The sequence below is a fragment of the Neisseria sp. HMSC068C04 genome (genome assembly GCF_001810105.1).
Lineage (GTDB): Bacteria > Pseudomonadota > Gammaproteobacteria > Burkholderiales > Neisseriaceae > Neisseria > Neisseria flavescens_B.
Genome location: NZ_KV799924.1, coordinates 29,960 through 139,742, shown reverse-complemented (window position 1 = coordinate 139,742; position 109,783 = coordinate 29,960). Strand labels below are relative to the sequence as shown.

Genomic DNA, 109,783 nt, shown 5'->3' with positions numbered 1-109,783 from the left:
CGGGGAAAAAGGAATTTTGCAAAGGTCTCAAGCTACGAATAATTCATATACTTACTGCCCATTAAATACAAAAAAGCTTACTTAATGATTTAAGTAAGCTTTTTTATTCACGAGAACGAATTTTTTAAGACCTTTTACAATTACCTGAAGAATCAAAATCCATTTAACTTAAAACTAAGATTCTTCAGACGGCCTTTTCTCATAACTGAGAACTAAATCGACTATATTGGTTACCTTTTACTCAGCCACATCATCTTCATGCACAATAATGTGATTCACATAAACTGGCTGCGCAGAAACTTCATTTGAAAATGAATTAGTTATTGGCACTGATGCTTTGGTTCCCGATAAAGTTTCGTGTGTAGAATGAGTTGCTTCTGTTAACTGGTCGGCTTGCGTCCCTACAGACGGAATACTCTCTAATTGTGTAGATTCTTGATTATCAGTTTTAGGCTGAGTTTCAAATACCGTTACACGATCTTCCACAGAGGACGATGCTGGAATAACAACCTCTGGTACAGACGGTTTCTCTTCTACCTTATGATCGGCCTCTATAAAAGTCTCTTCTATTATAGGATTGTGTACCGTTTCAGAAGCTCCAGTCGGTTCAAATGTTTTAACTTCCTCAGGTTGTTCTACAACTTTATGATCATCTACTACCGGTGGTTGCACTACCGCAGATGCTTCTACTGCCGAAGACTGTTCCACAGTATTAGCCGTTGTTGCATCCACTGGCTGCTCAACTTTAAACTCATCCACTATAGGTTGCGCCACTACTGTAGGCATATCTGCTTCAGATGGCTGTTCTACAGTCTTAGTTTCTACAATCACTGGCTGTTCTACAGCTTTAGATTCACTGGCTATTGGTTGTTCTACTGCCTCAGATGTTTCTACTATAGCCGACTGCTCTACGGACTTAGTTTCTGATTTTTCCACAGCCTTAGATTCATCTACTGCAGGTTGCTCTACCTTTTCAAGAGCCTCTACAGATTGAACATTTGGCTTAGATGTATTTAACGTTGCAGGATCAACTGGAGTAGCATTGTCTCTCTCCAAATTCTCAATATCTGCCTGTTTAGCATCTTCTGTTTTAACCTGCTTATCAAGAAGATTATCAGAAGAATATTGATCATCTTTAGACTTTTTACTGTCTTCAGGTTGAGTAGCTTGTGTAGATTTTGAATGATGAGCCGGCTCAACTGATATCGTTGTTCCTGGTTCTTCTGCTGTTTGTTTCAGATTTTCTGGTTCTGTTACCACTGGTTCTGCTTCCACCGGCTTCAATACAGGATTGTATGGCTCAGCCTTAGAATTTTTGTCTTCTAAATCTGGCTGCTGGTTTTCACTTGGGTATTTCTGAACAGCTTTTTCAGGAGATGAGGATTTAGTTTTGGCTGTATGGCAGTTTTCCCCTATTTTGATGAGTTCAATTCCAGAAACTAAAAAATTGGGGCTTTCTAATTTTCCTTTTAAAGCAACATAGATTGGCGTGCTTTCGGGCATATTTTTTCTGGCACTGACAATCTCTGCTGTCGCTTCATAGCCATTTCCACTACCGGGTAATAAAGCATAAGTATTTTTCAGATTACAACTCTGAATTCGTACATAATTATTTTGAGTAACTAATGTACCTTCTAAATCATACTCTTTAGCCAAGGCTGTCTGGGCAGCTGCTGAAAGCAATACACTGCAAGTAAGAAAAAAGTGTTTAACCATATATTTAGTTCTTAATTTTAAAGTAATCTGTTAATACCTAAAAAGTTACGCTCGGCTGCGTTTAACAGAAACCGTTCCTTCAGGCATAAAATAAGTGTCTATGACTACAGCACCGGCATTTTCAATTTCACATTCAAGCTGATAGCATAAAACCATAATATTGTCTTTAGACTCAGTCAGTCGAATGTCCAAATTTCTCAATCTGGGTTCATATTTCAATAAGGTCTTCCTCATGAAATACCGTAAATCATGTGCACTAGACGGTAAATTCTTATAAACCATACTAAGGTCAGGGATTCCATAATCAGGCAAATGCTTCAAGGAACCACTCCGACTATTGAGAATGCGTTGGATATTATCTAAAACACTCCTAACTAACTGGAAACCATCTGGAAGCCCATCTAGTGGCAAGCCATCAGAATAAAACCCCGTTAATTTCTCATAGAGGGCTGCATCCATTATTTGACTTTCTTTTCGGTCTCTTGAATTACAACTTTATTATCTACCAACTCAACAACTAAAGGCTTTTTATTTTTCAGCTGTTTTTTGGATAGAAGCATTTTCCACGGTTGATCCTCTCCTACCCGATTATAAAAAGCCACGATACCAACATACTTGGTCTCTTTATCCAAGGTTTCATCCAAGCTGATAGTTTCACCAGGTCGAATGGTATATTGCTTATACCCTTCTACCAAATCATTGCCCAAGATGGTTTTATCTTGATTAAGCAAATCACGATAAGATGCAACTTCATAATTCTGCTTATCTCTAAGCTGATAAATGCGAACAACTGTCGATAACGATTGACCTCGTTCATTTTGATTCAAACCATTACGAGCAACCAAGTCAATCTTTAATATCTTTAACTTAGTATAAAAGATACTTTTAGTTACATTGGTCGTACCATCTTTCACGCCTTGCAAAACCCCGCAACCTGATAATACCGCACACAATAAGGCTAATGCGCAGACTGACTGAATTCTAGTTTTCTTATTCATGATTTTCCGTTTTCTTAAATTAGTTTGAATATGTATAGTTCGCTATCTTTATTTGCTTGTCTTGATACATCGTACCTAAACCGGTATTAATCCCCAACATTTGTTTTTTTGCTAAACGGCTTTGAGGTACCCATTGCTTCTTGATGTTTAGGTAAATGCTTGCATCAAAACGGCAACCCAAATAGAGCTTCAATAATTCAAGTAATTTTTGGTGTAATGTTTGTTTTGGTAATAGAAGCTGTGCATTCTCAAATGTATCTGGTGTAATCTCAATACGTATCAGATGACTATGATCTTTTATTCTACTGCCTAAAGATGCACTTCCTCCATCCAATCTCAAACCGGCTTTCCCCAACTCACGATTTTTTTCCAATATTACCCATTGAGGCTGAAATTCTTTTACTTTTACATCTGCAAAAGGTAACAAATATCTAACTATACTGATAATACCTTCTTTTGTTCGGGTGCGCTGATAAAAAACACTGAACAATCCCAAGATTCTGCTATCTAGCAAAGGATGTATAAATTTACCATTTACCATCCCCTGCCCAATAAGGTGCAGAAGAGAGCGAGATAAATCATCTTGCCCTTCATTTTGAAACAAAAACGGATAGCGGTATTTTTTCCATGCCTGAAAAAACAGGGTTGTAATTCTATGGTTAAAAATATCCAAAAATGCAGCTAAGCTTTCACTACCGTCTTTATGCGTTGCAATATCATTCAGGAAATAATCCGGCAAGACCGCATCTACGCCATACAAACCTAAAAATGTTGTTCTTACAGTTGGTAGCTCGGCTTCCGCATCATATTCAACCGATGCAATTTCCCCAGAAGGAAAAGATAAAGACTTCACCCTTCTGAATCTTACCATTGACTCTACAGCTTTTTCTTCAGCACCATCGGCAAGCGTTTCCAACACCCGACAAAATTGGAAAAAATTCATTGTTGCTGCATTGCGTACAATAAACTCTCCCAATTTCTCTTGAAAAATTTCAGATGCTATACCTTCGCGATGAGATTTATTTCTAGGAATCTCCCATAGAGGCAGTGTCTGTCTGCCGTTATTTTCTTTAGCACTTTTATGCGCTGTTTCTAAAACCGTGTGATAGTTGTTTTGCTGTCTTTCCATGTATATGTTTTCCCGGATGGCAGAGAAACTATGCTGAACCGGGTAAATAGGTTCAAATCAGCATACATTGCAAAAAATTCGTTCAATAATTCTCCGAACAAATAAATTTCTGCTTCCCCATTAAATGCAGTTGAATCAAATGTTACTGTAATATGAACTCCACGATGAACTGCACCACGCTCGATTCTTTGTACTGTTTCATGCTTAACGTCAACAATCCCGTTCAATCTGCGCTTATTCAATTCATCTTCGGTCCAATCGTAAATCGACAATGCACCTTTTAAACTATCAACGTTTAGTAATGATAGATAATTTGGTGACAAATGGGACAAGATACGCCATTGAAATCTGTCTTCTGTTGGAGGATAACATGACAACGTCGGAGTCGTAAGGTTTCTTACCATTTTAATATTGGGCTCGGCTATATCCGTGTCTTGAATCTGGGTTTCCCTCAAACTCTTACGTGGCAAAGCACCATTGGTCCCTACTACTTTTAGAGAAAGTGTTTCAGTAGGCAGAATATCTTTTCTATCCCACAACAATCCACCAAGCATAATAAATGTTTCATGCTTTCCAGATACTCCTCGTTTTACCTTCGTATGGTAATACCGTTCAGGAGCATCATATTTCATCAATCCACCACGATGTTGGAATGACGAGAAAGGAATATATGAATAGCGCTTGCCTGTCTCATGATTTACAGCTTCCACTTCATTTACTGAATACACCTCAACTGCCATACCTTCATGCAACAAGGGCTTAACAGGATATTCAAATGTCTTGTGATCCACCCGAATAGGCTCAGCCTCCATGTCAAAGAGGTTGATGGCAGGAACACAGTTTAATTTCAGGCAATCTGGAGGAAATCTAAGCTCTGAAGGATATTGTTTGGACAGAACTACATTAATACTAAACTCATTAATGCGTTCCGACCATTCTTCGGCATCAATACCAATCAAATCAATAAAGAAAAACTTCTGTTTGAAACAAAAGTATTCCAATAATAATTGATATCCACTGAAACTGTTATTTACTTTTTCCCACAATCTCTCATCTTCGGCAAATCCGACGGCCTTAAACCGTATATTACCTCCAGATGGTAGTTCGGCATGATGGATACTAATTTGAGCAGCCTGATTTAACAAAGCATGACGTAATGCAAAAGCAACTGGTTCATCAGCAGAAATATAAATTCTGATTTTAGAAAAATCCAAATTGTCTTTCTGCGTCTGCCTGTGAATACCAAAAGTCAATTTGATGACACTTTGACCATTTGCATCATAATCCAATAACGTATGCAAGATACTCAAGGGCTGGAGTTTAACATCACCTGTAGTTCGGTACAGGCATCTCGTCAACCTATCATTAATATTAATGGGCTCAGATTGTACGGATAGTCCTTTTTTAACAAGCTGCCCACCCTGCAACTTTTTATCATCTGGAATTAACTCTAAAACAGTCAAAGAAGGAATCATCCTCAGATAATGAGGCCACAGCATATTGACCAAACCCTCAGTCAATTCTGGAAAGTCATCATCAAGTTTTTGTCTGATTCTTCCTGTTAAGAAAGCAAAGCCTTCAAACAATCGCTCCACATAAGGATCGCGTGTACCTACTCTATCCAAATTCAGCATTGCGGCACGATCAGGGTGAGCTTTTGAAAACTCTAACCCTGCTTCTTTGAGATACCGCATCTCTTCTTCATAATAACGTAATGTGGGATCTGACATAATATATGTTTAATCGATTAATTCTAATGCACGGACAATATCAGCCTGCATTAATTCAGTTCGTAAAAATTCAAGTTGCCCAGTAGCTTCAGTATCTTTCTTATCAAAATTTTCATTTAACAATTGATACCACAAAGCATATACATCAAATGCAAAATGTTTATCCCACTCTTTTACTGTCAAAACCTGCATCTGCCGTGAAGCCTGTTCCAACAGTTTCAAGGCCCAATCTACTTTTTGATTGTTTGCAGCCAAACGGGCCATCATCAACCACTTTTTAACCTGCCCAGCACCTGACTGCAACTCTGGTAATGTTTCCAACCAAGCAAAAGCAGCATCCAAGCCTTGTTCTTGTGTTTTTAACAAAGCCTGTTGCCATTGACTTTCTTGGTTTTCTACATGAGATGATGATTCTATTACTGCTTTTTGAACTGTTCGACTACTAGTCTGCTTGCGCGTGGATGGCATAACCTTTTGCTCCAACCACGTAAGCGTATCGGCTGAGACAAATGGAAATCCATTATCAAAACTTAATCCGGTCAAGCCATCACATCTGGTCAGTAAAGATTTCAGTTCAAATAATGATGAGTCAACCTGAGACAGATATAAACCACCCAACGCCTGCTGTCCTTGCCACGCGTAATATTGCAAATCAAGCCAATACTGATTAGCGCCTTCTAAAAAAGCCGCTTCTACTCTATCAAGCAAATCCTGCCATTGCTGCTCATTAACCAAACGATTTAAAGTTGCCAATAAATCTGTCCTTGGAGCTTTCAAACGAGTCTGACCATTTTGATGAGGAGGGATACCATTTAGCCCACCCCAACGTACAGCACGAATCATCTTATATGCAGGCCAATATCCATCATCCTGCTCTCTTAAATAGGCGGCATTAATCCTAACTTGATCGAGTAAGGCTTTAGAAGAGTTAACTTGAGTGACAGCTAAACTTTCAGACGGCCTCTGACTCTCTTGACGAATCTGTGGTACAACCTCCTGTTCAATAGGCGTACTAACTTCCTGATTTTGACCTGTACTTGTCTGAGGTAATGAAAACCGAACAGATGACTCTTCAAAATATTGCAATAACGGAAACAGGCTGGGGCGTACTGATTCTTCCCATCCCTCAAGATAATGCTGCAACGACATTAACGCCGATAATGTCCGCTTGAGGTCTACCGAATTAGATAATTCAGTCCCTTTGAGCGTATCCAACACTCTTTCCCCAGACAGCCAATTTAATGCATTGCGTTTTTGTACCGGCTTTTTCGGCCATAGTGATTGATCAAATTTTTGCAGCAATCCGCATAAAATTTCCAAACCATCTGAAAAACCTGCCAAACCCCGGTCTCGCAAAGCGGCAAAAATATAATAAGTTGCTACTCTCAAGTCTTTAGATTGACGTTTTAACAAGCGTTCAGAAGCATCCAAAATCAATCGGCAATCAATACCTGAAAGTTTGGCCAATTCAATTTTAATAGCCTCAAAATCATCGGCATATGCAACATCCTCGCCACAAGGGTGGCCGTCTGAAACAGGTTCCAGCCACTCTTGCCAGCGATGAATATTGTTATCGGTGATTGATGTACCCTCATCACCAAGTATCGGCTTTACCCATTGGGGTAATGTCATGATTATTTAACCTCAAAAATCTTATTCGGCAGATGGATATTCTTCAGTTCCAACAATCCCAAAGGTCCTTTACCGGAATTAGTTCTCATATAGAACCTCATCAATTTGTCTTTCTCCAATGGGAATTCGACTAAATAAGTGCCACTGTCAATCGGTGTAACCCTAGATTTTTCAAGCATACGGATAAAACCGAAGCGACCACTAATTTCTTGAGTCTTACGCATACCTTCTGCCTCAGTTTCCCAAGAAATACGAAGACCGGCATTGCTGACATCTCCAGGCCATTTGAATGTCTTCCACTCTGTTTGTTGGTTGAAATAATCTAAAGACTGACCGTCGATAATTAAATCATACTGAACAATACCTTGAGTAGATGTCGGTTTCAGCTCAAAGCTATAGCCACCCTCTCCGTTAACAAAGAAGTCTTCAGAAATAGCACTCAATTTATTCAATTGTTGCAGCAATCCCGGGTTAACTTTCAATTCACTTCCGGGCGCAACAATCCATTGGTTACCCTGTTTGGTTAAAACACCTGCCAATTGGGTTGTGACAAACTGATTAAGTGCACCTTTGTTAACATCCAAATATTTTGCCAATACCGGAATCGAAACTTCGATTTCTGATCGAGCAAATGGATATCGGCCACCCAATTCAGACTGCATAGGATTGACAAAATTGCTTGCCCACAAATTATTGATGTCTTTTTGAGCAACGCCGGCAATTGAATCCCATACGGAATTAAACGGCAATACAAAAACATTTCGTGCAAACGGTAACAATCTGTCACCCACACCGGCCTCAATCAAACGTGCATACTGTATGCCGTCGAGGAACTCATTATCACCACCGTTTAAAACACCTTGCACAGCTGTTCTTGCCGCACCTCCAGTATCAGAGGATGCCGTCATTTGAATCAAACGCTGCTTCACAGTAGTTACACGTTCAAGGTAGCGCTGCAGACTCAAATCACTCTTTGGATTAATTTGTGCATCAATCAATTGCAACAGAGTTTCAAATTCTGCTTCCAACGGCCCTGCTAGATAATCATTTACCTTATCTTCCAAAGCATTAATATTTTCAGATTGAGAATTCAATACCGCATCTGCAACCTTACGCGAACGAGTAGACAGTTGTCTTGCAGCTACACGTTTTGCTGCATCTGTAACAGCAGGATTGACATCAACTTTCTTGCTATCCAGCTGACTACTTTCTTTCACTGCATTAAATAATGCCACCAATGGCGAACGTTGAGGATCCGCATAGACGTGAAGCTGATTGACTGCATCCAAGCTGGTTGTTCTCGGTTGCCATGTAATGCTGTTCATCATGTTGTACCAAGCGGTAGCATATTCCTTAAAGTAACGTTCTTTCAGGCTATTGATTGCCGCTTCTGTTACCGAAGCTTGGTACACATTACCGCCCAATACCCAATCATTGCTCTTGCTGTCTTTAATTGCCTGTTCTAATCCTGGCTTAATATATTTTTCCCAACCCTCAACCGTATATATACGCGGCAAAGGTTTTCCAACATTCCAAATACCTTTCAAATCCTTATTAAGCAATTTATCTAAGGTGATGGTTTGCAACTTGGCATTCGTGCCCTGAATAATGCGTTTATACAATTGCTCACTGCCTTGGTCGCGATTGATCCAGTCCACCAAGACCTGACGGCTTCTTGATACCAATTCAGTTTGTTCAGGCTCTGCCAAATTATTTTTCTGTGACATACGCGACACAAAAAACTGTGCCAATGTTTGCGCATCTTTTGCCGCCACATTTTGTGTCGTCAACATCTGCGTCAACTTGGTTACTAAGAATTCCGCATCTTTTGCGTCTTTTGTTTTCTCAACATGAGATGTCAGCATCAAATATGCTTTCAAATCTTGATAAGCACTATCCTGAAGTTCAAAGTCATCAGGAATTCTGCCTTCCAACATTACCAATTCATCTAACTTGTTCTCAAAGAATGCAGTAGCAGGACGGCTGATAACATCTTTTGCCAAATTATTATATTTACGGTAAGCAACAGCTAAGAGCTCTTGTCGATGCTCATACCCCAAAAACTTAACCGCATATTGTGAGAAGCTTCGACGAGACTCCAAATCTGTAATATCTTGTTGCAATCGAATAAGTGTAGCTACTTTCTCAGCACGAGATTTTACTTTCTGTACGCTTTCAAAATCGGTCTTCAAACGGCTGATTTCTTGATAGCTGCTATACGCACTGACTGCAAACGCACCGCCGGCAAGCAGGGCAACTGCACTTAAGCCCAAATAAATTTTTTCCGTTTTAGAAAAACGCAGTTTCTTTCCGGAACCCAAAACAGATAAATCGTTGAATGCACGGAAAATCAAATCTCCTGATTGTTCAGGTTGATTTGATTGAATAAAAGAAATACCTGCAACAGTATCCAGTTTTCCCAGTCCCCGCTTTTCTGCAGCAATATAATCAGCCAAAGCCTGAGTTTGTGACGGCAGTTTGGCAGACAATTTTGCAATAGGTGTTTGTTCTAAATCGGCTTCAATCAATCGTGTGCCCACAGCTGCCAACCGGTTAGCAAATTGATCCAACTCTTTCATCAACTCTGCTGAAGATATTGTTGAACCATATTTCAAAGCATGGCTGACTGCTGATGGCATTTCATTGGCATCATTTACAAAATGAACTTGATTAATTGGAAGTTTCCAACCAAGTTTTTTCATTAACTCAAGCAGTTGAGCGGTATTTTCCTGAACTGAAAACTCCCCTTGAAGCTCAACAATACCTTCTGCAGGACGTTTTCCCACACCCCTCAGATACTGCCAACCATTCGCAGGTTCCATTGCCTGAGCATCTATCCAAATCGCAGAAGCCGTTTCTACCCAAAGTTGCGGACGAATATTAGGCAAAACTCTATCCAAGAGCATTGGTTCTTGGGTTACAACGAAAATCCAAGGCTTACGATGTTTTTTATATTGTCTAGTCAATAAGTAAATATGGCGTAGCTGCTCCCAACGTTCCGTTATACCAATCAGAGTTGAAGACTCTCCATTATCCCCACTTAAATCTTCAGGATTTAAATGTTTCAAACCAGAGTATTTATCGGAGCTCCTAGCCCAAAAAAATCTCGTAATCAAAGGGGTAAGGAGTATCAATGAGATCACAATTGATACACATGCCCAGACCACAATTTTTGCAATAGTCGACGTAATGCCAAGATTTTGGCCAAAAAAGTATAATAGGATTGCGCTGATAGCACTTCCAATAAAGATGATTACCCCTGTTGTAATAGGCTTCATAGTAGAGTTTTCTCGAAAAAGATAAGGGATGGATTATAATAGGATATTTCCTTTCCGTCATTATTACATATAAATCTTATTTGAATAAATATTCATTTAACCCAATATTTATCTTCACCTCTCAATATTGCTTCAGCCTCTGACTCATAAAAACTATTCGCTATTTGCACATACAATCAACCAAACCGACAACACCCTCCGAAACTATCAAAGTTATATTCAAAACTTGATATCTTCTCCTCATACCATATAGATACAGAAACTAACCGTGTTGTTTACACAACAGATTCAGGAAACAAACCCTATCCGGCTATACCTTATATCGTATTTTTTCAGACGGCCTTTATCCCCCAAAAGATAGCCAGTCCCCCACCTTTGCTATATCATTCAACTATACAGAAACCAAGGAAAACACCATGTACGAAGTCAACCGCAGCGTCTTCCTGCTTATCCCCCTCGATCCTTTTTGGAACTGGCTGAAATCCCTACCCGGCAATCACCTTGACGGCCTAACGCTTGAAGATATCCAAGCTGATGCCAATTCCTACCTCGTTCGCCCGTGCGAAACTGCCGACGAAGTATGGGACGAAATCGAAGCGCGTTTTGAAGACATTTTTGCTGCCGAATTGGCCGACTGGTGCGAAGACGAAAGCGAATGGCCGGATTTGGACGCCGACATTTTCAACGAATGGTTCGACATCCAACTCTCCACCGTGATTACCGACCTCGAACACGAACCCATCGCACGCGAAGAGTTCCAACCCATCAATCTCAACTGATGAAACTGACCGTCCGCAACTACCACCTCGACGGCTACGGTCACGTCAACAATGCGCGCTATCTCGAATTTCTCGAAGAAGCGCGCTGGACGTTTTTTCAAGAGCATGACCTTCTGTCCGAACTCAAAGACATCATGCTCGTTGTTGCACGAGTTGACATCCGCTATCGCCGTCCGTCGCTTGAGGGCGATGTTTTAACCTTTACAGGCCGTCTGAAAGACATCGGCACACGCCACATCATCCTCAGCCAAACCGCGACCCTGCCCAACGGCAAAGCCGCCATTGAAGCCGAAGTTACCCTTATGCCCGTCAGCAGTGAAAGCGGCCGCAGCATCAGTGTTCCCAAAACCTTAGCACACGCAATTCAAAACCTCACATCATGAAAAAAATACTCACACTCCTCATCGTTGCCACGATTGGCGCGCTTCTCACCTTCGTCCTTATCCCCAGCAACAAAGCCGCCCCTGATTTCGCCCTGCCCGATCTGCAAGGCAAAACCATTACCAACGCCGATTTAAAAGACAAAGTTACCCTCATCAACTTCTGGTTTCCCTCCTGCCCCGGCTGCGTGAGTGAAATGCCTAAAATCATCAAAACCGCCCAAGATTATCAAGGCAAAAACTTCCAAGTCCTCGGCATCGCCCAACCCATTGACCCCATCGAAAGTGTCCATCAGTACGTCAAAGAATACGGCATTCCCTTCACCGTCATGTACGATACCGACAAAACTGCCGCAAAAGCCTTTGGTACACAGGTTTACCCTACTTCCGTCCTGATCGACAAAAACGGCAACATCCTCAAAACCTACGTTGGCGAACCCAATTTCTCCCAACTTTATCAAGAAATCGACCAAGCCCTCGCCCAATAAATCCAAGGCCGTCTGAAACCATATTTCAGACGGCCTAAAACCGAAATATCCTTTATAATAAGCAACATTTTATCCGTTCAGACACCAAGCTCCTCTATCAACAAAGGCCGTCTGAAACAACCGAATACCCATAAGAGAACATCATGAAATTCATCGACGAAGCAAAAATCGAAGTCGCCGCAGGCAAAGGCGGTAATGGCGCAACCAGTTTCCGCCGCGAAAAATTCGTACCCCGCGGCGGCCCTGACGGCGGCGACGGTGGCAAAGGCGGCAGCGTTTGGGCAGAAGCCGACGAAAACACCAACACCCTCGTCGAATACCGCTTCGTCAAACGCTACCAAGCCAAAAACGGCGAAAAAGGCCACGGCTCCGACCGCTACGGCGCAGGTGCAGACGACATCGTCCTCAAAATGCCCGTCGGCACCCTCATCCGCGACCTCGACACCAACGAAATCGTCGCCGACCTCACTTATCACGGCCAGCGCGTCTGCCTCGCCAAAGGCGGCAAAGGCGGCTTGGGCAACATCCACTTCAAATCCTCCGTCAACCGCGCGCCCAAACAATCCACGCCCGGAGAAGAAGGCGAAACCCGCTCCCTGCAACTTGAGCTTAAAATCCTCGCCGATGTCGGCTTGTTAGGCATGCCCAACGCCGGTAAATCCACCCTGATTACCGCCGTATCCGCCGCACGCCCCAAAATTGCCAACTACCCCTTCACCACCCTTCATCCAAATTTAGGTGTCGTTCGTATCGACGAAAACCACAGCTTCATCATGGCCGACATCCCCGGCCTGATTGAAGGCGCGGCAGAAGGCGCAGGCCTCGGCCACCGCTTCCTCAAACACTTATCGCGCACCGGCCTGCTGCTGCACGTCGTCGATTTGGCCCCTTTCGACGAAACCGTCAACCCAGCAGAAGAAGCCCTCGCCATCATCAACGAATTACGCAAATACGACGAAGAGCTCTACGACAAACCGCGCTGGCTGGTACTGAACAAACTCGACATGCTCGATGAAGAAGAAGCCCAAGCGCGTAGCGCCGCCTTCCTCGAAGCCATCGGCTGGGACTACCCAAAACCAGACGACCGCTTCCAATTCGACATGGAAACCCCGCGCCTCTTCCAAATCAGCGCCCTGACCCACCAAGGCACGCAGGAGTTGGTACACCAAATCAACCAATACCTGACCGAGAAAAAACGCATCGAAGCTGAGAAAGCCGAAGTGGAGCAGGCAACGGCAAAAGCCGAAATTGTAGCAAATCAGCCAAAAACGAATACCAACGTTTTACAGGCTGAATAAAGTTTCAGGTGGCATTTCTGCGTGAAATACCACCCAAAAATAAAAGCAAAGGAAAATTTGATGAATCCAGAAAATATATTTGTTTCTTCTTCAAACGACACACCTATGGCGCAACAGGATTTTGACGAATTGAAACAAGCCGTTGCCCTGCTGACCAGTCCGTCATTAACTGCCAAAATGACGGCAATAGTCGGTTCGCCTGTGGAGTACCTATTAGACAAGCTACCCAAAGGTGCGGCAGACAAAGTTAATCAAATTATTCAGACAGCATTGCATAAAGTATTCGATGCCAGTGCATCCACTATGAATAGTGAGAAAACTGAAGCCTCTACTAAAACTCATAAATTAATGGCAGGCATAACGGGCGCGGTTGGTGGTTTTTTCGGCTTTACTACTTTGGTAGCCGAGTTGCCAATTTCCACCGCCATTATGATGCGTTCCATTTTGGACGTAGCACGCAGTGAAGGTTTCAACATCAACGATTACCAAACCAAATTGGAATGTATTGCCGTCTTCGGTTTTACCGTCAATGAAGACAAAGATGATGACAGTGCTGAAAGCGGTTATTACGCCAGCCGTATCGCATTGAGCCAAATCATGAACGTAACCTCAAAAGAACTACTTGTTTTGACACAGGGTACAACCGCCAAAGTGATTGACACATCGGCTATCGGCAAAGCATTAGCTCAAATCATTCAGGCTGTTGCCACACGTTTGGGCGTTCCGCTTACCGAAAAAGTGGCAGCGCAATTAGTTCCTGGCATCGGTGCAGTTGCAGGTGCAACCCTAAACGTCATGTTTACTGATTTTTATCAAGACATCGCTCGCGGACATTTTATTGTCAAACGCTTAGAAAGCAAATATGGCGAAAGCTATGTCCGCCAGCAGTTTAATCTGATTCGTCATCAAAATATATTATCATCACAATAACCTATTGATTATGCTAACCATCTACAACACCCTTACCCGACAAAAAGAACCCTTCACCCCCATCGATCCGAAAAACGTGCGTATGTACGTTTGCGGCATGACCGTTTACGACTACTGCCACTTAGGCCATGCCCGCGTGATGGTTGTGTTCGACATGATTGCCCGCTGGTTGCGCGAGTGCGGCTATCCGCTCACTTATGTGCGCAACATCACCGACATCGACGACAAAATCATTGCCCGTGCGGCTGAAAACGGGGAGACCATCGGCGAACTGACCGCGCGTTTCATTCAGGCTATGCACGAAGATGCCGATGCTTTGGGTGTGTTGCGTCCGGATATTGAGCCGAAGGCGACCGAAAACATTCCGCAAATGATTGCCATGATTGAAACCCTGATTCAAAACGGCAAGGCATATCCTGCCGCAAACGGCGACGTTTACTACGCCGTGCGCGAGTTTTCTGCTTACGGCCAATTGTCGGGCAAATCGTTGGATGACCTGCGCGCAGGCGAGCGTGTGGAAGTGGATGGTTTCAAACGCGATCCGCTTGATTTTGTGTTGTGGAAAGCGGCCAAAGCAGGCGAGCCGGCATGGGAAAGCCCTTGGGGCAACGGCCGTCCGGGTTGGCATATTGAATGCTCTGCCATGAGTGAAAACCTGTTCGGCGATACTTTCGACATCCACGGCGGTGGCGCGGACTTGCAGTTCCCACACCATGAAAATGAAATCGCCCAAAGCGTCGGTGCCTGCGGTCATACCTGCGGCCACGACCACGCGCAAACCCACCACGGTCAAAGCATCGCGAGCCACGTCAAATACTGGCTGCACAACGGCTTCATCCGCGTGGACGGCGAAAAAATGTCCAAATCGCTGGGCAACTTCTTCACCATCCGTGAAGTGTTGAAACGATATGACCCTGAAGTCGTGCGTTTCTTCATCCTGCGCGCCCACTACCGCAGCCCGTTGAACTACTCCGACGCACATTTGGACGACGCAAAAGGTGCGCTGACCCGCCTGTACACTACGTTGAAAAACACACCAGCGGCTGAGTTTGACTTATCTGAAAACGCCAACGACTACACCCGCCGTTTCTACGCCGCCATGAACGACGATTTCGGTACGGTCGAAGCGGTTGCCGTGTTGTTCGAACTGGCAGGCGAAGTGAACAAAACCAATGATGTACACCTCGCCGGCTGCCTGAAAGCTTTGGGCAGCATCATCGGCCTGTTGCAACGCGATCCGATTGAATTTCTGCAAGGCGGTGCTGTTTCAGACGGCCTCTCCAACGAGGAAATCGAAGATTTAATCGCCCGCCGCAAACAGGCACGCGCGGATAAAAACTGGGCGGAATCCGACCGTATCCGCGACCTTCTGAACGAACACAAAATCATTCTGGAAGACAATGCCGGCGGTACGACTTGGCGCCGCGGTTGATTTCATGACATAGATAAAAGGCCGTCTGAAACTGTTTTCAGACGGCCTTTTTAATTTTGCTATTTCCAAAAGGGCGCAAACATCGCGTCCTTGGTTTAAAACATCATTTCATTTATGCGCCGAATACTTTCAGACGGCCTTCGATTGGTTGGAAGGTTTTTTCGCCGGCTGGAGCTGCAATACCGCCAATCACCATTTGCGCACGTAACAACCAGCTTTCCGGCAGATTCCATTCTTTGGCAATGGCCGCATCAGGCAGCGGATTGTAGTGTTGCAGATTGGCGCCGATACCGGCAGCCGCCAATGTTGTCCAAACAGCATATTGAACCATGGCATTTGCCTGATCCGCCCAGATCGGGAAGTTGGCCGCATAAGATGGGAACTGCTCTTGCAAGCCTTTGACAACATCTTGATCTTCAAAGAACAAAACTGTCGCCGCGCCTGCTTTAAACAAGTTCAGTTTTTGTGCAGTGGCTTCAAACTGCTCGGCAGGAACAACCGCACGCAACGCTTCTTCGACAAAATGCCACACTTTGGCATGTTCTTCGCCAAATAATACGACCACTCGAGCAGATTGCGAATTGAAAGAAGACGGCGTATGCAAAACGGCGTGTTCGATAATTTTGGTTACTTCCTCATTGGACAGAGGCAGGGTGTTGTTCAATGCATAGATAGAACGACGGGTTTCAGCAGCTTGTTGCAAAACAGAATAAGTCATGATCTTTTCCTTAAATTAATCTTTATCTTTACCAAAAACATTATCCAAAGCCCACGCTCCGCCGCCGGCTACTGCCAGATACAAAAACACGAAGCAGAACAAAACGGCAGATTCGCCATGGTTGACCAATGGGAACAAAACATTACCAGAAGACGCGTGTGCCATAAAGTAGGCGACAGCCATCTGACCGGACAAAATAAACGCGGTCGGACGGGTGAACAGGCCCAATATCAATAAGATACCACCGACAATTTCCAAAATACCGGCCACCAGCATCAAGCCTTCAGGTGCGCCGCCCATGGACATCAGGAAACTGAAAAACTTGGCCGTGCCATGCAGCAAAAACAGATACGCCGTAACAATACGCAAGACGGACAATACAACAGGTTGGAATGATTTGAGGGCTGACATCTTAATAATCCTTATTTTAATGGCTACCTGAAAGAGGTAGGGAGCAATTTCAATAAGTGCAGTATAGATAATTCCCAGTAAGAGATATATACTCGAATTGTTGATACAACGTTTCCTAATAAGAAATCATGGATACCCTATTCAGCCTAAAAGTTTTCCGCCAAGTTGTTCAAAGCGGCAGTTTTACCCGTGCCGCCGATCAGCTTGACATCTCCACCGCCATGGCCAGCAAACACGTCAGCCATCTGGAAAACACCATTCAAGCCAAGCTCTTACACCGCAACAGCCGTAACCTCCACCTGACCGAAGCAGGCGAAGAATACTACCGCCAATGCAGCTACGCGCTGGATACCTTGGACACCGCCGCCCAAAAAGCGGCAGGCGGTGCCGACACGCCGCAAGGTATGTTGCGCGTTACCATGCCCCTGTGGTTTGCAGGCGGTGATATGAGCGCATGGTTGGCCGAATACCGCCAGCGTTATCCCAAAGTCACGCTCGACCTCGTCCTCGACAACCGCCATATCGACCTCATCGCCGAAGGTTTCGATCTCGCCTTGCGCGTTTCCAAAACCCCCTCCCCTTCGCTGATCGTCAAACCGCTGGCTAAAATCGAGTTCGTCCTGCTTGCCGCCCCCGACTATCTTGCCCGACACGGCACACCCGATACACCCGAAGCCGTCATGCAGCACCAAGCTATCCTGCCTTCCTATACCAGTCAACAAGACTGGGAAATTACCCACCGCGCTACCGCAGAAAAAGCCATTCTCCATCTCTCCCCGATTATCCGCAGCGACAACACACTGATGATCCGCGAGCTGATTAAATCAGGTGCAGGCATAGGCTATCAGCCCCTTTGGGCAGTTCAGCAGGAATTGAAGGACGGCACATTGATCCAACTCCTGCCCGATTACACCATCTGGACAGATCAACTGAACGCCACTTATGTCGACAGGGCCTTTCTCAGCGCGAAAGTACGCAGCTTTATCGACTTTCTCAATGAAAAAATATCGGAAGGATAAACATAAAGGCCGTCTGAAACACTTTTCAGACGGCCTTTAATCAAAGCAACAATCCAATCAATAATTGGTCGAGCAGAACTGTTCGCGTTTGTCCGCATCGGCGGCATAGCATGTCAAACCCATGCCTGACGCATTGCTGTTGTTCGCTTTCGCACCCGGTTTTTTGTTCACCAAAACCTTACCGTTTTTACCGATTTCAACGGTTACGCCTTTGCCGTTTTTCAGCTTCCATTTCAACACTTGCGCATCGGCACTTTGGCACTTGCTGACCGTACAGCCACCTTCTGTCGCGACGTTGCCGTTTTTATAAATCACGCACTGCTGCTGGCTGTCGGTACAGGCCGCATACGCAGCAACGGAGAAACAGGAAATCAGCGCGGCAAACAAAACAGGTTTCATGGTTTGAGCTCCTAAGGTTGTGATGATGGATTTGTGATATTTGGAACTATACGCTTATTTGAAGATACCTACTACTCTTCAAATATGCATAAGTTGCAGCCATAGAAGCTGAAGCAACTGCCCCATTCAATTGATATGCAGCTCCCGTCAACATAGCACCAGCTGCATTTGCATTACCAGAGAGACCTGCATTGGCTACAGAAGCTCCCATAGCAGCACTTGTAGCGGCGAAAGATAAGGCTGCGATTGCAGCATCAAGGCCATCCAATGAATTTCTATCTGCTTCAGGCGTGGCTAAATATTTCTGAATATTATTAGCATTTTGAATCGCATCAGCAGTACTTAATCCATTTTCGCGTGCAATATTTAAAAAACTAAATCCAGCGTTTGGCATTCTCATACTCCAAATTTTAAACTAAAAACCACAACCCAAAAAACGGAAATACAAATTGCAAAAAATATAAATAAATTAATATACTGAACAATATAAAAAATCATATTAATTTGTTTAAAAAATTTACTTGACTCTGTAATATTACCAATAATAAACTTTACACTAGAGGAAAGAAAAAAAAGAGTGATCCCCCCACCATAGAATATATACTTATTAATTCTTACAAAAATAATAAAAATATCATAATATTCTCTTCTGTATACATATAAAATTCCACCTAATAAAAAATAACATATCATAAAGATAAAATAAAAAATACATATAAAAATCTTTACCATATTTTAAAATTTCAACCGAAATATCTTTTATTAAAATAAATATAGAATGGGTTACAAACCCAATATTCAAAAGTAGTCTAAAACAATATCTGTTTTCCAATAATCTTTCATAACAATAACAAAATACTAAACAGATACTCAACTTGTAATTTTGAGTAAAATACCATTATATCTAAAATCTACAATCCATTTCAGATAAACGGAATTTAACTAAAACAAACGTATCATTACAACTGTAAATGCCGGCAAAAGTTGTCTGAAAAGTTTTCAGACGACCTTTAATTGGTTTTCTACCTTACCGCTTCAACTTCGCAAACGCATCTGCCATTGCCGAATTGGTTGGGGCACGCTCGTTGCGTTGGGGTTTGCGGTCACGGCGTTCTTGATGTCGGGTTTCAGACGGCCTGTTGCCTTTGGCTGTGCTACCCGATTCGTCATCCAGCCGCATAGTCAGCGCAATGCGTTTACGTGCAGCATCGACTTCCAGCACTTTCACTTTCACCACATCGCCGGCTTTCACCACTTCGCGCGGGTCTTGGACGAACTTATTGGACAGGGCGGAGATGTGCACCAAACCGTCCTGATGGACGCCGATGTCCACGAACGCGCCGAAGTTGGCGACGTTGGAGACCACGCCTTCGAGTATCATGCCGACTTGCAAGTCGCTGATTTCGTGGATGCCTTCGGCGAATGAGGCCGTCTGAAACTCGCCGCGCGGGTCGCGGCCGGGTTTTTCCAGCTCGGACAGGATGTCCAGAATGGTCGGCAGACCGAAGCGTTCGTCGATGAAGTCGGACGCTTTGATTTGCTTCACGCGCTCGCGGTTGCCGATGAGTTCGGCGGCGGTAATGCCTTGTTGCGCCAGCATTTTGGCGACGACAGGATAGGCTTCGGGGTGGACGGCGCTCGCGTCCAGCGGCTCTTTGCCGCCGTTAATCCGCAAAAAGCCTGCCGCCTGCTCGAAGGTTTTTTCGCCCAAACGCGGCACTTTCAGCAATTTTTTGCGGCTGTCGAACGCGCCGTTTTCATCGCGGTAGGCGACGATGTTTTGGGCAAGGGTTTGATTCAAACCGGAAATCCGCGCCAAGAGCGGGGCGGAGGCGGTGTTCACGTCCACGCCGACGGCGTTCACGCAGTCTTCGACCACCGCGTCCAGCGATTTGGCGAGCTGGCTTTGGTTCACGTCGTGCTGATACTGGCCCACGCCGATGGATTTGGGGTCGATTTTCACCAACTCGGCAAGCGGGTCTTGCAGCCTGCGGGCGATGGACACCGCGCCGCGCAGGGAAACGTCCAAGTCGGGGAACTCGCGCGCCGCTAGTTCGGACGCGGAATAAATCGACGCGCCGGCTTCAGAAACGACGATTTTGTGCAGCCCCATTTCCGGCATTCCGCGCACCAGTTCGCCCGCGATTTTGTCGGTTTCTCGGCTGGCGGTGCCGTTGCCGATGGCGATGAGCTTCACACCGTATTGTTTAATCAGGCGCGACAACGTTGCCAACATATTGTTTTCTTGATGCAAATAGACAATGACGGTATCCAGCAGCTTGCCCGTGTCGTCCACCACGGCGCATTTCACACCGTTGCGGTAGCCCGGATCGAGACCCAAAGTGGTCAGCCGTCCGGCGGGTGCGGCGAGCAACAAGTCTTTGAGATTGCGGGCGAACACGGTAATCGCGTCGGTATCGGCGGCTTCTTTCAAACGATTTAGGGCTTCAAGTTCCAACGACAAAAAGATTTTCGCGCGCCAAGTCAGGCGCACAGTGTCGCGCAGCCATTTGTGGCCGTCTGAAACCTTGAAACGGCGGGCAATGAGTTGCTCGTATTCGCTTTGCTGCGTAATCGGCGTGTCGTCGGGCTGGTATTTGAGCGCGATGTTCAACACGCCTTCGTTGCGGCCGCGCAATACCGCCAGCGCACGGTGGCTGGGCATGGTGCGGATGGGTTCGCGGTGGTCGAAATAATCGCTGAATTTTTCGCCTTCGGTTTCTTTGCCTTCAACGACTTGCGCATGGATTTCGGCTTCGTTCCACAGCTTGTCGCGCAGCGTGCCGATGAGTTCCGCGTCTTCGGCAAACTGCTCCATCAGGATCGCGCGTGCGCCGTCCAGTGCAGCTTTGGTGTCGGGAACGTTTTCGTTCAGGTAGCCTTGCGCGGCGGCTTCAACATCCTGCGGCTGCTCGGCAAGCAACACGTCCGCCAGCGGCTGCAAACCGTGTTCGCGCGCGATTTGCGCTTTGGTGCGGCGTTTGGGTTTGTAGGGCAGATACAGGTCTTCCAGCGCGGTTTTGTTGTCGGCGGCTTCGATTTGCGCCCTGAGGTCGTCTGAAAGCTTGCCTTGCTCTTCAATGCTTTTTAAAACAACGGCTTTGCGCTCTTCCAACTCGCGTAGATATTGCAGCCGCTCGGCAAGCTGGCGCAACTGCGTATCATCCAGCCCGCCTGTGGCTTCTTTACGGTAACGCGCGATAAAGGGGACGGTCGCGCCATCGTCCAAAAGCTCAATGGCGGCATTAATTTGCGCAGTAGTCGCGGAGAGCTCTTGGGAAAGAATTTGAGTAATGTTCATCAATATGATTCCAACGGACAGGCCGTCTGAAATTTCAGACGGCCTGATTTAAAAACAATCGCTTTAAGGCAGCGAATTATAATATTCGTAGGCTTTGTCCATATCTTCAAACTGGTACATATGCCCTTTTTCCAGCACCATCGCATTATCGCAATATTGCTTCATGGCGCTGTGGCTATGTGACACCAAAATGATGGAACGGTCTTTGCGCTTTTCAAACAACTCGTACTTACATTTATCGGCAAAGCGCGAGTCACCAACTGCAATCACTTCGTCAATCAGATAGCAGTCAAATTCTACCGCCAACGACAAAGCAAATGCCAAACGTGCCTTCATACCTGAAGAATAACGCTTGACCGGCTCATAAAGATATTGACCCAGCTCGGAAAACTCTTCGGTAAAGTTCTTCACATAATCGATATCGACATTGTAAATCCGGCAGATGAAACGCAAATTGTCCATACCTGTCAGGCTGCCTTGAAACGCACCGGAGAATGCCAAAGGCCAAGAAATACTCATTGTCCGCTTGATTTCGCCCGTGGTCGGCGGCTCAACGCCACTGATCAAACGAATGAGCGTCGATTTACCTGCACCGTTGCGGCCGAGAATACCGATTTTCTCGCCCTTCTCCATTTTGAAGTTGATATCGTGCAAGACTGTCCGCCAACCTTGGCGGGTCAGATAGCGTTTGGAAACGTGTTCAACTGAAATCATTGCGGCTCAACCCCTTTGCTGAATCTCGCCACCATCGCCAAACCAAGCAGCAGCAAAACTAAATTACACAACAAAATATACCAAGGATTTTCGTAAGTCGTAACGCTGTTGCCAAAATATCCGGCACGGAACATTTCTGTACCATGCACCATCGGAATCATCAGCACATAGTGTTGCAATTGCTGAGGCAGGTTGTGTACGAAGAAAAACACGCCGGACAAAGGCATCATCACAAAACTGATGGTACTCCAAACCTTGCCAAACGGCTCAAAGTGAAACGCTACCGAACAGATGACCAGCCCCAATCCAACGGCAAACATTGCCATCAAAAGCCAAGCCAACAACATATAAAAAATATCTGCCGGTACATCAATCCAACCGATGACGACCAATGCGAACATAATCACGACCTGCGCAATGGTGGCGCCGGCAATCTCCAACAACATACGCGCAAAAATGGTATCTAAAACGCGTACATTTCGGTGATACAGCAGGCTTGTGTTGGCAGAAATCGAACCGATAGCACGATTAGAAGCATTACGCCACATCATCATCATCGGATAGCCTGTCAGCGTGAATGCCACGATATTCAAAGCTGACACGTTGTGCATACGGAAAAATTTCCACATCAACACCATAACCAAAGTCAGCAGCAAAGGTTCGACAAACAACCACAAAAAACCAATGTTATTACGACCGTAGCGAGTAATAATTTCACGCATTAAGAGTGCACCGATTACCCTTTTTTGAATAAGCAGCGACTCCAAAAACGATGTTTTATGTAGCTCTTTCATCAGTTTTTATGCTCACGGATACTTGCAGAAAGCAACACGGCTATGCCATAGACAATCAAACCGATGACAAACGTTGCCACGATGTTGTACAGACGGTTTGGCTCATGTGCCAAGTCAGGTTTGTTCGGCTGGGAAATCACTTCCAAATACAATTGCTGACGATCTGCTTCCGCTTTTGCACTTTCCAAAGAAGTCATCGCCGCAGCCAATTGTTTTTCGGCCAATTCATTTTCCAAATACACGCGCTGATATTCCGCCGCCTGATTGGACAACGAACCCTCACCTCCGCCGGAAATCGCTTTCATTTGTTGCGAGATTTCTTTACGCAAGCTTTTCTCGCGCGCAATCAAACCTGGAATTTGCGGGTTTTCAGGCGTAACAGCTTTTACCTGGTCAAGCTGGGTTTGAATGACAATCAACTCATCCTGCAATTTGGATACCAAACCCATTTGCACATCAGATTGCGCCTTCAAGTCGAAAATACCGTTGGACACACGGAATTTTGTTAATTGGGCAGAAGCTTCTTTAACTTTTTCTTCAGCCGAATTGACCACTTCTTGAGCATAACGAATCGTATCCTGACGAGCACGTTCGTTCAGCTGGTTGATCAATACCTCGCCCTGTTTGAGCAAAGCATCATTGATCTTTTGAGATTCACCGGCATTGAACGATGTAACGCTCAAATTGGAAATGCCTGAGACAGAGTCAAAATGGATAGATACCTTATCGCGGTAGTATTGATAAAACGCTTCATCCTCGCCACGCAGGCCAAAACCATTAAAACGGCTGAAAATGTCGCCTTCTTTTTCATAAAAATCACGAACGGGCATTTTCTTACTCAACGCATCCAAAGCCGAACGCGACTGCATATATTCCTGCACGGTATAAATATCGTCTTGCGCACGAGAGAAACCAGACCCCTGCAAAATGGCACCCAAGCCGTTCAAAGACGATTGGCTCTTAGGAGAACGCACCACAAAGCTGGACTGGGATGTGAACTGATCGGAAGCAAATATTCCGTAATACACACCGGAACACAAAGTCGGCACGATAACCGTTACCCAAAGCAACGGATTAATCTTACGTAACCAAGACTTTTTGGCCTTTTTCTTTTCGGGAGCCGGTTGTTCCGGTTTCACATCCACATTTGCAGAAACTTGCTCAGACATTATTTTCCCCATTAGTTCACTAAATTATTAATACTGTTCGCACCGCTAACCACAGGCGAGAACACAAATGACAAGAACTTGCGTACTTCGGCCATCGGCGCATTCGATACGTACACCACGTCCTTATCCTTCACAGGGAAACGCTGCATCCAAAACATAGAATTCGCATCTGCCAGGTTCAAACGGTAGACCACAGGAATCTCCGCACGATCGCCATAACCCTTTTCAACCCATTTAGATTGTTTCTCAGGAGGCAGCTCGGACAAAGGCGCATAACGGAATACAAATACGCCGCGCGCATCTGCACTATAATCCTGCAGACCGCCCATACGTCCCACAGCCTCAGCCAAAGACAAGCCCTTCACAGAGAAACCAATCTGCTGCGTATGACCGACCGCACCCATAGACGTAAACGTGCTCGGATTAGTAATCATTGTGACTACATCACCGCGGCGCAACAAAATATTTTGACGCGGATGCGCCACCAAATCTTCTAATGCAATCGTTCTGACAACATTGCCGCGTGTCAGCTGTACGTTCGTATCCTGAACATTCGCAGTCGAACCACCCACGGCAGCCACCGCATCCAACACACGCTCGCCCGCAGCAGTCAAAGGCATACGCACACTGTTACCCGCACGGATAACCGATACATTCGCCGCATTATTTTGCACCATGCGCACCATTACCTGCGGCTGGTTCGCCATTTTTTTCAGACGGCCTTTAATAATGTTTTGCACCTGAACCGGTGTTTTACCGAGGACAGACACATCGCCGATAAACGGCACAGAAATCGTACCTGAAGAGCTGACCATCTGTTCGGGCAGCTTAGTTTGCTGCGCATTACCCGAACCAGTAGACGACAAAGCCCCACCGAACAACACAGCCGGAGGAGCTTCCCAAATCGTAATGTCCAGCACATCACCTATATTGATAGCCCCTATTGATGATGTACCATCGCCCAACTGAGCAAATGACTGATTAACTTGCGCTTGATATAGCGACTGAGCTACCGCACCATTCACATCAATCAATTCCACCTCCGGTACTTCGGCTGTAGCCTGCTGTTGCCCCAAAGCAACAACATTTCGTGTACTTGGGCCGGAAGTAGGAAGAGAAGAGCATGCAGCCAACAGACTGACGCACAACAATAACATGCCCCTGCGGGTAAGACATTCTGCTTTCAACATTGATTAAATCTCACTATACTTTTAATTACGCACAGCCATTATAACACCTGATGAAATATTAGGCCGTCTGAAACCTGACATAAGTATCAAAAACATCACATTACAGCGAATACCGTCATGAGAAAACTTAAAAAACTGATTCGACAACCAGGTGTATTCTTCCGCGACTATCTCAACAAAAGATACCCTGTTCGCAACGCCGAACAGCGTACAACAGAGTCTGACGAACCGGTCATTATCGACAACACCCTGTATTTAGCCGAACTTGAAAATAGTATCAACCTTCCCCCTATTAAAGTTGATGTCGTTTTCACATGGGTAAATAACCAAGATCCCAAATGGCAGCAACGCCGCCGCCAATATAGTCCTACTGCCGAACAAAACGCACTTCACAATAATGACGAAGCCCGTTTCAGCAACCACAACGAACTTTACTATTCACTTCACAGCGTGCGTACCTTCCTGCCGTGGGTCAACCATATCTACATCATTACTGACAACCAACGCCCCGACTGGCTCAATCCCGTCGACTATCCCAACGTCAGCATAATAGATCACAGTCAAATCATTGCCCCGCAATACCTACCCACCTTCAATTCGCATGTAATCGAAGCACACCTGCACAACATTCCCAATCTAAATGAACACTTCATCTATTTTAACGATGATGTATTTGTTGCCCGTCCATTACCGAAGGAACACTTCTTTCACGCCAACGGCATTGCTTCACTTTTTATTGCAGACAAAAGCCTAAAACAAATGTCCGAAAGAGGAACCGATACACCCACTCTTTCCGCCTCAAAAAACTGTATCGCACTATTACAACAGCACTACGACTGCCTCATCGACCATCCGTTAGTTCACACCTATATCCCACTGCATAAAAGCAGCTTTCAATTTGCTTGGCAGCACTACCGTACTGAGATTGAAGCCTTTTTATCCAACCGTTTCCGTTCTAACCACGATCTCAATCTTGCCACCTTCCTCGTACCTTGGCTGATGTTTTTAAACAGGAAATCTACAGTAGGTAATGAAATATGTTATTATTTTAATATCCGCTCCAACAAAGCGCCTGCCCAATATATCAAGCTCTTAGAAAATAAAAAAAATGGGCGGCAGCCACACTCTTTTTGTGCCAACGATTTTCACAGCCAGCAGCAGATTGAAAACTACCAGGAAAAACTGATTCAAATGCTGGAAAATTACTTCAAAACCAAATAAAAATAAAAGGTCAAAAAAATGAACAATAAAAAATTTCGGAAGCTCTTACGAGACCCTAAACTCTTTTTCCGCGACATGTACAACAAACGCGTAATGAAACTCAAAAAATACCTTCCCTTAAAATACGAAGGCAATAATCAATTTACAATCGTTTCAGCCGTTTATAACGTCGAAAAATACCTTGATGAATACTTTGACAGTATCGTCAAACAAAGCTTGAATTTCAAAAAACACATTCAAATCATTCTAGTAGATGATGGATCAACCGACCATTCGGCAGAAATCATCAAACGATGGCAAGCTAAGTTTCCCCAAAATATCCATTATTTTTACAAAGAAAATGGCGGTCAGGCCTCGGCACGCAATCTGGGTTTGCAACATACACAAACTGAATGGGTAGTATTTACTGACCCTGACGATTATCTTCACCCTGACTACTTCAAATCAGTAGATACGCAAATTAGCCAACATCCGTCGGCAGTAACTGTAGCTACTAATATGAAGTTTTTCTTTGAAAATCAAAATATCATTAAAGATAGTCATCCTCTAAGATTCCGTTTTAACAAAACCCACGTTATTGATGTTGCTAAGCTCGATAAATTCATCAATATGTCTGCTGCCTCCACCTTTTTCAGAGTCAGCCATATTAAAAAACAGAATTTGGTGTTTGACCACAATGTTAAGCCAAACTTTGAAGATGGCAAATTTATTGCAGACTATTTATTAGATTTGCAGGACGCAAAAGCTGTGTTTGACAGAGATGCCGTCTATTTCTATCGCAAACGTGAAAGTGGCACATCCACTCTAGATACTTCTTGGCAAAAAGTAGAAAAGTTTTCTAATGTTTTTGAGTATGGCTTCTTGCCTATGCTTAAAAACTATAAAAACCGCTTAGGGCATGTACCCTCCTCAATACAAAAAACCGCATTATATGATATGGCTTGGTATATTCAACAATTGCTTAATAGACCTGAACGTCTAGATTTGTTGAATACTAAACAAAAATCACATTTTTATGATCTAATGCAGCAGGTTTTTGATTATATTGATCAAAAAAATATTATGGAATTTGGCTTAGCAGGAGTATGGCTATTCCATAAAGTTGGCATGCTTGGAATGTTCAAACAGAGCGAGCCGCCATTCCAAATCGCCTATATTGAAAACATTGATCGTGAACGCAAACAGTTCCTTATCAGCTATTTTACCTATTTCGACCAGCCATATTCTGTGCAAGCCGATGGGCGTGATCTTATTCCTGTCTATGCGAAAAGCGTGGTCAATAAGCTAAATGAACAATTATTTGTTTACGAAAAACGTTTGTGGATTCCCTATGGTGACGTTGCAGACAACGCCAAAATTAATATCCTACTCAACAAAAAAGCAATGCGAATTTCGATTAAAGGTAAAACCTTTATGCACGGCATTGCATTAAATGAACTTATCGGTTTATTTACTCCGTCTGAAAAATACCTTTCAGACGGCAGCTGGCTCTTAATGGATAGGGAAACTAAAGCTGACGACAACGCCGAGCATTTTTATCGTTATATGATGCAGAACCACCCAGAGCAAACTTGCTATTTCGTACTTAACAGAACTGCCCCAGACTGGAACCGTCTCGAACAGGAGGGCTTCAAACTTGTAGAATTCGGCGGTAGTGAATATGAACAACGTTTGCGTAAAGCTGAAAAAATCATTTCCAGTCATTTGGAAAAACACATCAACAATTATTTTGGGGATTTATACGAACACAGCAAAAAATTTGTCTTTCTCCAGCACGGAGTAACTAAAGACAATCTTTCCGCATGGACAAATAGCAAACAAAACCTACACTGTTTCATTACCACTACTGAGCCAGAAAGCCGCTCAATTAAGGCTGATTTCAATACCTACAAACTGACCGAAAAAGAAGTAGCACTAACTGGATTTCCACGCTACGACTCCTTACTATCAAAAAATAAGCCCGACAGTCGCAAGATCCTGATTATGCCAACTTGGCGCAATAACATTGTCGGTCAAAATATCGGTACAGGTAGCAATACTCGTACGCTCAATAGTGCTTTTATGGAAACGGACTATGCCCGTTACTGGCAGGCTCTGCTTCACGACCAGCGCCTGAAGGAAATGGCAGAAACCTACGGCTACGAAGTAATTTTTGCACCACACCCAAATATCGAGCCCTATTTGGAAGTAATGAATGTCCCTGCCTATATAAAAATCTGGAGTGGACTGCGTGAAACTGAAAGTATTCAGTATCTTTTCGGACGTTGCGCCGTATTGATTACCGACTACTCATCAGTAGCATTTGACATGGCCTATCTGAATAAGGCAATTATTTACTATCAATTTGATAAAGAAGCCTTTTTCTCTGGCACACACACCTATCAAAAAGGCTATTTCTCTTACGAAACCGACGGATTTGGCCCTATTACCATCAATCAGCATGAAACGCTGACTGAATTAGAAAGCATTTTAAAATCAGGACACGCCAAACCCGAATATCTTGCTCGCATCCGCGATACTTTCCCCTTCCAGGAAGGTGGCAACTGCGAACGTGTGTATCAAGCTATTACTGCTCTTGACCATGCCGAAACCGCTGACAATCTGCCAATTTTAATCAATATGATTAAGCAAGCAGAAAATCATCAGGTATGGGACTTGGCAGCAACCCGTATCCAAACTCTGCTTGATACAGGCCGTCTGAATGCGGAAGAAACAGCTGATTATCGCCATCGTTATCTGAACGCTTTATTTGAGAGCAAACAGTTTGATACTTTGCAAAACCTGTTACCTGATTATCCCGATACCGCTGATTACTGGCGTGCGAAAATGGATTTATATATCGGTAATGCCGTTAAAGGGGCGGAATTTTTTGCTGAAAACGAGCATATAGGAACGCAAAATGATTTACTTGTCGCATTGCTTGCAGCCTCGTTTCATCAAGCAAAAAGGCCGTCTGAAAAACTGTTTGCCCGGATAGGTACAGACTTACCCGACTCATATCAACCTTTGTTAGCCGTAGCACAAAAGCTATCGGAGCAGAATTATTTTGTAGCATTGGCTTTACTGAAAACGTATATTGATAGCTTGGATGATCGCACAAAAGGTTATCTCAAACCCGAGCTATTGGCTTCTTACCTCTGCATGAAACTTGGTAACTTACAAGGCGCGCATCAGTTTTTGGTTGCTTTTGAAAACCATACTCAGAATGATCCAAGTTGCCGTATCGCCATTGCAAGACTTGCAAAATTACGCGGTGATTCTGAAAAACTATTTACCCAGCTTAACCGTGCCTTTGAAGAAAATCTGCTCTTAATTCCTGAAGATTTAACAGTCGATTATCTGAAAAAAATGTACGCCACCGGCAACACTGACGGCGAAGGATATCTCTTGGCTCAACTGCGCCAAAAATATCCTGAGAATCCGTCTTTGGCCTTGTATGAAGCTGAAAAACTTGCTCAAAACCAAGATTGGGAGTCTGTCACCAAAATATTGGCTGATTTTGCACAAACCTCACCGGAAACGATGTATCTTTATACAACTGCTTTATGCCGTCTGAAAAACCATCAGGCAGCACAACGTTATTTTGACAGTCTCTCTCTACAAGACACCGCAACATATTGGAAACTGGCAGCTGAAATAGCCGAAGCTAAAGGTGACAAGGCATTACAGGCTGAGTGTCTGAAAAAACAATTGGCTTGTTTAGAGTAATCTCTGTCTTATCTTAAAAAAGGCCGTCTGAAAACTTTTATGTTTTCAGACGGCCTTTACTATTAGATCCACTAATCAAGTTCTACTGTTGAATTGATATAGGTAACATGATTCATTTCTGTCAAATCCTTACCTTCATCTATATCTGTATATAAAACATTATTGCGTTCCCAAAATACATCTTTGCGTATAACTTTAGCCGGCACGCCTGCAATAACACAGTTATTAGGAAAATGTTTTTTCACTACCGAAAATGCACCAACAATACTACCGCTACCAATCTTTGTACCACCCCAAATTGTTGCGCCATAGGCTACCCACACTCTGTCTCCAATGGTAACGTCTTTAGAAACATTTAAACGTTTTCCAGTATGAACATCATAAATCGGGTGTGCATCATCAGTACGGATTTGATTATTAGTGGCAAACATACAATCTTCACCAATGGACAAGGTTGTATGTTCGGCAACAGTAATATAAACCGGATTGGTACTGGTAGTTTTACTGCCGATGCTAATCGTACAGCCTACTCCCAAACACCATTGGCCTTGCATAGAAACATTTTCTCCAATATAGACTTTGCTGTCCTTGCCTAAAAATTCCAAAAACACATTACGCAAGTTTGCATTAGGGTGGATAACAACTTCATTTCCACCTCCTCCTAGAAATTGGAAATGACAGTTCCGCAGATTATCGGGTGCAGTAATTTTATTTCCGGAGGTGTCAATATAATTACCTGACATCACTTCTTTTTTGCGACTGTTAACTACTGGCCGTTCAGAAAAATATTGTTCCGCACGTTCAGCTAATTTGATAAAGACCGCACAGGTTTGGGCAAAATCCAAAGCACTGACATCATAAATGTATACATTATCCCCATCCTGCTTAGATAAACTGAAGTTTGGAAACATTTCTCCGATATTATCTATCTCACTTTTATTACGATAAAACAGGAAAATCTTCTGCCAATCTAAATTTAAGCTGACAGAAAATGGTGTTTCACGGTCAGATTTGAAATTGCAGTACACATTCTGCTGATAATAAACATCAACAGACGTATTCTTTAATTTGATACTTTTAAGAATTTCTTGCTGAAATTCTTCAGTCGTTTTATCTACCATTACATTCCCCAAACATGATAAATATGGTTCAAATATTAAAAAAATAGACAGTAAATTTTAAATTTACTGTCTATTTACTTCGCATTTAATTCAGATTAATGTCCGAATCAGTGATATGGATGTCCAACAGCAAATTATTGATAATGGTATTGGACAAGAATACTGTATTTCCTGAAAAATCTATGTGCTTTTGAATTTTTTCAAAGTCAAACTCACATAATACAATCGTAGGCAATGCTTCTTTCAGCTCTTTAATATCCGGGTAAAACTCTGATACCTTAGCCGATGAAATGACCACTTGATTTTCAAGGTTATGATCAATTACATCTGGTAACTTTTTGAAAGTCTCCAAAATCGGCGTACGGATAGAGTGCAGATACAATGGATCTTTGCCACCATAGTATTTATGGTTGCCCAAAAATGGATCGATTGCAAAGGTTTTGTACCCACCAATTAAGCCGTGATATACCGCCCCTGTACCGCCTGATGATGCACCGCAAATGACTACGTTTTTCTTATCTACGCCATAAATACTCATCAGGCTCTTAATAAAACGCTGAATATTGTCTTCGATATTTTCATCAAACTTTGTATTCAAACCGTGACTGCCAAACGCGTCTGATACATCAGCCATACGGATGATATAAGTATTGGGCATAATGCTATTGCTGATAAATGGAAATGGGTGGCTATAATAACGGTCAACCATATTCTCATTACTCTTATTGGTATAAGAGAACAACACCAATAGGTTTTTCTTGTTGGCACTCAATACTTTCGGGGCTTCAACAGTATAAATGACATTTTCCAACTCATGGAAAGAGTCTGGGAAATAAGCCAAAAGATCTTTATAACTGTGCTTGTTCACACGACGGAACACACTTACGCCCATTTTGTGTTCAACAGCTAAAAAGCCTCTATTATTTAGCTCATAAACATAATCACTTAGTCCATGATTCCGAGCATAGCTTAGGAAAAACTCATTACTGTCGCCTTTAACACCAATATATTCAACTTCCGGCTTATCCAAATACTCGGCTAAATTAATGCCTTTATTTTTTTCAACATTCAGGATGTAGCATAATTCGCTGCCAAGATAAATGGAAGTAACTTCTAAAATCTCACTAAATTTATCCTCGATTTTTGCCCAATCGGCTTCAGCAAATTTAAAAGACAATACTGTCTTTTCTTGATTAACCGATTGTGGGTAACTTCCATAAATTTCTGAAATATATTTCAGAAATTTATGGAAGCCGGAAATCTTAGAAATTTTGCTCTTATTACGCTCAATAAAGTTAAAGGTTTGTCCTACTGCCGTATAACTGACGCTGACAAAATAGTCGTTCAACAGAAAATCAAACACTATACTTTGATTGTTATAAATCCAAGCGTTAACCTTTTGAGGATCAATCTTGGCTTTTCGTAAGATGTTTTGCTGAATTTGATATAAATCCATTTTATAAACCCTGCTGATATTTTTCCAACAATGCTTTTTTGTCGGTTTTGTGGTTGGTGCTGACTGGAATTTCATCAATGTGAATAAATTCAGACGGCATCATGTAAGACGGTAAATTTTGTACTAATGCGTCTTTGATCGCCTGAGTATCTGCACTTTGCTTGGCTGTATAGAAACACACCAAACGCAATACTGCACCTGTGTTGCGTTTCAAAGCCACTACTGCCACATTATCAAAGGCAAATTCCTTAAGGTTAAGGATTTTTTCTTCAATTTCTGAAAGTTCGATACGGTAGCCATTGAGCTTAATCTGCTCGTCTTTACGGCCTTGTACGTAGAACAATCCATTTTTTTCAAAACCGTAGTCACCTGTTTTATAAGTACGGTTATCTGCACTGTGTACTACCAAGCGTTTAGCATTTTCAGTTTCGTTGTTCAGATAGCCACGCATCACATGGTTACCGCTAATCCAAATCTCTTCGTCAACAATCTCTAATTTGGAATTAAGCACGGCAACGCCTACAGGCAACTCTTCTTCTGCCGCCAGCATATCAGGTGTAATATCAACGTAAGTTGTTGCTACAGTAGCCTCAGTCGGACCATAGGTATTGATAACACGGACACCGGGAAATTTTTGAAAAATCATATTTACTACTGGTTTGCCAAGTTTTTCGCCACAGAACAAAAATTCTTTCAAACTCGGTAAAGTAGCCTGACTGCATTTAGGGTTAAGCAGCTGCTGCATGGCAAAAGAAGGCGTGGAAACCCAGGTAGTAATTTGTTGTTTGGCCAAAAAATCAATCCAGGTGGCAGGATTAGAAATAGCATCACGACTGTTCATAACAATGCAACCGCCGTAAGCCAAGTTGCCAAAGATTTCGTACATTGACAAATCAAACGCAAACGGAGCCTGATTCATAAACACATTAGGTGCGGCTAAATTAAGCTGCTCTTTCATCCATTTCATCAGGTTAAACACGGCTTCACGACCGATTTGCACACCCTTAGGTGCGCCGGTTGTTCCTGAAGTAAACATGATGTAAGCCAAATCTTTTTCAGCCAACTCTACTTCTTCATCAGTCTGCTTTTCAAAAGTTTGCGTTGCCGAACGGTATACAAAGCGTGCTTTCGACAGTTGGCAGATATTGTTCAGACGGCTTTCAGGATAAATACTATCCACCGGAATAAAAGGGATTTTGTTTAATAAGCAGGCATAAATTGCCACTGCAAAATCAATTTCTTTATGGCCGTGCAACACCAGAGGAATGTTTTTGGTAATATCTGCTATGCTTTTGTAAGCCTCGATAAATGCGGCTATTTTTACGCGCAACTCTTCCCAAGAACATTCCTGAGTATCATTAACTAACGCTTTTCCCGAAGTTCGGCTGAAACGGTATTCCAAAAAATCATCAAGATTTTGGAATTCATTTAATTGTTTCATGATTTAGCCTTTGTAATTATTTTCAACATATTGAATGATATTGGCTGAGTTTGCCAAAATATCAACCAGTTGCTCAAACGGCAAATCAACATCAAATTTTTGTTTGATGGCCATAACCAAATCCATTGCGCTCACAGAATCAATAAGTCCTGTAGACAACAATTCTTCATTTGCTGACACTTGTTTTTGTGCAACTTGTGAAATTAACGCCAAAACTTCGTTAGATACTGACATGGTAAGATCCTTTTATTAAAATTGAAATGATAACGCTTTGCACCCTGTGCATAACACTGTGATTATCCCATATTTTTTTACTTTTCAGGTAACTAAATATACAATATCCAAATAAAGCAATCCCTCTTTGACAACACTTACACCAGGCCATCTGAAAGCGTTTGTATTTTCAGCCAACCGGTTTCACGACTTCCAAACACAATTTTAATTAAGGAAAACCAATGACTATTCTTATCACCGGCGGTACCGGTTTTATCGGTTCTCATACCGTTGTTTCCCTGTTGAAATCAGGCTTTAATGCCGTGATTTTGGACAATTTGTGCAATTCGTCTGCCAACATCCTCCCGCGCTTGGAAAAGATTACCGGCAAGTCTGTGCCTTTTTACCAAGGGGATATCCGTGATCGTGAAGTATTGCGTCAAATCTTTGCAGAACACGATATTGATGCCGTCATCCATTTTGCCGGCTTGAAGGCAGTCGGTGAAAGCGTGGCCGAACCAATGAAATACTACGACAACAATGTGTCGGGTAGCTTGGTTTTGGCTGAAGAAATGGCGCGTGCCGGCATATTTAAGATTGTGTTCAGCTCATCTGCTACGGTTTACGGCGATCCGGGTAAAGTGCCTTATACGGAAGATATGCAACCGGGGGATACGACCAGCCCTTACGGCACGTCTAAGTCTATGGTGGAGCGCATTTTGACGGATATCCAAAAGGCCGATCCGCGTTGGAGCGTGATTTTGTTGCGCTATTTCAACCCTATCGGTGCGCATGAAAGCGGTTTGATCGGCGAGCAGCCAAACGGTATCCCAAACAATCTGCTGCCTTATATCTGCCAAGTGGCTTCAGGCAAGCTGCCGCAATTGTCGGTCTTCGGCGATGACTACCCTACCCCAGACGGTACGGGTATGCGCGACTATATCCATGTGATGGATTTGGCGGAAGGCCATGTGGCGGCGATGCAGGCGAAAAGCGATGTTTCGGGCGTACACCTGTTTAATTTGGGTTCGGGACGTGCTTATTCGGTATTGGAAATCATTCGTGCCTTTGAAGCGGCCTCCGGCTTGACCATTCCTTTCCAAATCAAACCGCGTCGCGATGGCGATTTGGCGTGCTTCTACGCCGACCCTACCTACACCAAAGCGCAAACCGGTTGGGAAACCAAGCGCGATTTGGCGCAGATGATGGAAGACTCATGGCGTTGGGTCAGCAACAACCCAAATGGCTACGACGATTAAGTTGACCTGATACAGGCCGTCTGAAAGAGATGTTTTCAGACGGCCTCTTTATCTGAAAAACACACAATCTGTCTGCTATAATCCGTTTATATCATTTTGACTATCCTCTGAAACTTATGAAAAAAATCCTTGTTACCGGCGGCGCGGGCTTTATCGGTTCTGCCGTTGTCCGTCATATTATCCAAAACACCCAAGACTCTGTCGTCAATGTCGATAAGCTGACTTATGCCGGCAATTTGGAATCCTTGACCGAGGTAGCCAATAATCCTCGCTATGCTTTTGAGCAAGTGGATATTTGCGACCGCGCCGAACTCGACCGCGTATTCGCACAACACCAGCCTGATGCCGTGATGCACTTGGCAGCGGAAAGCCATGTCGACCGCTCTATCGATTCGGCAGGCGAATTTATCCAAACCAATATCGTCGGTACATTCAATCTGCTTGAAGCAGCCCGCGCCTACTGGCAACAAATGCCGTCTGAAAAGCGCGAAGCCTTCCGCTTCCACCATATTTCTACCGATGAAGTCTATGGCGATTTGCACGGCACAGACGATTTGTTTACCGAGACCACGCCATACGCGCCGTCCAGCCCCTACTCTGCCTCCAAAGCATCCAGCGACCACCTCGTCCGCGCATGGTTGCGTACTTACGGTTTGCCGACCATCGTAACCAACTGCTCCAACAACTACGGCCCCTACCATTTCCCGGAAAAACTCATTCCGCTGATGATTCTGAACGCGCTTGACGGCAAACCGCTGCCCGTTTACGGCGACGGTATGCAAATCCGCGACTGGCTGTTTGTCGAAGACCACGCGCGCGCGCTGTATCAGGTTGTTACCGAAGGTGTTGTCGGCGAAACCTACAATATCGGCGGCCACAATGAAAAAGCCAATATTGAAGTCGTCAAAACCATCTGCGCCCTGCTGGAAGAGCTTGTTCCTGAAAAACCGGCGGGTGTGGCACGTTATGAAGATTTGATTACTTTCGTACAAGACCGCCCCGGCCATGACGTGCGCTATGCCATCGACGCTGCCAAAATCGGCAGGGAGCTGGGCTGGAAACCTCAGGAAACATTCGAGTCCGGCATCCGCAAAACAGTACAATGGTATTTGAACAACAAAACCTGGTGGCAAAACGTATTGAACGGCAGCTACCGTTTGGAACGTTTAGGCACCGGAAAATAAGTTTTCAGACGGCCTGTTCCCATATTAGGCCGTCTGAAAATCACGCAAACACACACTACTCAGGAGAAAACCCATGAAAGGCATCATCCTCGCCGGCGGCAGCGGCACACGCCTCTATCCCATCACGCGCGGCGTATCCAAACAACTGCTGCCCGTGTACGACAAGCCCATGATTTACTATCCCCTGTCCGTATTGATGCTGGCAGGAATCCGCGATATTTTGGTGATTACCACACCCGAAGACAACGCCTCTTTCAAACGTCTGCTCGGCGACGGCAGCGATTTCGGCATTTCCATCAGCTATGCCGTGCAACCTAGTCCGGACGGCTTGGCACAAGCATTTATCATCGGCGAAGAATTTATCGGCAACGACAACGTCTGCTTGGTTTTGGGCGACAATATTTTCTACGGTCAATCGTTTACGCAAACATTGAAACAGGCCGCCGCCAAGACCCACGGAGCAACCGTATTCGGTTATCAGGTCAAAGACCCCGAGCGTTTCGGCGTGGTTGAATTCGACGAAAACTTCAACGCCCTGTCTATCGAAGAGAAACCGCAACAGCCCAAATCCGATTGGGCGGTAACCGGCTTGTACTTCTACGACCAACGCGTCGTCGAATTCGCCAAACAAATCAAGCCGTCCGCCCGCGGCGAATTGGAAATTTCCGATCTCAACCAAATGTATTTGGAAGACGGTTCATTGTCGGTGCAACTTTTGGGACGCGGTTTCGCATGGTTGGACACAGGCACCCACGAGAGCCTTCACGAAGCCGCTTCATTCGTCCAAACCGTGCAAAACATCCAAGACCTGCAAATCGCCTGCCTGGAAGAAATCGCTTGGCGCAACGGTTGGCTTTCCGATGAAAAACTGGAAGAGCTGGCGCGCCCGATGGCAAAAAACCAATACGGCCAATATTTGCTGCGCCTGTTGAAAAAATAATGTTTGAGGCCGTCTGAAACTTTTCAGACGGCCTTTAGATGAAAGATAAAACGATGAACATCATTGATACCGCCATTCCTGACGTAAAACTGCTTGAGCCCCAAGTCTTCGGCGACGCGCGCGGCTTTTTTATGGAAACCTTCCGCGACGAGTGGTTCAAAACCCAAGTCTGCGAACGCACCTTCGTGCAGGAAAACCACTCCAAATCCGGCAAAGGCGTATTGCGCGGCCTGCACTATCAAACCGAAAACACACAAGGCAAACTCGTGCGCGTGGTTGTCGGCGAAGTATTCGACGTGGCTGTCGATATGCGTAAAGACTCCCCCACTTTCGGCAAATGGGTGGGCGAGATTCTGTCCGCAGAAAACAAGCGCCAACTGTGGGTACCCGAAGGTTTCGCACACGGCTTCTATGTACTGAGCGATGAAGCCGAGTTCGTCTATAAATGCACAGACTATTACAACCCCAAAGCCGAACATTCGCTGATTTGGAATGATCCAACCGTCGGCATCGACTGGCCGCTACAAGGCGAGCCAAACCTGTCGCCTAAAGACTTGGCAGGCAAAGTATTGGCTGAAGCGGTAACGTTTGGATAACTTCAAAACATAACAGAATCAACTGTTTCTATTTTGTAGTATTAGAAAGTTTCAAATGAATTTAAATAAAATTAGAAAATTTTTTAGAGAACCCCATATTTTCTTTAGGGATTTTCTAAATAAACGCTTTCCTCCTTATAATGTAGAACAGCCTATTCCTGAAACTGAAGAATTCACTCTGATCAATGCAGATGCCAATCTTGCATCACTCACAGAAAACGTTTTGCCAAACTTTCCCATCGATGTTGTTTTTACTTGGGTCGACAATACCGATAAAGCATGGCAAGAACAGTATTACCATACCCTGCAACCCATCGATCAGGAAGATATCGGCCTGTATGCGACCGACCCTGCCCGCTTTTCCAACCATAATGAACTTTTTTATTCAGTACAGGCCGTACAAAAGTTTATGCCGTGGGTCCGCAATATTTTTATTGTAACGGCGGATCAAAAACCTAAATGGTTAGATGAAAATTCCCATTCTAAAATTAAATTAATCAATCATTCGCAAATTATTGATGCCAAATACTTACCAACGTTCAATTCCCACGTCATTGAAGCAAACTTATATAAAATTCCAGATTTAAGTGAACATTTTATTTATTTCAATGATGATGTTTTCGTTGCAAGACCACTGACGCCTAACCACTTTTTTGAAAATAATGGTTTGGCTTCCCTATTTGTTGCCAATAAAAGTTTTCAAAAAATGCGTCAACGGGGTCTAATCACACCGACATTGACCGCATCAGAACACGCATTAAAGCTCTTAAAAAGACATTATCCGACAATTAATATCAATACACCGTTGGTACATACTTACGTTCCGCTACGGAAAACATCCTTTCAAAAAGCATGGTCATTATTTGAAGATGAAATAAATTCTTTTCTAAATAACAAGGTACGCCATAATTCTGAACTTAATATGGCCAGTTTTTTAGTACCTTGGTTGATGTACCTTGACGGATATGCCACACCGAAACGTGAAATTTGCTACTATTTCAACATACGCAATTCACATGCCCAGACTCAATATAAGAAATTGTTATTCAAAAAGAAATACCTTCATATGCCCCACTCCTTCTGCATTAACGATTCAAGCAGTAATAATGCAGATAAAAACTATGCCCTACATTTCCGTAACTTTATGGATACTTACTTTGAAATAGAGGCAGAATAAATTTTTACATTAATGATACTTAATAGATAACATAATAATTTAAAATGATTTTTTCAACATTCGGCCTATTTAAACAACGTCTCTTGCTCACCAAATTTTTAGACAAAATTTCAACGGATAAGACCGCATTATTTTGGGGCAAGAAACATCCCAAACGTAGAAAATTAGCACATATCTTAAGATTGCCCCTGCTCAATCTTGAAGACGGCTTTTTACGTTCAGTCGGACTAGGGGTCGCCGGTTATCCGCCCTACTCCATCGTCTATGACGATATCGGTATCTACTACGACACCACCCGTCCTTCGCGTTTGGAACAACTGATTCTTGCCGCCGATACCATGCCGTCTGAAACCTTGGCTCAGGCGCAACAGGCGATGGATTTCATCCTGCAACACCACCTGTCCAAATACAACCACGCGCCCGAACTTTCAGACGATCATCCTTTACGTTCTCCATCCAAGCCTGAAACCGTCCTCATCATCGACCAAACCTTCGGTGATATGGCCATCCAATATGGCGGCGCAGATGCCTCTACGTTTGAACTGATGTTTCAGACGGCCTTGAATGAAAACCCGCAAGCCGATATTTGGGTCAAAACCCATCCCGATGTTTTGTGCGGCAAAAAACAAGGCTATCTGACCCAGCTGGCGCAGCAACACCGCGTCCATCTTTTGGCAGAAGACATCAATCCGATTTCTTTGTTGCAAAACGTCGATAAAGTTTATTGCGTTACCTCACAAATGGGTTTTGAGGCACTTTTGTGCGGCAAACCGCTGACCACTTTCGGTCTGCCGTGGTATGCCGGATGGGGCGTGAGCGACGACCGCCACCCACAAATCGGCAGCCTTGTTCAAACCCAACGCCGCACCCCCCGCAACTTGCTGCAGCTCTTCGCCGCAGCCTATCTGCAATACAGCCGCTACCTCAACCCAAATACCGGCGAAGCAGGCAGCCTCTTTGATGTCATCGACTATCTGGCGACGGTCAAACGTAAAAACGACAAATTGCGTGGCGAGTTATATTGCGTCGGTATGTCTTTGTGGAAACGCGCGGTTGCCAAACCGTTCTTTAACGTACCCTCATGCCGTCTGAAATTTATCTCCTCCACAAAAAAACTGGCCGGGGTCAAACTGTCCGATGATGCGCGCATCCTTGCCTGGGGCAACGGCAAAGAGGCCATCGTCCGTTTTGCCGAACAACACCACATCCCCCTGCTGCGCATGGAAGACGGCTTTATCCGCTCGGTCGGACTCGGCTCCAACTTAGTGCCGCCACTGTCGCTTGTTACCGACGATATGGGTATTTATTTCAATGCCGAAACCCCGTCCCGTCTTGAACACATCCTGCAAAACCAAAACTTCGACGATCAAGACTTTCAGACGGCATTGAAGCTGCAAAAAATGCTGACCGAAAACCACATCAGCAAATACAACGTCGGCAGCTCAGACTTCACCGCCCCGTCAACCGACAAAACCGTTATCCTCGTTCCCGGCCAAGTTGAAGATGATGCGTCTATCCGCTATGGTTCACTCCAAATCTATCGCAATCTGGATCTACTCCGTACCGTGCGCGAACGCCATCCCGATGCCTATATCATCTACAAACCGCATCCCGATGTAGTCAGCGGTAACCGCATCGGCCATATTTCCCCTGAAGATGCTGCACGATATGCCGACCAAACCGCCGAACAAGCCGATATCCTGACCTGTCTCCAATACGCAGACGAAGTTCACACCATGACTTCGCTGACCGGTTTTGAAGCCTTGTTGCGCGGCAAAAAAGTCAGCTGCTACGGCCTGCCTTTTTACGCCGGTTGGGGACTTACCCAAGATCTGCTGCCCATTCCGCGCCGCAGCCGCAGGCTTGAGCTTTGGCAGCTGATTGCCGGCACGCTCATCCACTACCCCGACTACATCCACCCCGAAACCCATCAGGCCATCAATGCGGAAACCGCAGCCCAAATCCTGATACGACAAAAAAATATGCAAAAAAACAACAACGGATTACATCGCGGGTACTTTGCTAAAAAATTAGGTAAAATCAAACAACTATATCGATCTTTCAAATAAACACCATCTAAATTAACAATGTGTCATAAACTTGCCTCTATTGTGGCATTATTGCCTTTGCATCGTTAATTCTCTTGGCGTATGCTTGAAAGTTCAACCTAAAACTATTACACAAAAAACAAAACCACATTGCGACATGAAACAGACCGTCCTCAAAAACAACCTGCAAAACCTGCTTGAAAGCGCAGAAAATATCCTGCTGCTTCAAGGTCCTGTCGGCAATTTTTTTCTACGCCTTGCCGACTGGCTAACTGAAAACAGTAAAACCGTACATAAATTCAACTTTAATGCAGGCGACGACTATTTTTATCCGCCCACTCAAGCGCATACCGTTGTTTTTAACGACGACTACGATGCCTTTCCTGAATTTTTGCAAGAATACATCGTTCAGCATCACATCCAGGCGGTTGTCTGCTTTGGCGACACACGCCCTTATCACGTCATTGCAAAGCACATTGCAAACGAAAACCAAGCCAGTTTCTGGGCGTTTGAAGAAGGCTATTTCCGCCCCTACTACATCACATTAGAAAAAGACGGCGTCAACGCATTTTCCCCGTTGCCGCGCCGTGCCGACTTTTTTCTTGAACAATTTCCTAAGCTTGCCCAGCAGGAATATAAAGCGCCAACGCCGGTACGCGGCGGTTTTACGCCCATGGCAAAAAACGCCATCCGTTACTATATCGAGTTGTTCCGCAATCCACGCAAATACCCCGACTACATCCACCACCGCGCGCCCAATGCCGGCCATTACCTCAAACTGTGGTCGCTCTCCATCCTCAAGCGTTTGAACTACTATATTGAAGACATCCAAATCGCCAAACGTGTGGAAGCAGGCAAATACGGCAAGTTTTTTATTGTTCCCTTGCAGGTATTTAACGACAGCCAAGTCCGTATCCATTGCGACTTTCCCAGCGTCCGCAGCTTCCTGCTTCATGTTTTGAGTTCATTTGCCGAACACGCGCCTGCCGATACCAACATCATCATTAAGCATCATCCGATGGACCGCGGTTTTATCGACTACTGGCGCGACATTAAACGCTTTATCAAAGAACACCCCGAACTCAAAGGCCGCGTAATTTATGTCCATGATGTCCCCCTGCCCGTTTTCCTGCGCCACGGCCTCGGCATGGTCACCATCAACAGCACAAGCGGGCTGTCCGGACTGATTCACAATATGCCTGTCAAAGTGCTCGGTCGTGCCTATTATGATATTCCCGGCATTACTGACCAAAATACCTTGGCAGAATTTTGGAATCATCCGACACCGCCTGACAAAGAGCTGTTCCATGCCTACCGAATGTACCACCTCAACGTGACCCAAATTAACGGCAACTTCTATAGTCAGGTCTTTTTTCCCAACAAAAAAACCTCCGACTCTTCCTCTCCAACAACCTGACTTAGCGAAAGAAAAGCTCAGGCCGTCTGAAATGTTTTTCAGACGGCCTGAAGCAATCAATACCTTAGTTACTGCCATGTAAATAAAACACAAAAAACTGCATTTATCATTAACAATAAATTACAAAAACAGTATAATGACCGAGCTGTCATGAGCGCGTACCGACTCAACCTGAGCCCTTTGTAACACATAAAATATGGATGCCCCTAGGCAAAACAATATAACAAGCCAAGCATCCTAAAGATAAGCCAGCAAGGCAATACACTCTGCAAAACTGTGCCGAGCAATATTTTTACAAAGACCTCAACCGGTATCGCCGCCCATATGCCGCAGCATCCGTCTTCCACTTTATATCCGCCCGCAAACCATGACCGCCGCTCCTGATATCCTCTACCGGCAAGCCGCCGCCCTTTTGGAACAATCCAATACCGCCCAAGCCCTGCCCCTGCTGCAACAGGCCGCAGAGCAGGGATATACGGAAGCTGCTTTTGTATTAGGCGGCCATCTGCTGAAAAACGGTCATCCGGAGCAGGCACTTCCATGGTTGGAAGCCGCCGCGGCCCAACGCCATCCTAAGGCACTCTTTATCCTGCTGCAACAACGCGAACGCAACGGCACCCCGACCGGACAGCTTCTTAACGAATACGCCTGGCTGGGTGAGCAAGGTCACCTCGAAGCCCAATTAATCCTCATGCGTTACCATGCGCAACGCAACGATCCACAATCGCTCTACTGGGCAGAGCTTGCCGCTGCCCGATATGCTGCGCCTGCGTATTACCATCTGGCACGCCATCATCAACGCCAAGGCGATGTTACAACAGCCATCGAACAATACGAAAAAGCGGCAGCGCTCGGCGTGACTGCCGCCTACTGGCAACTCGGTCAAATCTACTTCTACGGCACAGGTGTCAGTCCTAACCACGCACAAGCCGAACACTATCTCGAACAAGCCGCGCAAGCCGGCCACATCGCCGCACAAACCCTGCTGGCCGACCTTCTTGCCACCCAACGCAAACCCGAAGCCTTAGAATGGTATCGTCGTGCCGCCGATAAGGAACAAGCGGAAGCACAGGTCAAGCTGGCCCAATACGCCCTGACCGGCGAACTTTCCGAACGTGACCCATTCCAAGCGGCGCGCTATGCCAAAGCCGCTGCCGAGAAAGACCATCCCGAAGCCCTGAAAATCATGGGCGACCTCTACCGCTACGGCCTCGGCATCAAAGCCGACAACCATATCGCTCATGATTACTACCACCGTGCCGCCGCGCTGGGTGCTGCCGCCGCCGCACAAAAACTCATCAGCGACGCCGCACTGTACCATCCGCAACAATACGAACAAATCAAAACTGCCGCCCTGCAACAGCAACAAACCGAAACCACATACCGTTTGGCGGAAACACAAGCCCACGCCATCGGCCGTCCCGCAGACTACAATGCCGCGCGCAAGAATTACATGGAAGCTGCCGAGTTCTACCATAAGAACGCGGCGGCAGCCTTAGGCCGTATCTACCATTATGGCCTCGGCACAGCGCAAGATCCTCGGGCGGCTGCACACTGGTACACCATCGCTGCCGAACAAAACCATCCTTCAGCACAATACCACCTCGCCTGTTTTTACTATCACGGGCAAGGTGTCGGCTGTCATGTTCCAACCGCCTGCTACTGGCTGCAGGCCGCCATCAGCAACGGCCACACTTCGGCCGAATCATTAACATCCCTATTAGAACAATGGCGCCGCGAAGCGCACCATGCCATCGGGCAAAAGGCCGTCTGAAAAGATTTACACTCGCATTTTTTGACAATCTTTAACTATTCCCCTAATATTTGCCAGTTATTTTTCACGGACACGTCATTGTTTTCATTTCTTTCTGAAAACACCTTGTCCGCGCATCAATACCATGACACTCGGCGGATAACGCCGAGCGTTGAAACACACTACATCCGGAACGAAAACGGATACTCGGAAAAACATTTCTAGGAGGTGAAACAACATGGAATGGGAATTCAACAGTTATTACACACTGATTGCCGCCACGCTCGTGTTGCTGGTTGGTAAATTTCTGGTTCAAAAAATCAAATTCTTAAGAGACTTCAATATTCCCGAGCCGGTCGCCGGCGGTTTGATTGCCGCTATCGTCCTGTTCGCCCTGCACGAAGCCTACGGCGTCAGCTTCAAATTTGAAAAACCGCTGCAAGATGCATTCATGCTTATCTTCTTTACATCCATCGGTTTGAGCGCCGACTTCTCCCGTTTGAAAGCGGGCGGTTTGCCTTTGGTTATCTTTACCGCCGTGGTGGGTGCATTCATCATCGTCCAAAACTTTGTCGGTGTCGGCTTGGCGAGCGCATTGGGCTTGGATCCGCTGATTGGCCTGATTACCGGTTCTATTACCCTGACCGGCGGTCACGGTACCGCCGGCGCATGGGGCCCTGACTTTGAAAGCAAATTCGGCCTGACCGGAGCAACCGGCTTGGGTATGGCTTCTGCGACATTCGGCCTGGTATTCGGCGGTTTGATCGGTGGTCCTGTTGCACGCCGTCTGATCAACAAAATGGGCCGTAAACCTGTCGTCAAAACTGCCAAATCCGACGACAACGATGCTACCGACGACATCTTTGAACAAGCACAGCGCACCCGCCTGATTACTGCCGAGTCTGCTGTCGAAACCCTCGCTATGTTTGCCGGCTGTTTGGCATTTGCCGAAATCGTGGATGGCTACGACAAAGCCTTCTTCGACTTGCCTAAATTCGTATGGTGTCTGTTTGCAGGCGTGGTCATCCGCAACGTCCTGACCGCAGCCTTCAAAGTCAATATGTTTGACCGTGCCATCGACGTCTTCGGTAACGCCTCCCTGTCCCTCTTCCTGTCTATGGCCCTTCTGAACCTGAAACTGTGGGAATTGACCGGTTTGGCAGGCCCTGTGACCATCATCTTGGCCGTACAAACCGTCGTGATGATTCTGTACGCAACCTTCGTTACCTACGTCTTCATGGGTCGCGATTACGACTCTGCCGTATTGGCGGCCGGTCACTGCGGCTTCGGTTTGGGTGCCACCCCGACTGCCGTTGCCAACATGCAGTCCATTACCCAAACTTTCGGCCCGTCGCACAAAGCCTTCTTGATTGTGCCTATGGTGGGTGCATTCTTCGTTGACTTGCTCAACGCCGCCATCCTCTCCGGCTTCATCAGCGTCATCAAAGGCTGATACGTCTGACATAGAAAAGCACTTGCCGCATTTACTTGCTGCAAGTGCTTTTGTTATGATAGGCACGTCAGGCCGTCTGAAAGGCCGTCATCTTCAGGAGTACCTATGTACAAAAAAACCGCTTCCGTATTGATTTTAAGCACAATTCTTCTTGCCGCATGCAGCAAAGAAGAGCCGAAAGCCGCGCTTGATTGCGCCCAACCGGCCACACTGCAAAACATCCGTACCACCATCGAAGACACCCTCAAACAACAAGCGCGCTCCTTTGCCCGCAATGACAACCGCCAATTCGTCGATGCCGACAAAATCATCGCCGCCGGCCTCGAATTAGAAACCCTGCTTGAAGACCCCAAAGAAACCGAAGACAACGGCAAAGCCATCTGCCGCGCCAACCTCAAAATCCGCATCCCCGACACCATCCTCAAAACGGCCATAGACAACAGCCCGCTGATTTACGGCAACACCCCGTTGTCCGACATGCTCGAACAAAAACTGATGGGCAGCAACCTGACTTTTGAAAACAACACGTTCAGCACCACCCTGCTCTACACCCCCGATAAAGACGGCAAACCGGTTCTCGAAGACAACACCCTGAGCACCACGGCCCAAACCCTTTCCGCCACCCTGCTGCCCTACGGCGTAAAAAGCATCGTCATGATAGACGGCAAGCCTGTATCCAAAGAGCAGGCCATCAAGCTGTTGCAAAACCAAAATATGGAAGAGCCGCCGACTGTTGATCCACAAGACATCCTTGAAAACAACGCCGCCAGCCAAGCCGTCGGCTTGACCGATGATGACAACGATTCAGACTACGAAGTCCTGCGTCCTGACCATGAAACCTCGCGCAACGAACCGCCCGGCCTCAGTCAAAGCGAACTCGACAACGCGCGCGCGCAAAACCGTCAGGCAGACGGCGAGATCAACGACCTCTGGGGCGGCATGGACAGCGATGTCAAACAACAAATCCTCGGCGAACAACGCGCCTGGATTCAAAGCAAAAAACTCAACTGCCAACAAGCCGCCGCGTCCGCAGACAGCGCCGCACAAGCAGAATACCTGCGCCTGCAGTGTGAAACCCGCATGACCCGCGAACGTACGCAATACCTGCGCGGCTATTCCATCAACTAAAACCAATAAGGCCGTCTGAACATTCAGACGGCCCACAAGAAAGCACATCACATCATGCAATACCGAATCCACCGTGAAGGCGATGCCCCAAACACACCATCTTCAGCCTCCACACCCGTTGACAACTGGGAGCGCAACACCCTGCGCGAAGTCCTCCTCGCCGCCTACCAAGAACAGCGCCGCGCCCGCATTTGGCGCAATATCTGGCGCGGCGTCGCCGTCCTCATCTTCCTCAGCCTGATCTTCGGCCTCGCGGAAGAAGAAGGAAAAACCACGAGCATCCATGCCCGCGGCGAACATACCGCCGTTATCGACCTGACCGGCGAAATCGGCAACGACATCGACGACCAAGTCCAAATCCTGCGCGACAGCATGGAAGCCGCCTATAACAACGGCAACGCCAAGGCCATCATCATCCGCGCCAACAGCCCAGGCGGTTCGCCTGTCGTGTCCAACACCGCCTTTAACGAAGTCCGCCGCCTCAAAGCCGAACACAAAGACATCCCCGTTTACCTCGTTGCCGAAGACATGTGTGCTTCCGGCTGCTACTACATTGCCGCCGCAGCCGACAAAATTTACGCTGATCCTTCCAGCATTGTCGGCAGCATCGGCGTGATCGGCGGCGGTTTCGACTTTACCGGCATGATGGACAAAGTCGGTGTCAAACGCCGTCTGAAAACCGCCGGCAGCAACAAAGGCATGGGCGACCCTTTCACGCCTGAAACGCCGGCACAAACCCAAATTTGGGAAACCATGTTGGGCGATATCCACCAAGAATTTATCAAAGCCGTCAAACTCGGCCGCGGCGCGCGATTGAAAGACAAACAATATCCCGATGTTTTCAGCGGCCGCATCTACACCGGCAAAGAAGCCAAACAGGTCGGCTTAATCGACGATTTCGGCAGCATTTACAGCGTCGCCCGCGATGTTGTCAAAGCCCCTGAGCTGGTCAACTACACGCCGCAAGACGATTTCAGCAAAATGCTCAGCCGCCGCTTCGGTGCGGAAGTGAAGGCCAAAGTCAAAGAAACTTTGTCTGAAATTTGGTAAACCAAAAAACCAAAAGGCCGTCTGAAACCCAATTAGGGCTTCAGACGGCCTTTTGATATGGTTTTTAAAATAAAGTGCTGATTATTGTCCAAACATTTATCGACCTCATCAAATCGGCAGGCAAATATTTCCTGATGATGCTCTTACAAGAACACTTTACGCCGACAAACGATTAAACCTCCACGCTTCAGACGGCCTGCTGCATATTGTGCGCCATATCAAGCGCGGCACGGACAGCGGTAATCAGGCTGCCGGAATCGGCTTTGCCTGTGCCTGCCAAGTTCAAAGCCGTGCCATGATCGACGGAGGTGCGGATAAAGGGCAGGCCGAGGGTGATGTTCACGCCTTCGCCGAAACCGGCGTATTTGAGCACCGGCAGCCCTTGGTCGTGGTACATGGCAAGGACGGCATCGGCATCTTTGAGCAGGAAGGGTTGGAACACGGTATCGGCCGGATAAGGGCCGCGTGCGTCTATGCCTTCGGCCTGCAGGGCATGAAGCGCCGGAATAATGGTGTCGATTTCTTCGTGTCCCAAATGGCCGCCTTCGCCCGCGTGGGGATTGAGGCCGGTAACGAGGATAACCGGTTTGGCTATGCCGAACTTATGGCGTAGGTCGTGTTCAAGAATGCGGACAACCGACTCGATTAAAGGCTTCGTGATGGCGGCGGAAATATCTTTAAGCGGCAGATGAGTAGTCACTAATGCAACTCGCAATCCGCCGCCGGTCAACATCATGACGACTTGTTCGGTATGGCTTTTTTCGGCGAGGTATTCGGTATGACCGCTGAAAAAGCCGTTGCCTGCGTGGGCATCGTTGATGATGCCTTTATGCAGCGGCGCGGTCACCATGCCGGCAAACAGGCCGTCTGAAATACCTTGATACGCGGTATCCAGCAGTCGGAGCACATACGCGGCATTGGCAGGATTGAGTTCGCCCGCCCGACACTCGGCATCTAAGGGAATATGCAGGACTTCGAGTTCGCCCTTGGGCAACGGTTCAGCCGCTTGGGCTTGAAAATCGCGCAAGATGACGGATTTGCCGAGCTGTTCGGCCCTGTTTACCAACAGGTTTTTGTCGCACAAAACAACGGGGCGGCAAGGAAGGTCGGCGAAAGCCAAATCAAGGCAGATGTCGGGGCCGATGCCGGCCGGTTCGCCGGATGTAATGGCGAGAATGGGAGCAGTCATGGTGTTTCTCGGTACGGGTTACAGTATTTAGACAACAGTCAGGCAAAATGCCTGCCCTACTTTTGCAGATTAACACAAATACAAAAAGGCCGTCTGAAAACAGTTTTTGCTTGGTCAAACTGTTTTCAGACGGCCTTGGCTGTTTACCGTTTTACACTTAAGAACGGCGGCCGATCATGCGGTATAAAACGTCGTGGCCTTGAATGCGGTGAACCACAACCATGACAATGTGGCCGGCGACAAGCGCAAAAAGCAGCCAGCCGAGTTTGCCGTGCGCCATATTGCCGAGGTTGGACATCCATTCGATTTTTTCAGGCGAACCCTGCATCACTTGGACGCCGAATACTTTCAATGGGCCGCGACCGCCGCCGTATTGGCGGATCATGCCGATAACGGGAACGGCGAGCATAAGGACGTAAAGGGCAAGGTGGCCTGCTTTGGCGGCAAAGCTGTCGGCGGCAGGACGTTTGGACGCATTGAGCAAAGCCCAAACAATGCGCACGGCAATCACCAGCAGCGTGATGAAACCGATGGATTTATGCACGCCGAAGAGCGATTTGACCCATTCTTCGCCATCGTAGATGGTCCAAACGGTAATGGTGGAGAGGATGCCGATAAAACCGAGTACGGTCAGCCAGTGCAACGCGCGCGCGACAGCATCGTAGGTTTGTGGGCGTGTAGTGGTCATAATGTTTCCTTATTGTTGATTTGTTTGGTTTTTTGAATCGGCGGCATTGTAACAAAAATGCCGAACTGATTATGTTGCCTTTTTGAAGAGATTTCGTAAATGTTTGGAAAATTTGAAGAAACGGCGGTTTTATCCATCAGGCTGCCCGGGCCGTCTGAAAACAAGGGCAGGAATACCACCTTCTATGCCGAACTCGGGCTAAAATAGGCGTTTTTATTCTCGGGTACGCATCGATGCAGGTTTGGATTCGGCGGTTTGCGCTGTTGCTTCTGCCTTTGGGTTTCTTGGCGATTATGGTGGCCGCGCCTTTGCTGTCGCTGGCGTTTTACGACGGCGAAGGCGCTTGGGCGGAAGTGGTGGCTGATGACTATATGCGCCTGCGCTTGGGCTGGACGGTGGCGCAGGCGGTTTTGACCTGCATCTTGGTCACGGCTTTGGGCGTGCCTGCGGCGTGGGTGCTGGCGCGGATGGACTTCGCCGGACGGCGCACGGTTTTGCGCCTGCTGATGCTGCCTTTTGTGATGCCGACCTTGGTCGCGGGCATGGGCGTACTAGCTTTATTTGGCGCACACGGTATGCTGGCGGCAGGCTGGCAGGACACGCCGTGGTTGCTGATTTACGGCAACGTATTTTTCAACCTGCCGGTTTTGGTGCGCTCGGCGTATCAAGGATTTGTGCGTGTGCCGCAGGCGCGGTTGCTGTCGGCGCAATCTTTGGGCGCGGACGCGTGGAGGCGGTTTGTCTGGGTCGAATGGCCGGTGGTGCGCGCGTGGGTTGCCGGCGGCGCGTGCCTGGTGTTTTTATATTGTTTTTCAGGCTTCGGACTGGCCTTGCTGCTCGGCGGCGAACGTTTTGCGACGGTGGAAGTGGAAATCTACCGGCTGGTGGCGTATGAGTTGGACATGGCGCGTGCGTCGGTGTTGGTGTGGCTGGTGCTGGCGGTTACGGCGGCGGCAGGCGGTTTGTATGCGTATTGGAGCAGGCGCGTGGCTGTGGATAAATCGGTCTCGCCTTTGCCTCCGCGTGCGCCGATATGGGCTTGGGAAAAATGGCTGACGGCAACGGTATTGGCCATGTTGGCAGTCTGCTGCCTGCTGCCTTTGGCGGCTGTATGGCTCAAGGCGGTATCGGCTGGCTCTTCGTGGGCAGTCTTGCTGGAAGCGCAAACGTGGGCGGCTGTGTGGAACACCATCCGTTTCTCTGCGGCAGCGGTGGCGGCGGCGACGGTTTTGGGCGTGCTGTATGCGGCCGCGGCACGGCAAATGGCGTGGTTGCGCGCGCTGATGTTTTTGCCGTTTATGGTGTCGCCCGTGTGCATCGCGTTTGGCGTTTTGTTGCTCTATCCGCAGTGGACGGCTTCGCTGTGGCTGCTGACCGCAACTTACGCGCTGTTGGCGTATCCATTTGTGGCCAAAGATGTATTGGCCGCATGGGACGGTTTGCCCAAAGATTACGCGGCGGCGGCGCGTACTATGGGCGCAAACGGTTTTCAGACGGACTGTTATGTAACCACGCCTTTATTAAAACCGGCTTTACGGCGCGGCCTGACTTTGGCTTCGGCAACGTGTATCGGCGAATTTGCGGCCACATTGTTCCTGTCGCGTCCCGAATGGCAGACGCTGACCACTTTGATTTACGATTATCTCGGACGTGCCGGTGCGGACAATTACGGACGGGCAATGGTGTTGACGGCGGTATTGACCGCTTTGGCTTTAACGGCATTTTTGCTGGTGGACGAAGCGGAAGGACAAAAGGCCGTCTGAACGCGGTCGGCTCAAATTCCCTTCACTTTCACTACACTCTTGCCACGTCTTGTATCGAAAATTGATTGAATCCGCTATATAATTTGTTTTTAACCGCACTCAACACGATCTATCATGACCGACTTAGAAACCAAACGCCTTGAAACCCAAGCCATGCTGGACAATGCCGACTTGCTGTTTGACCAAGAACAATGCCGCGCGGCCTTGCAAAAAGTTGCCGACGACATTACCCGCGACTTGGGCGACAAATACCCTTTGCTCCTGCCTGTAATGGGTGGTGCGGTGGTGTTTACAGGGCAGCTGCTTCCGCTGTTGCGCTTTCCTTTGGACTTTGACTACGTCCACGTTTCCCGCTACGGCGACAAACTCGCAGGCGGTACGTTCAACTGGAAACGCATGCCCGACCCCGAGCAAATCAAAGGCCGTCATGTAGTCGTTTTGGACGACATCCTGGACGAAGGCCACACCATGGCCGCCATTCAGGAAAAACTGTTGGAAATGGGCGCGGCAAGCTGCCGTGCGGCCGTATTTGCCAACAAACTGATCGACAAAGAAAAACCGACCAAAGCCGATTATGTCGGTTTGGACGTGCCCAACCGCTACGTCTTCGGCTACGGCATGGATGCCGCCGGCTGTTGGCGCAACCTCGGCGAAATCTACGCCTTAAACAATAAATAAAACAAAGGCCGTCTGAAAAATCTTCAGACGGCCTCAACCCCCATGCTAGGAACACATCATGATAGGTTTGTTAATCATTACACATGAAACCATAGGCGAAGCCTATCGCGGTTTGGCCGACCATTTCTTCCCCAACGGCTTCCCCGAAAATCTCCACATCCTCGGCGTACAGCCCGACGAGGATCAAAACGACATCATCAACAATGCCATCGCCGCATTGCAGGAATTTCCCGACAACCGCGGCGTGCTGATCATGACCGACATCTTCGGCGCAACACCGTGCAACGCCGCACGCCGACTGGTGCGCGAAAACAAATCCGCCATCCTGACCGGCCTCAACGCCCCGATGATGATTAAAGCCATCCAATACTCATCACAAGCCGAAAACCTCTCCGACTTCACCGAAACCGTCAAAGAAGCCGCCATCCGGGGCATTTTCGCCATTACATCCGCACCTGAAGACCTGGTGTGCAAAGAAAACGGCTAAGGCCGTCTGAAAACATTCACTTTACGAACATTTAGGGGACATCCATGCTCAAACAAGAAATCGAAATCATCAACAAACTCGGCCTGCACGCGCGCGCCTCCAGCAAATTCACCCAAACCGCCTCCCAATTCCAAAGCGAAGTCTGGGTCACCAAAAACGGCAACCGCGTCAACGGCAAAAGCATCATGGGCCTGATGATGCTGGCCGCCGCCAAAGGCACCGTGATTGAGCTGGAAACAGAAGGCGCAGACGAAGCCGCTGCCATGCAGGCGTTGACCGACCTCATCAACGACTACTTCGGCGAGGGCGAATAATGAGCATCGTCCTACACGGTGTAGCCGCGGGCAAAGGCATTGCCATCGGCCACGCCCACCTCATTACGCGCGGCACAACGGAAGTCCCCCAATACGACATCAATCCCGACAAACTCGATGCCGAAGTTGCCCGTTTTGACACCGCCATCAAAGCCACGCGCAAAGAATTGGAACAACTGCGCGGCGCGATTCCCGAAAACGCCCCGACCGAATTGGGTGCGTTCATCTCCCTGCACCTGATGCTGCTGACCGATGTTACCCTCTCGCGCGAACCCATCGACATTTTGCGCGAACAAAAAATCAACGCCGAATGGGCATTGAAACAGCAAAGCGACAAGCTCGCCGCCCAGTTCGACAGCATCGACGACGACTACCTGCGCGAACGCAAACAAGACATGCTCCAAGTCGTCCACCGCATCCACAACAACCTTGTCGGCCAAAGCAACGAAATCAACTTCGCCGACAACCTGTTTGACGACACCGTCCTCATCGCGCACGACCTCTCGCCTGCCGATACCGTATTGTTCAAAGAGCAGCACATTACCGCTTTTGTAACCGATGCCGGCGGCCCGACCAGCCACACCGCCATCTTGGGCCGCAGCCTCGACATCCCGTCCGTCATCGGCCTGCACAACGCCCGCAAACTCATCACCGAAAACGAAATCGTCATCGTCGACGGCATCAACGGCACCCTCATCATCGATCCCGACGAAGTCGTCCTCAACGAATACCGCCGCCTCGCCCGCAAATACCGCAGCCACAAGCGCGAACTCAACAAAATCAAAAAAACCGCCGCCACCACGGCCGACGGCATCAACATCGAACTCTTGGCCAACATCGAATCCGCCGAAGACATCAAAACCCTGCACAACTTCGGCGCAGACGGCGTCGGCCTGTTCCGCAGCGAATTTCTTTATCTCAACCGCGACACCATGCCGTCTGAAGACGAGCAATACGAAGTGTACAGCGCGATTGTGAAAAAGATGAAAGGCAAAAGCATCACCATCCGCACCGTCGATTTGGGTGTCGATAAAAATCCGCGCTGGTTCGGCCAAAACAGCTCGCCCAACGGCAGCCTCAACCCTGCACTCGGCCTGACCGGCATCCGCCTGTGCCTCGCCGAGCCGGTCATGTTCCGCACCCAAATGCGTGCCATTCTCCGCGCCGCCGCCCACGGCCCCGTGCGCATGATGTGGCCGATGATTACATCCATTTCCGAAGTGCGCCAATGCCTTATCCACTTAGACACGGCCCAACGCCAACTCGCCGAACGCGACGAAGCCTTCGGCCCGGTCAGCATCGGCTGCATGATTGAAATCCCGTCCGCCGCCATGACCGTCGGCAGCATCCTCAAGCTCGTCGATTTCATCTCCATCGGCACCAACGACCTGATTCAATACCTCCTGTCGGTCGACCGCGGCGACGACAGCGTCGGCCACCTCTACCAACCCGGCCACCCTGCCGTCCTCAAAACGCTGCAACACATCATCCGCACGGCAAACCGCATGGAAAAAGGCGTGTCCATCTGCGGCGAAATGGCCGGCGATACCGTCTTCACCCGACTGTTGCTCGGCATGGGCCTGCGCCGTTTCTCCATGAACCCCAACAACCTGCTTTCGGTCAAAAACATTATCCTGCACAGCCACACCGGCCATCTCGAAAACGATGCCGCCAAAATCCTGCGCTGCGAAGATCCGGAAAAAACCGAGAAGCTGATCAAAATCCTCAACCAAAGCGAACAGGCGGAATCACAGGCCGTCTGAACCTCCGGCAAGGGCGTGTTTCGATACACGCCCTTTTTATTCGCCCCCATTTTGGGTTTACGCCCGATTCTCCCGCAAGCCCCTTCTTCCCTATTTCGCCATTTCAAAAACCAACCTTTTTCACTTTTCCCCAATACTGCTTACAGACCGTCTGAAAAATATATGGCGCAAGTGAAATAAACGCTTTTATACCCACCCCAAAGGCCGTCTGAACCCCGATTACAAGGTTTCAGACGGCCTGCTGTACTCAACCGGATACCTTTTATTTTTTGCAATAAATGACCCTTTGCCTATTTCTTCCAGCTACTGCCCACTATGGCTTTAGGCACCCATATCATTCCTTTTCACTAGGTCTTCAGTATACCCAAACATTATCTCTTTATTTTAATGATGCAACTTTTTATTCTGGAATATGTCTATTCTCATGTTTCACTTGAAAAAAGATTCAATACCTTGTAAATTTATAAAAGATAATGGTTATCATCATATTTTAAAGGAATAGTTCATGAGATTGACGCAACTTTCTGCTTTGATTGCCGCCGCCGCTTTATCAGTCGGCTCCGTATCCGCTTTTGCCAAACCCGTTCAGCTGACCGATACCGTCGGCCGTAAAGTAACCGTCGACCTGCCTGCCAAACGCGTGGTTTTGGGCTTCTACTACCAAGACTACATGGCCATCGGCGGTAAAACCGCGCTGGACAACGTCGTCGGTTTCTCCAAAGCAGTTTGGGCCGACTGGGCGCCGCCAAGCTGGGCGGCATTCAGCAAAGCCGTGCCTAAGCTGAACCAGCTTGCCGACGTGGGCGAGGTGGAAGTCGGCACGTTCTCCGTTGAAAAAGTATTGGCATTGAAACCCGATTTGCTGATTTTGGCGGACTGGCAGTATAAGGCTTTGGGTTCCGACCTCGACCGCATCAACAAGGCGGGCATTCCGATTGTGGTGTTGGACTACAACGCGCAAACGGTCGCCAAACACATTCAATCAACCAAACTCATCGGCACGCTGACCGGCCAGCAGCAAAAAGCGGACAAGCTGGCGGCGGACTACAAACGCATCGCCGACACCATCCAAGCGCGCGTGAAAAAAGCCAACCTGCCCAAGCCTAAAGTCTATATCGAGTTCGGCAACAAAGGCCCTGCGGAACACAGCGTAACCTTCGGCAAGAGCATGTGGGGTTCGATGGCGACGCTGGTCGGCGGCAACAATATCGCCGCATCTTCGGTCGAGTACTACGGCCCGATCAACCCTGAAAAAGTCCTCGCCGCCAAACCCGACGTCATCGTGATTACCGGCCGCGAAACCGAATTGAAGAAAAGCCCGACCGCCATGGTGATGGGTTGGGGCATTCCGAAAGCGGAAGCGGAAAAACGCTTGGCAGGCTTTGCCAAACGCGCCGGCTGGGCCAACCTGCCTGCGATTAAAAACAACCGCCTCTACGCCGCCTACCACGCCAACTCACGCACGCTGTCCGACAGCGCATCGATTCAGTTTATGGCCAAAGCGATTTATCCGCAATTGTTTAAGGATTTCAACCCTGAGAAGACCTATCTGGACTTCTACCGCCAAAACCTGCCCGTCGTACCGAACGGCACGTTCTACCTCTATCCGAAAGGACAATAAGGTAGTTTAGATTTTCAGACGGCCTTTTAAATCGTAAGGCCGTCTGAAATTTTTGCGGAAGAAAAAGGCAAACCTGTTCTCCCCTTTCACAACACTCTTTTTTAAAGGTTTGAAACATGAATGATTCGGTTGTCGCCGAGATTGTAAAAAACCAGCGCAAGTTGGAAGGCAAGCGTTGGTTGATTGTGTTGATGTTTTTAGTCATCGCCGCGGTCAGTTTCCTATTCGATATCGCTACCGGCCCTGCGATGATGGACACGCTGCCCGTCGGCGAAGTGGTCAATGTTTTGCTGGGCAAACCCGAAGTCGATGAAATGAACCGCCTGATTGTGATGGATTTGCGCCTGCCGATTGCGGTGATGGCCTTGGTGGTCGGCGCGGCTTTAGGTGTCGGCGGTGCGGAAATTCAAACGCTCCTGAACAACCCGATGGCCAGCCCTTATACGCTGGGCTTGGCGGCAGCGGCGGGTTTGGGCGCGTCGGCGGTGATTGCGTTCGGCGGTTTCGGGCTGCCTGAAACAGTCGCCGTCCCCATCGGCGCGTTTGTGATGACCATGCTGGCTTCGGGCATCTTGTTTCTGTTTGCCTCGGCGCGCCGCTTCAATTCGGCGATGCTGGTGCTGGTAGGGATTGCGCTTTTGTTTCTGTTTCAGTCGATTTTGTCGCTGATTCAATTTATCGCCGCGCCTGAGATTTCGCAGCAGATTCTGTTTTGGCTGTTCGGCAGCCTGACCAAGGCAACTTGGGAAACGGTCATCGTTACGGCGGCGGTTACGGCGGTATGCGTGTTTCTGCTTTCGCGCGATGTGTGGAAGCTGACCGCGCTGCGCTTGGGCGAAGAACGCGCCGTCGGGCTGGGCATCAATCTGCAATTTTTGCGCCTGAAAACGCTGGTATTGGTGGCGGTAATGACGGCGACGGCCATCAGTTTTGTCGGCGTGATCGGCTTTATCGGCTTGGTCGCGCCGCATGTGGCGCGGATTCTTTTGGGCGAAGACCAACGTTTCTTCCTGCCCGGCGCGATGCTGGCGGGGGCGGCGTTTTTGTCGGTAGCGAGCGTGTTGTCCAAGGTGATTATCCCGGGCGCGCTGTTTCCGGTGGGGATTGTTACGTCGTTTGTCGGCGTGCCGTTCTTCTTCTGGATTGTATTAACGAAACGATAGGCCGTCTGAAATGTTGAAACTTGAAAACGTACACATCCGGCGCGGCGATTATGTAGTCGCCGACAATATCGATTTGACGCTGGAACAAGGCAAAGTCTATTCCGTGCTCGGCCCCAACGGCACGGGCAAATCCTCGCTGATGAAAACGATTTTCGGCGAAGTGGCGCACAAAGGCACCATCCGCTACGGCAACGAAGTGTTGAGCAAAATCCACCTGCAAAGCTGGCGCAAACGCATAGGCTATATGCCGCAGGACACCGCCGCCGAAGCCTCGCTGACCGCGCTGGAAGTCGTGTTGCTCGGCCGCATGGACGCGCTGCACATGCACGTCGGCGACGAGCTGCTGCACGAAGCCGCAAGTATCATGGCGGAGCTGGGCATCGGCCATCTGGCGCACCGAGACGTCATGCGGCTTTCCGGCGGACAGCGGCAGCTCGTCATGTTTGCCCAAGTCATGCTGCGCCGTCCCGAAATCCTGATGCTGGACGAACCGGTCAGCGCGCTGGATATGCACCACCAACTCAATCTTTTAGAACGCGTGGTGCAATACACGCACGAACACAATCTGGTTACGCTGATGGTCTTGCACGATTTGAGCCTCGCCGCGCAGTTTTCAGACGGCGTGATTCTGCTCGGCGAAGGCAAAGTACAGGCGCAGGGCGCACCGCAGGACGTGTTGCAGGCGGACATGATCGGCAGGCTGTACAAAGTGGACATCGAACTTTTATACGACAGCAAAGGCCTGCCCGTTATCCGCCCGATGCGGCAATCCTAGCTGGGAAATCTGCCACCAAGAAACCAGCCCCAGCAATCATTTTATACTCTTCACAAAAAGGACTTTCCCATGAAAAAATCACTCTTCCTCCTGATGCTGACCGCTTCTCTTAGCGCATACGCCGCCAACCACGAAGTCAAAATGCTTGACAACGGCAAAGACGGCAGCATGGTGTTCGAGCCTGGCTACGTCAACGCCAAAGTCGGCGATACCGTTACCTTCAAAGCCGCCAACAGCGGACACTGGGTGCAAAGCAAAGCCCTGCCCGACGGCGTTGCCGACTTCCTCTCCGAAGACGGCAAAGACTTCACGCTCAAGCTCGACAAAGAAGGCGTGTACGTCTACACCTGCCCGCCGCACCGCATGATGAACATGAGCGGCGTGATTCAGGTCGGCAAACCGGTGAACAAAGCCAAAGCGCAAGCCGTTGTCGATGAAATGGAAAACCGCGCCATGCAAAGCAAAGGCCGTCTGAAAAAATATATGGCGCAAGTAAAATAAAACTTTTATGCCCACACCAAAGGCCGTCTGAAACCGTTCAGACGGCCTGTTTCCTTTGCGTAAAACACGCATCAAAGCTATATCTTCCGTTTCAGTTTCCGATAAAATAGGCCTATTCCGACACAAGACCCGTAAGCATGATACGCCGCCTTTACGCCACACTGTGGCATCTCGCCCCCTTCCTGATCCGTCGCCACCTGCGCCGCCGCGCCCTCAAATCCCCAGCCTATCTCGAGCATTGGGACGAGCGTTTCGGGCAGGCGTATCCCAATCCCGTACAACGTCCTATTTGGATACACGCCGTATCCGTCGGCGAAACACGTGCGGCCGAACCCTTAGTCCAGGCATTGCGCCGCCATTTTCCCGATTCGCCGTTTTTGATTACCCAAATGACGCCGACCGGCCGCGCCACCGCGCAATCCCTGTTCCCCGATGCGCAATGTCGTTACCTGCCCTACGACAAATCCGAATGGGTCGCCCGATTTTTAGCCGAACACCGCCCCATCTGCGGCATTTTGATGGAAACCGAAATCTGGCCCAACCTGATGCACGGCTGCCAAGAAGCAGGCATTCCCCTCTTTTTGGCCAACGCTCGCCTCTCCGAAAAATCCCAACGCGGCTACCTCAAAATCCGCAAGCTGGTCGAACCTGCCATGCAGATCCTCTCCGGCTGCTTTGCCCAAACCGCCGCCGATGCCGAACGCCTGCACCTTATCGGCGCGTCCAACGTCCACGTCTGCGGCAACACCAAATACGACATCGCGCCCCCCGACGACTCGCGCCCGCTTGCCGTCGCCTTTAAAGAACGCATCGGCTCACGACCCGTCGTCGTCTGCGCCAGCACGCGCGTGTACAAAGGCACAGACGAAGCCGAGCTGCTCCTCAAAGCATGGCAGGACTACCGCGGCAATGCCTTGCTGGTCATCGTACCGCGCCACCCTGAAAACTTTCAGACGGCCTACGATACCGCCAAATCGCTTGGTTATACCGTCCAAAAACGCAGCGACGGACAACCCGTTTCCCCCGATACACAAGTTTGGATAGGCGACAGCATGGGCGAACTGGCCGCCTACTACCTCAGCGCAGACATTGCCTTCGTCGGCGGCAGCCTCGTTGATGCCGGCTGCCAAAACATCATCGAACCCATCTCCTGCCGCGTCCCCACCCTCTTCGGCTACTCCAACTACAACTTCGCCCAAGCCTGCAAAGGCGCAGTCGAAGCCAAAGCCGCCGTCCGCGTCGAAACCGCCGAAGCCTGGTACAGAACCACGCGCCAATACCTCGACGACGAAACGCTGCGCCAACAGCTGATCAGCCACACCGAGCAATTCATTTCGCAACACCAAGGCGCCAGTGCCAAAATTGCCAAAGCGATTGCAGATTGTTTGAATCAGCGTTAAGAGATAAAAAGGCCGTCTGAAACCAAAGTTTCAGACGGCCTTTTCTCAACCTACAAACTTAGCGTCCTGCTTTCAACACGCGGCGTGTAAACACGAACATACCGAAAACAAAAAACGCCAAGCCCAGCCATTTGGCGGCCGTATCCCAGTTTTCCAGATTCAAGGCCAAAGGCGCATCCGAACCGCCGTTGGTTACGGAGAAGGCGATGATAAACGCCATAATCACACCGATCAGGCTCTCGCCGACAATCAAACCGGCGGAGAACAGCGTACCAATACGTTCCGCATTTTTCAGACGGCCTTCACGGTTTTCTTGACGGCGGGCGATGACGGATTTCAACACCGCCGCCAATATCGCGCCGATCACAATCGGCATATTCACAGACGGCGGCAGGTAAATGCCCATGCCTACGGCCAATACCGGCAAAGCACGCTTGCCGCCGGAAGATTTGCGTAATGTGAAATCGACCGCAATCAACGCCACACCGATGGCCACGCCGGTGAAAATATAATCCCATTGCAGATTGTGCGAGAAAATACCTTGGGCGATGGTGGTCATCAAAGTCGCCTGAGGCGCGGCAAGGGCTTGGGCCGCATCCATGCCTTCACGCGGCATCGCGCCGGTAAAGCCATAGGCTTCATACAAAAGCTCCAACACAGGCGAAATCACCACGGCACCGACAACGCAGCCGACAATCAGCGCAACCTGCTGTTTCCAAGGCGTTGCTTTTACCAGATAACCCGTTTTCAAATCCTGCAGGTTGTCATTGGAAATCGAAGCCACACAAATCACGGACGCGCCGCAAAACAGCGTCAACGCCAGCAGGAATTTGCGGTTTGCCTCATCAGCCATCAAGCCGCCGGATTCGCCGACCAGCAGCAACACCAGCGAAATAATGACGATAGAGACGATGCCCACACCCGAAATCGGGCTGGAAGACGAACCGACCAAACCGGCCATATAACCGCAAGCCGCGGCCACCAAAAAGCCGATAATCGAAGCCAGCAGCGTACATACAACCACCAACAGCCAAGCCAAACCGCCGGAAATATGCGAGTCGCCGATAAAATGGAAGAAAGACACGCCCAACACCAGCATCATCGCCAACACCCAGGCAATCATCGCCTTAGGCGACAAATCCTGTTCCGTCCGTTCGGTCATCTGCGCACCGCCGAAATTGCGGAAAGACAGGCGCATACCCTCGACCATCGGTTTCATCAAAGTCAACAGCGTCCAAATAGCCGCAATACCGATCGTACCCGCGCCGATAAAACGGACTTTTTCCTTCCACAAAGACATCGCAAAAGGAATCATCTCCATATCGGCAGGTTGAGGAATATGCGCCGACAGATAAGGCACAGCCACACCCCAGGCAATCGAAATACCCAGCAAAATCGCGATACCGCCGGTCAGACCGACCAAATAGCCCGCGCCCAGCAAGGCCAAAGAAAAGCCCATCGGCACTTGGAACACCGACGCGCCACCTTTAAACCAAAAGCTCGTGCTGTCCGCCACCACGCGCAAACCGCTTGCGCAAAAGCTCATCAAACCGGCCAGTGCGCCGCCTGACACCAATTCCTTGATACCGCTGCCGCCTTCCTGTTGGTCCGCATCATGGTCGCCGACCTTCAAAATCTCAGCCGCCGCCACGCCTTCCGGATAAGGCAAATCGCTCTTCACCACCATCGCATAACGCAAAGGCACAGTGAAAATCACACCCAAAATACCGCCGGACATACACAGCAGCGTAGTCTGCCAAAACGGAAAGCCCGCCCAATAACCGGCCATCAGCAAACCCGGCAAGATAAAAATAATACTGGAGAGCGTACCCGCAGCCGAAGCCTGGGTCTGCACCATATTATTTTCCAGAATATTGCTGCCTTTAAAAAACTTCAAAACCGCCATCGAAATCACTGCAGCCGGAATCGAAGACGCAAAAGTCAGGCCCACCTTCAAGCCCAAATACACATTGGATGCCGTAAAAATCACCGTAATCAACGCGCCGAGTATCATCCCCCGCAGCGTCAGTTCACAGAAACTCGCATAAGGATCAACCGCCTGTTTCATAAAAATCTTCCTGTATCAGGTAAACAATCAAAACTTTTCAGACGGCCTTTTGATACATCCATCAGGCCGTCTGAAAAGCCTCTCTCTTACCATTTTAATGAACTATCCGATTACACGCAAAAGCCCTATTTATTCTCATTTGACGCCAAACAATAAAATCATATCGATAAGGACGTTTGGGGCAGTTTGACGGTTTCAGGTAAAATAACGCCAAATTCATCAATCGTTCAGAAAGCCGCCGCCATGTATTCACTCGTCCGTCCCATCCTGTTCCGCTTCGATGCAGAAAAGGCTCATCATTTCACGCTCAACAGTTTGCGTTCTATCGAAAAACTCGGCCTGCTGCCCAAAGTAGACAGCTACACCCGACCAACTGAGCTGATGGGTTTGCAGCTGCCCAATCCGGTCGGCTTGGCGGCAGGTTTGGACAAAAACGGCGAGTGTATCGATGCGTTTGCCGCTTTGGGTTTCGGCTTTGTCGAAATCGGCACGGTAACGCCCAAGCCGCAGCCGGGCAATCCGCAGCCGCGCCTTTTCCGCGTTCCCGAACACCAAGGCATCATCAACCGCATGGGTTTCAACAACCTCGGCATCGATGCGATGATCCGTAACATTGAAAACAGCTGCTTTAAAGGCATTTTGGGCATCAATATCGGCAAAAATGCCGTTACGCCGATTGAAAATGCGGCCGACGATTATCTGATTTGCTTGGAAAAAGCCTACGCCCACGCGAGCTACATCACGGTCAATATTTCCTCCCCCAATACGAAAAACCTGCGCGCCTTGCAAGGCGGCGACGAGTTGAGCGCATTGTTGGAAGCCTTGAAAAACAAACAGGCGCAACTGGCGGCCGCGCATGGAAAATATGTGCCGCTGGCGGTCAAAATCGCGCCGGATTTGGACGAAGCGCAAATCGACGACATCGCCCATGTGGTCAAATCTGTGGAAATGGACGGCATCATCGCCACCAACACAACCATCGACAAATCAAGCTTGGGCAGCCATCCGCTCGCAGGCGAACAAGGCGGCTTGAGCGGCTTGCCTGTACGCGAGAAGAGCAATCAGGTGTTGAAACTTTTGGCGGAACGCATTGACGGCAAGCTGCCGATTATCGGCGTCGGCGGTATTATGAACGGCACGGACGCGGCAGAAAAAATCCGCTTGGGTGCTAGTGCGGTTCAAGTGTACAGCGGTTTGATTTATCGCGGCCCTGAGTTGATTAAAGAGTGTTTGGCTGCGTTGAAATAATACTTTTCCAAAAACAAGGCCGTCTGAAATCTTTCAGACGGCCTTTTGATATGCTTTCATTCTTCAAACAGATTGCCTTGTGCCAATAAGGTTTTGACCGGTGCGAAATCGCGGCGGTGTTCCGGCAATACGCCGTATTGTTTCAACGCGGCCAAATGTTGCGCCGTGCCGTAGCCTTTGTGGCGGTCAAACCCGTATTGCGGATAGCGTTTCGCCAATTCATACATTTCCGCATCACGCGCGGTTTTGGCCAAAACCGAAGCGGCAGAGATTTCAATAATTTTGCTGTCGCCTTTAACCACGGCTTCGGCAGGGACATTCAAATCTTTCGGCACGCGGTTGCCGTCTATCCACACTTTGTCAGGCACGACCGACAGCCCCTCGACTGCTCGCTTCATCGCGGCCATGGTTGCGTGCAGGATGTTCAGTTGCAGGATTTCGTCGGGGTCGGCAAAAGCAATACTCCACGCAACCGCCTGTTCCTTAATCATCTGCGCCAACATATCGCGCTTTTTTTCGCTCAGTTTTTTTGAATCGGTCAAACCCGGCAAATCAAAATGTTCCGGCAAAATCACTGCCGCCGCAAATACGCTGCCGACCAAAGGACCGCGCCCCGCTTCGTCCACGCCTGCGCTTAAAACCGTCGCCATTTCTTCACCGCCTGCCTGATTCAAAGCCACCATTATATCCGCTTGCGGCAGAGAAATTCTGCAGTAGTTCAAACCGTTGGGGAACAGTTCAAATTTCATCTGCTTTACCAATCAGTTATAATTTACATCCCCACATACCCATACGTCTTACAACATGCCTACTCAATCCGAACGCCTCCATTTTTCCGAACGCTGGCTCAACGCCTACGAACGCTACCGCTATCGCCGCCATATCCACGCCTTCCGCCTCGGCTTGGCAATCGTGTTTTCCACCCTGTTGGCCAAAGTCTTCCACCTGCAACATGGCGAGTGGATCGGCATGACTGTTTTTGTCGTCCTCGGCATGCTGCAATTCCAAGGCGCGATTTACTCCAAAGCAGTCGAACGCATGCTCGGCACGGCCATCGGTTTGGGCGTCGGTTTGGCCGTTTTATGGGTGAACCAGCATTATTTGCAAGACGGCGTTTTCTTCTATCTGATTATCGGTGCCGCCAGCGCAGTGGCCGGTTGGTCTGCGGTCGGCAAAAACGGCTATGTCGCCATGCTTGCCGGTTTGACCATGTGCATGCTCATCGGCGACAGCAGCCACCACTGGCTCGATAGCGGCCTGATGCGCGCCATGAACGTTTTGATTGGTGCCGCCATCGCCATTGCCGCCGCCAAACTCCTACCCCTGCGCTCTACCCTGATGTGGCGTTTCATGCTTGCCGACAACCTCACCGACTGCGCCAAAATGATTGCCGAAATCAGCAACGGCAAGCGCATGACGCGCGAGCGTTTGGAACAAAACATGATTAAAATGCGCAAAATCAACGCCCGTATGGTCAAAAGCCGCAGCCATTTGGCCGCCACATCCGGCGAAAGCCACATCAGCAACAATATGATGGAAGCCATGCAGCATGCCCACCGCAAAATCGTCACTACCACCGAGCTGCTCCTGACCACCGCCGCCAAACTGCGCGCGCCTACGCTCAACGAAAGCGAAATCCGCCTGCTCGACCGCCATTTCAACCAACTCCAACGCGAGCTGCGCCTGACCGTCCGCCTCATCAAAGGCCACTACGCCCGCCGTATCCGCATCGATACTTCGCTCAATACCGAACTAAGCAAACCGGCCGCCCGCCTGCATTACGACTGGCAAGGCTTCCTCTGGCTCAGTACCAATATGCGTAACGAAATCGCCGCATTGGTAATCCTGTTGCAACGTTCGCGCAATAAATGGTTGGACAAAAAAGAATTGCAACGTCTGAAAGAACACCTGCGCAACGATACCGGCCCGGAGCAACAATAGGCCGTCTGAAAAACACAAACTCAAAATAAAAGACAAAAGCAAATTAGCCGTCGATGTCATCGGCCAATAAAAAAGGCCGTCTGAAACCCAATGGTTCAGACAGCCTTTCAATCAATCCAAGCAACAATAAATACCGCATAAAGCAAAATCCCCTGCGATTGCAGGGGATTTTTATATTTGGTTGCGGGAGCAGGATTCGAACCTACGACCTTCGGGTTATGAGCCCGACGAGCTACCATGCTGCTCCATCCCGCGTCAGAAGTTGTAACTATACGGAAAGACGGAGTCGCTGTCAAGCGTTTTTGACAGAAAATGCGAAAAACGCCGCTTTACAAAAAACCATCCGCATGGTTTAATTTTCGTTAATAAAGAAACAGGGGTGCTGCTTTCAAACCAAGCGGCTGAGAAATACCCTTTACACCCGAACAGGATAATACCTGCGTGGGGAGTTTCGGCAAATGTGATTTTAAACGGTTGATTGAAAATATCCACAAGGCCGTCTGAAAAAAGCAATGCTCCTGTTTCCTTTCATAACCGAGAAACAGGAGCAATTTTTTTATGACTACCACTAAAAAAACCGGCGATGAGGCGCGCCGTCTTTCCGACTTGAGCGAAGACATCGGCATCCGCTTCCAATATCCCAATTCCGACCGCGTCTATATCCCAGGCAGCCGCGCCGACATCCGCGTGCCTTTGCGCGAAATCCGTCAGGACGACACCTACACGGCGCAAGGTACGGAAGCCAATCCACCAATTCCGGTGTACGACACCAGCGGCGCATACGGCGATCCGGCAGCACACATCGACTTGAAACAAGGCCTGCCGCACGTCCGCACCGCATGGCTGGAGGAACGCGGCGATACCGAAATCCTGCCCAAGCTTTCCAGCGAATACGGCACCGAACGCGCACATGATCCGAAAACCGCCCATCTTCGCTTCAATCAAATCACCCGTCCGCGCCGCGCCAAAGCAGGCCGAAATGTAACCCAGCTCCACTACGCCCGCCAAGGCATCATTACGCCGGAAATGGAGTTTGTCGCCATACGCGAACGCATGAAGCTGGACGAGCTTTTCAGACGGCCTGAATACGCCAAGCTCTTGAAACAACACGCAGGGCAAAGTTTCGGCGCGAATATCCCAACCCATCCCGACCAAATCACGCCCGAATTTGTACGCCAAGAAATCGCCGCCGGACGCGCGATTATCCCTGCCAACATCAACCACCCCGAACTCGAACCGATGATTATCGGCCGCAACTTCCGCGTCAAGATCAACGGCAACTTGGGCAACTCCGCCGTAACCTCCAGCCTGACCGAAGAGGTCGAAAAAATGGTATGGTCGCTGCGTTGGGGCGCGGACACGATTATGGACTTATCCACAGGCGCGCACATCCACGAAACGCGCGAATGGATTATCCGCAACGCGCCCGTCCCCATCGGCACCGTGCCGATTTACCAGGCTTTGGAAAAAACCGGCGGCATCGCCGAAGACCTGACTTGGGATTTGGTGCGCGACACCTTAATCGAGCAGGCAGAACAAGGCGTGGACTATTTCACCCTGCACGCAGGCGTATTGTTGCGCTATGTACCGATGACCGCCAACCGCCTGACCGGCATCGTATCGCGCGGCGGCTCCATCATGGCGAAATGGTGCCTTGCCCATCATCAGGAAAATTTCCTCTACACGCATTTCGACGAAATCTGCGAAATCATGAAAGCCTACGACGTCTCGTTCAGCCTCGGCGACGGACTGCGCCCCGGCTGCATTGCCGATGCCAACGACGAATCCCAATTCGCCGAATTGCACACCTTGGGCGAATTGACCGCCAAAGCGTGGGAACACGACGTCCAAGTCATGATTGAAGGCCCAGGCCATGTACCGCTGCAACGCGTAAAAGAAAACATGACCGAAGAGCTGCAACATTGTTTTGAAGCGCCTTTCTACACCCTCGGCCCGCTCGTTACCGACATCGCCCCCGGCTACGACCACATCACCTCGGGCATAGGCGCGACCAATATCGGCTGGTACGGCACAGCCATGCTCTGCTACGTGACCCCGAAAGAGCATCTCGGCCTGCCCGACAAAGAAGACGTGCGCACCGGCATCATCACCTACAAACTCGCCGCCCACGCCGCCGACCTCGCCAAAGGCTGGCCAGGCGCACAGTTGCGCGACAACGCTCTGAGCAAAGCGCGTTTCGAATTCCGCTGGCGCGACCAATTCCGCCTCAGCCTCGACCCCGAACGCGCCGAGAGCTTCCACGACGAAACCCTGCCCGCCGAAGGCGCAAAAATCGCCCACTTCTGCTCGATGTGCGGCCCCAAATTCTGCTCGATGAAAATCACGCAGGAAGTGCGCGATTACGCCGACAAGCAAAAAGCCCAGCAGCAAGGCATGGAAGAAAAAGCGATTGAGTTCGTCAAAAAAGGAGCGAAGCTTTACAGTTAAAACATAAAACGAAAAAGGCCGTCTGAAAATGTTTCAGACGGCCTTGACTATTCCTTATTGCTTCTTCAATACATTTTATACACAACCTTGATTCATCTTGTTTTCAAACAGCAAAAACCAAGCAATTGCCGGCTTCTTTCGAAATTTAAAGGCGTTTTGGAGCAAATCCGATAGTGCATTCATAAAAAAGGTCGTCTGAAAATCTGCTTGGGCTTTTCAGACGACCTTTTGTTAGGTTTGATTTATCTCTCTTACCTGAGACGTTTTTTAAAATTCGGTCAGCATAGAAGCATTGACAATGACAAAATATTAATACTATGCTGAAAGCCTTATTCACTAGCGGATATTTCATGCAAACAACACATCCGAACCCATCCCTCCGTCTCAATATCATCGGCACAGGCAAAGGACTGCCTTCTCGGTTGGTCCCTTCCACCGAAATCGATGCCCTGCTCGGCATCAAAGAAGGTCGTACTGAAAAACTCAGTGGCTTGACGCAACGCTACTTTCTGGCGGAAGGCGAATCTGCCGATGCCATGCAGCTTAAAGCCGCACAAAATGCGTTGACGGCGGCAGGCATCACGATTGACGATGTGGACTGCATCATCAACGCTTCGGGTATCGACCGTCAATGCATTCCCTTCAACGCCGCGCATACCCTGCGCCTGCTGAATCCCACCCGCCCGATTGCCGCATTCGACGTCAACATGACCTGTTTGTCGTTTTTACGCAGCTTAGATTTGGCGGATTCTCTGTTACACAAATATCCCACCATTTTATTGATCAGTTGCGACGTCGCCTCCGTTGGTTTGGATTGGAACGATTTTCACAGTTCGACCATTTTCGGCGACGGCGCGGCAGCGGCTGTTATTAGGTCGTCTGAATGCGGCGGCGTGTTGGCCAGCAAATTCGAGGTGCATCCCGAAGGCTATGAATTCTGCACTATCCCTGCTGGCGGCTATGAAAACCATCCGTCCAAACATCCAGAAAACTATGTCTCCCAAGCCTATTTCCACATGAACGGCAAAAAGCTCTACAAGCTTGCCGCCGAAGCCATACCCGGCTTCTTGGACGAGGTTTTAGCGCAGGCAGATTTGACGTTGGCAGACATAGACTGGATCGTTCCGCATCAGGCAAGCCGCGGCGCTTTGCAACACATCATCAGTCGTCTGAAACTCGACCCTGCCAAAATCGTCGATATTTTCAACACCCACGGCAACCAAATCTCCGCTTCCATCCCCTCTGCGCTGCACCACCTGATGACCGACTTCCCCGTCCGCTCGGGCGATAAAGTTTTGCTGTTCGGCACATCCGCAGGCGTCGGTTTGGGTGCGCTGATTTGGGAAAAACCATGAAAAAAGCCATCGTCACCGGCGCTACCGGCGGACTCGGGCGCAACCTCGTGCAGACGCTGCTTTCCCAAGGCTGGCAAGTAGCCGCCTGCGGGCGTAATGCTGAAATCGGTAAAATGCTGAAGACAGAATTTCACGCCTTCGATTTGTCCGACCGCAATCAGACACTAAATGCGTTTTCCGAAGTTGATATCGTGTTCCATTGCGCTGCACTGTCTTCGCCGTGGGGGCGATACGAAGATTTCTACCGCGCCAACGTGACCGCCACGCAAAACGTCTTGACCGCGGTACGGCACCACCGCATCGGCAAGCTGATACACGTTTCCACGCCCAGCATATATTTCGATTACCTCGACCAGCATAAAGTCCCCGAAACCTTCGTCAGTCGACACTTCGTCAACGACTACGCCTACACCAAATTCCTTGCCGAACAAGAAGTCTCCGCCGCTACCGACATCTCTAGTGTCATCATCCGTCCGCGTGGCATTTTCGGCGAATACGACACAGCAGTCCTGCCGCGCCTGCTCAAAATTTCCGAAAAAGGCTTTCTGCCACTGATTCGACGCAGCGGACGCGAAGCAGGCGGCGCATTAGTGGACGTTATCTACGTCGGCAACGTCGTTCACGCGCTGATGCTGGCAGCTGAAGCCGATGTCCCCCGAGCCATGCCGTTCAATATCACCAACGGTGAGCCGCAAACCATTGCCACACTCTACCGGCAAATCATCGACACCCTGCATCTCGGATGCCGTCTGAAACCCGTCTCCTACCGCCTGATTGACAGCATTGCCCGCATCTTGGAAACACAGGCGCGGCTGACCCGTTCTTTTCGCGAACCCCTCGTTACCCGTTACAGCATAGGCACAATTTCCTTCGACCAAACTCTAGACATCAGCCGCGCCCGTTCGCTGCTCGGCTACGAACCCCAAATCAGCGTTGCCGACGGACTGCGGCAATACGCCCGCTCCTTGAAAGGCTGAATCCATGGACATCCGTTTCTACCACACCGGCTACTGCACCCATCCCGAATGTATGGTCGAACGGGGCGGCAGCCTACGCAAAGCTGCCTTTCCCGCGATGACCGCCCACATCACCCACCAAGGCGGCAACCTGCTTTTCGACACCGGCTACGCACCCCGCTTTTTCCAAGCCTGCCGCCGATTTCCCGAGAAGTTTTACGCACTGACCACACCCGTCACCCTCAGCCAACCGACCATACGCGAACGTTTGGGTGATGCCGCGCACGACATCAACCAAATCTTCCTGTCCCACCTTCACGCCGACCATATTGCCGGACTCAAAGACTTCCCCGACACAGAAATCATTCTCTCCCGCGCCGCCTATGACTTTGTTTACCGCACTGACAAGCCCGAAAGCCTGACCAACCGCATCATCGAAGTCAAACAAGGCTTCCTGCGCGAGCTGTTGCCCCAAGATTTACCACAACGCGCCCGCTTTATCGAAGATCTGCCCGAAGTCCGCCTTGAGGAAGCGTTTTACCCCTTTGAACAAGGCTACCGCATCAGTGCAGACCTGATTGCCGTCGCCCTGCCCGGCCATGCCGCCGGACAATACGGACTGATAGCCGGAGAATTTTTCCTGATTGCCGACGCCGTTTGGCGGTTTGCGACCATCAGCCACAACCGCCGCCCAAACCCGCTGACCGGTCTGATCGCGCAAAACCGCTCCGCCGTCCAAGCCACCATAGACCGCCTGCAACACCTCCACCGCCGCAACCGCGAAATCATCCTCGTTCCCAGCCATTGCGAACCCACCTTGCGCCGTTTGGGTATGGAAGGTTTGGATTAAAACCGGCCGTCTGAAACACGCCGAACAAAGCCTCTCAACCGCCCCAAAGAACACACCATGAAACCTTCAAAATGGCAAATCCTCAAATCCTTCTTCAACACCCAAAATTACACAGAACGCTCCGCCCTTGAAGCACACCAGCAAAAACAGCTCGACCGCCTTTTGAATAACCACAACAGCCGCTTCTACCCGCACAGAGCCAAGCTGCAAGACTACCCCGTTATCAACAAACGCATCTTCATGCAGCATTTCGTCGATATCAACGCCTACGGCATCAGCGAAAAAGATGCCCTCTCCGTCGCCCTCAAAGCCGAAGAAAGCCGCGACTTCAGCCCCGTTTTTCAGACGACCTCAGGCAAAGAAATCACTGTCGGACTTTCCTCCGGCACCAGCGGCAACAGGGGCATTTTCCTCGTTTCCCCCGAAGAATCCGCCCTGTGGGCAGGCTATATGCTCAAACGCATGCTGCCCCGCCCCTACCTCGCCCGCCACAGCATCGCCTTCTTCCTGCGCGCCAACAGCAATCTCTATACCGCCGTCAAAAGCCCGCTGATACGCTTCGAGTTTTACGACCTGCTCGAAGCCTTGGACGCGCACATCCCAAGGCTCAACGCGCAAAAGCCCACCATCCTCATCGCCCCCGCCCAAGTATTGCAGCAGCTTGCCCAACACCCCGACCTCGCCATACACCCCAAAAAAATCATCTCCGTAGCCGAAGTCTTGGAGCCGCAAGTCAAAACCCGCATCGAACAACGCTTCGGCACGCCGGTTCACCAAATCTACCAATGCACCGAAGGCTTCCTCGCCCACACCTGCGCCCACGGCAACCTGCATCTGAACGAAGACATGGTCTATATCGAAAAAGACTGGATAGACCGCGAAAGCGGCCGCTTCGCCCCCGTCATTACCGACTTCAACCGCAAAAGCCAACCCGTCATCCGCTACCGCCTCGACGACGTTTTGATTGCCAACGACGCACCCTGCCCCTGTGGCAGCGCATTCGCCCGAATCAGCGCCATAGAAGGACGCTGCGACGACATCCTCGACGCACGCACGACAGGCGGCGAACCTTACGCCCTCTACGCCGACTTCATCCGCCGCGCCATGATTTCAGACGACCTCATCCAAGAATACCGCGTCGAACAACACGGCAAAGCCCTGCACATTTTCCTCGCGCCCGACACAGAGCAAACCCGCGCTGCCGCCACACGCAACCTGGACCGCCTGTGGCAGACGCTGCAACTTCGCCCCTTTGATTACGTTTTCCAGCCGGAACAAACCCGCCCCCTGCACCAAAAACGCCGGCGCGTGACGAAAATTTCCCCGTATAGCGAAAATCCATAATCGTTTAAATCCTTATCCTTCAAACTAAAGACAAAAAAGGTCGTCTGAAAAAATTTCAGACGACCCTTCCAGTAAAAAGAAAAACGCCATACCCGACCTTACCTTCCTATAGTGGATTAAATTTAAATCAGGACAAGGCGACGAAGCCGCAGACAGTACAGATAGTACGGCAAGGCGAGGCAACGCCGTACTGGTTTAAATTTAATCCACTATACTTTCCGTAATACCTGTCATGTTAAACTTGCAGTAACGCCCAACACTCTTTCAGACGACCTAAACCTTATGCGCCACCTTATCCCCCTCTTCTTCCTGTCATTTCCGTTAGCAGCCTATGCAGGCGGTGATTTTTCAAAAGCCCAAGTCCTCAGTATTGTAGGCAGCCACGGTTACTATCGAATTTCCGTCCGCCAAATAGAACGCCCAATTTATAACGATGGATGTACGACATACAATATCCGTATTACCCCTCCTAGAAAAACCTTTTGGGATCTGTTTGGTCTGGGACGATCCGACGACCATCCCACCGCCGAACAAACACAAGCTGCTGCCGCAGTGTTAAAACAGTATGCTGCCAATCAGCAACCGCTAGAAATCGGCTATTTGGGCGGCGGACTGTATCCCGATCCTCGACAAAAATGCCTTTATCACGGTACTGGGATGAGGTTTGATGCACCGGACTATTTAGCCGTACGCCAAGACGGACGCCTGAATCTATATCCTTATCTGACCAAACCATAAATACATCCCCGCCACAAAGTAAAAGGCCCTTGAAATCAAAATCCAAGGGCCTTTTTATTAGTGGATTATCTTCAAAGCAGGCAATGACTTAAATCAATTTCCTTATTTTTCCACTCTGCGGAAATGGTGCGGACGAAAACCGAGTGCGGCGAGAGAAACGAAGTAGAGGCCGCCGCCCAAGGCAATCAGAACACAGAGTTGGCCGGCCCTTTTAAAACCGCCGACGTGTACCCATTCAAACGGCAGATAATATTGAGCCAGCCACAAACCGCCGCCCATGATGACCAAAGAGATGGTTATCTTAACCAAGAACACCGGCCAACCTTTGCGGGGATGATAGATGCCGTGTTTGCGTAAGAGGTAAAACAGCAAACCTGCGTTCAGACACGAACCCAAACCGATGGAGAGGGACAGACCGACGTGTTTGAGTGGCGAAATAAAGGCGAGGTTCATCAACTGCGTGCAAATCAGCGTGAAAATGGCAATCTTAACGGGAGTTTTGATATTTTGGCGCGCGTAGAAACCGGGTGCCAACACTTTAATCATAATCATCCCGATCAAGCCGAGGGAGTAGGCAACGAGCGCCTGTTCAGTCATTTGTGCGGAGTACAGCGTAAACTCACGGTACATAAACAAGGTCGCGACCAGAGGGAAAGCCAACACGGCAAGACCGACTGCGGCAGGCAGCGCCAGCAACATACACAGGCGCAAACCCCAGTCGAGCAGGTCAGAAAACTGTTCGGTATCCTGACTGGTAGCGTATTTGGACAAGGTAGGCAGCAAGATCGTGCCGAGTGCCACACCCAAAACGCCGGTCGGCAATTCCATCAGTCGGTCGGCAAAATATATCCACGATACACTGCCGGACTGCAAAAACGAGGCGAAGATGGTATTGATGAATAAGGAAATCTGCGCCACGCTCACGCTCAAAATTGCCGGAGCCATCTGTTTCAGTACGCGGTTGACCGCCGCATCTTTAAAGCTGAGTTTGGGCATTTTCAAGAAGCCCAGTTTCGCCAACCAAGGCAGTTGGAACACCAGCTGCAACACGCCGCCGACAAATACTGCCCACGCCAAAGCCATTATGGGCGGATTGAAATACGGCACGAAGAACAGGGAAAAGACGATAAAGGAAATATTCAAAAAAGTCGGCGTAAAAGCGGGGATACCGAATTTATGATAGGAATTAAGGATCGAGCCGACAAAAGAGGATAGTGAAATCAACAAAATATAAGGAAATACAACCCGTAGCAGGTCGATGGAAAGCTGAACCTTATCAGGTTCGTTGATAAAACCAGGGGCGTTAGCAACAATCACCCACGGTGCGGCGAGTATGCCCAGAGCGGTAACGATGACCAACACAAACGACAGCATACCGGCCACATGACGCACAAACTCCTGCGTGGCTTCGGGTGAGCGGGTTTCTTTGTATTCCGCCAAAATCGGTACGAAGGCTTGGGCAAATGCGCCCTCTGCAAAAATACGTCGCAACAAGTTGGGTAGTTTAAACGCGACAAAAAACGCATCCGTCGCCGTACCTGCTCCAAACGTACGGGCAATAATCGTATCGCGTACAAAACCCAAAATGCGCGACACCATCGTCAGGCTGCCAACCTTGGCCAAGGCTCCCAATAAATTCATGTATTTTCCTTACTTGTCTTTCAGGCCGTCTGAAAATCCGGCTTCTTCCAATACTGCCGCCGCCGCCAATGCCGCCGTATCTTTCTTCAACAGCAGATGCAAGGCGTGGAAATCTTGTTCCAATGCGGCCACGGCTTCAGGGCGGTCATACCAGTCTGCCACGGCCTGCGCCAGTTTTTCAGGGACGGCATCGTGTTGCAGCAGCTCGGGAACGGCGGCTTTACCCAACAAAATATTGGGCAAACCGACATGCGGCACTTTGATTTTGTTTTTCACATACGCATAAGTCAGCGGCGAAATTTTGTAGCTGATGACCATAGGCCGCTTGCACAAGGCCACTTCCAAAGTCGCCGTACCGCTGGTGACCAATACCACATCGGCAGCGGTGCAAACCGTATCCGACTGCTTGTCGGTCAACGTAATAGGAAGGACTGCGAACTCAGGCTGTGCCAAAATTTCGCTAATGCGTTTGCGCGTTGCAGCCGTTGCCACCGGCAGCAAAAACTGTGACTGCGGGTAACGTTTCAGCAGCAATAAGGCCGTCTGAAAAAACACCGCCGCCATGTAATCAATTTCGCTCACACGGCTGCCGGGCAATATGGCAAACACGGGTACGTCCTCAGGCACACCCAGCTTCTGCCGTGCCGCCGCCCTATCCGCTTCCACCGGCATGGTTTGCGCCATCGGATGGCCTACAAACTCAGCCTTGCCTCCGGCATCGATATATAGTTGTGGCTCCATCGGAAACAGGCACAACACTCGGTTGACCTGATGCACGATTTTATTGACCCGTTCGCGCCGCCACGCCCAAACCGACGGGCTGACGTAATGAATGGTATGAATGCCTGCCTGCTTGAGTTTTTCCGCCACGCCGAGATTAAAGTCCGGCGCATCGATGCCGATAAACACATCCGGCTTGAGGCGGATTAAATCATTCACCAGCCCTTTGCGGATTTTCAAAATCTGGGGCAGGCGTTTGATGACCTCAACAAAACCGCGCACCGCCAGCTTTTCCTGATCGTACAAACTCTCGAAACCCTCCGCCTTCATGCGCTCGCCGCCGATGCCGGTAAACCGCGCGTTCGGGCAACGCGCCTTAATGGCACGGATTAAGTGTGCACCGAGCAAGTCGCCGGAAGCTTCGCCGACGCTGATGGCGATAAGGGGGGAAGGATTGGGGTTCATGTTGTTGAGGTTCGGAAGCTAAAAGATTTTGTGGCGGACATTTGCCCGCCCGTTTTCAGACGGCATCGGCAGCAAACGGACAGGAAACCTGCCCTACCGCGCCAATTTTTGCAATCCAAAGGCCGTCTGAAAAAGTTTCAGACGGCCTTCAATCCATCAATCAACGGATAATGCCGCGTGTGGATTGTGCAAAAAAGTCTTTAAATACCGCCAATTCGCTTTGGGTTTCGGCGCGTTTCAGAATGTCTGCCTTGGCCTCTTCAAACGGAATGCCGCGATGGTAAATGGTTTTATACACATCTTTGACGGAGGCAATCTGTTCGGCCGTGAAACCGTTGCGGCGCATACCTTCGCTGTTGAGGCCGGCCGGTTCGGCGCGGTAGCCAGCAGCCATAAAGTACGGCGGTACGTCTTTGTGTACGCCGGCGGCAAACGCGGTCATGGCGTAGTCGCCGATTTGGCAGAACTGGAACACCAGCGTGTAGCCGCCCAAGACAACGTAGTCGCCGATGGTCACATGACCTGCGAGTGAGGCGTTGTTGGCGAAGATGGTATGGTTGCCGACCACGCAGTCATGGGCGAGGTGGCAGTAGGCCATAATCCAGTTGTCGTCGCCGATACGGGTTTCGCCGATGCCGGTAACCGTACCGAGGTTGAACGTCGTAAATTCGCGGATGGTGTTGCCGTTGCCGATAATCAGCTTAGTCGGCTCGTCGCGGTATTTTTTGTCCTGCGGAATCTCGCCGAGGCTGGCAAATTGGAAAATGCGGTTGTTCTCACCGATGGTCGTATGGCCGTTGATGACGACGTGCGGACCGATTTCGGTATTCGCACCGATTTGCACATTGGGGCCGATGATGCTGTATGGGCCGACTTTAACGCTGGAGTCGAGTTCGGCTTTAGGGTCGATGACGGCGGTCGGATGGATAAGGGTCATACTGTCTCCTTGCTGTCTGATACAGGTTGCCGTCTGAACGTTTAGACGGCCTGTCCCATTCTTACACCACGCGTTTGGCGCACATAATCACGGCTTCAACGGCAACTTGGCCGTCGACTTTGGCAACGGCGTTGAATTTGCCGATACCGCGTTTGTTGGTCAGCAGCTCAACTTCAAAAACCAGTTGGTCGCCGGGGATGACTTGGCGTTTGAAACGGGCGTCGTCGATACCGGCGAAGAAGAAGAATTCGTTTTCTTTGCGGCCGCCTTCGCTGAGGATGGCGAGTGTGCCGCACGCTTGCGCCATGGCTTCGATAATCAACACGCCGGGCATCACGGGCAGGTCGGGAAAGTGGCCTTGGAACTGCGGCTCGTTCATGGTGACGTTTTTAATCGCAGTCAGGGTTTTCATCGGTTCGAACGCAGTAATGCGGTCGAGTTGCAAAAACGGATAACGGTGTGGGATAAGTTTTTGAATGTCTTTGGCTTCGATCGGGAGTTGTACGTCCATGATGTTCGTCTTTCCTTGTTTGTATTGGGTTTAAACGTATTTGGATGCGGGGCGCGGACTGTTTGCGCCGCCTTTAGGCTTCGTCGCTGTCGGCAAGCTGTTTTTCCAGCGTTTTGAGGCGTTTGTTCATTTCGCTCAAACGGTGGATATAAACGGCATTGCGCGCCCAGTCTTTGTAGCCTGACATCGGGAAAATACCGGCCAGATGCTGGCCGCTTTCGGTAATGCTGTGGGTAACGGATGTACCGCCGCCGATGGTGGTTTTATCTGCGATTTCGATGTGTCCGACCGTGCCGACGCCGCCGCCGATAATGCAATAATTGCCGATGGTGACGCTGCCGGAAATACCGGTTTTGGCGGCGATAACGGTGTGCGCACCGATTTTGCAGTTGTGGCCGATTTGGACTTGGTTGTCGATTTTGGTGCCGTTGCCGACGGTCGTGTCGCTCATTGCGCCACGGTCGATATTGGTGTTCGAACCGATTTCCACATCATCGCCCAGCATGACTGCGCCGGTTTGCGGAATTTTAAACCATGAATCGCCGGCAAAGGCTAAGCCGAAACCGTCCGCGCCGATGACGGCGCCGCTGTGGATTTCGACACGGTTGCCCAAAGTGCAGCCGTAATAGATGACGGAGTTGGGATGCAACACGACTTCATCGCCCAACGTGCAATCGTGTTGAACAACGGCATTGGCCAAAATACGGCAGCCTTCGCCCAATACGGTATTCGCGCCGATATAGGCATTCGCGCCGATTTCGCAGCTTGCCGGCACTTTGGCGCTGGCCTCGACAACGGCAGTCGGATGTACGCCGCCCTGCGCTTTGACAATCGGCGAGAACAATCGTGCCACTTTGGCAAAATAAAGATAAGGGTCGGCAGCCACAATCAGGTTGCGGCCTGCAAATTCGTCTGCGGCTTTCGGCGACACAATCACTGCGCCTGCCTGACTGTCGTGCACTTCGGCTTTGTATTTCGGGTTGGCCAAAAAGCTGATGTGTTCCGCCTGCGCCTGATCCAACGGACGGACGGCGGTAATGGCGATGTCTTCGCCTTTCCATTCGCCGCCGAGTTGGGAAACGATTTGGGACAGGGTGTATGCTTGTGAAGTCATGATAATCTGCCGTCAAGATGTCAGGCCGTCTGAAAGATGCCGGTTTGGGCTTCAGACGGCCTTAGGTTTGTCTGTATGGTTACATTCGCTGCCGAGCAGGGTCAGTGAGCATTTAGGGCTTTGATAACGCTGTCAGTAATGTCGTAGCGGCCGTTGACGTAAATCACGTCCTGCAAGATGAAGTCGTAACCTTCGCGCTTGGCCAAATCGACGATGACGCGGTTGGCATTTTGCTGGAGCGCGGCGAATTCTTCATTGCGGCGCAGATTGTAGTCTTCTGCCAACTCGGCCTGCTCCTTACGGAATTTCTGTACCAGATTACGCCACTTTTGGGTTTCCGCTTCCCTTTGGCTGTCGCTGAGCTTGTCGCCGCTCAGTTTTCGCTCCAAAGCCTCGCCTTCCTGTTGCAACTTTTGCAAGGCGGTTTGACGGCTTTTGAACTCTTTTTCCAAAGTCATCTGAATGCTTTGCGCCTGCTTGGATTCCTGATAAACGCGCTCGGTATTGATAAAACCGATTTTCTGCACGCCATCCGCCGCCGCTTGCGGCAACAGCACGAAACCCGGCAGGGCTACGGCGAGGACACGGAGGGTGTCGGCTATTTTACTCATGATAAAAATCCTTGCTTGAAAACAAACGGGCGGTTTGCAATAAGCTTGCCGCCAATCTGCCATGAGGCCGTCTGAAACGGACAAACCCGGTTTCAGACGGCCTAAACATCATCAGAATGTCGTACCGAGTTGGAATTGGAAGCGTTGGATTTCGTCGCCTTCTTTTTTCTTAATCGGATAAGCATAACTGAACTTCATCGGACCCAGCGGAGAGAGCCAGGTCACGGCAGCACCGGCAGAGTAACGCAATTCGTTTTTGAATGTCGATTTGTGCGTTTTGCCTACGCCATACACGTTTTGGAGCGCGTGATTGGTGTAATAAGTATTGCTGCTGCCGTCATTGTAGGTTTTGTCATCCCACACGCTGCCCGCATCGGCAAACAGGCTCAGACGGACGGTACGCGAGTCTTTAATGCCCGGCATCGGGAAGAGCAACTCTGCGGAAACATTGGCTTTTTTGTTACCACCGTAGCTGATTTTCTCGCCGTATTCGTCATAAACTTTCGGGCCCAGCGTACCGCTTTCAAAGCCGCGGACAGAGCCTAAGCCGCCGCCGTAGAAGTTTTCAAAGAACGGCATGGTTTTGGTTTTGCCGTAGCCGTTGCCATAACCGACTTCGCCACCCAGCATCAGCGTGAAATCTTTGCTCAACGGGAAGAACCAAGTTTGGTTGTGGGTCAGGGTGTAGTATTGCAGGTCGCTGCCCGGCAAGGCGATTTCGCCGTTTACGCCAGTCAGGTAACCGCGGGTCGGCCACAAGGCATTGTCGGTTTTGTTGCGGCCCCAGCCGATGGTACCTTTGTACAACCAGCCTTTGAAGTTACCTACGCCGCTGCCGTCGCCTTTACCATATTGGTTGATAAAGTCGGCATAGCGTTTAGGCGCGCCTTTGTAGGTGTTCACGGTCAGACGCTCTGCGGCCAAACCGAAGTTCACACGGTCATATTCGGTAACTGGAATACCAATACGCAAACCGCCGCCGAAAGTCGTGGTTTTATATTGTTTCGCGCTGGAAGAAGCTTTACGTGGGTCGTAAGTCTTGCCGTAAAGGTCGTAGCCCAAGCTTACGCCATCAGGTGTGAAGTATGGGTCGGTAAACGACAACGAGCCGTTTACTGTGGTTTTACTGCGGGAAGCACGCAGGGCAACTGATTTACCCGTACCGAACAGGTTGTCTTGAGCCACGCCGGCAGACATCACCAAACCGGTATCCTGAACCCAACCTGCGCTCAAGTCGAGCGAGCCGGTAGAACGTTCGGTCAGACTCATGTTCAGGTCAACTTGGTCAGGGGTATTGGCCACAGGAACTGCATCAAATTGAACGTTGTCGAAGTAGCCCAACAACTCAACGCGCTCTTTAGAACGTTGCAGCTTGGCAGAGTCGTAAGGCGCCGATTCCATTTGACGCAACTCACGGCGGATAACTTCGTCACGGGTTTTGTTGTTGCCGGTAATGTTGATTTCGTTCACATAGATTTTGCGGCCCGGTTGAACGGTCAACACAAAATCAACAGTATGCGTTTCGGCATTTGGAATCGGTTGGACATTGATTTCGCTGAATGCGTAACCTGCCTGACCCATGCGGTTTTGGATGGCTTCGAGCGAATTGGACATTTGCGCGCGCTCGTACCATTTGCCCGGCTTCATGGTCAGCAGTTTTTCCAAATCTTCTTTAGGCACTTCCAGCGTATCGCCTTCGATGCGTACATTGCCCCAGCGGAAGCGGTCGCCTTCGCTGACGGTTACTTTAATGGTCTGCTTGGTTTTGTCTTCGTTGGTTTGGATATCGGTATCCAAAATGCGGAAGTTGAAGTAGCCGTTGTTTTGATAGAAATTGGTAATTTTTTCCATGTCCTGAGCAAATTTTTGCTCATTGAACTGGTTGCTCTTCGTGATCCAAGTCCACATGCCGCCTTCACTCAGGGACATTTGTTTCATCAGACGGCGGTCGGAATAAACTTCGTTGCCCTCAAATGAAATATCGGTAATCTTGGTAGATTTGCCCTCTTCGATGGCAATATCGATAGACACGCGGTTGCGGGCAAGTTTGGTTACGGTCGGAGTGATTTGGACAGACTGTTTGCCACGGCTCAAATACTCTTCTTTCAAACCGGCAACGGCTTGGTTCAGCGTTGCTTGGTTGAAGTATTGGGATTGTGCCAAACCAAATGCTTCAAGGTTTTTCTTGATGGCATCGTTTTGCAGCATTTTCGCGCCGGTAATATTGAGCGAGCTGATGGTCGGACGCTCAATCACGGTCAACAGGACTTGATTGTCCATGGTTTCGACGCGTACGTCGTCAAAGAAACCGGTTGCGTAGAGTTTTTTGATGATTTCTTCACTGCGCGCATCATTGAAATTATCACCGACTTTAACGGGCAGGTAGTTGAAGACGGTGCTCGGCTCGGTGCGTTGCAGGCCTTCGACGCGGATGTCCTGAATGGTAAAGTCAGCCAATGCCATTGGCGACAGGCTCAATACCATTAAAGCGGAAGCAATCTGGTTCAGTTTCATAAATTATCCAAACAAACGGTTGATGTCATTAAAGAAAGCCACAGCCATCATCAAAAGCATGGCTGCCAGTCCGAAGCGCAGGCCGGCTGCCTGTATGCGCTCGCTCAAAGGCTTTCCGCGTATCCATTCGGCGGTGTAGAAAACCAAATGTCCGCCGTCTAAAACGGGCACGGGCAAAAGGTTCAACACGCCTAAGCTGATGCTGACCAAGGCCAGAAATTCGAGGTAGCTCTGCAATCCGAGTTTGGCGGATTGTCCGGCGACATCGGCAATGGTCAAGGGGCCGGAAATATGGTTCAAAGAGGCATTGCCTGTAACCAGTTTTCCAAAAAATTTGAGGGTCGTCCACGAATAATTGACGGTTTTGTTCCAACCCAATTCAAAGGCTTGGGCAACGGAAGGCGTATAACGGTAGCGGATGGTTTTATCCCACTCTTTATCCGCCTGGGCGGCAAGCCCTGCTCTACCCACCAGCACGCCTGCCGACTGCTCGACGCTGTCCGGACGGATAGCGGTCGCCAGTATTTTACCGTCGCGCTCGTAAGTCAATTCGATTCGTTTGCCGGGGCTGGAGCGGAAGAGTTCCGTCCATTCCTGCCAGCTTTCGATGGGCTTTCCATCGGCGGTCAGCAGTTTGTCGTTTTCCTTCAAACCTGCTTTTTCGGCCGGACTATTGGCCAAGACTTTGCCGATGCGGTTAGTAATTCTAAAAGGCAAAAGGCCGATGTTGCCTTGGCTTTTCGCAACTTTACCTGCTTCAGGCGTGCCGGCGGCATCAATTATGCGGATGGCTTGGGTATTTGAGGCCGTCTGAACAGCAACTTTTACAGGGCCGGCTTCAAGGTTCAACACCATCTCGGTTTGCGCATCGCTCCAGTCTTTAACGGCGATTCCGTTGACCGATACAATTTTATCGCCTGCCTGAAAACCTGCTTTGGCGGCAATACTGGCAGGCTCGACCATGCCGACATAGGGGCGCAACTCGGTTACGCCGAAGGAAAAGCTCAAACCGTAAAGCAAAACGGCCAAAATCAAATTGGTCAAAGGGCCGGCGGCGACAATGGCGATGCGCTTGGCCGGATGCTGCTTGTCAAAGGCGTACGGCAAATCTGCTTCTGCCACCTCGCCTTCGCGCGTATCGACCATTTTAACGTAACCGCCCAACGGAATCGGGGCAAGACACCACTCGGTATCGCCGCGTTTTCGGGTGAAAAAGGGCTTTCCGAAGCCGACGGAAAAGCGCACGACTTTAACGCCGCACCAGCGGGCAACAATATAGTGTCCGAACTCATGCAGGCTGACCAAAATCAGAATGGCGACGATAAAGGCTAAAAAGGTTTGCAAAAAAATCCCCTGAATGGAATGTGATGATCAACGGATAAGGCCGTCTGAAAACCGATTATAAAGGCAGTTGTTCCATTTTGTCTGCCTAAATGCCAAGCGGTTGACGTTTCAGACGGCCTGTCATTGAAGCTTTATTGTTTGCCGATAAAGGCTTCTGCCTGTCTGCGTGTTTGCACGTCTTGCGCCAACAGGCTTTCGATATCATGATGGCCGTCTGAAAAATCTTGTGCAAGGCAGTAGGCAACGACTTTGGCAATATCGGTAAACTTGATGCGTTTATCTAAAAAAGCGGCCACGGCAACTTCGTTGGCAGCGTTCAACACGCAAGGCGCAGAACCGCCTGCATTCATGGCCTGATAGGCAAGTTTCAGACATGGGAAACGGTCAAAGTCGGGCTTTTGGAAGGTCAATGCGGACAATGCGCCGAAATCCAGCTCGCCCACGCCGGAGTCGATACGTTCGGGCAGGCCCAAACAATAAGCAATCGGCGTACGCATATCGGGATTACCCAACTGCGCCAATACCGAACCATCGCGATAACGTACCATGCTGTGTATCACGGATTGCGGATGGATGACCACTTCCAGTTTCTCCGGCGGACAGTTAAACAGCCAATGCGCCTCAATCAACTCCAAGCCCTTATTCATCATTGACGCGGAATCGACGGAAATTTTGCGCCCCATGCTCCAATTCGGATGCTTGACCGCCTGCTCGGGCGTAATACTGTCAAATGTACTTAAATCAGTGTTAAGGAATGGCCCGCCAGATGCGGTCAGGACAATTGAATTGATACCGTGCTCATTCAGACGGCCTGTGTAATCCCTTGGCAATACTTGGAAGATGGCGTTGTGTTCGCTGTCAATCGGCAAGACGGTGGCGCCGTTTTGACGGGCGGTTTCCATGAACAATGCGCCGGAAACCACCAGTGTTTCTTTGTTTGCCAGATAAATGGTTTTGCCCTTTCGAGCGGCGGCCAAAGCCGACGGCAAACCGGCCGCGCCGACAATGGCACACATCACGCCGCTGACTTCATCGGCAGAGGCAACATCAATCAGGGCCTGAGAACCATATAAGACCTGCGTACTGATGCCTTCTTGTTTGAGTTTCTTTTCCAGCTCGGCCGCATGACCGGCATCGCCGACAACGGCATATTCCGGGTGGAACTGTTTGCATTGCGCCGCCAGCTTGTCCACCTGCCTATACCCTGCCAGCGCGAACACGCGGAATTTCTCGGGATGGCGGGAGACAACGTCTAAAGTGCTTTCGCCTATGCTGCCGGTACTGCCTAATATGGTCAGAACTTGTTGTGTCATGGTGTGTTCTTTATGTGCTGTGCAAACGGTATTCATTATGTTTGAAATAAATTTCTTTGCCGTTTCCAATTTTCAGACGGCCTTTTGCCTCCCAGCTGAAAAGGCCGTCTGAAAGAATTACTCAATGCCGTATTCGATGGTAACAACCAGTCGGACTTGTTTGCCGACGGTGCTTTTATCGTAAGAGCCGCCGTACTCGTCGTCCTCGCTGCTGCCGGTGTCGGCATAGATATTGAACGAGCCTTGCGAAGCAGAACGCATGGCACCCACTTTGCCGCCGCCGGTTTTGGCAAATTCGGCCGCGCGTTTCTGCGCATCCTCCGTCGCCTGCGTAATCAAATCGCGTTTGATGGTTTCCAAATTTCCCAGCAAATATTGCGGATTATCGAAGCGGATAAATTCGTTTTGCGCACGAAAATTCAAAATGGCGCGCTGTGCTGCTTGGATTTTGTCCAGTTTTTTGGTGTTGACCACAATATTGAGGTCGCCATCGTAGCCGTTGGGCGTGCGGGTTACGTTGCCCAGTTCGTCGCGGGTTTCATTGAAAACGCGCGACACTTCGGGCAGGCCCACTTTCATTTCAGCCGCCGTAAAGCCTTGCTCACCCAAAAATTTAGACAGCTTCTTGCGTCTTGCCGTCAGCAAATCCAAAACTTCCTGGTAGCTCTCGCCGTGCGCGTTCACGCCCGTATTCCACGTCGCGCTGTCAGATTGGAAGTTTTTCTCCGCCAAACCTTTTACGGTAATCGTCCCCGGTTGGCGCAGATTCTTAAACTGCACGCCCAAAATAAACGCCGCAGCCATCAATCCCAGTGCCAACAATACGCCCAAGATCGATAAAGATGAAATCTGTTTTTGTTCTGACATAATCAGCTCCCCCAACCATGTGAGACAGGCGGTTTAAAACAAATATACAAAGGCGGCATAAATGCTGATAACGGCAATCAGGCTGTCCACGCGGTCGAACACGCCACCGTGTCCCGGCAACAGATTGCTACTGTCTTTGATACCGGCCGCACGTTTGAGCCAGCTTTCCAGCAAATCGCCGCACACGCTGACAACGGTCAGAATCAAGCCGATCAAAATAGTTTTTAACCAACCGGCTTCAAAAGCCAGCCAACCGGCTTTCCATACGATGGTCATGTACACGGCAACGCACAATGCGCCGCCGATCGCACCTTCCCAGCTTTTACCCGGGCTGATGGTCGGCGCAATTTTGCGCTTGCCAAACGATTTGCCGCAGAAATACGCGCCAATATCGGCCACCCACACCAAACCCATAATCGCCAATAAAGACAGCGCGTCTTCAGGCTGAGGGCGCAGGTAAACCAGTGCGAACCAAAACGGCATCACCAACAACCAACCGACCGTGTAAGCCTGCCAGCCGCCGTTTAACTTCCATTTCGCTTTCAGCCACCAAGGCATGACAATCAGCCAAAACGCCAATACGACATACCAAACCAAATCAGGCAACTGCCAACCGCCGGCATAGGCAATCACGCCAAACACCAGCGTTGAAGCCAAATAATGATTGATTTTCAGCTTGTCCAAGCCGCTCATGCGGGCATATTCCCACAAAGTCAGCATGGCAATCAGGCCGCAAAACGCCGCCCACAGCCACATAGGCGCATAAAACAGCATACCCAGCATCAGCGGCAAAAGCCACAGCGCCGTCAAAATCCGTTGTTTCAACATAGTTCTCAACCCCGTTGCTGCTCAACCGGCAGCTGTTCGGAAGTCCGCCCGAAGCGGCGTTCCCGTTTTTGGAATGAAGCAATTGCCTCGTTCAGCGATTTCTCATTAAAATCAGGCCACAGCGTATCCGTAAAATACAATTCCGCGTACGCCATCTGCCACAGCAGGAAATTACTGATGCGTGTCTCGCCGCCGGTGCGGATAAACAAATCCGGCTCGGGTGCATCGCCCAACATCAAATAGCGCGACAACGCCTCTTCCGTAATCCCAGTTACACCCTCGGCAATCAACTGATTTGCCGCCTGCAAAATATCCCAGCGGCCGCCATAATCAGCGGCAATGCTCAAAGTCAAACCGGTATTGTTTGCCGTCAACGCCTCTGCCGCCTCAATCCCCTTCAGGATTTCAGCATTAAACCGCTCACGGCTGCCGATGACTCTCAAGCGCATATTGTTATCGTGCAAACGGCGCACCTGCTTTTGCAAAGCCTGCAAAAACAGCCCCATCAGAAAAGAAACCTCTTCCTCGGGGCGTCGCCAGTTTTCAGTCGAAAAAGCAAACACGGTCAAATACTGCACACCCAGCTCAGCACAATGCTTCACCATGTTCTCCAGCGCATCCAAGCCGCGCTTATGTCCCATCACACGGGGAAGAAAACGCTTCTTTGCCCAACGTCCGTTGCCGTCCATAATCACAGCAATATGTCGGGGGATGGCAGAGTGTTCCAAAATCGTCTGCGTACTGCTTTTCATGTCTGCCTTTCAGGGAGCAAACCGTCCAAAGGCCGTCTGAACGGTTTGCACACAGGATTAAATCGCCATCAAATCTTCTTCTTTGGCAGCCAAGAGCTTGTCTGCCTCAGCAATGTATTTGTCGGTCAACTTCTGAACCGCTTCCTCACCACGGCGTGCTTCATCTTCAGAAATCTCTTTGTCTTTCAACAATTTTTTGATGTGGTCGTTTGCATCACGGCGCACATTGCGGATAGACACACGGCCCTCTTCAGCCTCGCCGCGTACTACTTTGATCAAATCTTTACGGCGTTCCTCAGTCAGCATAGGCATAGGGACACGGATCAAATCGCCGACAGAAGCAGGGTTCAGGCCCAAGTTGGAATCACGGATCGCTTTCTCGACTTTTGCAGCCATATTGCTCTCGAAAGGTTTCACACCAATCGTACGCGCATCCAAAAGCGTCACGTTCGCCACTTGGCTCACAGGCACCATGCTGCCCCAGTATTCCACTTCCACTTGGTCAAGCAGGCCGGTATGCGCACGGCCGGTACGCACTTTAGCCAAATTGTCTTTCAATACTTCCAGAGAACGCTGCATTTTGCCTTCAGCTGTCTTTTGAATATCATTAATCATCTTATACTTTCAATTTCATAGGAATAAAACAGGATTAACCGAGAATAGTACCGTTAAACCGCCCCCACGACAAGGCTTTACGCCCCAACAGCCTTGTTTTCTAACCGATATTTAACATCAAACAAAATAAAGGCCGTCTGAAAATCTTTCAGACGGCCTTTTCCTTATTCAAATCCTACTCTCTATTCCGTTCATTCCAAAAATAACGCCATACGAAGCATGGGAAAGCAAAAATCAGGTAGAGGCAGACAACGGTCGCGTAAAACTCCCAATCTTGGGCATGCACGGCTCCTGCGCGTGATTCGAGGATATAGGCGAGGATCGCGGTAAGAAGGAAGCCTGCCAGCAATTCGATCAAGTGATGGCCGATATGTTTGCGTTTAAGGGCGATAATGCCGAAGAATTTGGTGGTAATAAATGGTGCGTTGGCAAAGATAAGTGCCAACAGCAAAAGAATGTACATGGATGCAGTCATGGTGGTCTTTCTATTTTCAGACGGCCTGTGTGTGATTTTAACATGTTAAACGGGCATTCTTGCCCATCATTACCCGTGGAATATTCAATATATTGATGATACCCACTTGATGATTGTTCAAAGGCTTGAGGCCGTCTGAACTTGGGGATATTTCATCCGAATGCGAATCCTAACAAAAACGGCGACTTTGGAATAGCCGCCGTTGTTTTTGTTTGAAGCTTACAGGGTATTTTCCAATGCTTTGGCACACCAGTCGATAACGGTTTGCGGCATGATACCCCAGAGGAGCAGCAGGAAAGCATTGACCGTCAGGACAAATTTGGCGGCATAGTTGCTGCCGACCGGCTGGTCATGGTCAGGCGCATCGAAGTAGATGACTTTGACCACGCGAAGGTAGTAGAACGCGCCAATCAGAGACATGATAACTGCAAACACTGACAACCAGACATGGCCTTGTTTCAAGAGCGCCATAATCACGCCGAACTTGGCGTAGAAGCCCATCAGCGGCGGGATGCCTGCCATGGAGAACATGGACAGCAACATCAGGAAGGCAAACCATGCATGGCGGTGGTTGAGGCCAGCGAGATCTTTGATGTCTTCACACTCAATGTCTTTGGTAGACAATACCATCAAAACACCGAAGCTGACTGCCGCCATCACAGCATAAGTAATGGCGTAATACAAACCTGCGGTAAAGCCGACTGCGCCTGCCATAAACGCCAACAGGATAAAGCCCATGTGCGATACGGTGGAGTAGGCAAGCATGCGTTTGATATTGGTTTGCATGATGGCAGCAAGGTTACCGACCACCAAAGAAGCAACGGCAAGAATGGCCAACATCGGCGCCCAGTCTGAATGTATTGTTTCCATACCTGTAATCAGGATACGGAACGCGAAGACAACGGCGGCAATTTTCGGAGCCGTACCCACAAAGGCGGTAACAGAGGTCGGCGCGCCATCGTACACATCGGGTACCCACATATGGAATGGAACCGCACCCAATTTAAATGCAATGGCAACCACAATAAATACCACGCCTAATTTCAGCAGCCATTCATTGGCCTGCCCATTAGCCGCAGAGGCCAAGACTGAAGCAAAATCAAGGGAACCGGTGGCGCCGTAAACCATGGAAATACCATAGAGCAACAAACCGGAGGCCAATGCGCCCAATACAAAGTATTTCAGCGCAGCCTCAGCAGAGCGGCCGGAATCACGGCGCAGGGCAATCATGGCGTACAACGATAAAGACAACAGCTCCAAACCGATATACGCAGTCAAGAAATGTGCCGAGCTGACCATGACACTCATACCCAACAGGGCAAACAGCGACAAGGTATAAAACTCGCCTTTAAAAATTTGGCGGTCTTGGTTGTACGGTTTACTGTAAATAAACAGACTGAATGTCAGCGCATACAACACTAGCTTCGCCAAACGGGACATGCCGTCTGCAATATACATTCCATTAAACGTAAGCAGACTGCCCTGCTCCCATACTGCCAATTGGGTGACGGCCACGACAATGACCGTTCCCAAGCTCATCAGATGGGTCAAATAGCGGTTTTTATCGCAAATCCACAAGTCTGCCAGCAATACGACACCCAATAGCGCAAGCAGCACGATTTCGGGCATGGCGGGCATTAAATTCAAATCAGACCAGTTCATTTACACACCTCAAATCTTGCTTTGTGCCACATGGGCAATCAAATCGTTTGCCGCTTGATGCACCACTTCGATAAACGCTTGCGGATACAGACCCATGCCCAAAACAGCAACCGCCAAAATCGCCAAAATCGCAAACTCGCGGCAATTGATGTCTTTCATTTCGGCAACGTGCGGATTGTGGATCGCACCAAAAATAACGCGTTTGTACATCCACAGAGTATAAGACGCACCGTAAATCAGGGTCATGGCAGCCAACGCGCCTACCCAGAAATTCACTTTAACCGCGCCCATAATCACCATAAACTCGCCCACGAAGCCGGAAGTCGCAGGCAGACCGGCATTGGCCATACCGAACAACATCATAAACGCCGCAAACTTAGGCATCACATTGACCACGCCGCCATAATCGGCAATATTGCGGGTATGCAGGCGGTCGTACATCACGCCGATACACATAAACATCGCGGCAGATACAAAACCGTGGGAAATCATTTGAATGATTGCACCTTTCAATGCCCAGTCATTCAGTTGGCCGTTCACAAACAGGAACATACCCAAAGTGACAAAACCCATATGGCTGATGGAAGAGTATGCCACCAGTTTTTTCATATCGGTTTGCACCAAAGCCACCATACCGATGTAAATCACGGCAATCAGGCTCAATACGATAATTACAGGGGCAAAATAGCGTGCCGCATCCGGCATAATCGGCAGGATAAAGCGCAAGAAACCATACGCACCCAGTTTCAGTGTAATTGCCGCCAACACCATCGAACCGCCGGTCGGCGCTTCAACGTGGGCATCCGGCAACCAAGTGTGCACAGGGAACATCGGCACTTTTACAGCGAATGACAGGAAGAACGCCACAAACAAAAGCTGTTGTACGCCCAATGGAATCTGTTTGATGTTTTGGAAATCGACAATAGAGAAGCTGCCTGTTTGATAGTACAGGTAAACCATGGCAACCAGCATCAAGAGCGAACCCATCAGCGTATAGAGGAACAGCTTGACCGACGCATAGACGCGGCGCGGGCCGCCCCATACACCGATAATCAGGTACAGCGGAATCAGCATACCCTCGAAGAACACATAAAACAGAATCGCATCCTGCGCGACAAACGCACCGTTAATCAAACCCGACATCATCAGGAATGCCGCCATATACTGCGCCGGACGTTTCTGAATAACTTCCCAACCGGCCAATACCACCAACAGCGTAATAAACGCATTTAAGATGATAAAGAGCACTGAAATACCGTCCACACCCAATGCGTAGTTGATTTTCAGAAGCGGAATCCACTCGTGGAACTCGGTAAACTGATAGCCGCCGCTCAAACGATCGAAACCGGTAAACAGGGGTAGCGTTACCAAGAAACCGGCAAGCGCACCCATGAAAGCAAGCACACGCGCCAGCGGCGCACGGCTGTCTTTACCGGTCGCCAAAACCAGCACACCTGCGGCGATGGGTATCCATATTGCCAAGCTGAGTAGGTAGTTGGAAAACATAGTGGTTAACCTGTGGTTAAAATAAAAATGTGTTTATGTGGATATTTCTTCGTTTCAGACGGCCTGAATGTTTAAGGCCGTCTGAAACCTTATTCTTATCGGAACAATCCCCAGAAGGTCATGCCGAGCAGTACCAATACGCCGAATACCATAGCGGCGGCGTAGGTGTAGATAAATCCGGTTTGGGCTTTACGCACTTGCGCGGCAATCGCGCCGACCAGTTTGGCAGAGCCGTTGACAATACCGTTGTCAATAATGGCGGTATCGCCAACTTTCCAGAAGAAGGTACCCAATGCGCGCGTGCCTTTGGCGAAAACGTTGAAATACAGGGCGTCAAGGTAGTATTTGTTTTCAAACAAAACGTAAATCGGACGGAACGCCTGTGCAATTTTCGCAGGCAGGTGCGGCAGTTTGACGTACAAAAGCCATGCGCTCAAGACACCTGCGATAGCAAGGTAGAGTACAGGAGAATGCAGGCTATGCGACACCATTGCCAATGCGCCGTGGAACTCTTCCTTCATGATGTGCATGGTCGGATGCGCGTCGGCATTGACAAAAATCACGTCTTTGAAGAAATCGCCGTAAAGCATAGGCTCGATGGCAACGTAGCCGATGATGACGGACGGAATAGCAAGCAAAATCAAAGGCAGGGTAACAACCAGCGGGCTTTCGTGCGGATTGTCGTTTTTGCCCAAGCCGTGATGCTCTTCACCATGATGATCGTCATGATGTTCAGGCAGGCTGCGCCATTTCTCTTCGCCGTGGAACACCATAAAATATTGGCGGAACGCGTAGAACGCGGTAACGAACACGCTGGCGAGGACGGCAAAATAGGCAAAGCCACTGCCCGGCAGGGTGCTGTATTTCGCTGCTTCGATAATCGAATCTTTGGAATAGAAGCCGGAGAAGAACGGCGTACCGATCAGCGACAAGTTACCGATCAACATGGTCAGCCAAGTAATCGGCATGTATTTTTTCAGGTTGCCCATGTGGCGCATGTCTTGGTCGTGGTGCATACCGATAATCGCGCTACCTGCGGCCAAGAACAACAAGGCTTTAAAGAAAGCGTGGGTCATCACATGGAACATCGCCACGGAATAAGCAGACGCGCCCAAAGCCACGGTCATATAGCCCAGTTGCGACAAGGTAGAGTACGCAACCACACGTTTGATGTCGTTTTGAATCACGCCCAAGAAGCCCATAAACAGGGCGGTAATCGCACCGATTACCATGATGACAGACAGCGCAGTGCTGCTCATCTCATAAATCGGCGACATACGCGATACCATAAACAGACCGGCGGTAACCATGGTTGCGGCGTGAATCAATGCAGAAATCGGGGTCGGACCTTCCATCGAATCAGGCAGCCAAACGTGCAGCGGGAATTGTGCCGATTTACCCATTGCACCGACAAACAACAGCAAACAGGTTACGGTAATCAAAGACCATTCCACACCGGGGAACAGTTGGATGGTGGCCGTCTGAACATTAGGCAGATAAGCGAATACATCTTGATAGCGCAAACTGCCGCCGAAATAGGCAAGCACCAAGCCGATACCGAGCAAAAAGCCAAAGTCGCCGACACGGTTGATCAAAAAGGCTTTCAGGTTGGCAAAAGTCGCGCTCGGACGTTTGAAATAGAAACCGATCAAGAGATACGACACCAAGCCCACAGCTTCCCAGCCGAAGAATAGCTGGATGAAGTTGTTGCTCATAATCAGCATCAACATACTGAAAGTAAACAAAGAAATATAGCTAAAGAAGCGTTGGTAGCCGACTTTTTCATCGTGCATATAACCGATGGTATAGATATGTACCATCAACGATACGCCGGTGACCACGACCATCATCATCGCCGTCATCGTATCGACCAAGAAGCCGACGGAGAAATCCAAACCGCCCATTGTCAGCCAGGTATAGACGTTTTCGTCAAACTTGGCGCGGCTTCCGTCAATAAAGCCCCACAGTACATAAGCCGACAGCACGGCAGATACAGCGACACCGAGTATCGTCACAGTATGCGCACCGGCACGTCCGATTTTATTGCCGAACAAACCCGCAATCAACGAGCCTGCCAACGGAACAAGGGCAATTATCAAATATAAAGTCATATCGTTCATGATTACCCTTTCAACTCATCCAAATCGGCAACGTTGATTGTTTGTCGGTTGCGGTACACCAGCACCATAATCGCCAAACCGATGGCAGATTCGGCAGCGGCAACGGTCAGTACGAAGAATACGAAAATTTGTCCGGCAGTATCGCCCAAATGTTGCGAGAAAGCGATAAAGTTGAAGTTCACCGCCAAGAGCATCAGCTCGATAGACATCAACAATACCAGCACGTTTTTACGGTTCATAAAGATACCCATTGCGCTGATACCGAACAGGAGCGCACCCAATACCAGATAATGCGTCAAGGTAATCATGCTTTGCCCTCCCCTTCCGGCTTGAGGCCGTCTGAAACTTCGCTTTCTTCGGCAGATTCAACTTGCGGTTTGACCGCTTCCATTTTCACCAAACGCATACGGCCTTGATCAGCGCGTACTTTAACCTGGTCGGCTGGATCCATTCGTTTCGGATTGGTCGTTTTACGGTGAACCAGCGCAATCGCGGCCACCATACCCAACAGCAACAATACCGCCGCCAATTCAAACGGCAACAGGTAGTCGGTATAAATACGGCTGCCCAAATCGCGGATATTGTTGTAATCGGCGGGAATGTCTTTCATCAAACCAAATGCGGCCAGGTCGGTTTTCGGGTTGACCAGAATCAGGATCAGGGCAACCGCCAATAATGTGCCGACCACACCGGCAACAGGCGCATGACGCCAGAAACCGGCGCGCATTTCTTCAATGTCGATGTTCAACATCATCACGACAAACAGGAACAACACCATCACGGCGCCGACGTAAACCACCACCAGCGTCACGCCCAAGAATTCGGCCTGCATCAGCATCCAAATCATCGCGCTTACGCAGAAGGTCAGCACCAGATGCAAAGCGGCATGTACGGGGTTTTTAGCGGTAACGGTACGAACCGCACCGTACAAAACGATGGCGGCAAGAATATAGAACAGAATCGCGGAAAAAGTCATTCGTCTGCTCCTTAACGATACGGCGCGTCAGCGGCTTTGCGCTTGGCGATTTCGGCTTCGTATTTGTCGCCAATGGCCAAAAGAATCGGCTTGGTCATGTGCAAGTCGCCTTTTTTCTCGCCGTGGTATTCAAAAATATGGGTTTCCACAATCGCATCGGTCGGGCAGGCTTCTTCGCAGAAACCGCAGAAGATGCACTTGGTCAGATCGATGTCGTAACGCTTGGTGCGGCGGGTACCGTCTTCGCGTTCTTCCGATTCGATGTTAATCGCCATTGCCGGACAAACTGCCTCGCACAATTTACACGCAATACAGCGCTCTTCGCCGTTCGGATAACGGCGTTGCGCGTGCAGGCCGCGAAAACGCACGGATTGCGGCGTTTTCTCTTCGGGGAAATAAATTGTGTCTTTGCGGGCAAAAAAGTTTTTGAGCGTTACGCCCAAGCCTTTTACCAATTCGCCAAGCAGAAAGGTTTTTACTAAATTAGCCATTTTCGGATGCTCTTTTCGGATTGTTCTGTTTACAGGCCGTCTGAAAGCGGTTTTTTAACCTGCCGCGCCCACCATTTCTAAAAACTCTGCTTCGGTCAGCTTCGGGGTATCGTTGGCCAAGTCGTAATACGGAGCTTTGCAATCGATAAAGATTTGCGAAGTGGTTTCAAAGCCCGCGTTGTCGGTAAACAGCCCGGCGTTGATGTAATAATCGTTGCCAACTTTCACAAACAGATGTGTGCCGCAGTGTTTGCAAAAACAGCGTTGCGCCCATTCGGACGACTGATAATGCGCAATGTGTTCGCTGCCTGTAATTTCAGGCGACTGGGCGGCCAAAGTAAAAGACGCGCCGCCGCCCCATACGCGGCATTTTCCGCAATGGCAGGCGTGGAGTTCGCGGTTTTCGGCGGTTTCCAGTGATACTGCGCCACACAGGCATTGAGCTTTCATTAGGTTCTCTCGGTTTGAAACGGTTAAAAATTTGGGTTATAGGCTACCTGAAAACTTTCAGACGGCCTCCCTGCCCTATTTCCACAAATTCAGCGGTGAAATCATCCACACGCCCAAAATCACGATGTAGGCGAAGCCGATCGGAATCAGCACTTTCCAGCCCAAACGCATGATTTGGTCGTAACGGTAGCGTGGGAAGGTTGCACGGATCCACAGATACCAGTACAGCACCGCCGCCATTTTCACAAACATCCAGAATGCGGAAGGCGTACCGATAAAGCCCCAGCTTTGCGGGAACGGAGACAACCAACCGCCGAGGAACATCAGCGATGTCAGCGCGGCAATCAGAATCATGAAAATGTATTCGGCGAGGAAGAACAGCGCAAATGCGAAGCCGGAGTATTCAACGTGGTGACCGGCAACGATTTCAGACTCACCCTCTGCCACGTCAAACGGTGCGCGGTTGGTTTCGGCAACGGCGGAAATCAGATAGACGATGAAGATGGGGAAGAGCGGCAGCCAGTTCCAAGAGAATACCGAACCACCGGCAATACCTTTGGCTTGTGCGGCAACGATGTCGGAGAAGTTCATGCTGCCCGATACCATTACAACACACACCAGCGCGGCACTCATGGCAATCTCGTAGGAAATGCTTTGCGCGGAAGCACGCATTGCACCCAAGAACGAATATTTGGAGTTGGAAGCCCAGCCCGCGATGATCACGCCGTAAACCGACAGCGAGGTAATCATCAGGATATACAAAAGGCCGATATTGATGTTGGTCAGCACCCATTCTTCGTTGAACGGAATCACTGCCCATGCTGCGAAAGACGGAGCAAGCGACATAATCGGGCCGATATAGAATAAGGCTTTGTTTGACAGCTTCGGACGGGTTACCTCTTTAAACAAGAGTTTGAACACGTCGGCAAACGGCTGAATCAGACCCCACGGGCCGGTTACGTTCGGGCCGATACGAAGCTGCATAAAGCCGATGACTTTACGTTCGAAATACGTCAGGTAGGCAACGGTCAGAATCAGCGGAATCAGGATAATCACGATTTTGACGATGACGGATACCACCAAGCCTACGGTGATACCCAAATCGCCCAGACCGAGCGTTGCGGCAAAGAGGTTTTGGAACCATTCTTGCATGATCAAGCTCCCGCCAGTTCAATAGTGTCCATCAACGCACCCAGCGCGGCATTTTCGGTATGCAGCGGCAGATGCACCACGTTTTCAGGCAAACCGGCATCGGCTTTGACTGCAACCGATACGCTTGCGCCGTTTTGTTTGGCGACAGCGGTTTGTCCGTCTTGCAGGCCCAAGCGTGCCAAAGTGTTTGGATTTACACGCGCAGCAGGCACGGCGGCATGGCTGGTCGCTTGCAGCGGCGCGGAACGGCGTACGATAGAATCAGTGTGATAAATACCGACGCCGCCGACACGGACGAGGCGGTCTGAGGCCGTCTGAACGCCCTCTCCTGCCCATGTGCTGCGGTTATCCAGTTTGGACGGCAGGCTTTCCGCATCCAACGCGTCTTTTAGAATCGCAGCGGTATCGTGGTATTCAAAACCTTTCAGGTCAAACAGGTTGCCCAATACGCGCAACACTTTCCACAGAGGACGCGAATCGCCGAAGCCTTGTACCACGCCGTGGAAGGATTGCAGACGGCCTTCCATATTGATGAAGCTGCCTGATGTTTCGGTAAACGGCGCAATCGGCAACAATACGTCGCACACGTCCAGCAGCGTTTCGCTAACAAACGGCGTAAACGCCATCACGCTTTTCGCCTGTTTCAACGCGGCCACGGCTTTTGCACCGTCAACCGTATCGATTTCAGGCTCGACGTTGAGCAGCAAGACTGCCTGTTTCGGCGCGTTTGCCATTTCGGCAACGCTCTCGCCGGAGTTCACGCCCAATACGTCCGCACCAACGCTGTTGGCAGCTTGCGGCAAAATGCCCAGCACTGCGCCGGTCGCGTCAGCCAGCTCTTGCGCGGCGGCATAAATGGCGGCGTAATCAGGATGGTTTTGCACTTCCGCGCCCAAAATCACCGCTGCTTTTTCAGCGTTTTTCAGGCTGGCGGTAACTGCGTGTTCTGCATTGACAGACAGGTTTTTCAGACGGCCTGCCCACTCGTCGGGATGTGCGGCTTCTTGAGACAGAAGCGGCATAAACAATTCTTCTTTACTGCTGGCCAATACGCTCAACGCCATACGGTCTTTGGCGGCGCGGCGCAGGCGGGCGGTCAGGAGCGGTTGTTCTTTGCGCAAGTTCGCGCCGACTACCAATACGGCATCGTTGTCAGCCAAAGATTCAATACTTTGTCCCAACCATTGCGCACCTTTAAGGCCGTCTGAAAGACGTTTGTCTTGTTGGCGCAAACGGGTTGCAAAGTTTTTAACACCCAAGCCATCGGCGAGTTTTTTGGCCAGATACAGCTCTTCAACCGTATTCATCGGATTGGCCCAAACACCGACTTGGTTTTGGTTGCCGTCTTTGGCGATACATTCAATCGCGCTGCGGACATATTCCAGCGCGGTTTTCCAATCCACGCCTATCCACTCGCCGCCCTGTTTGATTTTCGGATTTTTCAGACGGCTTTCGTGATACAGGCCTTCGTAGGCGAAACGGTCGCGGTCGGACAGCCAGCATTCATTAATCGCTTCGTTTTCCAGCGGCAACACGCGGCGGACGGTATGGTCTTTGGTTTGTACAATCAGGTTGCTGCCCAAAGCGTCATGGGCGGAAACAGATTTGCGGCGGTTCAATTCCCAAGTACGCGCGTTGAAGCGGAACGGTTTGCTGGTCAATGCGCCGACAGGACACAAATCAATAACGTTGCCTGACAATTCGGTTTCCACTGCTTTACCGATAAAAGGCATGATCTCGGAGTGTTCGCCGCGGTTAGCCATGGCGATTTCTTGCACGCCGGCGATTTCTTCAGTGAAACGGACGCAACGGGTACAGTGGATACAACGGCTCATTTCCTCGGCGGAAACCAAAGGACCCATGTCCTTGCCGACGACAGAACGTTTTTCTTCGGTATAACGGCTGGTGGTTTTGCCGTAGCCCATCGCCAAATCCTGCAACTGGCATTCGCCGCCTTGGTCGCAGGTCGGACAATCAAGCGGATGGTTGATGAGCAGGAACTCCATCACGCCTTCTTGCGCCTCTCGGGCTTTTGCCGAATGCGTACGCACAATCATGCCGTCTGTAACCGGCGTGGCACAGGCGGGCAGAGGTTTGGGGGCTTTTTCCACGTCCACCAAACACATACGGCAGTTGGCGGCGATGGAAAGTTTTTTGTGGTAACAGAAATGCGGGATATAAGTACCGAGCTTGTGCGCGGCTTCAATCACCGTCGCGCCCTGCTCCACAGATACCTGTTTGCCGTCGATTTCGATTTGTAACATGGTTCGTTCCTAGTTACGGGTATTTAATAAATAATTCTTTTAGAGGCCGTCTGAAAACTTAGCACCACTTATTCGGTTTCATCGGTCCGCCGTGTTCGATGTAATGCACAAACTCATCACGGAAATGCTTGGTAAAGCTGCGGACAGGGAAAACAGCGGCATCGGCAAGGGCGCAGATGGTGCGGCCTGCCATTTGGTTACCGACAGAATCCAGCAGATCCAAGTCTTCCATGCGGCCTTTGCCTTCTACGATGCGGTGGACGATGCGGTAAAGCCAGCCCGTGCCTTCTCGGCAAGGCGTACATTGGCCGCAAGACTCGTCGTAGTAGAAGTAGCTCAAACGCTCAAGGGCTTTCACCATGCACACGTCTTCGTCCATGACGATAATCGCGCCGGAACCCAGCATCGAGCCTGCTTTGGAAATCGAGTCATAGTCCATATTGGTCTGCATCATGATATCGGCAGGCAAAACTGGCGCGGACGAACCGCCGGGAATGACGGCTTTGAGTTTTTTACCGCCGCGCATACCGCCCGCCATTTTCAGAACTTCGGCAAACGGCGTGCCCAATGGCACTTCATAGTTGCCCGGACGCTCGACATGACCGGAAATACAGAACAATTTGGTACCGCCTGCATTCGGAATACCTTTATCGGCAAATGCCTGTCCGCCGTCACGGATAATGAATGGAACGGAGGAGAACGTTTCGGTATTGTTGATGGTAGTCGGTTTGCCGTACAGGCCGAACGAAGCAGGGAATGGTGGCTTAAAGCGCGGCTGGCCTTTTTTGCCTTCCAACGATTCGAGCAATGCGGTTTCTTCGCCGCAAATATATGCGCCGTAGCCGTGGTGGGCGAAGAGTTCAAATTCAAAATCCGAACCCAGAATATTTTTACCCAAAAAGCCTGCGGCGCGCGCCTGCTCCAAAGCGGCTTCAAAGCGTTGGTAGCCTTCAAAAATTTCGCCGTGGATATAGTTGTAGCCGGCTTTCGCACCCATCGCGTAACCGGCAATAATCATGCCTTCAATCAGGGCATGAGGATTGAACATGATGATGTCGCGGTCTTTGAACGTACCCGGCTCGCCTTCGTCGGTGTTACAAACCACATATTTTTCGCCCGGGAAGGAACGGGGCATAAAGCTCCATTTCAAACCGGTCGGGAAGCCCGCACCGCCACGACCGCGCAAGCCGGAGGTTTTGACTTCGTCAATCACGTCGGTTTGCGAGATGTTTTCGGACAGGATTTTACGCAGGGCGGTATAGCCGCCACGTTTGACGTATTCGTCCAATGTCCAGCAATCGGGATTGGCGGTATCCACTTGGTCAAAAATCACGCCTGATTGGTAAATAGCCATTTTTGGTGTGCCTGTTTGTTTTCGTATAGGTTGCAGCCATTGTTTTCAGACGGCCTAATATACCTTTGTATATCGACTCTATGCCGTCTAAAATAAAATATGTTGATTCACTAAAGTTGATATTTCAGACGACCTTGTATTTCGTTTTCATGGTTATAGACCTAGTCTACTTTGCTGAAATTATCACCATCCACCGCATTTATCTTCACATGGAATCCCATCACCATCACCATCCATTTTGGTATCAGAACAATTCTGTAAAAACCATTTGGCCTCTTCGCATGACACCATCTGAGAACAATATTGCCTGCCATCACAACGATATTTATTACTATTGCTTTTTTTAGCTTGTATCGTAGCTGGATCATTAAGCTCTATTGGTGCATTAGTTTGTTTAGGGACTAATTTTACTGCGGCGAATTGATATATCTGATAACCAATTAACCCGAAAAGTGCCAACCCTACCAATTTCGTCAATATGGAAGACGACGTATCTAAGGCAAAAAATGATTTTTTCTTTGCCCTCGAACGATGGTTATGATTCCGCTTAAAATCTCTTGCCTCACGATTTAAGTAACGAATCTGTTTAGCAACATTTTTTCCTTTTCCGTTAGAAGATACTTCAAAGCCAACTGCCTCATTAATTTCAGGACGAGGGCTTCTTTGGGAAAAGTCAGAAATATGGCAGAAAATTTCTTGTTTACTACCATCTATCCGTATAAAACCATAACCTTTTTCATCATCCCACTTAACAATTATCCCTTTCATTAACCGCTTCCCTTTTTATTGTTACTTTTAAATCACAATTTAAAATTTTGGAATAACTAGTAAGTTTGATTACAAACCTAATATGTTCAGACGATCTATTCTAATTCTGCTAATTTTTTCTCAATCGCCTCTTCAGTCATAAAGCTGCACATGCTGTGGTTGTTGACCAGCATAACCGGAGCGTCGCCGCATGCGCCCATGCATTCGCCTTCGACAAGGGTAAATTTGCCGTCAGGCGTGGTTTCGCCGTAGCCGATACCGAGTTTTTGTTTAAGGTATTCGCCGGTAGCCATACCGCCGCGCAGGGCGCAGGGCAGGTTGGTACAAACGGTCAGTTTGTATTTGCCGACAGGCTCAAGGTCGTACATATTGTAGAAAGTAGCGACTTCGTAGGCTTGTGCAGGCGAGATGCCGATATAGTCTGCGACAAAGGCGATGGTTTCGGGAGCAAGCCAGCCTTTTTCGGTCTGGGCAATACGCAATGCGCCCATAATGGCAGAGCGGCGTTGGTCGGCAGGATATTTTGCCAACTCAATATCGATTTGTTTTAAGGATTCTGCGGATAACATTATCGGTCAACCTCCCCGAATACGATGTCCTGCGTACCGATGATGGCAACGACGTCGGCCAGCATGTGGCCTTTTGCCATTTCGTCCATGCCTTGCAGGTGGGCGAAGCCGGGTGCGCGGATTTTCAGGCGGTAGGGTTTGTTTGCGCCGTCTGAAATGATGTAAACGCCGAACTCGCCTTTCGGATGTTCGACAGCGGTATAGGTCTCTCCCTCGGGAACGTGCATACCCTCGGTAAAGAGTTTGAAATGGTGAATCAGGTCTTCCATACCTGTTTTCATTTCGGTACGTTTGGGCGGAGCAAATTTGTGGTTGGTGGTAATGACCGGACCGGGATTGACACGCAACCACTCGGAACATTGTTTGATGATGCGTACGGATTGACGCATTTCTTCCATACGGCATAGGTAACGGTCGTAGCAGTCGCCATTGACGCCGACAGGGATGTCGAAATCCATTTTGTCATACACTTCGTAAGGCTGTGTCTTACGCACGTCCCATTCCACGCCTGAACCGCGCAACATCACGCCGGTAAAGCCTTTTTGCATGGCGCGCTCGGGGGAGACAACGCCGATGCCGACGGTACGCTGTTTCCAAATACGGTTGTCGGTCAGGAGGGTTTCGAGTGTGTCAATGTTTTTCGGGAAACGTTCGCAGAAGGCGTCGATAAAGTCGAGCATGGTACCTTCGCGGGATTCGTTGAGCTGCTTCAATACTTTGGCGTTACGGAATTTGCTGTTCTCGTATTTAGGCATGAAGTCGGGCAGGTCGCGGTAAACGCCGCCGGGACGGAAGTAGGCTGCGTGCATACGCGCGCCGGACACGGCTTCGTACAAGTCCATCAGCTCTTCGCGGTCGCGGAAGGCGTAGAGGATGGCGGTCATCGCGCCGATGTCGAATGCGTGCGAACCAATGCCCATCAAGTGGTTGAGGATGCGCGTTACTTCGGCGAACATCACGCGGATGTATTGGGCGCGGATAGGTACATCGATACCGGCAAGTTTTTCTACTGCCAAACAATACGCCTGCTCGTTGACCATCATGGAAACGTAGTCCAAGCGGTCCATATAGGGCAGGGCTTGCAGATAGGTTTTGGTTTCCGCCAGTTTTTCGGTGCCTCGGTGCAAGAGGCCGATATGCGGGTCGGCACGGACGATTTGTTCGCCGTCCAACTCCAAAATCATACGCAATACGCCGTGCGCCGCAGGGTGTTGCGGGCCGAAGTTGATGGTGTAGTTTCTTAATTTATTGGCCACCGTAGTTCTCCTCACGGACGATACGCGGCGTGATTTCGCGCGGCTCAATGGTAACAGGTTGGTAAATCACGCGTTTTTGCTCTTCGTCGTAACGCATTTCCACATAGCCGGAAATCGGGAAGTCTTTGCGGAACGGATGTCCGACAAAGCCGTAATCGGTCAGAATGCGGCGCAGGTCGGGATGGTTGTTGAACATGATGCCGTACATATCGAAGGCTTCGCGCTCGTACCAATCCGCACTGTTGTAAATATCGACTACGGACTCGACTACGGGGAAGTCGTCGTCTGAAACCCAGACGCGTACGCGGATGCGTTGATTGTTTTTAACGGAAAGCAACTGACTGACGACGGCAAAGCGTTTGCCCTGCCATACTTCGTTTTTGTAAGTGCTGTAATCGACACCGCACAAATCGACCAAAAGCTCGAAATGCAGTTCTTCATGATCACGCAGCGTGGTCATCACTGAAACATAATGTTCGGGCAGACACTCGACGGTAATCTCGCCCAAAGCGGAAATGACTTTGCTTGCCTGATCGCCAAGCACGCCGACGACGGTCTCGTATAAGTTTTGAATGCTTGCCATGTCGTCCTCTCCTTACTCGTCACGCGCGATGGTGGAAGTGCGCTTGATTTTTTGTTGGAGCTGAATCAGGCCGTAAATCAGGGCTTCCGCAGTCGGCGGACAACCCGGCACATAAACGTCTACCGGCACGACGCGGTCGGCACCGCGCACAACGGAATAAGAGTAGTGATAATAGCCGCCACCGTTGGCACACGAGCCCATAGACAATACCCAGCGCGGCTCGGCGAGCTGGTCGTATACGCGGCGCAGGGCTGGCGCCATTTTGTTGGTCAGCGTACCTGCCACAATCATCAGGTCGGCCTGACGTGGGGACGGACGGAAAATGATACCGAAACGGTCAAGGTCATAACGCGCCATACCCGCATGCATCATTTCCACGGCGCAGCAGGCCAAGCCGAAAGTAACCGGCCACAATGAACCGGTACGCATATAGTTCAACACCGTATCCGCGCTGGTGGTGATGAAACCTTTTTTCAAAACGCCTTCTATTCCCATTCCAGCGCACCTTTTTTCCATTCGTAAATAAAGCCTACCGTCAGAACAACGATAAACACCAGCATAGACCAGAAGCCGTATGCGCCCAAATCTTTGAACACGACAGCCCACGGCAACATGAACGCGACCTCCAAATCAAACAGGATGAAGAGGATGGCGACGAGGTAATAGCGCACGTCGAACTTCATCCTTGCGTTTTCAAAGGCTTCAAAACCGCATTCGTAAGCCGCATCTTTTTCGGCATAGTGGCGTTTCGGGCCTAAAATTGTGCCGAGCAGAATAAACAGCACACCGGCCGCAAGGCCGACGAGGATGAATACGAGGACGGGAAAGTAACTGGCCAACATGGTCGTACCTAACTGGTTGACAGACAAATCTTAAAAATAGATTACCATTTTATCGAATTTCAAAAGCCATTTAAAGGTAAATATCAGCAAATCAGTAAAAAAACACTAATAAATTCAATAAAGTTATGAGAACAATTCTTATTCTTATTTAATATTTCACAATTTTAATTTCAATTTAATCATGTATCATTTAATTCGGGTTTTCTACCTGTCCGATTTACTTCAAAAATCTGGAGCCCCCCCCTTTTTTCCAAACCTCAATAAAAACATCAGGCCGTCTGAAAACTGATTATTTTCAGACGGCCTGTGTACATCACATTATTTTAAATAGAAAAATTAATCGACACCTTTGAGCATGCGGTTCAATACCGGGGCAAGTACCAACAGGATACCGCAGGTTACCGCGCCGATGGTGGCCAGCATCCAGTAGAAATCCAATGGCGACTGAGCATTGTAGTAGTCTTTAAACAACACTCCGCCCAAAGTAAAGCCGATGGACAATGCCAAGAAATTCAAAGCAACCATTTGTGTTTTAAACATGCTCGGTGCGATTTTGGTGGAAAACGACAGCGAAATCGGCGACAGCATCAACTCGCCTATCGTAATCGCCAGCAACACCAGCATAAACACGATAATCGGCATCGGGGTCTCGGATGAAATATACGGGATGAAACACAAATAAGAGGCGCCGGTTACCAACATGGCCAGCGCAAACTTCAACGGCGTTTTAGGTTGGCGTTTGCCCATTTTCGTCCACACCGCCGCCATCACGCCGGAGAAGAGAACCACCCACATGGCCTGTATCGAGTCTTTCCATGAAACAGGCACGGTAAAGCCGAAGAAAGTACGGTCGACCGTTTCGTCGAAATAAACCGTTGCAACGGTGTATACCTGAAACCAAACCGCCCAGAACATGCAAATGGTCAAAAACAGCGGAATATAGGCCATGATGTAACGTTTATTGGCTGCCTCAACCTGGCTGCTTCCCAGCAGGCGTGCAAAATAAGCGATGACGGTGGTAATGACCACGCCCAAGAGCCAGCGTGAAAAATTCTCAAGATTGAGCGCGCCAGAAGCAATCACGCTGCCCAAGACCAAAACCAGCAACACCCCGACAGCTATTGCAGTCTGTACCTTTTCAGGGCGCAACGGATTGGGAGCAGGCGTATGCGGCAGATTTTTACGGCCGCGTGAATACCACATCAGGCCAAACGCCATACCGACGGCCGCCGCGCCGAAACCGTAATGGAATCCCATTCTGTCTTGCAAAATACCGGTCAACAAAGGGCCTAAGAAACCGCCGATATTGATGGAAATATAGAAAATGGAGAAACCGGCATCGCGCAATTCGCGCAGATCGTCCCGTTCATACAAAGAACCGACCATCGAACTGGCAGACGATTTCACGCCGCCGCTGCCCAGCGCGATAAACACCAAGCCCAACAGCAATCCCATCAAGCCCGGCACAATCGCCAATAAAATATGACCGGTCATCACGACGATACCGGCGATAAACAGGGTACGTTCCGAGCCCCAAATGCGGTCGGCCAACCATGCGCCGAGAATAGTGGACAGGTAAACGCTGCCGCCATATGCGCCAACGATACCGCCGGCCAAAGCCTTATCCATACCCAAGCCGCCTTGATTCGCAGCGTAATACAGATAAATCAACAGGATGCCCTGCATACCGTAGAAGGAAAAACGCTCCCATAGCTCAATATGGAATAGGGTGGATAATTGCAAAGGATGGCCGAAGAAGGTTTTCTCGGCAGAAGACGGCTTTTGACCGGACATTATGAGTTCTCCTAATATATTAGACAGGCTCAGGCTTCAGACGGCCTGTTATACCTACCAATCATTTTTATGGAAACCATATATTACCGTCAATCTTTGCATTTGCAAAACATTAAAAAGTATATTTTTACAAAAAGATTAATATTCGCATTTAAAAAGAAATCAATAGCCACATAACAAGCAAATTGTGGCCATATCCGTCATGCCCTACATATTCAAAAACCCGTTAATTTTTAGATTTTCTATATTGTATTTTTCATGTAGTCGAATACAGATATATTTACTGCGTTCAGTATTCCATTTAGGCTGATAGGACTTTAGCTTATTCAAATAGATAGAACCTTTTACCTGCTGGAAATATAAATCTTCAAGTAGGTGTAGTTACTGCCATATTCAACAACAAACAGGCCGTCTGAAATCTTTCAGACGGCCTGTTTGTCTCTTACGGTTTACACACCTTGTTTCAGGCTGGCTTCGATGAAGCCGTCCAAGTCGCCGTCCAATACGGCTTTGGTGTTGCCGACTTCGTAGCCTGTACGCAAGTCTTTGATGCGTGAGGAATCCAAAACGTATGAGCGGATTTGGCTGCCCCAACCCACATCGGATTTACCTTCTTCCAACGCCTGCTTCTCTTCGTTGCGTTTGCGCATTTCCAATTCGTACAGTTTGGACTTCAACATTTCCATCGCGGCGGCTTTGTTGGCGTGTTGCGAACGGTCGTTTTGACACTGCACCACAATCCCTGTCGGCTCGTGGGTAATACGCACGGCAGAGTCGGTTTTGTTAATGTGCTGACCGCCCGCGCCCGATGCGCGATAGGTGTCGATACGCAAATCGGCGGGGTTGATTTCGATTTCGATGGAATCGTCGATTTCGGGGTAAACAAACACGGATGAAAAAGACGTGTGGCGTTTGTTGTTGGAGTCAAACGGCGAGTAGCGAACCAAGCGGTGAACGCCGGTTTCGGTACGCAGCAGGCCGTAGGCGTATTCGCCTTCCACGCGGATGGTGGCGCGGTTGATGCCTGCGATTTCGCCGTCGTCTTCTTCAAGGATTTCGATTTTGAAGCCTTTGCGTTCGGCGTAGCGGCTGTACATGCGGAACAGCATGCCCGCCCAGTCTTCGGCTTCCGTACCGCCCGCGCCTGCGGTGATGTCGATAAAGCAGTTGTTCGGGTCGGCAGGCTGGTTGAACATTCGTTTGAATTCAAGGTCGGCCATTTGTTTTTCCAAACCGGCCACGTCTTCCCGCACGGCGGCGAAACCTTCTTCGTCGTTTTCTTCGACAGCCATTTCGATCAACATGCGGTTGTCTTCGATGCCTGTGGCGATGTTGTCGAGCGTCACCACGATGCCTTCGAGGATTTTACGCTCTTTGCCGATTTCTTGGGCGCGTTTGGGGTCGTTCCAGAGTTCCGGGTCTTCGGAGAGGCCGACGACTTCTTCAAGGCGGTCTTTTTTGCCTTGGTAGTCCATATAGACGCGGATGTCTTCGCTGCGCTTCTCCAAGTCGTTTAGGGTGTTGTTAAGCTGGTTGATTACTTCGGCTTCCATGATTCTTGTGTTCTTTCAAAATTTTAGGGGCGTATTGTAAGGGATTTGCCTGTTTTTTTCCATGACCGGGCCGTCTGAAAATGTGCGGTTTGGCTTTTCAGACGGCCTCGGTTTTAAATTTTTCCATCCAAAGCCGCCAGTCGTTGTCTGTCGGCGCTTGTACGGTCATCCGGCTGCCGTCTTCTATGCTTTGAAAACTGAGGCTCTGCGCGTGCAACATCAGGCGTTGCGTGCCGATATGTTCGGCAACGGCATGGTTTTGGCGCAAATCGCCGTAGTTGGTGTCGCCGACGATGGGGTGGAAAATGTGTTTCATATGGCGGCGGAGTTGGTGTTTGCGGCCGGTGTGCGGCGTGAGTTCGGCCCACGAATAACGCGAGGTCGGATAACGCAGGGCGGATTGGAACAGCAACTCGGTTTGTGCCAGACAGCGGTAGGCGGTTTGCGCTTCCTGCAATGTGGCTTCGGTCTGCGCTTCGGCGATTTTGTCGGGCATATATTTGAGGGCGTAATCAATCAGGCCGTCTGAAGGCAGATGACCGCGAACAATCGCCCAATAAGTTTTTTCGATAGTTTTGTTTTCAAACTGCTGCGTCAATAACCGTGCGGCTTCCGTATCGAGGGCAAACAGCAAGACGCCGGAAGTCGGACGGTCGAGGCGGTGGACGGGATAGACGTGCTGCCCGATTTGGTCGCGCAGGGTCTGCACGGCAAAACGGGTTTCGTGTTTGTCTAACCAGCTTCGGTGCACCAGCATTCCGGCAGGTTTGTTGACGGCGATAGTGCGGCTGTCGCGGTGGATAATATCGAGCATGGCGGAGCAGTTGAATAAAAGCAGATATTGTAACGGGCTTTTGAAAATGTGGCAGGTACACTTGCCGCCAAAACCCAACTTTCAGACGGCCCGCTCCTTTCGGGTTACAATACCGCACATAAAAACACAAAGGAAAAGCCGTGAGCCTGCTCAAAAAACTGCCCAAACCCATGCTGCCCGACGAAACCCGCCGCGATATTCAGGCGCGTGAGTCGTATCATGTATTGAAGATTATTTCCGAATTTGTCGAAGCCGGCGAAGAATTGCGCGCCATTCAGCCAGCCGTCAGCATTTACGGCAGCGCGCGTACGCCTGAAGATCATCCCGACTACGAGTTCACATTACGCTTGGCACGCAAACTGTCGGATGCCGGATTTTCCGTCATTTCCGGCGGTGGGCCGGGCATTATGGAAGCGGCCAACAAAGGCGCGTTTGCAGGCGCAAGTCCGGCAGTGGGACTGAATATCGTGTTGCCGCACGAGCAAAAAGCCAATCCGTATCAGGATTTGTCGATTAAATTCCAACACTTCTTCCCGCGCAAAGTCATGTTCGTCAAACATGCCGTGGCGTATGTCGTCATGCCCGGCGGTTTCGGCACATTGGACGAATTGTTTGAAAGCCTGACTTTGGTGCAAACCGGCAAAACGCCTGACCGCCCGATTATCTTAGTGGGCAAAGCATTTTGGGCAGGACTGCTGGACTGGATACGCGAGCAGTTGTTGGGCAGAAACCTGATTTTGGAAGAGGATTTGAACCTGATCCGCGTCATCGACGACGAAGACGAGATTATCGAAGAAATCTTCGCCCATTACGAAAACCGCTTGGAAGACTTGTCCGAACACCAAAATGCTTGGTCGCTGGGGCTGTAAAAAACTAAGGCTTCAACTGACAAAGGGCGGTTATCCCGCCTGCCCTTTGCTTCATTAATAAAGGCCGTCTGAAAATCCGTTTCAGACGGCCTT

General features: G+C 49.4%; 96 protein-coding genes, 1 tRNA gene, 1 pseudogene and 1 riboswitch. Of the genes and pseudogenes, 40 read left to right on the top strand and 58 right to left on the bottom strand.

The genetic code is table 11. From position 1 onward, the window contains the following. Window positions 1–237 precede the first annotated feature (237 nt). The 7 genes from HMPREF2700_RS03710 to HMPREF2700_RS03680 are packed head-to-tail and all read right to left on the bottom strand — an operon-like array spanning window position 238 to window position 10,483. The gene (locus HMPREF2700_RS03710; RefSeq protein WP_070590221.1) at window positions 238–1,716 is read right to left on the bottom strand and encodes a prolipoprotein diacylglyceryl transferase; all 1,479 of its coding nucleotides are present in this window, start codon (window positions 1,714–1,716) and stop codon (window positions 238–240) included. 45 nt (window positions 1,717–1,761) lie between these two features. After that, window positions 1,762–2,175 (bottom strand): type VI secretion system baseplate subunit TssE, encoded by a 414-nt coding sequence (gene tssE, locus HMPREF2700_RS03705; RefSeq protein ID WP_049332879.1) that lies wholly within the window; start codon window positions 2,173–2,175, stop codon window positions 1,762–1,764. Further along, a complete protein-coding gene (tssJ, locus tag HMPREF2700_RS03700; RefSeq protein WP_049332881.1) occupies window positions 2,175–2,714 on the bottom strand; it encodes a type VI secretion system lipoprotein TssJ in 540 nt (179 codons plus the stop codon). The genes tssE and tssJ overlap by 1 nt, the downstream gene beginning before the upstream one ends. A gap of 19 nt (window positions 2,715–2,733) precedes the next feature. Continuing rightward, window positions 2,734–3,843, bottom strand: coding sequence for a type VI secretion system baseplate subunit TssG (tssG, locus tag HMPREF2700_RS03695; RefSeq protein WP_070590218.1), 1,110 nt, complete (start codon window positions 3,841–3,843; stop codon window positions 2,734–2,736). Continuing rightward, a complete protein-coding gene (gene tssF, locus HMPREF2700_RS03690; protein WP_070590216.1) occupies window positions 3,807–5,573 on the bottom strand; it encodes a type VI secretion system baseplate subunit TssF in 1,767 nt (588 codons plus the stop codon). The genes tssG and tssF overlap by 37 nt, the downstream gene beginning before the upstream one ends. Window positions 5,574–5,582: 9 nt before the next feature. Beyond that, the gene (tssA, locus tag HMPREF2700_RS03685) at window positions 5,583–7,205 is read right to left on the bottom strand and encodes a type VI secretion system protein TssA (protein WP_283129667.1); all 1,623 of its coding nucleotides are present in this window, start codon (window positions 7,203–7,205) and stop codon (window positions 5,583–5,585) included. 2 nt (window positions 7,206–7,207) lie between these two features. Continuing rightward, window positions 7,208–10,483, bottom strand: a complete 3,276-nt coding sequence (locus HMPREF2700_RS03680; RefSeq protein WP_070590211.1) for an ImcF-related family protein — start codon at window positions 10,481–10,483, stop codon at window positions 7,208–7,210. A 416-nt stretch (window positions 10,484–10,899) separates the two neighbouring features. On the opposite strand from HMPREF2700_RS03680, the gene HMPREF2700_RS03675 reads away from it, so the two are divergent. The 6 genes from HMPREF2700_RS03675 to cysS all read left to right on the top strand — a co-directional run bounded on the left by HMPREF2700_RS03675 (window position 10,900) and on the right by cysS (window position 15,790). Further along, complete coding sequence (locus HMPREF2700_RS03675; RefSeq protein ID WP_003681812.1) at window positions 10,900–11,262, top strand: hypothetical protein; 363 nt, start codon at window positions 10,900–10,902, stop codon at window positions 11,260–11,262. Next, window positions 11,262–11,645, top strand: coding sequence for an acyl-CoA thioesterase (locus HMPREF2700_RS03670; protein ID WP_070590208.1), 384 nt, complete (start codon window positions 11,262–11,264; stop codon window positions 11,643–11,645). Before HMPREF2700_RS03675 ends, HMPREF2700_RS03670 begins: the two co-directional genes overlap by 1 nt. After that, window positions 11,642–12,130, top strand: a complete 489-nt coding sequence (locus HMPREF2700_RS03665; protein WP_070590206.1) for a peroxiredoxin family protein — start codon at window positions 11,642–11,644, stop codon at window positions 12,128–12,130. The genes HMPREF2700_RS03670 and HMPREF2700_RS03665 overlap by 4 nt, the downstream gene beginning before the upstream one ends. 143 nt (window positions 12,131–12,273) lie before the next feature. Continuing rightward, window positions 12,274–13,428, top strand: a complete 1,155-nt coding sequence (obgE, locus tag HMPREF2700_RS03660; protein WP_070590203.1) for a GTPase ObgE — start codon at window positions 12,274–12,276, stop codon at window positions 13,426–13,428. Window positions 13,429–13,488: 60 nt separating this feature from the next. Then, window positions 13,489–14,358, top strand: coding sequence for an EcsC family protein (locus HMPREF2700_RS03655; protein WP_070590200.1), 870 nt, complete (start codon window positions 13,489–13,491; stop codon window positions 14,356–14,358). Between the two features lie 10 nt (window positions 14,359–14,368). Then, window positions 14,369–15,790 (top strand): cysteine--tRNA ligase, encoded by a 1,422-nt coding sequence (cysS, locus tag HMPREF2700_RS03650; protein ID WP_070590197.1) that lies wholly within the window; start codon window positions 14,369–14,371, stop codon window positions 15,788–15,790. 112 nt (window positions 15,791–15,902) lie between these two features. Here cysS and HMPREF2700_RS03645 read toward each other — a convergent pair whose 3' ends face one another. Together HMPREF2700_RS03645 and HMPREF2700_RS03640 are read right to left on the bottom strand one after the other, a co-directional pair. Continuing rightward, window positions 15,903–16,508, bottom strand: a complete 606-nt coding sequence (locus HMPREF2700_RS03645) for a nitroreductase family protein (RefSeq protein WP_049332899.1) — start codon at window positions 16,506–16,508, stop codon at window positions 15,903–15,905. Window positions 16,509–16,523: 15 nt separating this feature from the next. Next, the gene (locus HMPREF2700_RS03640; RefSeq protein WP_070590195.1) at window positions 16,524–16,919 is read right to left on the bottom strand and encodes a DoxX family protein; all 396 of its coding nucleotides are present in this window, start codon (window positions 16,917–16,919) and stop codon (window positions 16,524–16,526) included. Window positions 16,920–17,047: 128 nt separating this feature from the next. Between HMPREF2700_RS03640 and HMPREF2700_RS03635 the strand changes: the two genes are divergently transcribed. Next, window positions 17,048–17,938 (top strand): LysR family transcriptional regulator, encoded by an 891-nt coding sequence (locus HMPREF2700_RS03635; RefSeq protein WP_070590192.1) that lies wholly within the window; start codon window positions 17,048–17,050, stop codon window positions 17,936–17,938. A 57-nt stretch (window positions 17,939–17,995) separates the two neighbouring features. Here the strand turns inward: HMPREF2700_RS03635 and HMPREF2700_RS03630 are convergent, their stop codons facing one another. The 7 genes from HMPREF2700_RS03630 to HMPREF2700_RS03595 form a co-directional block, all read right to left on the bottom strand. Beyond that, complete coding sequence (locus HMPREF2700_RS03630; RefSeq protein WP_003683849.1) at window positions 17,996–18,337, bottom strand: hypothetical protein; 342 nt, start codon at window positions 18,335–18,337, stop codon at window positions 17,996–17,998. 46 nt (window positions 18,338–18,383) lie between these two features. Next, a complete protein-coding gene (locus HMPREF2700_RS03625; RefSeq protein ID WP_039861883.1) occupies window positions 18,384–18,731 on the bottom strand; it encodes a hypothetical protein in 348 nt (115 codons plus the stop codon). A 633-nt stretch (window positions 18,732–19,364) separates the two neighbouring features. Continuing rightward, window positions 19,365–21,638 carry a Tex family protein gene (locus HMPREF2700_RS03615; protein WP_070590186.1) on the bottom strand — a complete coding sequence of 758 codons (2,274 nt, stop codon included), beginning with the start codon at window positions 21,636–21,638 and terminating at the stop codon, window positions 19,365–19,367. 63 nt (window positions 21,639–21,701) lie between these two features. Continuing rightward, a complete protein-coding gene (locus HMPREF2700_RS03610; RefSeq protein ID WP_003747991.1) occupies window positions 21,702–22,352 on the bottom strand; it encodes an ABC transporter ATP-binding protein in 651 nt (216 codons plus the stop codon). After that, window positions 22,349–23,146 (bottom strand): ABC transporter permease, encoded by a 798-nt coding sequence (locus tag HMPREF2700_RS03605; protein ID WP_070590183.1) that lies wholly within the window; start codon window positions 23,144–23,146, stop codon window positions 22,349–22,351. The genes HMPREF2700_RS03610 and HMPREF2700_RS03605 overlap by 4 nt, the downstream gene beginning before the upstream one ends. After that, the gene (locus tag HMPREF2700_RS03600; RefSeq protein WP_070590180.1) at window positions 23,146–24,315 is read right to left on the bottom strand and encodes a capsule biosynthesis protein; all 1,170 of its coding nucleotides are present in this window, start codon (window positions 24,313–24,315) and stop codon (window positions 23,146–23,148) included. The genes HMPREF2700_RS03605 and HMPREF2700_RS03600 overlap by 1 nt, the downstream gene beginning before the upstream one ends. Window positions 24,316–24,326: 11 nt before the next feature. Next, the gene (locus HMPREF2700_RS03595; RefSeq protein ID WP_070590177.1) at window positions 24,327–25,505 is read right to left on the bottom strand and encodes a polysaccharide biosynthesis/export family protein; all 1,179 of its coding nucleotides are present in this window, start codon (window positions 25,503–25,505) and stop codon (window positions 24,327–24,329) included. Between the two features lie 117 nt (window positions 25,506–25,622). Between HMPREF2700_RS03595 and HMPREF2700_RS03590 the strand changes: the two genes are divergently transcribed. Together HMPREF2700_RS03590 and HMPREF2700_RS03585 are read left to right on the top strand one after the other, a co-directional pair. After that, window positions 25,623–26,726, top strand: a complete 1,104-nt coding sequence (locus HMPREF2700_RS03590; RefSeq protein WP_070590175.1) for a stealth family protein — start codon at window positions 25,623–25,625, stop codon at window positions 26,724–26,726. 93 nt (window positions 26,727–26,819) lie between these two features. After that, window positions 26,820–30,434, top strand: coding sequence for a CDP-glycerol glycerophosphotransferase family protein (locus HMPREF2700_RS03585; protein WP_283129666.1), 3,615 nt, complete (start codon window positions 26,820–26,822; stop codon window positions 30,432–30,434). Window positions 30,435–30,505: 71 nt separating this feature from the next. Here HMPREF2700_RS03585 and HMPREF2700_RS03580 read toward each other — a convergent pair whose 3' ends face one another. The 4 genes from HMPREF2700_RS03580 to HMPREF2700_RS03565 all read right to left on the bottom strand — a co-directional run bounded on the left by HMPREF2700_RS03580 (window position 30,506) and on the right by HMPREF2700_RS03565 (window position 34,686). Next, window positions 30,506–31,555, bottom strand: a complete 1,050-nt coding sequence (locus HMPREF2700_RS03580; RefSeq protein ID WP_070590169.1) for an acyltransferase — start codon at window positions 31,553–31,555, stop codon at window positions 30,506–30,508. A gap of 85 nt (window positions 31,556–31,640) precedes the next feature. Next, the gene (locus HMPREF2700_RS03575) at window positions 31,641–33,011 is read right to left on the bottom strand and encodes an XcbB/CpsF family capsular polysaccharide biosynthesis protein (RefSeq protein WP_070590167.1); all 1,371 of its coding nucleotides are present in this window, start codon (window positions 33,009–33,011) and stop codon (window positions 31,641–31,643) included. A 1-nt stretch (window position 33,012) separates the two neighbouring features. Beyond that, on the bottom strand, window positions 33,013–34,452 hold the full coding sequence (locus tag HMPREF2700_RS03570; protein WP_070590164.1) for an AMP-binding protein: 1,440 nt from the start codon (window positions 34,450–34,452) through the stop codon (window positions 33,013–33,015). Between the two features lie 3 nt (window positions 34,453–34,455). Further along, window positions 34,456–34,686, bottom strand: coding sequence for an acyl carrier protein (locus HMPREF2700_RS03565; protein WP_003747973.1), 231 nt, complete (start codon window positions 34,684–34,686; stop codon window positions 34,456–34,458). 221 nt (window positions 34,687–34,907) lie between these two features. Between HMPREF2700_RS03565 and galE the strand changes: the two genes are divergently transcribed. The 11 genes from galE to HMPREF2700_RS03510 all read left to right on the top strand — a co-directional run bounded on the left by galE (window position 34,908) and on the right by HMPREF2700_RS03510 (window position 48,670). Next, window positions 34,908–35,924: a UDP-glucose 4-epimerase GalE gene (galE, locus tag HMPREF2700_RS03560; RefSeq protein WP_070590161.1), complete on the top strand. Its 1,017-nt coding sequence runs from the start codon at window positions 34,908–34,910 to the stop codon at window positions 35,922–35,924. Between the two features lie 116 nt (window positions 35,925–36,040). Beyond that, complete coding sequence (rffG, locus tag HMPREF2700_RS03555; RefSeq protein WP_070590159.1) at window positions 36,041–37,108, top strand: dTDP-glucose 4,6-dehydratase; 1,068 nt, start codon at window positions 36,041–36,043, stop codon at window positions 37,106–37,108. 73 nt (window positions 37,109–37,181) lie between these two features. Next, entirely contained in the window at window positions 37,182–38,048 is an 867-nt protein-coding gene (gene rfbA, locus HMPREF2700_RS03550; RefSeq protein ID WP_049332928.1) for a glucose-1-phosphate thymidylyltransferase RfbA, read from the top strand. A gap of 53 nt (window positions 38,049–38,101) precedes the next feature. Continuing rightward, on the top strand, window positions 38,102–38,644 hold the full coding sequence (gene rfbC / locus HMPREF2700_RS03545) for a dTDP-4-dehydrorhamnose 3,5-epimerase (protein WP_070590235.1): 543 nt from the start codon (window positions 38,102–38,104) through the stop codon (window positions 38,642–38,644). Between the two features lie 55 nt (window positions 38,645–38,699). Continuing rightward, entirely contained in the window at window positions 38,700–39,821 is a 1,122-nt protein-coding gene (locus HMPREF2700_RS03540; RefSeq protein WP_070590157.1) for a stealth family protein, read from the top strand. Between the two features lie 44 nt (window positions 39,822–39,865). Continuing rightward, a complete protein-coding gene (locus HMPREF2700_RS03535) occupies window positions 39,866–41,890 on the top strand; it encodes a capsular polysaccharide biosynthesis protein (protein WP_083303942.1) in 2,025 nt (674 codons plus the stop codon). 136 nt (window positions 41,891–42,026) lie between these two features. Further along, the gene (locus tag HMPREF2700_RS03530) at window positions 42,027–43,286 is read left to right on the top strand and encodes a capsule biosynthesis protein (RefSeq protein ID WP_070590154.1); all 1,260 of its coding nucleotides are present in this window, start codon (window positions 42,027–42,029) and stop codon (window positions 43,284–43,286) included. Between the two features lie 367 nt (window positions 43,287–43,653). Then, window positions 43,654–45,060, top strand: coding sequence for a tetratricopeptide repeat protein (locus HMPREF2700_RS03525; RefSeq protein WP_070590151.1), 1,407 nt, complete (start codon window positions 43,654–43,656; stop codon window positions 45,058–45,060). Between the two features lie 217 nt (window positions 45,061–45,277). Further along, a complete protein-coding gene (gltS, locus tag HMPREF2700_RS03520; protein WP_070590149.1) occupies window positions 45,278–46,492 on the top strand; it encodes a sodium/glutamate symporter in 1,215 nt (404 codons plus the stop codon). 105 nt (window positions 46,493–46,597) lie between these two features. Then, window positions 46,598–47,620: a lysozyme inhibitor LprI family protein gene (locus HMPREF2700_RS03515; protein WP_070590146.1), complete on the top strand. Its 1,023-nt coding sequence runs from the start codon at window positions 46,598–46,600 to the stop codon at window positions 47,618–47,620. Between the two features lie 54 nt (window positions 47,621–47,674). Further along, the gene (locus HMPREF2700_RS03510; RefSeq protein ID WP_070590143.1) at window positions 47,675–48,670 is read left to right on the top strand and encodes a S49 family peptidase; all 996 of its coding nucleotides are present in this window, start codon (window positions 47,675–47,677) and stop codon (window positions 48,668–48,670) included. Between the two features lie 187 nt (window positions 48,671–48,857). Here the strand turns inward: HMPREF2700_RS03510 and pdxA are convergent, their stop codons facing one another. Both pdxA and HMPREF2700_RS03500 read right to left on the bottom strand, forming a co-directional pair. Further along, window positions 48,858–49,859 (bottom strand): 4-hydroxythreonine-4-phosphate dehydrogenase PdxA, encoded by a 1,002-nt coding sequence (pdxA, locus tag HMPREF2700_RS03505; protein ID WP_070590140.1) that lies wholly within the window; start codon window positions 49,857–49,859, stop codon window positions 48,858–48,860. Between the two features lie 157 nt (window positions 49,860–50,016). Further along, the gene (locus HMPREF2700_RS03500) at window positions 50,017–50,547 is read right to left on the bottom strand and encodes a cytochrome b (protein WP_083303941.1); all 531 of its coding nucleotides are present in this window, start codon (window positions 50,545–50,547) and stop codon (window positions 50,017–50,019) included. Between the two features lie 233 nt (window positions 50,548–50,780). Between HMPREF2700_RS03500 and HMPREF2700_RS03490 the strand changes: the two genes are divergently transcribed. From HMPREF2700_RS03490 to waaA, 10 genes are all read left to right on the top strand, one after another. Further along, on the top strand, window positions 50,781–52,310 hold the full coding sequence (locus HMPREF2700_RS03490; protein ID WP_070590134.1) for an ABC transporter permease: 1,530 nt from the start codon (window positions 50,781–50,783) through the stop codon (window positions 52,308–52,310). Between the two features lie 114 nt (window positions 52,311–52,424). Next, window positions 52,425–52,988, top strand: coding sequence for a hypoxanthine-guanine phosphoribosyltransferase (locus tag HMPREF2700_RS03485; RefSeq protein ID WP_070590131.1), 564 nt, complete (start codon window positions 52,425–52,427; stop codon window positions 52,986–52,988). Window positions 52,989–53,046: 58 nt separating this feature from the next. Further along, window positions 53,047–53,475, top strand: a complete 429-nt coding sequence (locus tag HMPREF2700_RS03480) for a PTS sugar transporter subunit IIA (protein ID WP_070590120.1) — start codon at window positions 53,047–53,049, stop codon at window positions 53,473–53,475. Between the two features lie 44 nt (window positions 53,476–53,519). After that, window positions 53,520–53,789 carry an HPr family phosphocarrier protein gene (locus HMPREF2700_RS03475; RefSeq protein WP_003683718.1) on the top strand — a complete coding sequence of 90 codons (270 nt, stop codon included), beginning with the start codon at window positions 53,520–53,522 and terminating at the stop codon, window positions 53,787–53,789. Beyond that, a complete protein-coding gene (gene ptsP / locus HMPREF2700_RS03470; protein WP_070590117.1) occupies window positions 53,789–55,552 on the top strand; it encodes a phosphoenolpyruvate--protein phosphotransferase in 1,764 nt (587 codons plus the stop codon). The genes HMPREF2700_RS03475 and ptsP overlap by 1 nt, the downstream gene beginning before the upstream one ends. A gap of 505 nt (window positions 55,553–56,057) precedes the next feature. Continuing rightward, window positions 56,058–57,173 (top strand): ABC transporter substrate-binding protein, encoded by a 1,116-nt coding sequence (locus HMPREF2700_RS03465; RefSeq protein ID WP_070590114.1) that lies wholly within the window; start codon window positions 56,058–56,060, stop codon window positions 57,171–57,173. 116 nt (window positions 57,174–57,289) lie between these two features. Beyond that, the gene (locus tag HMPREF2700_RS03460) at window positions 57,290–58,336 is read left to right on the top strand and encodes a FecCD family ABC transporter permease (RefSeq protein WP_070590112.1); all 1,047 of its coding nucleotides are present in this window, start codon (window positions 57,290–57,292) and stop codon (window positions 58,334–58,336) included. A gap of 10 nt (window positions 58,337–58,346) precedes the next feature. Next, window positions 58,347–59,111, top strand: a complete 765-nt coding sequence (locus HMPREF2700_RS03455) for an ABC transporter ATP-binding protein (protein ID WP_070590109.1) — start codon at window positions 58,347–58,349, stop codon at window positions 59,109–59,111. A gap of 69 nt (window positions 59,112–59,180) precedes the next feature. Next, window positions 59,181–59,612 carry a plastocyanin/azurin family copper-binding protein gene (locus HMPREF2700_RS03450; protein WP_070590107.1) on the top strand — a complete coding sequence of 144 codons (432 nt, stop codon included), beginning with the start codon at window positions 59,181–59,183 and terminating at the stop codon, window positions 59,610–59,612. Between the two features lie 137 nt (window positions 59,613–59,749). Continuing rightward, complete coding sequence (gene waaA, locus HMPREF2700_RS03445; RefSeq protein WP_070590104.1) at window positions 59,750–61,012, top strand: lipid IV(A) 3-deoxy-D-manno-octulosonic acid transferase; 1,263 nt, start codon at window positions 59,750–59,752, stop codon at window positions 61,010–61,012. A gap of 58 nt (window positions 61,013–61,070) precedes the next feature. On the opposite strand, the gene HMPREF2700_RS03440 is transcribed toward waaA, so the two are convergent. Then, window positions 61,071–63,080 carry an OPT family oligopeptide transporter gene (locus HMPREF2700_RS03440; protein WP_070590102.1) on the bottom strand — a complete coding sequence of 670 codons (2,010 nt, stop codon included), beginning with the start codon at window positions 63,078–63,080 and terminating at the stop codon, window positions 61,071–61,073. 243 nt (window positions 63,081–63,323) lie between these two features. On the opposite strand from HMPREF2700_RS03440, the gene HMPREF2700_RS03435 reads away from it, so the two are divergent. Beyond that, window positions 63,324–64,328, top strand: coding sequence for a quinone-dependent dihydroorotate dehydrogenase (locus HMPREF2700_RS03435; RefSeq protein WP_070590099.1), 1,005 nt, complete (start codon window positions 63,324–63,326; stop codon window positions 64,326–64,328). A gap of 56 nt (window positions 64,329–64,384) precedes the next feature. Here the strand turns inward: HMPREF2700_RS03435 and rnhB are convergent, their stop codons facing one another. Next, complete coding sequence (gene rnhB / locus HMPREF2700_RS03430) at window positions 64,385–64,978, bottom strand: ribonuclease HII (protein ID WP_063068644.1); 594 nt, start codon at window positions 64,976–64,978, stop codon at window positions 64,385–64,387. Between the two features lie 154 nt (window positions 64,979–65,132). On the opposite strand from rnhB, the gene HMPREF2700_RS03425 reads away from it, so the two are divergent. Next, window positions 65,133–66,269: an FUSC family protein gene (locus HMPREF2700_RS03425; protein WP_070590097.1), complete on the top strand. Its 1,137-nt coding sequence runs from the start codon at window positions 65,133–65,135 to the stop codon at window positions 66,267–66,269. A 178-nt stretch (window positions 66,270–66,447) separates the two neighbouring features. On the opposite strand, the gene HMPREF2700_RS03420 is transcribed toward HMPREF2700_RS03425, so the two are convergent. After that, window positions 66,448–66,524: transfer RNA gene (locus tag HMPREF2700_RS03420), tRNA-Met, on the bottom strand. Window positions 66,525–66,634: 110 nt separating this feature from the next. Beyond that, window positions 66,635–66,734, top strand: a riboswitch (TPP riboswitch). A 93-nt stretch (window positions 66,735–66,827) separates the two neighbouring features. On the opposite strand from HMPREF2700_RS03420, the gene thiC reads away from it, so the two are divergent. The 7 genes and pseudogenes from thiC to HMPREF2700_RS03390 all read left to right on the top strand — a co-directional run bounded on the left by thiC (window position 66,828) and on the right by HMPREF2700_RS03390 (window position 73,960). Beyond that, a complete protein-coding gene (gene thiC, locus HMPREF2700_RS03415) occupies window positions 66,828–68,717 on the top strand; it encodes a phosphomethylpyrimidine synthase ThiC (protein ID WP_070590094.1) in 1,890 nt (629 codons plus the stop codon). A gap of 350 nt (window positions 68,718–69,067) precedes the next feature. Beyond that, on the top strand, window positions 69,068–70,072 hold the full coding sequence (locus HMPREF2700_RS03410; RefSeq protein WP_070590093.1) for a 3-oxoacyl-[acyl-carrier-protein] synthase III C-terminal domain-containing protein: 1,005 nt from the start codon (window positions 69,068–69,070) through the stop codon (window positions 70,070–70,072). Beyond that, complete coding sequence (locus tag HMPREF2700_RS03405) at window positions 70,069–71,049, top strand: NAD-dependent epimerase/dehydratase family protein (protein WP_070590090.1); 981 nt, start codon at window positions 70,069–70,071, stop codon at window positions 71,047–71,049. Before HMPREF2700_RS03410 ends, HMPREF2700_RS03405 begins: the two co-directional genes overlap by 4 nt. A gap of 4 nt (window positions 71,050–71,053) precedes the next feature. Then, window positions 71,054–71,878, top strand: a complete 825-nt coding sequence (locus HMPREF2700_RS03400) for an MBL fold metallo-hydrolase (RefSeq protein ID WP_070590087.1) — start codon at window positions 71,054–71,056, stop codon at window positions 71,876–71,878. Between the two features lie 57 nt (window positions 71,879–71,935). Then, window positions 71,936–73,222 (top strand): F390 synthetase-related protein, encoded by a 1,287-nt coding sequence (locus HMPREF2700_RS03395; RefSeq protein WP_070590084.1) that lies wholly within the window; start codon window positions 71,936–71,938, stop codon window positions 73,220–73,222. A gap of 107 nt (window positions 73,223–73,329) precedes the next feature. Further along, a pseudogene (locus tag HMPREF2700_RS11885) lies at window positions 73,330–73,437 on the top strand (IS5/IS1182 family transposase); the annotation flags it as partial. Between the two features lie 67 nt (window positions 73,438–73,504). Further along, entirely contained in the window at window positions 73,505–73,960 is a 456-nt protein-coding gene (locus HMPREF2700_RS03390; RefSeq protein ID WP_070590081.1) for a hypothetical protein, read from the top strand. A gap of 102 nt (window positions 73,961–74,062) precedes the next feature. Here HMPREF2700_RS03390 and murJ read toward each other — a convergent pair whose 3' ends face one another. The 33 genes from murJ to truC form a co-directional block, all read right to left on the bottom strand. After that, window positions 74,063–75,601 (bottom strand): murein biosynthesis integral membrane protein MurJ, encoded by a 1,539-nt coding sequence (murJ, locus tag HMPREF2700_RS03385; protein WP_070590079.1) that lies wholly within the window; start codon window positions 75,599–75,601, stop codon window positions 74,063–74,065. A 9-nt stretch (window positions 75,602–75,610) separates the two neighbouring features. After that, window positions 75,611–76,786, bottom strand: coding sequence for a lipid-A-disaccharide synthase (lpxB, locus tag HMPREF2700_RS03380; protein ID WP_070590077.1), 1,176 nt, complete (start codon window positions 76,784–76,786; stop codon window positions 75,611–75,613). A 160-nt stretch (window positions 76,787–76,946) separates the two neighbouring features. Next, window positions 76,947–77,723, bottom strand: a complete 777-nt coding sequence (gene lpxA, locus HMPREF2700_RS03375; RefSeq protein WP_003681706.1) for an acyl-ACP--UDP-N-acetylglucosamine O-acyltransferase — start codon at window positions 77,721–77,723, stop codon at window positions 76,947–76,949. Between the two features lie 61 nt (window positions 77,724–77,784). Further along, window positions 77,785–78,234, bottom strand: coding sequence for a 3-hydroxyacyl-ACP dehydratase FabZ (fabZ, locus tag HMPREF2700_RS03370; RefSeq protein ID WP_003681704.1), 450 nt, complete (start codon window positions 78,232–78,234; stop codon window positions 77,785–77,787). 73 nt (window positions 78,235–78,307) lie between these two features. Continuing rightward, window positions 78,308–79,348 carry a UDP-3-O-(3-hydroxymyristoyl)glucosamine N-acyltransferase gene (gene lpxD, locus HMPREF2700_RS03365; RefSeq protein ID WP_070590074.1) on the bottom strand — a complete coding sequence of 347 codons (1,041 nt, stop codon included), beginning with the start codon at window positions 79,346–79,348 and terminating at the stop codon, window positions 78,308–78,310. A gap of 101 nt (window positions 79,349–79,449) precedes the next feature. Continuing rightward, window positions 79,450–79,959 (bottom strand): OmpH/Skp family outer membrane protein, encoded by a 510-nt coding sequence (locus HMPREF2700_RS03360; RefSeq protein ID WP_070590072.1) that lies wholly within the window; start codon window positions 79,957–79,959, stop codon window positions 79,450–79,452. Between the two features lie 111 nt (window positions 79,960–80,070). Next, window positions 80,071–82,473 carry an outer membrane protein assembly factor BamA gene (gene bamA, locus HMPREF2700_RS03355; protein WP_070590070.1) on the bottom strand — a complete coding sequence of 801 codons (2,403 nt, stop codon included), beginning with the start codon at window positions 82,471–82,473 and terminating at the stop codon, window positions 80,071–80,073. Between the two features lie 3 nt (window positions 82,474–82,476). Further along, window positions 82,477–83,817: an RIP metalloprotease RseP gene (rseP, locus tag HMPREF2700_RS03350; protein ID WP_070590067.1), complete on the bottom strand. Its 1,341-nt coding sequence runs from the start codon at window positions 83,815–83,817 to the stop codon at window positions 82,477–82,479. A 131-nt stretch (window positions 83,818–83,948) separates the two neighbouring features. Beyond that, on the bottom strand, window positions 83,949–85,130 hold the full coding sequence (gene ispC, locus HMPREF2700_RS03345) for a 1-deoxy-D-xylulose-5-phosphate reductoisomerase (protein WP_070590226.1): 1,182 nt from the start codon (window positions 85,128–85,130) through the stop codon (window positions 83,949–83,951). A gap of 117 nt (window positions 85,131–85,247) precedes the next feature. Continuing rightward, window positions 85,248–85,997, bottom strand: a complete 750-nt coding sequence (locus HMPREF2700_RS03340) for an SIMPL domain-containing protein (protein ID WP_003747899.1) — start codon at window positions 85,995–85,997, stop codon at window positions 85,248–85,250. A 33-nt stretch (window positions 85,998–86,030) separates the two neighbouring features. Next, complete coding sequence (locus HMPREF2700_RS03335; RefSeq protein WP_049332974.1) at window positions 86,031–86,825, bottom strand: phosphatidate cytidylyltransferase; 795 nt, start codon at window positions 86,823–86,825, stop codon at window positions 86,031–86,033. A gap of 5 nt (window positions 86,826–86,830) precedes the next feature. Then, window positions 86,831–87,577 carry an isoprenyl transferase gene (locus HMPREF2700_RS03330; RefSeq protein WP_070590063.1) on the bottom strand — a complete coding sequence of 249 codons (747 nt, stop codon included), beginning with the start codon at window positions 87,575–87,577 and terminating at the stop codon, window positions 86,831–86,833. A gap of 57 nt (window positions 87,578–87,634) precedes the next feature. Further along, window positions 87,635–88,192 carry a ribosome recycling factor gene (gene frr / locus HMPREF2700_RS03325; protein WP_003686718.1) on the bottom strand — a complete coding sequence of 186 codons (558 nt, stop codon included), beginning with the start codon at window positions 88,190–88,192 and terminating at the stop codon, window positions 87,635–87,637. Window positions 88,193–88,367: 175 nt separating this feature from the next. Further along, complete coding sequence (locus tag HMPREF2700_RS03320; protein ID WP_003686671.1) at window positions 88,368–88,667, bottom strand: DUF2818 family protein; 300 nt, start codon at window positions 88,665–88,667, stop codon at window positions 88,368–88,370. A gap of 219 nt (window positions 88,668–88,886) precedes the next feature. Beyond that, window positions 88,887–90,329 carry an NADH-quinone oxidoreductase subunit NuoN gene (gene nuoN / locus HMPREF2700_RS03315; RefSeq protein WP_070590062.1) on the bottom strand — a complete coding sequence of 481 codons (1,443 nt, stop codon included), beginning with the start codon at window positions 90,327–90,329 and terminating at the stop codon, window positions 88,887–88,889. A 9-nt stretch (window positions 90,330–90,338) separates the two neighbouring features. Continuing rightward, entirely contained in the window at window positions 90,339–91,835 is a 1,497-nt protein-coding gene (locus tag HMPREF2700_RS03310; protein WP_070590059.1) for an NADH-quinone oxidoreductase subunit M, read from the bottom strand. 95 nt (window positions 91,836–91,930) lie between these two features. Beyond that, complete coding sequence (nuoL, locus tag HMPREF2700_RS03305; protein WP_070590056.1) at window positions 91,931–93,955, bottom strand: NADH-quinone oxidoreductase subunit L; 2,025 nt, start codon at window positions 93,953–93,955, stop codon at window positions 91,931–91,933. Between the two features lie 2 nt (window positions 93,956–93,957). Next, window positions 93,958–94,263, bottom strand: a complete 306-nt coding sequence (gene nuoK / locus HMPREF2700_RS03300; protein ID WP_002215628.1) for an NADH-quinone oxidoreductase subunit NuoK — start codon at window positions 94,261–94,263, stop codon at window positions 93,958–93,960. Beyond that, window positions 94,260–94,931 carry an NADH-quinone oxidoreductase subunit J gene (locus tag HMPREF2700_RS03295; RefSeq protein ID WP_003676988.1) on the bottom strand — a complete coding sequence of 224 codons (672 nt, stop codon included), beginning with the start codon at window positions 94,929–94,931 and terminating at the stop codon, window positions 94,260–94,262. Before HMPREF2700_RS03295 ends, nuoK begins: the two co-directional genes overlap by 4 nt. An 11-nt stretch (window positions 94,932–94,942) precedes the next feature. Next, complete coding sequence (gene nuoI / locus HMPREF2700_RS03290; RefSeq protein ID WP_002218650.1) at window positions 94,943–95,422, bottom strand: NADH-quinone oxidoreductase subunit NuoI; 480 nt, start codon at window positions 95,420–95,422, stop codon at window positions 94,943–94,945. A gap of 54 nt (window positions 95,423–95,476) precedes the next feature. Next, on the bottom strand, window positions 95,477–95,872 hold the full coding sequence (locus HMPREF2700_RS03285) for a GFA family protein (protein ID WP_070590054.1): 396 nt from the start codon (window positions 95,870–95,872) through the stop codon (window positions 95,477–95,479). Between the two features lie 75 nt (window positions 95,873–95,947). After that, window positions 95,948–97,024 carry an NADH-quinone oxidoreductase subunit NuoH gene (gene nuoH, locus HMPREF2700_RS03280; protein ID WP_070590052.1) on the bottom strand — a complete coding sequence of 359 codons (1,077 nt, stop codon included), beginning with the start codon at window positions 97,022–97,024 and terminating at the stop codon, window positions 95,948–95,950. 2 nt (window positions 97,025–97,026) lie between these two features. Further along, window positions 97,027–99,288, bottom strand: coding sequence for an NADH-quinone oxidoreductase subunit NuoG (gene nuoG / locus HMPREF2700_RS03275; protein WP_070590050.1), 2,262 nt, complete (start codon window positions 99,286–99,288; stop codon window positions 97,027–97,029). 58 nt (window positions 99,289–99,346) lie between these two features. After that, window positions 99,347–100,642, bottom strand: coding sequence for an NADH-quinone oxidoreductase subunit NuoF (nuoF, locus tag HMPREF2700_RS03270; protein WP_003686543.1), 1,296 nt, complete (start codon window positions 100,640–100,642; stop codon window positions 99,347–99,349). A 183-nt stretch (window positions 100,643–100,825) separates the two neighbouring features. Then, complete coding sequence (locus HMPREF2700_RS03265) at window positions 100,826–101,410, bottom strand: cold shock domain-containing protein (protein WP_070590047.1); 585 nt, start codon at window positions 101,408–101,410, stop codon at window positions 100,826–100,828. Between the two features lie 95 nt (window positions 101,411–101,505). Further along, complete coding sequence (nuoE, locus tag HMPREF2700_RS03260) at window positions 101,506–101,979, bottom strand: NADH-quinone oxidoreductase subunit NuoE (protein ID WP_004467713.1); 474 nt, start codon at window positions 101,977–101,979, stop codon at window positions 101,506–101,508. After that, a complete protein-coding gene (nuoD, locus tag HMPREF2700_RS03255) occupies window positions 101,979–103,235 on the bottom strand; it encodes an NADH dehydrogenase (quinone) subunit D (RefSeq protein ID WP_070590046.1) in 1,257 nt (418 codons plus the stop codon). Before nuoD ends, nuoE begins: the two co-directional genes overlap by 1 nt. Further along, window positions 103,225–103,818 carry an NADH-quinone oxidoreductase subunit C gene (locus HMPREF2700_RS03250; RefSeq protein ID WP_014575131.1) on the bottom strand — a complete coding sequence of 198 codons (594 nt, stop codon included), beginning with the start codon at window positions 103,816–103,818 and terminating at the stop codon, window positions 103,225–103,227. Before HMPREF2700_RS03250 ends, nuoD begins: the two co-directional genes overlap by 11 nt. A 12-nt stretch (window positions 103,819–103,830) precedes the next feature. Continuing rightward, window positions 103,831–104,313 (bottom strand): NuoB/complex I 20 kDa subunit family protein, encoded by a 483-nt coding sequence (locus tag HMPREF2700_RS03245; protein WP_002215610.1) that lies wholly within the window; start codon window positions 104,311–104,313, stop codon window positions 103,831–103,833. Next, entirely contained in the window at window positions 104,304–104,660 is a 357-nt protein-coding gene (locus HMPREF2700_RS03240) for an NADH-quinone oxidoreductase subunit A (protein WP_003686600.1), read from the bottom strand. Before HMPREF2700_RS03240 ends, HMPREF2700_RS03245 begins: the two co-directional genes overlap by 10 nt. A gap of 336 nt (window positions 104,661–104,996) precedes the next feature. Further along, the gene (locus HMPREF2700_RS03235) at window positions 104,997–106,454 is read right to left on the bottom strand and encodes an oligopeptide:H+ symporter (protein ID WP_070590043.1); all 1,458 of its coding nucleotides are present in this window, start codon (window positions 106,452–106,454) and stop codon (window positions 104,997–104,999) included. A 449-nt stretch (window positions 106,455–106,903) separates the two neighbouring features. Beyond that, window positions 106,904–108,007, bottom strand: a complete 1,104-nt coding sequence (gene prfB, locus HMPREF2700_RS03230) for a peptide chain release factor 2 (protein WP_070590041.1) — start codon at window positions 108,005–108,007, stop codon at window positions 106,904–106,906. Between the two features lie 97 nt (window positions 108,008–108,104). After that, window positions 108,105–108,821: a tRNA pseudouridine(65) synthase TruC gene (truC, locus tag HMPREF2700_RS03225; RefSeq protein WP_070590224.1), complete on the bottom strand. Its 717-nt coding sequence runs from the start codon at window positions 108,819–108,821 to the stop codon at window positions 108,105–108,107. A 140-nt stretch (window positions 108,822–108,961) separates the two neighbouring features. Between truC and HMPREF2700_RS03220 the strand changes: the two genes are divergently transcribed. Next, the gene (locus HMPREF2700_RS03220; RefSeq protein WP_070590039.1) at window positions 108,962–109,690 is read left to right on the top strand and encodes an LOG family protein; all 729 of its coding nucleotides are present in this window, start codon (window positions 108,962–108,964) and stop codon (window positions 109,688–109,690) included. Window positions 109,691–109,783: the final 93 nt, after the last annotated feature.

Excerpts from the sequence above, each read along its gene's own strand:
- HMPREF2700_RS03710 (WP_070590221.1), bottom strand. The coding sequence starts at position 1,716 with ATGGTTAAACACTTTTTTCTTACTTGCAGTGTATTGCTTTCAGCAGCT.
- tssE (WP_049332879.1), bottom strand. The coding sequence starts at position 2,175 with ATGGATGCAGCCCTCTATGAGAAATTAACGGGGTTTTATTCTGATGGC.
- tssJ (WP_049332881.1), bottom strand. The coding sequence starts at position 2,714 with ATGAATAAGAAAACTAGAATTCAGTCAGTCTGCGCATTAGCCTTATTG.
- tssG (WP_070590218.1), bottom strand. The coding sequence starts at position 3,843 with ATGGAAAGACAGCAAAACAACTATCACACGGTTTTAGAAACAGCGCAT.
- tssF (WP_070590216.1), bottom strand. The coding sequence starts at position 5,573 with ATGTCAGATCCCACATTACGTTATTATGAAGAAGAGATGCGGTATCTC.
- tssA (WP_283129667.1), bottom strand. The coding sequence starts at position 7,205 with ATGACATTACCCCAATGGGTAAAGCCGATACTTGGTGATGAGGGTACA.
- HMPREF2700_RS03680 (WP_070590211.1), bottom strand. The coding sequence starts at position 10,483 with ATGAAGCCTATTACAACAGGGGTAATCATCTTTATTGGAAGTGCTATC.
- HMPREF2700_RS03675 (WP_003681812.1), top strand. The coding sequence starts at position 10,900 with ATGTACGAAGTCAACCGCAGCGTCTTCCTGCTTATCCCCCTCGATCCT.
- HMPREF2700_RS03670 (WP_070590208.1), top strand. The coding sequence starts at position 11,262 with ATGAAACTGACCGTCCGCAACTACCACCTCGACGGCTACGGTCACGTC.
- HMPREF2700_RS03665 (WP_070590206.1), top strand. The coding sequence starts at position 11,642 with ATGAAAAAAATACTCACACTCCTCATCGTTGCCACGATTGGCGCGCTT.
- obgE (WP_070590203.1), top strand. The coding sequence starts at position 12,274 with ATGAAATTCATCGACGAAGCAAAAATCGAAGTCGCCGCAGGCAAAGGC.
- HMPREF2700_RS03655 (WP_070590200.1), top strand. The coding sequence starts at position 13,489 with ATGAATCCAGAAAATATATTTGTTTCTTCTTCAAACGACACACCTATG.
- cysS (WP_070590197.1), top strand. The coding sequence starts at position 14,369 with ATGCTAACCATCTACAACACCCTTACCCGACAAAAAGAACCCTTCACC.
- HMPREF2700_RS03645 (WP_049332899.1), bottom strand. The coding sequence starts at position 16,508 with ATGACTTATTCTGTTTTGCAACAAGCTGCTGAAACCCGTCGTTCTATC.
- HMPREF2700_RS03640 (WP_070590195.1), bottom strand. The coding sequence starts at position 16,919 with ATGTCAGCCCTCAAATCATTCCAACCTGTTGTATTGTCCGTCTTGCGT.
- HMPREF2700_RS03635 (WP_070590192.1), top strand. The coding sequence starts at position 17,048 with ATGGATACCCTATTCAGCCTAAAAGTTTTCCGCCAAGTTGTTCAAAGC.
- HMPREF2700_RS03630 (WP_003683849.1), bottom strand. The coding sequence starts at position 18,337 with ATGAAACCTGTTTTGTTTGCCGCGCTGATTTCCTGTTTCTCCGTTGCT.
- HMPREF2700_RS03625 (WP_039861883.1), bottom strand. The coding sequence starts at position 18,731 with ATGCCAAACGCTGGATTTAGTTTTTTAAATATTGCACGCGAAAATGGA.
- HMPREF2700_RS03615 (WP_070590186.1), bottom strand. The coding sequence starts at position 21,638 with ATGAACATTACTCAAATTCTTTCCCAAGAGCTCTCCGCGACTACTGCG.
- HMPREF2700_RS03610 (WP_003747991.1), bottom strand. The coding sequence starts at position 22,352 with ATGATTTCAGTTGAACACGTTTCCAAACGCTATCTGACCCGCCAAGGT.
- HMPREF2700_RS03605 (WP_070590183.1), bottom strand. The coding sequence starts at position 23,146 with ATGAAAGAGCTACATAAAACATCGTTTTTGGAGTCGCTGCTTATTCAA.
- HMPREF2700_RS03600 (WP_070590180.1), bottom strand. The coding sequence starts at position 24,315 with ATGTCTGAGCAAGTTTCTGCAAATGTGGATGTGAAACCGGAACAACCG.
- HMPREF2700_RS03595 (WP_070590177.1), bottom strand. The coding sequence starts at position 25,505 with ATGTTGAAAGCAGAATGTCTTACCCGCAGGGGCATGTTATTGTTGTGC.
- HMPREF2700_RS03590 (WP_070590175.1), top strand. The coding sequence starts at position 25,623 with ATGAGAAAACTTAAAAAACTGATTCGACAACCAGGTGTATTCTTCCGC.
- HMPREF2700_RS03585 (WP_283129666.1), top strand. The coding sequence starts at position 26,820 with ATGAAACTCAAAAAATACCTTCCCTTAAAATACGAAGGCAATAATCAA.
- HMPREF2700_RS03580 (WP_070590169.1), bottom strand. The coding sequence starts at position 31,555 with ATGGTAGATAAAACGACTGAAGAATTTCAGCAAGAAATTCTTAAAAGT.
- HMPREF2700_RS03575 (WP_070590167.1), bottom strand. The coding sequence starts at position 33,011 with ATGGATTTATATCAAATTCAGCAAAACATCTTACGAAAAGCCAAGATT.
- HMPREF2700_RS03570 (WP_070590164.1), bottom strand. The coding sequence starts at position 34,452 with ATGAAACAATTAAATGAATTCCAAAATCTTGATGATTTTTTGGAATAC.
- HMPREF2700_RS03565 (WP_003747973.1), bottom strand. The coding sequence starts at position 34,686 with ATGTCAGTATCTAACGAAGTTTTGGCGTTAATTTCACAAGTTGCACAA.
- galE (WP_070590161.1), top strand. The coding sequence starts at position 34,908 with ATGACTATTCTTATCACCGGCGGTACCGGTTTTATCGGTTCTCATACC.
- rffG (WP_070590159.1), top strand. The coding sequence starts at position 36,041 with ATGAAAAAAATCCTTGTTACCGGCGGCGCGGGCTTTATCGGTTCTGCC.
- rfbA (WP_049332928.1), top strand. The coding sequence starts at position 37,182 with ATGAAAGGCATCATCCTCGCCGGCGGCAGCGGCACACGCCTCTATCCC.
- rfbC (WP_070590235.1), top strand. The coding sequence starts at position 38,102 with ATGAACATCATTGATACCGCCATTCCTGACGTAAAACTGCTTGAGCCC.
- HMPREF2700_RS03540 (WP_070590157.1), top strand. The coding sequence starts at position 38,700 with ATGAATTTAAATAAAATTAGAAAATTTTTTAGAGAACCCCATATTTTC.
- HMPREF2700_RS03535 (WP_083303942.1), top strand. The coding sequence starts at position 39,866 with ATGATTTTTTCAACATTCGGCCTATTTAAACAACGTCTCTTGCTCACC.
- HMPREF2700_RS03530 (WP_070590154.1), top strand. The coding sequence starts at position 42,027 with ATGAAACAGACCGTCCTCAAAAACAACCTGCAAAACCTGCTTGAAAGC.
- HMPREF2700_RS03525 (WP_070590151.1), top strand. The coding sequence starts at position 43,654 with ATGACCGCCGCTCCTGATATCCTCTACCGGCAAGCCGCCGCCCTTTTG.
- gltS (WP_070590149.1), top strand. The coding sequence starts at position 45,278 with ATGGAATGGGAATTCAACAGTTATTACACACTGATTGCCGCCACGCTC.
- HMPREF2700_RS03515 (WP_070590146.1), top strand. The coding sequence starts at position 46,598 with ATGTACAAAAAAACCGCTTCCGTATTGATTTTAAGCACAATTCTTCTT.
- HMPREF2700_RS03510 (WP_070590143.1), top strand. The coding sequence starts at position 47,675 with ATGCAATACCGAATCCACCGTGAAGGCGATGCCCCAAACACACCATCT.
- pdxA (WP_070590140.1), bottom strand. The coding sequence starts at position 49,859 with ATGACTGCTCCCATTCTCGCCATTACATCCGGCGAACCGGCCGGCATC.
- HMPREF2700_RS03500 (WP_083303941.1), bottom strand. The coding sequence starts at position 50,547 with ATGACCACTACACGCCCACAAACCTACGATGCTGTCGCGCGCGCGTTG.
- HMPREF2700_RS03490 (WP_070590134.1), top strand. The coding sequence starts at position 50,781 with ATGCAGGTTTGGATTCGGCGGTTTGCGCTGTTGCTTCTGCCTTTGGGT.
- HMPREF2700_RS03485 (WP_070590131.1), top strand. The coding sequence starts at position 52,425 with ATGACCGACTTAGAAACCAAACGCCTTGAAACCCAAGCCATGCTGGAC.
- HMPREF2700_RS03480 (WP_070590120.1), top strand. The coding sequence starts at position 53,047 with ATGATAGGTTTGTTAATCATTACACATGAAACCATAGGCGAAGCCTAT.
- HMPREF2700_RS03475 (WP_003683718.1), top strand. The coding sequence starts at position 53,520 with ATGCTCAAACAAGAAATCGAAATCATCAACAAACTCGGCCTGCACGCG.
- ptsP (WP_070590117.1), top strand. The coding sequence starts at position 53,789 with ATGAGCATCGTCCTACACGGTGTAGCCGCGGGCAAAGGCATTGCCATC.
- HMPREF2700_RS03465 (WP_070590114.1), top strand. The coding sequence starts at position 56,058 with ATGAGATTGACGCAACTTTCTGCTTTGATTGCCGCCGCCGCTTTATCA.
- HMPREF2700_RS03460 (WP_070590112.1), top strand. The coding sequence starts at position 57,290 with ATGAATGATTCGGTTGTCGCCGAGATTGTAAAAAACCAGCGCAAGTTG.
- HMPREF2700_RS03455 (WP_070590109.1), top strand. The coding sequence starts at position 58,347 with ATGTTGAAACTTGAAAACGTACACATCCGGCGCGGCGATTATGTAGTC.
- HMPREF2700_RS03450 (WP_070590107.1), top strand. The coding sequence starts at position 59,181 with ATGAAAAAATCACTCTTCCTCCTGATGCTGACCGCTTCTCTTAGCGCA.
- waaA (WP_070590104.1), top strand. The coding sequence starts at position 59,750 with ATGATACGCCGCCTTTACGCCACACTGTGGCATCTCGCCCCCTTCCTG.
- HMPREF2700_RS03440 (WP_070590102.1), bottom strand. The coding sequence starts at position 63,080 with ATGAAACAGGCGGTTGATCCTTATGCGAGTTTCTGTGAACTGACGCTG.
- HMPREF2700_RS03435 (WP_070590099.1), top strand. The coding sequence starts at position 63,324 with ATGTATTCACTCGTCCGTCCCATCCTGTTCCGCTTCGATGCAGAAAAG.
- rnhB (WP_063068644.1), bottom strand. The coding sequence starts at position 64,978 with ATGGCGACGGTTTTAAGCGCAGGCGTGGACGAAGCGGGGCGCGGTCCT.
- HMPREF2700_RS03425 (WP_070590097.1), top strand. The coding sequence starts at position 65,133 with ATGCCTACTCAATCCGAACGCCTCCATTTTTCCGAACGCTGGCTCAAC.
- thiC (WP_070590094.1), top strand. The coding sequence starts at position 66,828 with ATGACTACCACTAAAAAAACCGGCGATGAGGCGCGCCGTCTTTCCGAC.
- HMPREF2700_RS03410 (WP_070590093.1), top strand. The coding sequence starts at position 69,068 with ATGCAAACAACACATCCGAACCCATCCCTCCGTCTCAATATCATCGGC.
- HMPREF2700_RS03405 (WP_070590090.1), top strand. The coding sequence starts at position 70,069 with ATGAAAAAAGCCATCGTCACCGGCGCTACCGGCGGACTCGGGCGCAAC.
- HMPREF2700_RS03400 (WP_070590087.1), top strand. The coding sequence starts at position 71,054 with ATGGACATCCGTTTCTACCACACCGGCTACTGCACCCATCCCGAATGT.
- HMPREF2700_RS03395 (WP_070590084.1), top strand. The coding sequence starts at position 71,936 with ATGAAACCTTCAAAATGGCAAATCCTCAAATCCTTCTTCAACACCCAA.
- HMPREF2700_RS03390 (WP_070590081.1), top strand. The coding sequence starts at position 73,505 with ATGCGCCACCTTATCCCCCTCTTCTTCCTGTCATTTCCGTTAGCAGCC.
- murJ (WP_070590079.1), bottom strand. The coding sequence starts at position 75,601 with ATGAATTTATTGGGAGCCTTGGCCAAGGTTGGCAGCCTGACGATGGTG.
- lpxB (WP_070590077.1), bottom strand. The coding sequence starts at position 76,786 with ATGAACCCCAATCCTTCCCCCCTTATCGCCATCAGCGTCGGCGAAGCT.
- lpxA (WP_003681706.1), bottom strand. The coding sequence starts at position 77,723 with ATGACCCTTATCCATCCGACCGCCGTCATCGACCCTAAAGCCGAACTC.
- fabZ (WP_003681704.1), bottom strand. The coding sequence starts at position 78,234 with ATGGACGTACAACTCCCGATCGAAGCCAAAGACATTCAAAAACTTATC.
- lpxD (WP_070590074.1), bottom strand. The coding sequence starts at position 79,348 with ATGACTTCACAAGCATACACCCTGTCCCAAATCGTTTCCCAACTCGGC.
- HMPREF2700_RS03360 (WP_070590072.1), bottom strand. The coding sequence starts at position 79,959 with ATGAGTAAAATAGCCGACACCCTCCGTGTCCTCGCCGTAGCCCTGCCG.
- bamA (WP_070590070.1), bottom strand. The coding sequence starts at position 82,473 with ATGAAACTGAACCAGATTGCTTCCGCTTTAATGGTATTGAGCCTGTCG.
- ispC (WP_070590226.1), bottom strand. The coding sequence starts at position 85,130 with ATGACACAACAAGTTCTGACCATATTAGGCAGTACCGGCAGCATAGGC.
- HMPREF2700_RS03340 (WP_003747899.1), bottom strand. The coding sequence starts at position 85,997 with ATGTCAGAACAAAAACAGATTTCATCTTTATCGATCTTGGGCGTATTG.
- HMPREF2700_RS03335 (WP_049332974.1), bottom strand. The coding sequence starts at position 86,825 with ATGTTGAAACAACGGATTTTGACGGCGCTGTGGCTTTTGCCGCTGATG.
- HMPREF2700_RS03330 (WP_070590063.1), bottom strand. The coding sequence starts at position 87,577 with ATGAAAAGCAGTACGCAGACGATTTTGGAACACTCTGCCATCCCCCGA.
- frr (WP_003686718.1), bottom strand. The coding sequence starts at position 88,192 with ATGATTAATGATATTCAAAAGACAGCTGAAGGCAAAATGCAGCGTTCT.
- HMPREF2700_RS03320 (WP_003686671.1), bottom strand. The coding sequence starts at position 88,667 with ATGACTGCATCCATGTACATTCTTTTGCTGTTGGCACTTATCTTTGCC.
- nuoN (WP_070590062.1), bottom strand. The coding sequence starts at position 90,329 with ATGAACTGGTCTGATTTGAATTTAATGCCCGCCATGCCCGAAATCGTG.
- HMPREF2700_RS03310 (WP_070590059.1), bottom strand. The coding sequence starts at position 91,835 with ATGTTTTCCAACTACCTACTCAGCTTGGCAATATGGATACCCATCGCC.
- nuoL (WP_070590056.1), bottom strand. The coding sequence starts at position 93,955 with ATGAACGATATGACTTTATATTTGATAATTGCCCTTGTTCCGTTGGCA.
- nuoK (WP_002215628.1), bottom strand. The coding sequence starts at position 94,263 with ATGATTACCTTGACGCATTATCTGGTATTGGGTGCGCTCCTGTTCGGT.
- HMPREF2700_RS03295 (WP_003676988.1), bottom strand. The coding sequence starts at position 94,931 with ATGACTTTTTCCGCGATTCTGTTCTATATTCTTGCCGCCATCGTTTTG.
- nuoI (WP_002218650.1), bottom strand. The coding sequence starts at position 95,422 with ATGGCTAATTTAGTAAAAACCTTTCTGCTTGGCGAATTGGTAAAAGGC.
- HMPREF2700_RS03285 (WP_070590054.1), bottom strand. The coding sequence starts at position 95,872 with ATGAAAGCTCAATGCCTGTGTGGCGCAGTATCACTGGAAACCGCCGAA.
- nuoH (WP_070590052.1), bottom strand. The coding sequence starts at position 97,024 with ATGCAAGAATGGTTCCAAAACCTCTTTGCCGCAACGCTCGGTCTGGGC.
- nuoG (WP_070590050.1), bottom strand. The coding sequence starts at position 99,288 with ATGTTACAAATCGAAATCGACGGCAAACAGGTATCTGTGGAGCAGGGC.
- nuoF (WP_003686543.1), bottom strand. The coding sequence starts at position 100,642 with ATGGCTATTTACCAATCAGGCGTGATTTTTGACCAAGTGGATACCGCC.
- HMPREF2700_RS03265 (WP_070590047.1), bottom strand. The coding sequence starts at position 101,410 with ATGAAAGGGATAATTGTTAAGTGGGATGATGAAAAAGGTTATGGTTTT.
- nuoE (WP_004467713.1), bottom strand. The coding sequence starts at position 101,979 with ATGTTATCCGCAGAATCCTTAAAACAAATCGATATTGAGTTGGCAAAA.
- HMPREF2700_RS03250 (WP_014575131.1), bottom strand. The coding sequence starts at position 103,818 with ATGGCAAGCATTCAAAACTTATACGAGACCGTCGTCGGCGTGCTTGGC.
- HMPREF2700_RS03245 (WP_002215610.1), bottom strand. The coding sequence starts at position 104,313 with ATGGGAATAGAAGGCGTTTTGAAAAAAGGTTTCATCACCACCAGCGCG.
- HMPREF2700_RS03240 (WP_003686600.1), bottom strand. The coding sequence starts at position 104,660 with ATGTTGGCCAGTTACTTTCCCGTCCTCGTATTCATCCTCGTCGGCCTT.
- HMPREF2700_RS03235 (WP_070590043.1), bottom strand. The coding sequence starts at position 106,454 with ATGTCCGGTCAAAAGCCGTCTTCTGCCGAGAAAACCTTCTTCGGCCAT.
- prfB (WP_070590041.1), bottom strand. The coding sequence starts at position 108,007 with ATGGAAGCCGAAGTAATCAACCAGCTTAACAACACCCTAAACGACTTG.
- truC (WP_070590224.1), bottom strand. The coding sequence starts at position 108,821 with ATGCTCGATATTATCCACCGCGACAGCCGCACTATCGCCGTCAACAAA.